A 115,343-nucleotide genomic window follows, 5' to 3' on the forward strand; every position below is an offset into this window, starting at 1 on the left:
AGCCTTCAATATTCGGGCGGATTCGCCACATACGCGCACCCCGCATGATGATCACAAGGCGGGCGCCGACCGGCAACCCCGGACGGGCGGGCGTGATGCCGCAGCCAGCATCCTCAACGCCTCGATTGCCCACCTCCCCGCCATGCGCTCTAATCGCACGCACACCACAATGAGGCCTCCGATGACCGCACCGCGCCGCAACCTTCTCACCGATGTCGAAGGCCTTCTCGTCGGCAACGCCGAGGACGAGACCGCGCGCACCGGCACCACGGTCGTGCTGTGCGAGGAACCGACGATTGCCTCGGTGCACGTCATGGGCGGCGCGCCGGGCACCCGCGACACCGAGCTGCTCGCGCCCGAACAGACGGTGGAGACCGTCGACGCGCTGGTGCTGTCGGGCGGATCCGCCTTCGGGCTCGAGGCAGCGTCCGGGGTGATGACCCGGCTGGCGGCCGAAGGGCGCGGCTTCGCGGTCGGCCCGGTCTCGGTTCCGATCGTGCCCGCTGCGATCCTGTTCGATCTCATGAATGGCGGCGACAAGGACTGGGGCGACGAACCGCCCTATCGCCTGCTCGGCGAACAGGCGCTCGGCAACGCGGCAAAGAGCTTTACCCTCGGCTCGGCCGGCGCCGGCTTCGGCGCGACGACGGCAACGCTGCAGGGCGGGCTCGGCTCGGCCTCCGCCGTCACCGCCTCCGGCCACACGGTCGCGGCACTCGTCGCGGTCAACGCCGTCGGCAGCGTCACCATCGGCGACGGCCCGCATTACTGGGCGGCACCGTTTGAACAGGATGGAGAATTCGGCGGGCTCGGCCTGCCGGGAACGCTCCCGGACGACGCGGCGGCAATCCGCACCAAGCTCGACGCCCGCCCGCAGCAGAACACCACCATCGCGGTTGTCGCCACAGATGCGGCGCTCACGAAGGCGCAGGCGAAACGGCTGGCGATTGCCGCCCATGACGGCTTCGCCCGCGCCATCTGGCCGGCGCACACCCCGCTCGATGGAGATCTGATCTTCTCGCTGGCCACCGCGAAAAAGCCGCTCGGCGACCCAATCGCCGACACGCTGGCGATCGGCGCAACGGCCGCCGCCGTCATGTCTCGCGCGATTGCCCGCGGCGTCTACGAGGCGACGCAGGCGAGCACCGTACCGACCTGGCGCGAGCGGTTCCGGTAAGGAGACACATGGGGAGATAGGAGCCGGGAACAACTGAGCTGTGCTCCAGCTCTCGTTGGAACCCACCTCGCCGGCCAAACCGCTCCCCGTCACCCCGGCCTTGAGCCGGGGCCTATTGCCCTTGTCGGAACGGTACGCCGGCGCAGTGTGCGAACAGCCTTTGCCACCCCTCCCACGTCATCCTCCGGCTCGACCGGAGGATCGGGTAACCGGGGACACTGGCGTCTCGGCGCCAGTCACGGGGCCGGCAGGGTTCGGGGAATAGCGCCTCTACGTTTTGCCACATGGAGAACGATCCTCCGGTCGAGCCGGATGATGACGAAAAAGAGAGAGTCCGAGCATGACGACGGAGGGGACAGGGCGCAAAGAAGCGCCCCTCCACCTCAGCCCTACTCCGCCGCTTCGGTGATCCGCTCGACCGCCTCAAGGCGGGCCCGGCGCGCCGGTGTAGCCACCTCGGCCGGACCGGGCAGGTCGGCCATGGCAAGCTGGCCGAGCAGCATGGCGCGGCGCTTATCGGCGCTCTCCATGTTGGCCATTTTTACCGGGCCATAGCCGCGCACCAGTTCCGGCACTCGGGCGATCTCGCACAAAAGCCCGTAGGACGTCGTCCCAAGCTGAGAAAAGATCATCTCGATGTCGGCTTCATAGCGGGCAAGAAGCGCCCTTTCGGCCTTGCGTTCGGCCTGACGGGAGAACGGATCGAGCACCGAACCGCGCAGCCCCTTGAACTTCGCAAGCAGGCCGAAAGCCTTCAGCATCCACGGCCCGAAGGCGCGCTTCTTCGGCCGCCCTGTCGCCGGATCGGTTGCCGACACGAAAGGCGGCGCGATGACCACCTTCAGCCGCGCACCATCCTCGAACTGCGCGGCAACCGCTTCGCGATAGGCCGGCGCCGCATAGAGCCGCGCGACCTCGTACTCGTCCTTCACCGCCATCAGCCGGTAGAGGCTTTCCGCCACCAGCCCCGTCAGCCGCATCGAGCTGCCCTGCGCCGCATCGGCAACGCGCACCCGCTCGACCAGCGCGGCATAGCGCGCCGCATAGGCCGCATTCTGATAAGCGCCAAGTTCTTCGGCGAGGAACGCAATACGCTCGTCGAGATCCATCGCCTTGGCGATCTTTTCCGCCGGCAGCAGGCCGGTGATCTTGTCCGGCGCCGCCGCAAGGACGCGTCCGGCGTGGAACGCCTTGAGGTTCGCTGCCACCGCCGCGCCGTTCAGCCGGATCGCGGTTTCCATCGCCTCGACCGACATCGGCAGAAGGCCATGCTGGAAGGCCATGCCGACCGCCAGCATGTTGGTGAAGATCGCGTCACCGAGCAGCTTTTCGGCAATGCCGGCAAGATCGGCGATCTCGGTGCGGGCCGAGGCCTCGCGCAGGATCGCGGCGAGCTTTGCCGCCTCGAAGGACTGCGTCTGCTTCAGCACGAATTCCGCCGTCGGCGCGACCCGGCCATTGCCGAGCGTCACCGTGCGGTCGTGGTCGATCAGCGAGAGCGTGTCGCTACCGGCCGCGACTAGCATGTCGGAGGCGAGCAGCACGTCGAGGCTCGCGGTCGGAACGCGCGGCCCGTCGATTGCCATGTCCTTCGCCGCAAAGCGCACATGCGAGGTCACCGGACCGCCCTTTTGCGCAAGGCCGGTCATGTCGAGCGTCGTCGCGTTGAGCCCGTCGACATGGGCGGCCATCGCGAGAACGGCGGCCGTCGTCGTGACGCCCATGCCGCCAATACCGGCGATCAGCAGATTGAGCGGCCGGTCCAGCGCGGCCATCGTCGGCAGCGGCAGAGCGGCTTTCAGCGCGTCGATATCGAGCGCGGCCCCATCGGCCTTCTTCACCGTGCCGCCCTCAACCCAGGCAAAGGACGGGCAGAAGCCCTTCACGCAGGAAAAATCCTTGTTGCAGCTCGACTGGTTGATGGTCCGCTTGGTGCCGAAATCGGTGGCGAGCGGCTCGACCGACAGGCAGTTCGACTGCACCGAGCAGTCGCCGCAATCCTCGCAGACGCGCTCGTTGATGACGAGACGCAGCGCCGGATCGTCCATCTGGCCCTTCTTGCGCCGGCGACGCTTCTCCGCCGCGCAGACCTGATCGAAGATCAGCACCGAAACGCCCGGATAGGCGGCAAGCTCTTCCTCGACCGAAATCAGCTCGTCGCGGTGATGGATCGGCACACCGGCGGCAAGGTCCTGCCGGCCGCGATAGGTATCGGGATTGTCGCTGACGAGCACGATGCGGCGCACGCCCTCCGCCTCAAGCTGACGGGTCAGTTGCGGCACGGTCAGCGTGCCGTCGACGGCCTGACCGCCGGTCATGGCGACCGCGTCGTTGTAGAGGATCTTGTAGGTGACCGGCACCTTCGCCGCGACCGCCTGACGGATCGCCAGCAGTCCGGAATGGAAATAGGTGCCGTCGCCGAGATCGACGAACATGTGTTTGGTCTTGGAGAACGGCGCCTGACCGACCCACGGCACGCCCTCGCCGCCCATCGCCACCTGCCCCTCGGTGGTGCGGCCGGAAATTTCCGTCATCGCGTGACAGCCGATGCCGGGCATGGCGCGGCTGCCGTCCGGCACCTTGGTCGAGGTCGAATGCGGACAGCCGGAGCAGAAATAGGGTGAGCGGCCGGCGTCGCAGCCATGGCTCTCGGCATAGCGGAGTTGTTCCTCGAGCCGGTCGGCAACGGCGCGCATCGCCGCGTCCTTGGCGATGTCGGGCAGAACGGTGCTGAGCGCGCGTACCATTTCGGCAATCGAAAGTTCGAGCACGTCGGGCAGGAACGGCGCGCCCTCCGGCGTCGTCTTGCCCCAGATCGCTGGCCGTTCGCCGGCCGGATGGTGGTAGAGCTGCGCCTTCACTTGCGGTTCGATCAGCGCCCGCTTGTGTTCGACGATCAAGAGCTTCTCGACGCCGCGCGTGAACGCGCCGATGCCGAGCGGCTCAAGCGGCCAGGGCATGGCCACCTTGTAGATGCCGATGCCGAGCGCCTCGGCCCGCTCCTCGTCGATGCCGAGCAGCGCCAGCGCCTGGCGGATATCGCGATAGGCCTTGCCCGAGGCAATGATGCCGATACGCGCCCGCTTGGCGCCGAAGGCCACATGGTCGAGCCGGTTGGCGCGCACATAGGCCTGCGCAGCCGGCAGGCGAACTTCGCGCAAGAGGTGCTCGGTCTCCAGCCGGTTGGCGAGAAGCAGCGGCCGGTTCAGTTCGCCCATCGCGCGCGGGTCCGAATTGACCGGGCGGTAGAATTGCAGCCGGTTCGGATCGACCGAAACGATGCCGGAGGAATCCATCGTGTCGGCAAGGCAGATCAAGCCGGTCCACAGGCCGGAGAAGCGCGACAGCTCGAAGCCGTGCAGGCCATAGTCGATGACTTCCTGCAGATCGGCCGGATTGAGCACCGGGATCTCGGCATCGCGGAAGGCGAACTCGCTCTGCGCCGGCAGGATCGAGGATTTCGCCAGATGATCGTCGCCAGCCAGCGCCAGAACGCCGCCATGGCGCGCGGTGCCGCTGGCATTCGCCTGTTTAAGCGCGTCGCCAGCCCGGTCGACACCCGGCGCCTTGCCGTACCAGACACCGAAGACGCCATCGAAATCGCTGTCGCCTTCCTTCAGGTCGAGCTTCTGCGAGCCCCACACCACATGGGCGCCGAGTTCCTCGTTGACGCCCGGCTGGAAGACGATGTCGTGATAGGAGAGATGACCGCCCGCCCGCATCAGTTCCTGATCGAAACCGCCGAGCGGCGACCCGCGATAGCCGGAAATCATGCCGCCGGTCTTCAACCTCGCCGCCCGGTCGAGCCGGCCGCGATCGAGCACCAGACGCACCAGCGCCTGTATGCCGGTCAGATAGACCGAGCCTTCGGTGCGGACATATTTGTCATCGAGCGAAATCTCGCGCGGAACAATGGTCATGGCTCTCCTCCTCGACGGACATTCGCCAGTTGCGAATAAAAACCGTTTGCCACAACCAATATTTTATGCGCCTCGCCAGAAATTTCTGTGCTAATTGCTTTGATCGAAATCAAACATCAAAAGAAATATTCCGCCATGCCCGCGACCTCGGAAAATTTCACACTTGAGCCCGCCGACATCCGCATCCTGCGAATCCTGCAGAACGACGCCTCCCTGCCGGTTGCCGAGGTGGCAAAACTCGCCGGCATGTCGCAAACGCCCTGCTGGCGCCGGATCAAGCGCCTGAAGGAGGCCGGCGTCGTCCGCCAGATCGTCGCGCGTATCGACCGCGAGGCGCTCGGCCTCGAATTCGTCTCCTATGTCTTCGTCAAGCTCGGCCACCCGAGCCGCGAGAACATGGCCGAGTTCGACCGCATGGTGAACATCTGGCCGGAGGTGGTGACCTGCGAGCGCATCACCGGCGCCGTCGACTATCTGCTCAAGGTCGTCACCGAGGACATCAAGTCCTATGACGAGTTCCTGCGGCTGAAGCTGCTTGACAACGAACTCGTCACCGATGTGCAGTCGCGCATTGTCGTCTCGACGGTGAAAGACAGCGCCGCCCTGCCGATCTGACCGCTCACCAACGGCACCACGCCGGGACCAACCGATGCCGCATAGCCTGTCATTGATCGCCTGTCCGCTTGCCTGGCTCGGCCGCCAGGGTACACTCGCGGTCGCCGTCAGCGCTGTCCTCGGCATCTGCCTGCCGCCGCTGTCGGCGCTTGCCCGCCCGTTCCTGCAGGAAGCCGTGTTCGCGCTGCTCGTGCTCGCCTTCCTGCGCGTCGACATCACCGCGATCCGCGGCCATCTCGCCCGCCCCGTCCTGCTCGTTGCCATTGTGGTGTGGATGATGGTGGTCGTGCCCGTCGGCCTCGGCATCTTCGGCCGCGCCTCGGGGTTGATCCATGCGGCGCCCGAAATGATGCTGGCGCTCTATATCGTCGCCGTCACCCCGCCGCTGATGTCCGGGCCCGCTTTTGCCTATCTGCTCGGTCTCGATGGCGCACTGAGCCTCGCAATTCTGGTGCTCGGCATGGTCCTGACCCCAATTTCGGCGCCGCTGCTCGCGCCGCTGGTGCTTGGCTCCGCGCTGCCGATCTCCGCCTTTGCCCTGTCGCTGCGGCTCGCCGGCCTGCTGCTCGGCTCCGTCGCGGTCGCCTATGTCCTGCGCCGCCTGCTCGGCAACGAGCGGGTCAACGCCGCACGCGAGGAAATCAACGGGCTCAACGTCGTGCTTCTGTTCGTCTTCGCCGTTGCGGTGATGGACGGCGTCGCCGCGAACTTCGCCGAAAACCCCTACCTTTCGACGGCGGTCGCCATCCTGACCGTGCTGATCGCGCTCGGCCAGATCGCCGTGACCATGCTGGTCTTCATCGCGCAGGGCGGCGCCCGGGCCTTCGTCATCGCGCTCAGCGCCGGCAACCGCAACATGAGCCTGATCGTCGCCGCGCTCGGCGCCGCGGTTCCGGATTTCACATGGCTCTATTTCGCGCTTGCCCAGCTGCCGATCTATTTCCTGCCGCTGCTGGTCAAGCCGATCGCGACCCGCCTCACCCGCAACGGCTGACGCACCACGCGGGGCACATCCCAATGGGGTCTTCATTTCGCCGGAATATCGTCTAGGCTGGTCGCACCGCTCGCACCGACCGCGATAATCAGAACACCCGGCACCCAGTCCGCAATGATGGCCGCACCGTTGAGCATTCGCTTCCGCACCCGATATGCCCTCCGGGCACTCGCGCTCGGCGTTGCCATGACGCTCGGCGCCACCCAGCTTCACGCGGCGGATTCGGCCAAGCGCGACGTCATCGGCTTTTCCCGCGACGGCAAATATTTCGCATTCGAGCAATATGGCGTGCAAGACGGCTCCGGTTTTCCCTATTCGGAAATCTTCGTCGTCGAAGTCGCCAAGGACGAATGGGTACGCGGAACGCCTGCCCGCACGCTGATCCGTCAGGACGGCGCGAAGCTCGATCAGGCGCGCGAGAACAGCCGCGACCGCATCGCGCCCTACCTGTGGCGCCTCAATATCGGCACCAAGGGTAGCCACGTCGTTTCCGACCAGGCCGAGACGGCGGACGCCGCCGCTCGCTTCTTCGCCTTCACCCTGCCCGACAACGAGGACGGTCCGGGCCTTGGCACCGTGCGTCTCCGTCTGATCGAAAACGCGCTCCCCGCCGCCAATTGCGAACTGACGGGCGAACAGACCCACGGCTTCACGCTGGTGCTCGAGAGCGAGACCGGCGAACCGCTGCGCATTCTCGAAGAAGACACCGAAATCCCGCCGAGCCGCGGCTGTCCGATCCATTACGGCATCTCCGACGTCGTCGCCCTGCAGCGCGCCGGAGCCGGCCCCGCGCTGGTCGTGCTGATTTCCATGTACCGGCTCGGCTTTGAGGGCCTCGACCGCCGCTTCCTCGCCATCGGCGCCGCCTTCGACGAGCCTCCGGTGGCCGCCGCCTACGCGCCAGGCACCACGCCGACCCGCGAGCAAGTCGCACCCGGCACCGCACCGCCGAAGCCGCCGAGCGAGGCTCCGGCGGCCGCGTCCAAGGGCGGTTCCTTCGGCCAGATCCCGAGTTACCTGATCAATCGCGGCTCGACGCGATAAAGCATCGTGCAGCCAATTGGAACAATTGGCGTCGACAAAGATGCGACAAAACAAACCGATAGAAAATTTTCCAAAGCGTGTTCTTGTCCGAAAACCGGTTCCCACTTTTCGGGAACACGCTCTCGTAGCAACGGAACGGAAACGGGTTTGCGTTACGTTGCCCCGATGAGCAGTCCTGCCCGCAGCGCGGCCCAACTCTCGAACGACGGCGCATTCGACGCCGGGACCGATTCCGTTCTTGCCGAATGGGACGCGGATATCGTTGCCCGCTCCACGGCCGAAATCGCCGTATCTCCAGCAGCAGCCACAGGTCCGCTTATTCCTGAGATTGGCGAAGCCATGCCGCGCTCGGGCATCATCATCCGCACCTTGCGTCGGGCACGACACGCCCTCCTGCCGGCCGCGCTCTTTGCACCCGCCTATGGCGCCGCGATCACCACCGCTGTCATCGGCCATATGGTGTGGCGCGAGCAGGCGATCGGAATGCGCATGCTCGCCGTCGTCATCCTGTTTGCGCTCGGAGGCACCATCGCCGGCTTCGCTGCCTGGCTGACCGCAGCGACCATTGCCGGCGCCCGCCGCCGCGCGCAGCGCTTCGCGGCCATGACCTTCGCGCTGACGCTGGCCACCGCCGGCTTCACGGCGTTCCTGTTCTTCCTGCAGTTCCAGGTCTACTACGCCCAATGGCACGACGAGGCGTTCTCGCGCATGTGGGTCTGGCAGGTGCTGTTCACCGGCGCGAGCGCGGTCTACATCTTCATTTCCAGCGGCCTGCGCATGCTGCTGCCCTTCGGCCTGCCCGTCCTGTTTTTCGCCGCCTGGCTGTTTGCCCGCAAGCCCCGTATCTAGAGCGTATTCCCGAAAAGTGGGAACCGGTTTTCGGAAAAGAATACGCGGCAAGGCAAACGGTTAGAGCATCTTCAATGATTCAACATTCACAGGAAGTGCTCGGATCATCTTGCATCGAGCGCAAAACCCGCACGCCCTCCGTCGCATTGAGGTTGCGCCCCGTGTCTGCTAGGGGATGCGGCAACGCATGGCCGCGCGCCCTATGACCGCTGCCGCAACACCCGAAAAGACGAGGACCGCCGATGATCCCGCGCTATTCGCGCCCCGACATGGTCGCCATCTGGTCGCCCGAGACCAAGTTCCGCATCTGGTTCGAAATCGAGGCGCACGCCTGCGACGCGCTCGCCGAACTCGGCGTCATCCCCAAAGAAGCCGCCAAGACCATCTGGGAAAAGGGCGCCGCCGCGACCTTCGACATCGACCGTATCGACGAAATCGAGCGCGAGACCAAGCACGACGTCATCGCCTTCCTGACGCATCTTGCCGAGATCGTGGGCCCGGACGCCCGCTTCGTCCATCAGGGCATGACCTCCTCGGACGTGCTCGACACCTGCTTCAACGTGCAGCTGGTACGCGCCGCCGACCTGCTGCTGGCCGACATGGACGCCCTGCTCGCCGCCATCAAGCGCCGCGCTTTCGAGCACAAGGACACCGTCTGCATCGGCCGCTCGCACGGCATCCACGCCGAGCCGGTCACCTTCGGCCTGAAGATGGCCGAGGCCTATGCCGAGTTCGACCGCTGCAAGAAGCGGCTTGAATTCGCCCGCGCCGAAATCGCCACCTGCGCCATTTCCGGCGCCGTCGGCACCTTCGCCAACATCGACCCGCGGGTCGAGGAACACGTCGCGGAAAAACTCGGCCTCATCGCCGAGCCGGTCTCGACGCAGGTCATCCCGCGCGACCGCCACGCCATGTTCTTCTCCGTGCTCGGCGTCATCGCCTCCTCGATCGAGCGCCTCGCCGTCGAGGTCCGCCACCTGCAGCGCACCGAAGTGCTCGAGGCCGAGGAGTTTTTCTCCAAGGGCCAGAAGGGTTCCTCGGCGATGCCGCACAAGCGCAACCCGGTGCTGACCGAGAACCTCACCGGCCTCGCCCGCCTGGTGCGCTCCTTCGCCATTCCGGCGATGGAGAACGTCGCGCTGTGGCATGAGCGCGATATCTCGCACTCCTCGGTCGAGCGCATGATCGGCCCGGACGCGACGGTCACTCTCGACTTCGCGCTCTCCCGCCTCACCGGCGTCGTCGACAAGCTGATGGTTTACCCTGAGCGCATGGTCGGCAACATGGATCGCCTCGGCGGTCTGGTGCACTCGCAGCGCATCCTGCTGGCCCTCACCCAGGCCGGCTGCTCGCGCGAGGACGCCTACCGCCTCGTCCAGCGCAACGCCATGAAGGTGTGGGAGAGCTATCAGGTATCGGGCAGCGCCGACGTCGATTTCCTGACCGAGCTCTTGAACGATGCCGATGTGCGTTCCTATCTGGATGAGAACGCAATCCGCGAGCGCTTCGACCTCGGCTACCACACCAAGCACGTTGATACGATCTTCAACCGGGTGTTCGGCGAGGCCTGAGCCCCGCTGAAATCCAACCGAAGAACGAACCGGAGCAACGATGAAAGTCGCTGACGCCGATCTGCTGCTGCTGCCCGACCGCGGCGGCCTCGATGCCGACCACTGGCAGGCACGCTGGGAGGACAAGCTCTCCACCGCCCGCCGTGTCGAGCAGGCGGACTGGCACACGCCCGACCGCGAAGACTGGGTCGCCCGCCTCGTCGCCGAGGTCGAGGCGGCAACGCGCCCGGTGGTGCTCGTCGCCCACGGGCTCGGCGTGTTGACGGCGATCCACGCCGCACCGCTGCTGCCGCCCGGCCGCGTGGTGGCCGGCTATTTCGTTGCCCTGCACGACCCGGAAGACGAAGCGCTGCGCGAGGCGGGCTTCACGCCGGCACCGCGCGATCCTCTGCCCTTTCCGGCACTGCTCGTCGCCAGCCGCACCGATGCCACCTGCGCGTTCCCGGTTGCCGAAGACTACGGCTATGCCTGGGGCACGATGGTCATCGACGCCGGCGATGTCGGCCATATCGACAGCGCCAGCGGTCACGGCCCCTGGCCGGAAGGGTCGCTGACGCTTGGCCGCATCCTCGGCCAGATCAATCCCGAGAGCTGATCTTCTGCGCGGCCTCATCGGCGCACGAGAAGCAGTCCGAAAACGGCATGCCGAAATGAAAACGGCGGGCGCCTGAGGCACCCGCCGTTCTCTGCCACTCATGGACTGTTTTTTCGAACCTGACACGCAACGCCATCGGTCCACGCAAGGACCCACGCCGCGCTCAACGCCCGCTTCCTCCGATCGCATTCCAAACCTGGAAAAGTCCGGCCGGCTTTTCGAGCCGGTTATCGGGACCTCAAGCCCTGCGGGTCGAACGGAAGGCCGCGTCGACCTTCTTTCCGATGATCCAGCTGATCGGGAGAGCGACGACGAAACCAACGATCACCAGACCGATCAACATCATGTTGTTGTCGGTCGGCTGATTCGCGTCGCCAAGCGCCAGGCCGAGAGTGAAAAGAATCCCCGCCAAAGTCGGGGCGATCACAATGTAAAACATCACAGCCAGCTTCAGCATTCCACGCTCCGCTTCAATTCGCCTGTTAATAGTGTGCCATCATAGTACCGCACCGCCCCCCATCCATCGTGACGGTTGCGTGCGTAACGAACATAATACAGAAATTACCGATTAGTTTGATATGTCTCAAACAGCGAATGTGTAGGACTTTCCGTCACAGGAAAGCGCCCCGCCTGGCCAGAAGCGACATTCAACGCTCCAGAAAACCCTCAACGATATCGCGCGACGACGACGCCAGCAGCGCTGAGTCGACGCCATAGGCGATGAAACGAAAGCCCGCCTCGCGCGCCCATGTCGCGTGTTCCATGCTGGAGCAGAAGATCGCCGCCGTCCTACCTGCATCGCGGGCACGCGCGGCAATCGCCGCCGCTGCCTGCTTGGTGCCCTCACCCTGCGCATCGACGGCAGCCGCACCGGTCAGCGCGATCGAAAGGTCGGACGGGCCGACGAACACGCCGTCGATACCTTCGACCGCGAGAATGTCGTCAAGCGCGTCCATCGCCTCTCGCGTCTCGATCATCCCAAAGGCCAGCGTGCGATCATTGGCGTCGGCGAGATAGCTGCCGATATCGCTGCCATGCAGGGCAACCGCGCGCTGCGGGCCCCAGCTGCGCCCGCCAACCGGCGGGAACTTCATGAACTCGACGAACCGCTGCGCATCCTCGACCGAGTTGATCATCGGCGCGATGACGGCCGCTGCGCCGAAATCAATCGCCCGGCTGGCCATCGCGAAATCGCCGACCGGAACGCGCACCACGGCTGGAACGCCGGCCGCCGTCAGACCCACAATGCCGCGCGCGATGCTGTCGGTGTTGTGCAGGCCGTGCTGCATGTCGAGCGTGACCGCGCCATAGCCGGCCCGCCCCATCGTCTCGCCGAGGATCGGCTCGGCAATCGTCGACCAGGCGGAAAGAACGGTTTCGCCAGCGCGCAGCCGGTCAGCGAGAATTGCGGTTTGATCGGTCATGCTCAGCCACCCCCGGGAATGGAATGCTCGTCGTCAGGCTTCCCCGACAGCCTTCCAAAATATGACAGAGCGGCCGAACACCTCCGGCCGCTCCCATTAAGCACCACAATTCCTGCCCGCACGCAGCGCCGGCGGATCGGACACGACCCGCCCGGACAACAGGATCAGGCTTCGGCCTTGACCTGTTCCATCGCGGTAACGAGCAATTCGCTCATAACGCGACGGATCTGATGTTCGGTCTCGTCGACACCAGCGGCATCGAAGTCCGCACGGATCTTGCGATAGACGTCTTCGTCGCCAGCTTCCTCGAAATCGGCGCGGACGACTTCCTTGGCATATTCGGCGGCCTTGTCGCCGTCGAGGCCGAGCTTTTCCGCAGCCCACAGGCCAAGGAGCTTGTTGCGGCGCGCGCCGGCTTTGAACTGAAGTTCCTCATCATGAGCGAACTTCTTCTCGAACGCTTCCTCGCGCTTATCAAACGTGGTCATAAACTGCCTCCCGTTTGGCTTTTCCCTGACCCTAACACATGGGATTTCAACTCGGGCGTTGAATATCGTCGCGGCCAAGCTAAATCAACCGAAACGAAATGGGGGCTCGACGCCGCGTAAACAACCCGCTCTTCACAATGATTGTGAAAATCTCCCGGATAGAGTAGGGTCGCGCGCTCACGGCAGGAACGGGACTCTCCCGCGGGCCGTCGCGGTCAGATTGGCCATGACGAGAACCCGGCGCGGAAGTAGTGCACAGACCGCCACCACCTACACCACACCAGACTCGGGGCAAACCCCATGAACCGACGCCGCCGCATTTACGAAGGCAAGGCCAAGATCCTTTATGAAGGCCCGGAGCCGGGCACCCTCATCCAGCATTTCAAGGATGACGCGACCGCCTTCAATGCAAAGAAGCACGAGATCGTCGACGGCAAGGGCGTGCTCAACAACCGCATTTCCGAATATATCTTCAACCAGCTGAACAGCATGGGCATCCCGACCCATTTCATCCGCCGGCTGAACATGCGCGAACAGCTGATTCGCGAAGTCGAGATCATCCCGCTCGAAATCGTGGTGCGTAACGTTGCCGCCGGCTCGCTGTCGAAGCGCCTCGGCATCGAGGAAGGCACCCAGCTGCCGCGTTCGATCATCGAGTTCTATTACAAGAACGACGAGCTCGACGACCCGATGGTCACAGAAGAGCACATCACCGCGTTTGGCTGGGCCAGCCCGCAGGAGATCGACGACATGATGGCGCTCGCCATTCGCGTCAACGACTTCCTCGCCGGCCTGTTCCTCGGCGTCGGCATCCGCCTGGTCGATTTCAAGATCGAGTGCGGTCGCCTTTGGGAAAACGAGATGATGCGCATCGTCGTCGCCGACGAGATCTCGCCCGACTCCTGCCGGCTGTGGGATACGAACAGCAACGACAAGCTCGACAAGGACCGCTTCCGCCGCGACATGGGCGGCATGCTGGAAGCCTATCAGGAAGTCGCGCGCCGGCTCGGCATCCTCAACGACAACGAGCGTCCGACCACCAGCGGCCCGCGTCTCGTCCAGTAGGGGACAGCACGCGCCGAACGGTCGCAGACCGCTTGTGCAATTCGACGCGCCGGGCTATGTCCGGCGCGTTATTCTTTTTCGGCAAGGCTCCTGGCGAGGGGAAGACTCATGAAGGCGCGCATCACCGTCACCTTGAAGAACGGCGTTCTCGACCCGCAGGGCAAGGCCATCGAAAAGGCGCTCGGCGCGCTTGGCTTCGACGGCGTCGATGGCGTCCGCCAGGGCAAGGTCATCGACATCGAACTCACCGAGACCGACCGCGCCAAGGCCGAAGCCGCGCTTACCGAAATGTGCGAGAAGCTGCTCGCCAACACCGTCATCGAGAACTATTCGATCGACATCGCATAAGTGCCGTATTTGCGGCCCAGCCTGCGAGGAAGCGCCCGGTGAACGCGCCCAACCGCAAACCGAATGACGATACCGCCAAGGTGATCCGCTATCTGGCGATCAAGGCCGCGATCTTCATCGGCATCCCGATCATCGCCGCGGTCGTGGCGATCTTCGCCTATCTCTGAGGCTCTCGCCCCGAGGGGCGTACTCACGACAACAGCGAAAGGCGGCTCCCATGTCGTGCCTGACGCTCTACGAACCGATCAACACGCTGAAACCCATCGGCGACTCGATCTGGATCGTCGACGGACCGGAAATCGGTTTCCGCGTGCTCTTTCTGTCCGTTCCCTTCCCGACCCGCATGACCGTCGTCCGGCTTTCCGACGGCCGCCTCTGGGTTCACTCGCCAACGCCCCTCACCCCTTCGCTGAAAGACGAGATCGACGCGCTCGGCCCGGTCGCCTTCCTGATCGCCCCGAACCGCATCCACTACTGGTGGGTCGCCGACTGGCAGAAAGCCTATCCGCACGCTGCCGTTCACGTTGCGCCGCGGGTCCTTGAGCAGGCCAAAGAGCGGCTGACGACGGTTGATGCGGAACTCGGCGCCGACCCGCCCGCCGAATGGGCCGACGAGATCGACCAGGTCCTCGTGCCAGGCGACTATATGTCGGAGGCGGTGTTCTTCCACCGTGCCTCGCGCACCGTGATCCTCACCGACCTGATCGAGAATTTCGAGACCGACCGCATCACCTGCTTCTGGCTGCGCACGCTGGTGAAGCTTGCCGGCATCACCCATCCGAACGGCACCATCCCGCCCGACCTGCGCCAGACCTTCCGCCGGAATCGGGGGAAAGTGCGCGAAGCGGTGGAAAAAATCCTCAATTGGGACGCCGAAAAAGTGGTAATGGCGCACGGGCGATGGTATCGCGAGAACGGTGCCGCCGAGCTTGCCCGCGCCTTCCGCTGGGCGATGTAGTCAGCATCTTCGCCACTTCGGCGACCCCAGACAGAACGACCGAGAGACACGCCGATGAAATCCGCCGTAATCGTCTTCCCCGGCTCCAACCGCGACCGCGACATGATGGATGCGCTGCGCTGGGTCACCGGCCACGAGCCGATCTCGGTCTGGCATGGCGATCACGATATTCCCGACGTCGACCTCATCGTCGTTCCGGGCGGCTTCTCCTACGGCGACTATCTGCGCTCCGGCGCGATTGCCGCGCGCAGCCCGATCATGGCCGACGTGATCAAGAAGGCCGCCGCCGGCGTCTCCGTTCTCGGCGTGTGCAACGGCTTCCAGATCCTCACCGAAGCCGGCCTCCTGCCCGGCGCGCTGATGCGCAACGCCAAGCTCCACTTCATCTGCAAGGACGTGCACCTGCGCATCGAGAACGCGACCACCCGCTTCACCGGCGCCTACACGACCGGTCAGGTGATCCGCTGCCCGGTCGCCCATCACGACGGCAACTATTTCGCCGACGAGGACACGCTGAACCGCATCGAGGGCGAAGGCCGCGTCGTGTTCCGCTACTGCAATGCCGACGGCACGATGACGGCGGCCGCCAACCCGAACGGCTCGCAGCACAACATTGCCGGCGTCATCAACGAGGCCGGCAACGTGCTCGGCATGATGCCCCATCCGGAAAACCTGGTCGTCGAGCATCAGGGCGGCACCGACGGTGCACCGCTGTTCCAGTCGATCATGAAGCTCAGCGCCTAGAGCATCGTGCAGCCAATTGGAACAATTGGCGTCGACAAAGATGCGGCTAAGCATTGATCAAATCCGAATATCCAAAAAAAACGCCCCGCAGCCTATCGCTCCGAAGCGTTCTTTTTGCGATGCAGGTGAGCGCTAGTTGGCGTCCATCTCGCGCACCTTGTCGCCGCCGGCGACCGAATATTTCATCGGCACGTTGCGGGTCTTGAGGAAGGTCTCGAGGTCCTCGCCGCGGAAGGCCGCGTAGACCTCCGGGTTCGACACGCCGATCACCGCCGCCATCTTCTCCAGCACGAAGAACGTCACGCCATAGTGGATCATCTCGATCCATTTGCGGCCGCGCACCAGCTCGCGCTCTTCCTCGGAAAGCCCGAATTCCTCGAACAGCGCTTCCGGCTCGGCCACGAAGCGGGCGCGATGCGCCGGCTCGATCAGGCGATGCAGGAAGTCGTTCAGCCGATAGGCCTTGAGACTTGCGGCGAGCGTGAACGGGTGCGTGCCCTCAAGGCTCTCCGCGCCGGCAAGCTCGTAGCCGACATGGGCGCGGTAGGTTTCCTTGTCGTCCTCCGACATCTCGTCGCCCGTATCCTCAAAGATCAGGGTGGCGATGTTGGTCATCGACGGCAGATAGGTCGACTTGTGGACCAGCTTGACGTTGTCGGACAGCGCCCCGCGCATGATCAGCCACATGATGACTTCCGCGCCTTCCATGCCGCCGAGAACAGCGTATTCGGCAAGGCGGGTATCAGCGAGCTTCTCCGGGTTGGTTTCCAGCAGATCAAGGAATTCGTTGTCCCACGCCTCGTTGGTGAAGCCGGCGCGCTCGCCGTGCACCTGATGCGACAGGCCGCCGGTCGCGACGATCGCGACGCGCAGATCGTCATCCGGGAAGCTCTCGATGGCCTTGCGAAGGCTCTTGCCGAGCTTGTAGCAGCGCCGCGCGTTCGGGATCGGCAGCTGCAGCACGCCGACCTGCAGCGGCACGATGCTGCCGCCCCATGCCGCCGTCTCGTCCGACAGCATCGACAGCGGCGACAGGCAGCCATGGTCGAGCGGCTTCTTCTGGAAGAACGACATATCGAACTCGTCGGCCACCAGCGACGCCCCGATGTGGCGGGCAAGCTCCGCGTGGCCCTTCACCGGCGGCGTCTCGCGCGCGCCACCGCCCTCGTCCGCCGGCACGTAATTGTCGTCGACGCCCAGCACGAAGGCCGAATAATGGTCGAAGAAGAAGCTGGTGATGTGGTCGTTGTAGATCATGAAAAGCACGTCGATCTGCTTGTCATTGACCCATTTGCGGATTTCGTCGAAGCCCGCGAAGATCGGCGCCCAGGCCGGATCCGATCCCTTGTTGGTGTCCTTCGCGTAGCCGATGGTGGGCGAATGGGACGCCCCGATACCGCCAATGATCCTGGCCATTGCAAACGCCTCCTCACGTTTTTGCAGCAATTGGCGGCACGGTATTTGTCTCGCAATTTGGAAACAAGCATGCGATATGAAACGTATTGTTTCCAATTCCGAACATCGACGAGGCTGAATGCGCTGGAATCTGGACGACGTCCCGGTCTTCGTCGCCGTGGTCGAGCAGAAGGGCGTTTCGGCCGCCGCCGACCAGCTCGGGCTTGCCAAATCCACCGTCAGCAAGTCGCTCAGCCGGCTTGAGCATGCGCTCGGCGTGCGCCTCGTCGAGCGCAATCCGCGCAATCTTCGTATCACCAGCGAGGGCGAGGCGTTCTACCGCCGCTCGCTCCTCATCATGGAGCAGGCCAGCGAGCTGAACGCGGTGATGGAAGGCATGACGTCGACGCCGAGCGGCCGGCTCGTCGTGGCGCTGCCGATTGCCTTCAGCCGCGAGATCGTCGCCCGCCACCTCGGCGGTTTCCGCGACCGCTACCCCGGCATCGACCTTGAAATCGTCATCACCAGCCACTCGGTCGACATCATCGGCGAGCAGATCGACATCGCGGTCGCCGTCGGCCCGCTCGACGATTCCGAGCTGATCGTCAAACCGCTCTATCAGGGCGAATTGCTGTGGGTCGCGAGCCCCGACTATGCCCGCACCGCCGGCCTCGACGCCGCAACCGACGATCTGCTGCCCCATATCCAGATCTGCGAGAAACGCTACGCCAAGAGCCGTTTCCCGATCCGCGTCAACGACGACAAGCGCGTCATCGATCTGGAAACCGGCATCGTGCGGGTCAACGATCCCGTCACCGTGCGCGAAGCGGTCCTTGCCGGCTGCGGGGTCTCGCTGGTACCCGACCAGTACAGCAAGCGCCAACTGGCCGACGGCACACTCGTTCGGGTGTGCGAGCACATTGCAGCCGAGACATCCGCCTCGGCGCTGTCGGCGATCTATCCAAGCCGCCGGCTGATCTCCAGCCGCACCCGCGCGTTCCTCGATTTCCTGGTCGAGATCTGCCGCAAGATCTGACGTGATTGGCATCCGCGTTAAACCCCTGAAAACCATACGGCTTATCCGAAAATTCAACCCTCTTTGCCATCATGGAGCGGGGTAAAAGAGGGGTTTTCAGGTGGCCAAGACCGTTTCCGCGCGTTCGAACCGTTCCTTCATCGGGCTCGTTTTCATCGCCTGCGTGGCCGTCGTCGCGCTGTTCGCGGTCTCGAACCTGTCGGTGCTGCGCACCGCCGGCCTGATCGCCGAAGACATCCGCAGCACGGTCGAGGACGACCTCGTGCGCAACGAGATCGACCGCCAGATCGAGCTCCTCGCCAACGATCAGTCGCAGATCTCCTACTGGGACGAAACCGTCAACGCGCTCGGCACCCGCGTCCGCTCCGATTTCGTCGACGAGGAAATCGCCGACTGGCTGTGGGACGACTTCCGCATCCACACCACGATCATTGTCGGCCCCGACCGCGCGCCCCGCGTCACCGTTTTCAAGAACCAGCGCATGGCGGCGGACGCCGGCCGCGAGTTCGTCACTGCCAATGCCGACATGATCGAGGCCGCCACCACACGCTATATGGCGCAGCGCAAGCCGAAAGGCTCCGGCTTCATCATCGTCGAACACCCGGTCCGTTCCAAGCATCCGCTTTATGTCGCCGAAATCCGCAAACTGCACGACGAGATCGGCGTCATCGTCGTCCAGGCCATCGTGCCCGACGACGAAGCCGTGCTGGCGGACGGTAACCCGCATTTGTTGCTGACCTTCAAGCCGCTGACCGCGACCTTCGCGACCATTGGTGACAAGCTCGGCCTCGCCGATTTCCGTCTGGAACCGGCCGCAGGCGTGGCCGCCGAACGCGCCACCCATCCGATTGCCTCGACCGTGTCCAATACATCGGACTTCGTCGCGACGTGGCAACCCGCCTCGCCCGCGACTGCGATCTGGCAGCGGACCCTGCCCTATCTCGCCATCGCGTTCGGCATCGTCGCGCTCGCGCTCACCCTGATCGTGGTGCGCTACGCCCGCATGTTCCGCGCCCTTCAGAAGAGCGAGCAGGAAAACCGCTTCCTCGCCCTGCATGACGCGCTGACCGGCCTGCCGAACCGGCTGCAATTCGACCGCGCGCTGGAAAGCATCGTCGTTGCCGGCTGTCAGGACCGCTGCGCCATCCTGTGCATGGACCTCGACCGCTTCAAGGCCGTCAACGACACCTACGGCCATCAGGCCGGCGACACCGTAATCAGGACGGTTGCGGAGCGTGTCGTGAAGGCCGTCGGCAAGACCGGCCTGTCCGCCCGCATCGGTGGCGATGAATTCATCATCCTGCTGCGTGACCGGCTCGACCGCGACAGCGTGCTGTGGTTGTGCGACACGCTGATTGAAAGCGTCTGCGCGCCGATCCACTTCGAAGGGGGCACCGCCCATATCGGCGCCAGCATCGGTGTCGCGTGGTGGCCCGACGACGCAATGACGGCAAAGACCGTCATCCGCAGCGCCGACGAAGCGCTCTACCGCGCCAAGGAGGAAGGCCGCGGCTGCGCCCGCCTCGCCGCCGAGATGCCCGACGAAGTGCCGGGCGGCGAAGAGGCCGCGGCGACGGCGTAACGGCGAAAGCATCTGCGCCATCGGCGCGCGTCACACCTGCAAAATAGTAGCCAGATGTGCTATAATCCGTGTCCGCTCGCGAACGGGAATAGGCCTATGCATCACAAGAAAAGGCGCACGCCTTCGCAGCGCGGACCAAAATACAACAAACCCTGGAAGCGAGTGGGCGTCCGCACGCAAAGCGCCGAGGGTGAACGGTTCTCCGACCATCGCCGCAGAGCCTTTGCCGACGAGGACATCGCCAACGCGATGCAAGGCGGAAACGCAACGAACGACAGTCGCGAAAGCTGACCGTCTACACACTGTTCCGGACAGCACCCCTTCGCGACGACGCGTCAACAAAAGGGGGTTGGCTATGGTTCATACGCGCATTTCCCCAAACCAGACCGGTCGAATAGAACACCAGCGCGCCGGTTCATGGCGGCATCTGGCACGCAATATCCTGGCGGGTATCGCCGCATTGCTGGCCCTGTTGCTGACCGCAACGGCTGTTACCACGCCCGCCTCGGCAACCGAGCGGCTGTGGTGCGGGACGTGCCCAGCCGGCTACACCTGGGCCGTCACTATCGGCGCACCGGAATACTGCTACGCCTGCACTGTCGGCTACAGCGCGCAGCAATTCGCCGATGGGCCGTTCTGCTTTTCGTGTCCGGCCGGATACGGTCTCTCGACGCTTGGCAGCGGCCAGATCCAGTGCCTGTCGGCTGACGGCGTAACGGCGGCGGCCGTGTCGTGGGCCAAACCGAATTGGGCGAAGGTCTCCTGGCAGATCCCGCAAGCCGGCCAGCCCTGCCCGCCCGGCACCTTCGCCTACACGGCCGATGACGGCTACACCGGGCGCCTGCGCTTCAAGGGCATCGGTAACTTCGCCTGCTTCGGCGGCGCGACCTATCCCGAAGCCTGGAAGTCGGAAGCGTCCTGCAACGACTATGGCTGCAATTTCGGCCAGCGCAACACGGTCGAGGAATGCCTCGACCTTGGTGCATCGAAGGGTGCCGCCGAAGTGGTCTATGGCGTCAATCCGCCGAGGGTCGGCGAGTGCTGGCTGCAAAACTCCTGCCGGGACAGAGGGCCGCACGAGAGCTTCGACTACTATCGCATCGGCAACTAGACACGCGGACAAAGGCCAGGACGCCCGTCACGAGGCCTTGCATGCCTCCTTCAGCCAGGCGCGCACCATGCGGCTCTGACGGGCAATCAGATCGGGATCTCGGTAGGCGTGCGCGAGCACGCTAATGCCTTGCGCCTGCGCCATAAGGAACTCCGCCCGCGCCCGCGCCTCATCGCCGTCGACAACTGCGCGGAAGCGTGCCTCAAGCCAGCGCAGGAACAGATCGAACATCTCCCGCGCCTCTTCCTGCAGCATCGGCTGCGTCTTGCCGAGTTCGTCGTTCAGCGTGCCCATCGGGCAGCCATAGAGCGCAAGGTCCGGTGCATTGGCCTCGAACATGGCAACGAAGCGTTCGAGGCAATCGTAAGGCGTGCCGCAGTCGAGCGACCACTCCTCCAGCACCTTTCGAACGCCCTCAACGCGTGCTTCCGCAACCGCCTTGAGGATGTCGTCCTTGGTGCTGAAGTAGTACTGGACGTGGCCCTTGCCGATGCCGGCTTTCTCGGCGATGTCGGCATAGGAGGTCGCGTTGAAGCCGCGGCGATAGAACAGCGTACGTGCGGCTTCCACGATTGCACTTCGCCTGCGTTCACCCTTACCCGGCACGCTCGTCCCTTCCCTAACCGTGTGGCGGCATCCGGCAGCGGCCGCGCCATCGACATCGCCGTCGTCTGCCGTTCGCCCATTTCGGCCAACTGCCTGTCGACCGAATCTTTCCAATGATAGCGCGGAACATAGCCGAGCCGCTCGGTCGCGCGGGCATTGTCCACGCCAGTCTCCTCCATCAGATGCACGATGCTGCGCGTCACCAAGGGTTCCCACGGCACCAACGGATCGAGCTTCTCCATCAGCCACGCAAAGGCAAAGGCCGCCGGAAACGGCACGCTGAAATGCGGCATCGGCAGCCCGTGTTTTTCGTGCAGATGGGTGATCACATCGCGTACAAGCGGCACCTCGGGGCCGACGATGTTGAACGCCTCATAGCCGGAAAGCCCCTCGGCGGTCGCGGCCAGCGCCACAGCAGCCCCGATATCGCGCCCGTCGATGATCGGCATATGCGTCCGCCCGCCCGCGACCCAGGGCACCAGATGGGTCTTCAGCCGCGGAACCAGGATCGGCAACAGGCCGAGGGCATAGCGCGAGCCGGCGAACAGGCCGAGCCGCATGACAACCGGGGTGAAATCCTCACCCGCTTCCTCGCGCAGCCGGTCCTCGATCCGCGCCACATTGGCCTCGTGCGGCCAGTAGGCGCGTTTGCGCCCCACACTCATGGACGCCGCCGCCTCCTTTCCATCCGCCACGCTGACCGTGCTGATGAAGATGAACCGCTTCACGCCGGCCCGCCGCGCCGCCGCGATCAGATCGAGGCTCGGCTTCAGAAACAGCGCGTCCGAGCGCGCCTTGTACCCCCACAGCGCCGTCCACGCCGCCGCATGGACAACCACATCGGCATCCCTGACCAGCTCGTCGAGATAATCCGCGTCGCGCAAATCCCCGACCCGGGCTTCCCCGCTGAACCCGGCCTCCAGCTTCGAAGCATCGCGGCACGCCGCAATGGCCTCGACGCCCTTAGTTCCGTCGAGCGCCTCAAGACAATGGCTGCCGACAAACCCGTTTGCTCCCGTCACCACAACACGCATCTCGATCTCCATAAAATATTACGTCGTACATCTTAATTTTGTACGTACGTAATATTTTTCAAGAGCAAAAAACGAGCGTGGCTGGAATGTCCACATCGAAACGGCCTCGTGGGCGGGCGCGCGGAGGCAAAAAATAGCCAACACCGGCGGAATGGTGGTAAAGGGAGGCGTCCTTTGAAACGGGTATCTCCCAACCACGAGTCGCGACCTCTCCCATGCTTCGTAACGACATCGAAATCACCCCCGAACTGATCGCCGAACACGGCCTCAAGCCGGACGAGTACCAGCGCATTCTCGACCTTATCGGCCGTGAGCCGACGCTGACCGAACTCGGCATCTTCTCGGCGATGTGGAACGAGCACTGCTCCTACAAGTCCTCGAAGAAATGGCTGCGCACCCTGCCGACCACCGGCCCGCGCGTCATCTGCGGCCCGGGCGAGAACGCCGGCGTGGTCGATATCGGCGACGGCAAGGCGGTGATCTTCAAGATGGAGAGCCACAACCACCCGAGCTACATCGAGCCCTATCAGGGCGCGACGACCGGTGTCGGCGGCATCCTGCGCGACGTCTTCACCATGGGCGCGCGCCCGATCGCGGCGATGAACGCGCTGCGCTTCGGTGCGCCGGAGCACCCGCGCACCCGCCACCTCGTGTCCGGCGTCGTTGCCGGCGTCGGCGGCTATGGCAACTCGTTCGGCGTGCCGACGATTGGCGGCGAAGTCAATTTCGACAAGAGCTACGACGGCAACTGCCTGGTCAACGCCTTTGCGCTCGGCCTCGCCGATATCGACAAGATCTTCTATTCGGCGGCGGCCGGCGTCGGCATGCCGGTCGTGTATCTCGGCTCGAAGACCGGCCGCGACGGCATCCACGGCGCCTCGATGGCCTCTGCCGAGTTCGACGAGACGACGGAAGAAAAGCGCCCGACCGTGCAGGTCGGCGACCCGTTCTCCGAAAAGCTGCTGCTGGAAGCCTGCCTTGAACTGATGGCGACCGGCGCGGTCATCGCCATTCAGGACATGGGCGCTGCCGGCCTCACCTGCTCGGCGGTCGAAATGGGCGCCAAGGGCGACCTCGGCGTCACGCTGAACCTCAATCAGGTTCCCTGCCGCGAAGACGGCATGAGCGCCTACGAGATGATGCTCTCGGAAAGCCAGGAACGCATGCTGATGGTGCTGAAGCCTGAAAAGCAGGCCGAGGCCGAGGCCGTGTTCCGCAAATGGGCGCTCGACTTCGCCGTCGTCGGCGAAACCACCGACACGCTGAAATTCGTCGTCGAGCACAATGGCGACGTGATGGCGACGCTGCCGATCAAGGACCTCGGCGACGAGGCCCCGGAATACGACCGCCCGTGGGTCGAGACGCCGAAGCCGGCACCGCTCGATATGGCCTCCATCGAGGCGCCCGCCGATCTCGGCGCCGCGCTGAAGTCCATCGTCGGCTCGCCCGACCAGTGCTCGCGCCGCTGGGTCTGGGAACAGTACGACCATATGATCCTCGGCAACACCGTGCAGAAGCCGGGCGGCGACTGCGGCGTCATCAAGCTGCCGGGCACCGACAAGGCGCTCGCCATGACCGTCGACGTCACGCCGCGCTATTGCGAGGCCGACCCGTTCGAGGGCGGCAAGCAGGCGGTCGCCGAAGCCTGGCGCAACATCACCGCCGTCGGCGCCGATCCGCTCGCCGTCACCGACAATCTCAATTTCGGCAATCCGGAAAAGCCCGAGATCATGGGCCAGCTCGTCGGCGCCATCAAAGGCATCGGGGCTGCCTGCGAAGCGCTTTCCTTCCCCGTCGTGTCCGGCAACGTCTCGCTCTACAACGAGACCCACGGCAAGGCGATCCTGCCGACGCCGGCGATCGGCGGCGTTGGCCTGATGCCCGACCACAACGCCATGGCAACGCTCGCCTTCAAGGATGAAGGCGACGAGATCCTCTTGATCGGCGGCCACGGCGAGCATCTTGGCCGCACAATCTTCCTGCGCGACATCCTCGGCCGCGAGGAAGGCCCGCCACCGCCGGTCGACCTCGAGATCGAGAAACGCAATGGCGACTTCGTCCGCAGCATGATCCGCGCCGGCCACGTCACCGCCTGCCACGACATTTCCGACGGCGGCCTTGCGCTGGCGCTCGCCGAAATGGCCATGGCCTCAGGCCTCGGCTGCGAGGTCCGCGTGCCGAACCCGGCCCATGTCGCGCTGTTCGCCGAAGACCAGGCCCGCTACGTCGTCACCTGCAAGGGATCGGACGTCGAGCGCATCGGCAAGCTCGCGGGCGAAGCCGAAGTTTCCTGCATTTCGCTTGGCGCCGTGGGCGGCAGCAATTTGACAGTTGCCGGTGCCCTCTCCATATCCGTTGCAGAGCTTCGCGACGCCCATGAAAGCTGGTTCCCGGCCTATATGGGCGATACACTGTAACAACAACGACAAGCGCCGCGAAACGCGGCCGACAGAGCTTGGGAGAATGACACGATGGCAATGGACGCGGGCGAAATCGAAGATCTGATCCGGGCAGCTTTCCCCGACGCCGAGATCGAAATTCGCGACCTTGCCGGCGATGGCGACCACTACGCCGCCGTTGTCGTGTCGGAATCCTTCCGCGGCAAGTCGCGCGTGCAGCAGCACCAGATGGTCTATGAGGCACTGAAGGGCAACATGGGCGGCGTGCTCCACGCGCTCGCCCTGCAGACCAGCGCCCCGGCGGCTCAGTAGCCGCAACAAACGCACATTCGCGGGAATTCGAAAGCCGGCAGGGCTGACCTTGCCGGCTTTTTCGTGCCCGAGCGGAGGCCTTGCACTTCCCATTGATACGAAACCCATAGTTTCCGGGAATTGCAGACCCCACCCCTGCGCGCTTAGGCTGCATCGCAAAGATCCAGTGCACGACGGGAGGTAGACGATGCGGCGAGGCTGGAAGAGCGCGATCGGAGTTGCCGGTGTTCTCGCACTCGTGGCGGCTATCCTGTTCGGCACGGATTTCGGCCGCGGCATTGTGATGAGCGTGGTCTATCGCGCCGCCGGGCTGACCTCGACGCGGGTAACATTGCCGGGAGTTTTTTTTCGATACAAGACGGTGATCAGGGTCGACGGCACCGAAGACGTCGTCTTCGACAATGTGGTCGCGTGCAGCACGCGGATCACACGCTCAAAAGCCAATGGCTCGAGCGTTTTGGCCGGCATGACGCCGAACCTCTTCATCCGCCGCACGAAGGACAACCACGCCGTCCTCGTGACCACACCGTCGATTTGCAGCTCGGTGCGCGGCAAAGAGTCGAGATATACCTTTTCGCGGGAGGGCTTCCTGCCGCCGGCGGTGGTCTGGTTCGACGACGCCGACGATCTCACCTTCGGCATCGCCTATGTGACGCAGACGGCCTATGAAAGCCCGAAAAGCCGGCTGGAAGTCATCTCGACCTATGTCGGTCCGGCGACGCCGGAGGAGTTCGAGGCCTGGTATGACGGGCCGCGCAAGGAAAACCTCGCCAAGCAGGAGTGGATCAACCCGCCGCCCGGCACCACGCGGGCCCGGTGGGACGCGTTCAATGCTTACGGCGCGAAGGCGCTGGCAACGCGGGGACGAGCATTTCCCATAGGGTGTTTTGGAGCGCAGAGGTTTGCGCTGACGGCCGAGGGTAGTGAGATCATTCGTGCTTTTTGGCCGGAGGACCGGCCGCGCTATTGGACGCCGACGCCGAAGGAGTGGACCAAGCTTTTCGATGAACAGTTCACCGGAAAATCCTACTTCATTGGCAAAAGTGGGCGCACCAACGGAAGTCTCCAGTTTTGGGATGACAATATCGATGCAATTTATGGGCCAAGAATAGATGGTCGCAATGGTGAATGGCCTGCCGAAACCTATCCTGCAGCGAATAGCCGTAACGCGACTTTCCTAACGGAAGACGCCACAGACAAAGACTACTTCCTGCAGAAGATCTTCTTTGAGAACGGCGCCAATGACGGCTTTGCCTGGTGCTATGCCGCGAAGGGTACGCCAAGTCGTGTCTACACCGACCCGCTGCGTAGGCACTACTACGCGAACGTAGATGAACATCGCGTTCGCTCGACTGATGGTTTCAAGAATGAAATTCAATTCGTATTCGAACGCGAGCAGCACATGTTCCGATTTTTTCACTTCAGCATCCATCCCAGCGGAGGGATAGAATAATGGCAAACTATGATTACCCGACGGGCGTTGCCCTTTATGCTGCCCTGAGCGAACAGGTTTATTGCCGGATTTCTTGAACGCTACGGCCAGCAGAACACCCCGCGCCGCCGCATTGCGCCAAGGTCTCCAGCACCACCAAACCCAACGATTTTTCCCTTCCCCGATTGAACATCCGCAAAAGCACCATATAACCGTGGGAGAGAACGGATCCGGTGTCCGGCGGTTTTGCGCGCGCATGAAACCCGACATGGCCGGACATAGAGCGTATTCCCGAACCGGAGGTCCGCGTCAGCGAAAAGTGGGAACCGGTTTTCGGACAAGAATACGCGACAAACAAATAGGTAGAGCATTTTCAGTGATTCAACATTCACAGGAAATGCTCTGGATGGCGATCAGGCCGGGGGACCACCGGCCGAGCGAAAGGGACGAAGACATGAGCAGCATCAACGACTGGATCAAGCACGAAGTCGACGGCAACGACGTCATTCTCTTCATGAAGGGCACCCCGACCTTCCCGCAGTGCGGCTTCTCGGGCCAGGTCGTGCAGATTCTCGACTATCTCGGCGTCGACTATAAGGGCATCAACGTGCTCGACAGCGAAGAACTGCGCAACGGCATCAAGGAATTCTCCAACTGGCCGACCATTCCGCAGCTCTACATCAAGGGCGAATTCGTCGGCGGGTGCGACATCGTCCGCGAGATGTTCCAGGCCGGCGAACTGCACGACGCCTTCAAGGGCAAGGGCATCGCGGTCCGCGAACAGGCCTGACGATCTTCGGCCTTCGGGGTCGGTACACGGTTACAAAAACAAAAAGCCGGAGTGGTCGGACCACCCCGGCTTTTTCTTGTCTGCTCGGCTGCGATCAGGCGGCGCGGATGCGCTGCAGGAACTCGGCCATGGAGCCGCGCAGCTTTTCGGAGCGGGCAAAGAGCTCGCCGACCGCTTCGCGCATTTCCGTGGAAAGCTGTCCGGTCTGATTGGCCGACGCGCTGACATTCTCGATCGAGCTGCTGACCTGCTGGGTGCCGGTCGCGGCCTCGGAGATGTTGCGCGCGATTTCGCCGGTCGCCGCGTTCTGCTCTTCGGCGGCAGCGGCCATCGCCGCGGACCGCTCGGCAATCGTCTCGACCATACCGGCGATGGATTCCGTCGCCGCCGTCGAAAGATCGGCGACCGCCCGCATCTCCGAGATCTCGCGATCGATTTCCTCGGTCGCCTTGGAGGTCTGCTCGGCCAGCGCTTTCACTTCCGACGCCACCACGGCAAACCCGCGACCCGCTTCGCCTGCCCGCGCCGCTTCGATGGTCGCGTTGAGAGCCAGCAGGTTGGTCTGTTCGGCAATCGCGTTGATGAGCTGCGTCACATCGCCGATGCGGGCAACCACGTTCTGCAGGCTGCCGACCGCCTGATTGGCCTTGGCAACCTCTTCCTGAGCGCTCGCGGCGATCTGTGAAGCGCCGTGGATCTGGCCGTTGATCTCGTGGATAGACGCCGACAGCTCCTCGGTCGCACTCGCCACCGTCTGCACATTGCTCGTCGCCTGCCCCGCCGCCGTCGACACGGTCATCGACTGGTTGGTGGTGTCGTTGGCGATTTCGGCAAGGCTGCCCGCGGTTGCGTTGAGGTGCTCGGTGGCGGCAAGGATCTCTTCCGAGATGCCCATCACCGTCTGCTCGAACTCGGCCGCAACACGCTCGCGCTCGGCGCGCCGGTCGGCTTCGGCTTCCGCCTTGGTGCGTTCGGCGGCCTCTTCCATTTCCCGCGTGCGCACGAGATTGTCGCGGAACACGGCAAGCGCATCCGTCATGCGGCCGATCTCGTCACGCCCGTTCTCATGCGGCAGATCCACAGTAAGGTCGTTCTCGGCGAGCTTCTGCGTCTTCTCGGCAAGATCGGACAACGGCCGTGAAACCAAAACATAATTGAGGAAGCCGAGCAGAACCGCGACGCCGGTCAGCACCACCGCGCTGAAAAGCGCGATCATTTCGACAAGGCTGAGGCTGCTCTGCTGCGCTTCGGCGAGTTTCCCCTGCCGTGCGGTCAAATCTGTAAGCAGGTGGTGGATATTCTCCTCGACCTTGCCAATCGCCGCCGTACCGCGACCCGTCGTCTCCATGGCGCGCGCCAGGTCGACGGTCATCGGATCTCGCATCAGCGTGATCTGCTTCATGGTGTAGTCGTTGAGCCACCCACGCCAGCCGCTCTCGACCTCAGCGATCGTCAGCGCTGGATCGACGTCGGCAAGCGCGGCCTTGATGCCGTCCAGTTCCTTGCCGATCTGGGCGGTCCCCTTTTCGACCTCGCCGACCCAGCTGCGATCGCCGGTCAGGAAGAAGGTCTTAGCGGCGACGATCTGATCGGTCATGAGGATATCGAGTTCGCGGATATCCTGGATCAGAGCCTGGATGCGGCCGTTTTCCTCAACCGCCGTCACCGCCGACACCGATTGCGAGTAAATGAAGATGCTGGTCCCGACGCCGACGAGCGCCATGACCATGAAAGCTGCGATCCCTTTCAGGGAGACGGACATATTCTTGAACATGGTTTTTAGCCCTTAGCTCCCGGCGCCTGTACGGCGCATCAATTCGCTCAGATTGACTTCGATCGTGGCCGCGCCGATCGGCGTTTTGCCATCCTCGGCCGCGAGCGTCATGTTGAGCTGCGCCCGCCAGATCTTGAAGTCTTCGTCCCATTCCGGCTCGTCGACGAAGACCGTGCCGGCGCCGGCCGGAAACGTCTTCTGGAACTTGCCTTCATCGCCCTGCCAGAAATCCGAGGTGATCGACGACTGGCCGACATTGAGGCCCTTGTTGTCCATCACGAAGATCTCCACGAACATCCCGAGCGACTGGCCCTGGATGCGCGTCAGATAGACGGAAAGCGGATTGGACAGGGTGGCCGCGATCAGCGGCTTGTCGTCCTGCTCGCGCTCGGCGCGCCACTGCTTGTCGAGCGCGTCGATCTTCTCCTGCGAAAGTGCGCCATAGCGTTCGTTCTGTCCCTCGACCGACAGGCGCACGATCTCGGTATCGACCCAGGAACGCACCTGCTTGACGAAGTCGGGACCGAGCAACGCCGCCGCATCGGGCGGCGAACCAACGGGCTCGGCCATCGCCGTGCCGCAACAGGCGGCAAAGACGCTAGCTGCCAACATTGTACGGAGTTTAGTCATGATGGGCCCTTTTCAAGAAAGTTTGCCCATTTTGCAGCCAAAAGCATTGAACAAAGGTTTAACTATTGCAGTAACCGTTCATTTTCTGGACAAATTCCCTGGAATTATTTCCGAATCTCGTACTATTGAAGGGAATTAGATCGCCGAGCCTTTTCTTGCCCCACCGGGACAAAAGTGTCTCACCCCCTTGATAAGGATGCCGGACGGGCCGAGATTCAAGGAAGACAAAGGCGCCCGGAATTCACCCCGCGCAACCCGTCGCGGCCGGTGATTTCGGCACCCCCGGGCTCAAGCATCGGGTGTCATGACATGGCACAGCGAAACCACGGCGATCCTCGGAACATCGAACCGGCGGCTTTCCCGCATCAAGGGGGGCCGCGCGATCGGCTTCGCTTCGCCCTGCGCTACGCGGTCCTGGCGCCCTCCTCGCACAATTCGCAGCCCTGGCGATTTCGACTGCACGACGATCATGTCGACATTCTCGCCGACAACACCCGCGCCCTGTCGGCCGTTGACCCGCAGCGGCGGGAACTCGCGATGTCGTGCGGCGCCACGGCCGAGCATCTGCTTATCGCGCTTGCCGCATTCGGCATCGGCACCGAATGCCGCCTGCTGCCGGAGCCGGAGCGCCCGGACCTCGTCGCCCGCGTCACCGTCACGGGCAGCGTCGACCCAACGACCCACGATCGCGACCTCGTCGCCGCGATCCTCACGCGCCACTGCGACCGTACACCTTACGCGCCGACCGAGTTGCCGGACTTCGTGCTCGACGATCTCACCGAGGCAACGCGCACGCTCGGCATCGATCTGCGTCTGGTGCTGGATGACGAAGGGAAATCGGCCATCGCCGGTCTGGTGGCGGAAGCAACGCGCCGGCAACATGCCGATCCCGCCTTCCGCGCCGAGCTGAGCGACTGGATGCGCCGCGCTGCGGCTCCCGGAAAAGACGGGCTGTCGATGGCAGGCTTCGGCGCTCCCGATCTGGCAACACCTCTGCTTGCCGCAGCCATCCGCCGCTTCGACATTGGATCGTTGCTCGCAAAGGGCGACCGGGCGCGCATGGACGCAACACCGGTCCTCGCGGTGATGCTGAGCCCCGGCGACACACTAACGGACTGGCTGAAAACCGGCCGTGCGCTCGCCCGCCTGTTCCTGACCGCGACCGTCGCCGGCGTTTCGCTCGCCCTCGTCAACCAGCCGGTCGAAATCCCCGACCTGCGCGCCCATCTCGCAAGCCTCGTCACGGACGGTAGCGACCATCCGCAACTGCTCCTGCGCCTCGGCTATCCGGCTGGTGCGAACGCCAAGCCAAACCGGCCAAGCGCCCGCCGCTCGCTGGATGATGTTCTGGCGGAAAGCTGAGCCGACCCCATCAGGCGTCGGCCGCCACGTAGCGGAACGCGGTGTCCTTGCGCTCGGCGCGTCCGACTCCCGGCCACGGCAGGTGGTAGCCGATAAGGCCCATCTTGTCGGTCGCGATCATGTCCAGCAGCTTCTTGCGGGTCGCGACAGCCACATCCGGTTCCTGATCACGGATGAAGCGCCAGTCCGGCCGCTCGAACGACACCGCCATATGGGTGGCGGCGTCGCCGGTCACCACCAGCGTCTCGCCCTCGGATTCCAGCACCACCGACATGTGCCCCGGCGTGTGACCCGGCGTGTCGATCATGGTGATGCCCGACGACACCGACGCACCATCGCCGACGCGGGTTATCTTTTCGGCGATTGGCCCGAGGCTGCGCTGCGCGCCGAGCGCGAAGCCGTGCAGATCGTCGGGAAGCTTGGTCAGCACGTCTTCGGCCATCCAGAAATCCCATTCCGCCGAGCCCATCACGTAGGACGCGTTGGGGAACCGCTCGCTCTCGTCGAAATCATCGATGATGCCCCACACATGGTCGGGATGAGCATGGGTGAGGATGACCTTGGTCACTTCCTCGCGGTCGATGCCGGCAGCATCGAAACTGTCGGCCAGAAGCCCGGCGGAGGCGACGAAGTTCATCCCCGCGCCAGTGTCGATGAGGATCAGCTCATCGCCGCTGCGCACCATCGCGACATTGATCTTGGAGACATGCTCCTCGAGCGACAAACCGTGCGCGGAAAGCAGCGCATTGCGCTCGGCTTCCGGGATTGCCGGCGCGAGGTTGGATGTCGGAAAGCTGATGAAGCCGTCGCTGAGAACGGTGAGTTCGAAAGCGCCGAGTTTCAACGTGTGCGCCTGCGCCTGCTGCGCCACCGCCGCGCCGGTCTGCAGGCCCCAGGTCGCAAGGCCGAGCGCGCCACCGGCGGCCGCCTGCAGGAAGCCGCGCCGGTCGAGCCGCAAGCCGCCGCGTTCGCCCTCGCCTGCGCCGCCGGACGGAGTGCCGGGACAGTCCTCATTTTGAAAATCGCCCATCGAGTGGTTCCCCCTTCGCATTGTTCATTTTTGCAAATGATATGCGAAAGCACTCGCAATAAAAAAGGGCACGCCTGAGGAAAATGTGCCCTGAAACGAAAAAGGCCGCCCGAAGGCGGCCTGATCCGAAGTGTTTTCGGCGCTTTGAATTAGCGCGAATAGAATTCGACGACCAGGTTCGGTTCCATCATCACCGGGTACGGCACGTCGGCAAGCTGCGGCACGCGCACGAAGGTGGCGGTCATCTTGTTGTGGTCGGCTTCGACGTAATCCGGCACGTCGCGCTCCTGGAGCTGCACCGATTCCAGAACCAGAACCATCTGCTTGGAACGCTCACGCACCTCGATGACGTCACCGACCTTGCAGCGGTAGCTGCCGATGTTGACGCGGCGGCCGTTCACCATGACATGGCCATGGTTGATGAACTGGCGCGCGGCAAACACGGTCGGAACGAACTTGGCGCGATACACGAGGGCATCCAGACGGCTCTCAAGAATGCCGATCAGGTTCGCCGAGGTATCGCCCTTCATCCGGGTCGCTTCTTCATAGATGCGGCGGAACTGCTTCTCGGAGATGCTGCCGTAGTAACCCTTGAGCTTCTGCTTGGCCTTGAGCTGCACGCCGTAATCCGACAGCTTGCCGCGGCGGCGCTGACCATGCTGACCCGGGCCGTATTCGCGCCGGTTGACCGGGCTCTTCGGACGACCCCAGATATTTTCGCCCATACGGCGATCGATTTTGTACTTCGCGGAATGGCGCTTTGACATCGCGGTTTCCTTTGGTTCTTGTGGACCGCCGACGGGACATCCCGTACCGGCCCGATTTATGGTGCGGCTTCCTCGTCAAAGCCCGGTGGGCCGACGCGGCAGACGCGTGAAGGAAACGCGCCCTCCTTCGCTTCCCCGTTCGCAAGGAACCGGCAAGCCGACAGGGGTTGGGCGAGGCGCCCGCCTCATTCGCAGCAAGCTGCGACAACCCCACGGGTGCGTGAAAACCAACGCGGGCCTCAACGAGACCCGCGCCAGCGCTGCTCGGATACTAGACCGCGCGGCCAATGTCAAACATTGCAGGGCAAAATCCGCGGATTTCTGTCACCCGGCACCACATCGGCCATGTTCGAGGAAGGTCGCGTAGGAAAACGGCGCCGCGCGGCCGGAGGTGAACACCACCCTTCCCTCGCGAAACGCTTGCGGCCACAGCGGCGCGTCACCGCCGGTCGCGATGCCGGCAACGTCGGCGACGCGTCTGGCAATGGCATCTGCCGGATTGATCCAGCTCACCGGCCACGGTGCCAGTCGGCGAAAGACGTTCTCAAGCAGCGGATAGTGCGTGCAAGCAAGCACCACGACGTCGGTACGCTGGCCTTCCTTGTCGACGAAGCACGGCGCGATTTCCGCTGCCACCGCCGCCTCGTCGAGCGGCCGGTCGAAAAAGCGGTCTTCCGCCAGTCCGGCAAGGCGATGCGAACCGACCAGCACGATTGCCGTGTCCGGGGCATGGTCAGCAATCAGATCGAACGTGTAGTCGCGCTTGACGGTCGCCGGCGTCGCCAGCACCGCGACGATGCCGGTCTTCGTCAGCGCCGCCGCCGGCTTGATCGCCGGAACGGTACCAACGAAGGGGCAGGCAAAGCGCGCCCTGAGCACCGGCAGCACCAGCGTCGACGCGGTATTGCAGGCGATCACCACCACATCGGGGCGATGTTACGCGATCAGCGTCTCGAACAGCGCGACGATCCGCTCTTTGAGAGAATCGGCCTCCCACTCGCCATAGGGAAAGCCGGCATCATCGGCGACATAGACAATCTCGGCATCGGGCATCCGCGCAACGATCGGGCCGAGCACGGTTACCCCGCCGATGCCGGAATCGAAGACGAGAATGCGCGTCGTCAATTGGCCGTCTCCGCTGCGTCGTCATCCCCCGACGCAGCCGCCTGCGCGGCCTTCGCCGCCGCCTTGCGTTCGCTTTTCGCCCGCCGTCGCGCGGCGATCTCCTCCGGCGACAGCGGCCCGACCTCGAGCGCGGCGACGACACCGCGCAACGTCCGCACTTCCTGGTCGCTCAACTGCGCCTTCTGGAAGATGTTGAGCAGATTGCGCGTCATCACCGGCTTCTTCTCCTCGGGCCGGAAATAGTTGACCGCATCAAGCGCCTCTTCCAGATGCGCCATCAGCCGCAACACGTCTTCCTTGGAAGCCGGCGGCGAACCCTCGGTAGCGGCAAACGGCAGGTCCGCACCGACCGACGCCTTGCGCCATTCATAGGAGAGGATGAGAACGGCCTGCGCGATATTGAGCGAGGCGAACGTCGGATCGACCGGCAGCGTGACGATCTCATCGGCCAGCGCCACCTCGTCATTGGTCAGGCCCCAGCGCTCGCGCCCGAACAGAATGCCGGTGCGCACGCCGTCGCGCGACAGCGACGCACAGCGCGCTGCCGCTTCTTCCGGCCCGACCACCGCTTTCGCCATCTCGCGCGAGCGCGCCGTCGTCGCATAGACGAAGCCAAGATCGGCCACGGCCTCTGCCGCCGTATCATAGACCGTGATCCCGTCGATCACATGGTCGGCACGGCTCGCGGCGCCACGGGCGCGCTCATTCGGCCAGCCATCGCGCGGATTGACGATGCGCATCTCGGCAAGGCCGAAATTGGCCATCGCACGCGCAGCCGTGCCGATGTTCTCGCCGAGCTGCGGCTCGACCAGAATGATGATGGGCATGGATGCCGCCGGGGCGGCATTCGAAGGGGAAACGCTGTGTTCGTCGGTCATGGCGCGTGTGATAGCAAGCACCCCCGGCTTCGGCAATCGGATTGCATGGCCTTGCCCCGCCGCTGTAGTGTTGCGCCGCCGACGCGGCAACAGCTCTTAACGCAATACCCGCCCGCAACAGCCGGGCGAGCAGGATGCGATGTCCGACAAGACGATCTTTCTCCACATCGGCACCGAAAAGACGGGAACGAGCTACATCCAGCGGGTTTTTCACCTCAACAAGGGACGCCTGGCGGCCCGCCGCGGGGTCCTTTATCCGCAAACCCATTATGGTCTCGACGAAGAACAGGTCACGCCAAAGCACATCTTCCTCAGGAAGGCCGTGACCGCGGTGCATGTGCAGTCGGTGTTCCCACTGAACCTTGCGACCATGATCGGCGGCAAGCGCGCCTTCTATCGCCGCAATCTCGCCCGCCTGAACCCCGTGTTCGCCGAGATCGACGCCTCCCCCTGTCCCAAGGTGTTCCTCAGCGAGGAAGCGGTCTACGCCGAAAGCGCTTATGCGGCGCCGTTCTTCGCCGCTCTGCGCGAGCGCTACGACGTTCATGTAGTCGTCCAGTTCCGCCGTCAGGACCAGTATCTGGAGTCGCTCTATGGCGAGAGCGTGAAGAACGGCACCGCCTCCGATATCGAAACCTATCTGGAGACAGCCGAAGTGCGAAAGCGGCTCGACTACGCCGCGATGCTGCGTCACTGGGAGGCGTACTTCGAACCCGCCTGCATCCACGTCGACCGCTACGGTTCCGACGATGCGCTGCAGAAGATCTTCGACGTGCTCGGCATCGCGCCGCTGAAAAAGCCGAAAGAGCCGAAATTCGACAATCCCTCGTTAAACCCCGAGGCGATCGAGTTGATGCGCCACGTCAACGCCCGCAACAGGATCTCACCGCGCTGGCCGGGGCCGCGCCAGCACCGCGATCTGCGCCACATCGTGCAGACGATCACGAAGCCCGGCAAACCCGTGTTCCTGACCCGCGAGCAAAGGCTTGCAATCCTTGAGCGCTACCGGGCCGGCAATGACGACATCGCGAAGCGCTATCTGGCGCCGCGCGGCGAGCCCAAAAGCCTGTTCGAGACCGCGCCGGATCGCTTCCCGCCGGACGATGCCGTGATGCGTCCGCTGCCGTCTAAATATAAGCAAGAGCTTATAGATCGGCTGCGTCAGGAACTCGCCCGTATTGGCAAACAGTACAACTTGTGAAGCCATCGGCGCTCGTCTAGGGTGGCGCCGATTTCTCCCCCTGGAAAAAGTTCGAGGTCCGCAATGGCGAAAATTAAGGTGCAGAATCCGGTCGTCGAAATCGACGGCGACGAGATGACCCGGATCATCTGGCAGCTCATCAAGGACAAGCTGATCCACCCCTATCTCGACATCGATCTGAAGTATTTCGACCTCAGCATCGAAAACCGCGATGCCACCGACGATCAGGTCACGGTCGACTCTGCCAACGCGATCAAGGAACACGGCGTCGGCGTCAAGTGCGCCACCATCACGCCGGACGAAGCCCGCGTCGAGGAATTCGGCCTGAAGAAGATGTGGCGTTCGCCGAACGGCACCATCCGCAACATCCTCGGCGGCGTCATCTTCCGTGAGCCGATCATCATGCAGAACGTGCCGCGGCTCGTTCCCGGCTGGACGCAGCCGATCATCGTCGGCCGTCACGCTTATGGCGACCAGTACCGCGCCACCGACTTCCGTTTCCCCGGCAAGGGCAAGCTGACCATCAAGTTCGTCGGCGACGACGGTGACGTGATCGAACGCGAGGTCTTCGACGCGCCGAGCTCGGGCGTCGCCATGGCGATGTACAATCTCGATGAGTCGATCATCGACTTCGCCCGCGCCTCGATGAACTACGCGCTCAACCGCAAGGTCCCGTGCTACCTGTCGACCAAGAACACAATCCTGAAGGCCTATGACGGTCGCTTCAAGGATCTGTTCCAGGAAGTCTACGAGAACGAGTTCAAGGACAAGTTCGAAGAAGCCAAGATCTGGTACGAGCACCGGCTCATCGACGATATGGTCGCGGCGTCTCTGAAGTGGTCCGGCGGCTATGTCTGGGCGTGCAAGAACTACGACGGCGACGTTCAGTCCGACACCGTCGCGCAGGGCTTCGGCTCGCTCGGCCTGATGACCTCCGTGCTGATGAGCCCGGACGGCCGCACCGTCGAGGCCGAGGCCGCGCACGGCACCGTGACCCGTCACTACCGCCTGCATGAGCAGGGCAAGGAAACCTCGACCAACTCGATCGCTTCGATCTTTGCGTGGACCCGTGGCCTCGCCCACCGCGCCAAGCTCGACGACAATGCCGAGCTCAAGAGCTTCGCCGAAACACTCGAGAAGGTCTGCATCGACACCGTGGAGTCGGGCTTCATGACGAAGGATCTGGCGCTGCTGGTCGGCCCGGACCAGAAGTGGCTGTCGACCACCGCCTTCCTCGACAAGATCGACGAGAACCTGCAGAAGGCGATGGCGGCCTAACTCTCAGTTGGCACTATCGTTGAGACGATTTACACGCCGTCGGGTCTTTCCGGATCCGGCGGCGTTTGTTCGAGTTCTTCCTCGACCAGATCGCCGCCCGGCGTCACGATCTCACTGCCGAGCCGCGAGCGCGCGACCGAGCGGATATGCGCACCGATCGTCTGGTTGCGCGTCATCAGGATGTGCAGATCATCGGCATCGAGCGCCAGCAGCGTCGAGCGCGACAGCGCCGTGACATTGCCCGAGCGTTCGGTGTGCTTGAGCACGGCTATTTCGCCGAAGAATGCGCCATCGCCCAACTCGTAGCTCGCGTCGCGCAGATCGATCTGCACCCGCCCCGAGGCAATGAAATACATTGACCGCGCCGGCTCACCGCGCCGCGCGATGATCGCACCGCGCTCGACGATCTGTGCCCGCAACAGCTTCATCACTTCGGCGATCTCGGAAGCCGACATCTGCGCGAACAGCGGCACGCGCGCGACCATGCCCCAGGTGACGACAAAGTCGCGCTGATGGATCTCGCGGGCGAATGCCGTCGCGACGATACCGATCGGCAGCGCGAACATGCCGTAGCCGAGCAGCATGACGACGCCGGCAATGAACTTGCCCGACGCGGTGATCGGCACCACATCGCCATAGCCAACCGTCGTCAGCGTGGCGATCGCCCACCACATGGAGGCCGGGATCGAACCGAATTTTTCCGGCTGCGCCTGATGTTCGACGATGTGGATGACGGAAGCCGCCATCAGCACGACGCCGAGGATGATGACGAGACTGCCGAGCAGCGCCCGCTTTTCGGATTCGATCGCCGACGCGAGCGAACGAATGCCGATCGAATAACGCACCAGCTTGAGGAACCGGACGAGCCGGAACACCCGCAGCATGCGCAGGTCGGTAACGGGGAACAGAAAGCCGATGAAGAACGGCATGATCGCGAGGAGGTCGATGACCGCCCAGGGGCTGACCATGTAACGCAGCCGCGCCAGCGACGGCCGCAGATGACGCAGCGTGGTGAACTCGTCGGCAACCCAGACCCGCGCCGCATATTCGAGCGAGAACAGGATCACCGAGAAGATCTCGACGGCGAGAAAGAGCTTGTGGTGTTTGGCCGAATATTCAGGAACGGTTTCCAGCGCCACCGAAATCAGATTGATCACGATCAGGGCTATAAGAGACCGATCCACCAGCTTGCTGGTGAGATCCCCTGCAGCGCCTTCTTCCAGCACCTCGAAAACGCGGTGCTTCACGCGAGCGTAGCGCGTCGCGCTCATCGCTTCACCTTCCCAGTCCTGTCCTTACCCGAAATCCTTCTTATCGCAGAAAGGTTGATAAGGTCTGAGGCCAAGGCGTTATGGCAAAGCAAAAGGGCGGCCCCGCCGGGAGCCGCCCTTGAAACTGCGTCTTGTTTCGACGGCCTAGTCGGCCGCGCGGATCGCCGCTTCGATGGCCGCGAGCGCGGCCTCGGTCTTCGAGCCGTCCGGCCCGCCGGCCTGCGCCATGTCGGGACGACCGCCGCCGCCCTTGCCGCCAACCTCCTGCGAGCCGACGCGCACCAGATCGACCGCGCTGAAGCGGTCCGTCAGATCCGACGTCACGCCAACGACGATGCCGGCCTTGCCATCGTCCGACGCGCCCGCGATGACGACGATGCCCGAACCGATCGACTTCTTGCCCTCGTCGACGAGACCCTTGAGGTCTTTCGGGCTGACGCCGGAAATCGCGCGCGCCATCAGCTTGATGCCGTTGATATCGCGGACCGGCGTTTCCGCAGCGCCCGAACCGCCGCCCATCGCCAGCGCCTTCTTGGCTTCGGCCAATTCGCGCTCCAGCTTGCGGCGTTCATCGACCAGCGACGACAGCCGCTCGACGAGCTGAGCCGGCGCCACCTTGAGCACCGACGCCGCCTCGCGCAGCCGCTTGTCCTGTTCTTCCAGATAGTGGCGCGCGGCGTTGCCGGTCAGCGCCTCGATGCGGCGCACGCCGGCGGCAACTGCGGATTCGCCGACCACCGTCAGCAGGCCGATATCGCCGGTGCGCGCGACATGGGTGCCGCCGCACAGCTCCACCGAATAGGGCTTTCCGCCGCCGTCGAGCGCGTCGCCCATGGTCACCACGCGCACCTCATCGCCGTATTTCTCACCGAACAGCGCCATCGCGCCGGCCTCGATCGCCTCGTCGACCGCCATCAGCCGCGTCGACACCGGTGCGTTCTGCAGTACCACCTCGTTGACGATCTCGTCGATCGCGGCAAGCTCCCCGCCTTCGATCGGTTTCGGATGCGAAAAGTCGAAGCGCAACCGCTCCGGCGCCACCATAGAACCCTTCTGGGCAACGTGATCGCCGAGCACGTTGCGCAGCGCCGCATGCAGCAGGTGGGTCGCCGAGTGGTTCGAGCGGATGGCCGCGCGGCGCTCATGATCGACGGTCATTTCGAGCGCTTCACCAACGGCGATTTCGCCTTCTTCCACGACGCCAACATGGACGAAGACGCTTTCGGCCTTCTTCTGAACATCGGTGACGCAGAAGCGCCCGTTCGGGCCCGCCATGATACCGACATCGCCGACCTGGCCGCCGCTCTCGCCATAGAACGGCGTCTGGTTGACGACCACCGCGCCTTCGGCACCCTTGGCGAGCGTCTTCACACGGTCGCCATCGGCGACCAGCGCAGTCACGACGCCTTCCGCCTTCTCCGTATCGTAGCCGAGGAACTCGGTGCCGCCGACCTCTTCGCGCAGCGCGAACCAGACGGTTTCCGTCGCCGCCTCGCCGGACCCGGCCCAGGCCGCACGGGCCTCGGCACGCTGGCGCTCCATCGCCGTCGAAAAACCGTCATTGTCGACACTGATGCCGCGCGGACGCAGCGCATCCTGCGTCAGATCGAGCGGGAAGCCATAGGTGTCGTAGAGTTTGAATGCCGTCTCGCCGTCGAGCCGGTAGCCGTCGCCCATCGAACCGGTCGCGTCCTCAAGCAGTGAGAGCCCGCGTTCCAGCGTGCGGCGGAAACGGACTTCCTCCAGCTTCAACGTCTCGGAAATCAGTGCCTCGGCGCGGCCAAGCTCGGGATAGGCGCGGCCCATTTCGCGCACCAGGACGGGAACCAGCCGCCAGATCAGCGGCTCGCGCGCGCCGAGCAGGTGCGCATGGCGCATGGCGCGGCGCATGATCCGGCGCAGCACATAGCCACGGCCTTCATTGGACGGCAGCACGCCGTCGGCAATCAGGAAGCTCGTCGCGCGCAAATGATCGGCGATGACGCGATGGCTCGCGGTCGCGGCACCTTCCGCCTTGACGCCGGTGAGATCTTCCGAGGCGCCGATCAGCGCCCGGAACAGGTCGATGTCGTAATTGTCGTGCACGCCCTGCATGACCGCGGCGACGCGTTCAAGCCCCATGCCCGTGTCGATCGACGGCTTCGGCAGATTGACCCGCTCATCCTTGGAGAGCTGCTCGTACTGCATGAAGACGAGGTTCCAGATCTCGATGAACCGGTCGCCATCTTCTTCCGGCGAACCCGGAGGACCACCCCAGATATGCTCGCCGTGATCGTAGAAGATCTCGGAGCACGGCCCACACGGGCCGGTCTCGCCCATCGACCAGAAATTGTCCGATGTCGGAATGCGGATGATGCGGTCTTCCGGCAGGCCCGCGATCTTCTTCCACAGGTCGAATGCCTGGTCGTCCTCGGAATAGACAGTCACCAGCAGTTTCTTCTCCGGCAGACCGAATTCCTTGGTCACAAGGTTCCAGGCGAGTTCGATCGCGACATCCTTGAAATAGTCGCCGAACGAGAAATTCCCGAGCATCTCGAAAAAAGTGTGGTGCCGGGCCGTATAGCCGACATTGTCGAGGTCGTTGTGCTTGCCGCCTGCGCGCACACATTTCTGCGAGGTCACCGCACGATCATAGGGCCGCGTTTCAAGTCCGGTGAAGACGTTCTTGAACTGCACCATGCCTGCATTGGTGAACATCAGTGTCGGATCGTTGCGCGGAACCAGCGGGCCTGACGGGACGATCTCATGCCCGTTCCGCTTGAAGTAATCCAGAAACGCACTGCGAATTTCGTTGACGCCGCTCATACCCGACCGAGAACCCTTCTTGCGATCTGTCTCCGGCCCAATTGCCTGCTTGGGATGCACCGGATTGCCGCACTGACAAAGCCTAATTCTGCGTGGTTTTAGCGGCGACGCGTGAGCCTGTCCACAAGCCGTGGCGGATACCATCAAATTGCCCGCCGATGTGTGTCCGCACGCCCCTTTCGGGTACGGCACATCAATGCTGACATGCAGGTCCATCGGGGATATCGGGCTGATACGTCAAACGGCAAGTGTTTCCCGCACCCGACACAGCCGCAGCGTACCAACGCAGTACGCCGCCGCCCCGACCTGCCCTGTTGAAGTCCCTCAACGAAGGCCGTCGGGTACGACAGAGGTAACGCGCCCGAAACGAAAATGCCGGCACCCATCGAGCGCCGGCATCGCAAGTTCCACAATCGAACAGGCCTGTTGAGGCAGCACCTGATCAGGCTTCGGCGGCGACGTCCCCGTCGTCTTCCTCGTCGCCCTGCAGGATCTGCTCGGCGATCAGTCCGGCATTCTGGCGCACCGCCATCTCGATCGCATCAGCGACTTCCGGATTGTCCTTGAGGAACTGTTTGGCATTCTCACGGCCCTGGCCGAGCCGCTGACTGTCATAGGAGAACCATGCGCCGGACTTTTCGACGATACCGGCTTTCACGCCAAGATCGAGCAGTTCGCCGGTCTTCGAAACGCCTTCGCCGTACATGATGTCGAACTCGACCTGCTTGAACGGCGGCGCCAGCTTGTTCTTGACCACTTTCACGCGGGTCTGGTTGCCGACGACCTCGTCACGGTCCTTCACCGAACCGATTCGGCGGATATCGAGGCGCACCGAGGCGTAGAACTTCAGCGCATTGCCGCCGGTCGTCGTCTCGGGGCTACCGAACATCACGCCGATCTTCATGCGGATCTGGTTGATGAAGATGACCATGCACTTCGAGCGCGAGATCGAAGCGGTCAGCTTGCGCATCGCCTGGCTCATCAGCCGCGCCTGCATGCCGGGCAGCGAATCACCCATCTCGCCTTCGAGTTCGGCGCGCGGCGTCAGCGCTGCAACCGAATCGACCACCAGCACGTCGACCGCGCCGGAACGCACCAGCGTATCGGCAATTTCCAGCGCCTGTTCGCCGGCATCCGGTTGTGAGATCAGCAGCTCATCGATCTTCACGCCCAACTTGCGCGCGTAAACCGGATCTAGTGCATGCTCCGCGTCGACAAAGGCGCAGATGCCGCCCTTCTTCTGGGCTTCGGCGACCGTGTGCAAAGCCATGGTCGTCTTGCCCGAGGATTCCGGCCCGTAGATCTCGACGATACGGCCGCGCGGCAGGCCGCCAATGCCGAGCGCAATATCAAGCCCGAGCGATCCGGTCGACACCACCTCGACCTCAACCACCGATCCCTGGCCAAGGCGCATGACTGAACCCTTGCCGAACGCTCGTTCGATCTGACTGAGCGCGGCGTCGAGCGCCTTCGTTTTATCCATTGCATTGCCCTCGATTAGGCGAAGTGAGGTCTGTGACATCGCCGGAGACTCCTTATTCCACGAAGCGGCGGACGGTTCAATTAGAGGTAATGTACATGTTTTGTTCTCAATAGCAAGCAGCCTCGTAAATATCTGAGATAACGTATGCTTTGTACAACTGTTCTGAAAATGTTCCGGTTGGCCTGTCACTGTCTTCGCTGTGTACGGCATGCGCTCGGAGCCTTGGCCGCGCTCACCGCGCGATTCGGTGCAGTCCTGCCTGAAGTGGATTGCGATCAAAGAAACGGAAAGCTGAAAGCGGGGAACAGCGCTCTCCAGGCCGGTGTGTGCGGTCACGCCCTGAAGCCGGCGCGTGACCTCGCTCTTGCGAAACGATTGCCTCGGATTGCGTGGGCGACACGGCGACCATGTTGGCTGCCCAGGCGCTCATTTCCCCGGGCACCTCCCGAACCCCCCCCAATGCGTAAGGATTATTTACCCATTTTCGGAAGTAACACCGGCGCAGAAAGCGTCCATGTCGTGCAATTCGGACAACACCCTCCGCAGCCGTTGCGTCCAAAGTGCAAAATTCAAAGAAACAATATTCGTACTATTTGCATACATAAAGAGATTGTGATTTGCCGACAAAAAACAACGTTGATTTTCAAACGTGTTTACGTATTTTATTATTCGTTGTTTATTTGCGAGACCAAGTCATCGATCCGAGGCATGAGAAGTAGCGTTTGCAGACAGTTCGGTAAGTAAGGATCGTCAACCGCCAGCTGCGACCCGGGGGGCGCACCGAATGATCCCAACCTTCTTGTTGATTGACGACGACACGTGCATGCATCGCTTGCTCGATGCGTTTCTGCAGCGCCGGTTTTCGTCCGGATACCAACTCATTTCCGCACACGATCTGAATGACGGAATAGAATGGCTGAAATCGGCCGCTGCCGCTTATGACGCCATCTTCCTCGACAGCCGACTGCCACCGTTTCGCGACGCAACCGAAACGCTTCCTCTGGTGAAAGACGCCGCGCCGGACGCGAGGGTATTCGTCATATCCGCCGACACCGGCGACGATGCATTCGCCGAGAACATTGGCCCGATGGCGGACGGCTTTCTCGACAAGTTCGCGCTCGGCGATGAAATACGAAACGGCCTTGTCGGCTAGCAAGCCACAGCCATCCTCATCCTGTTTTCTATGCGTTGCGATCGGGAAGAAGCATGAGTAGGCATTTGAAAAGGACGTTCCTCGTCGACGTCCTGGTTCTGTTTGCGCTTTTCATTTCCGTTTTTGCAGTCGACGCCTATTTCCACCGAGCGCTGATCCGTTACGACAAATTCGTCGCGCAATACCTTGAGGATCTTTCCGAGCTGGAACGAGCCATCGGCTATGGTGGGCTGATCCATCATTTCAAGAATTACCTGCTGCGTCCCGATGAAGAGCGCTATTATCGAGACTCGAAGAAGACCGGTGAAAAAGCCCTTGCGCTGATCGAGAAGATCTCGACCAACACCCTCTTCTCGGACGACTTCACCTCGCTGGAAAAGGCCCGGACGATGGCACTGGCTTATCTGGCGCGTCTGGATACAGCGCGAAAAATGGCCCGCGAAGGTGCTAGCGCGCGGGCCATCGACAAGATCGTGCGTTTCGACGACAGCGAAGCCCTGCACGACATCGCCCAGCTTCATTCACGCATTGACGCGGCGAAATCTCAGGAACAGGAACGCCTGTCGAAGATCCTTGCGATTTCGAAATTCATCCTGCTCGGCTTCGCCGTGATCAGCGCCTATTGGCTGTTCAAGGTCCAGCAAAACCGCCAGAAGATCAGCCGTGCGGAAGAGGAACTCAAGAACAAGGAACAGATCGAGCGGACCAACCGCAAGCTCGAGGCCAGCAACGCCGCACTTCAGCAATTCGCCGGCGTCGTGTCGCACGATCTGAAGGGGCCTGTGCGCAACATCGCTCTCTATGCGGAGTTCATCGCCGAAAGCGCCGACAAACCGGACGAGGTTCGCCAGAACGTCGGCACCATCGCCGAGCTCGCCGCGCGCATGCACAAGATGATCGAAAAGCTGCTGGAATTCGCCCGCCTCGGTTTTTCCACGCCGTCGCTGGAAGAGGTCAACATGGCGGAGCGGGCGGAAAAGATCGCCGACGAGATCCGCGTCGCGGCCGCTGATCTGGCGCCCGTCATCAATATCGACCCGGACATGCCGCCCGCCTATGCCGATCCGGTCCTGATTGAACGCGTGCTCAGCAACCTCATTCAGAACAGCGTCAAATATGTCGCCGAAGGCACGGCCCCGAACGTTCGGGTGTCCGGCGCGCCCGCCACCGATGATAATTACGTTCTCTATTCGATCACCGACAACGGCATCGGTATCGACGGCCAATACAGCAAGAAGATTTTCGAGCCGATGTACCGTCTACACGGCAAGGCGAGCCGATATGAGGGTGTCGGGGTCGGGTTGAGCCTGGTCAGGGCGATCATTCAGTCGCATGGCGGCGACATCTGGCTCGATCCAGACTATCGCCACGGATCGCGCTTCTACTGGACCCTGCCGAGCACGACCGGCTCGACACAGGTTTAATTCGGCAACAGGGTCTCACCGAACCAGAAATCGACGATGCTTTCCGCCATCTTGCGATAGCTCTCCAGGCTGTGCGGCTTCGAGAGGAACGCGTTGGCGTGATACTCATAGCACACGCGCACTTCGTCTTCGTCATCCGTCGTCGACAGGACGATGACCGGAATCGCCTTCAGCTCGGCGTTGCACTTCAGGCTGGCCAGCAGCCCGTAGCCATCCATGCCCGGCATCCGCAGATCCGTCAGAACCAGATCCGGATCCGCAGCGCCCGATTTCAGCATCTGCATTGCATCGATGCCGTCGGACGCGAACTTGACCTCGATCTCCGACGCATAGGGCGCAAGAGCCTTGCCGATGATCGCCTGATCGATCGGGTCGTCTTCCACCACGAGAAGGACGCGCATATCAGCCATTTTCGCCACCGCCATCAATGTTATAATTGATTCATCTTACCATATCCCCGGACATAAAAATACAACAACACGCATTTTCCCACATAATACGTTCGAAGAACGCGAATTTCATAGTATTTACGCTAGGTAAAACTCAATAAACATGCGAAAAATGGATTTTATTCAGGAGAATACTTTCCGCCCCCATCGATTGGGAAAAAATCAACGAAAACAACAGAAGGCGATGGGAGCCAACGCGAGATGCCATGTACTTCCCTCCGCGGAGACCGCATCCACGACACCACATCCTTTCTCTTGTTACCTTACGTCAGCAAGGTTGCGCACCAGGCAGATATCCCCATCTAAGTTCCGGCTGCGGCGAAACCCCATCGGGGGTTTTGCTGGCATCGTGGAAAGTGAAGGGCTATGGTTGCCGGCATTCGCTCGGGTGGCGGCAGCAGGGGAAACGCTGAGGCGGGAGAACAGGACCCATGAACGATATTTCACTGAAACCTATGCAATATCTCGACCGCGCGACGACGGCGTTGCGCGAAATGGGCGTTCTGCCCGAGACCACGCCGGAAGAGACGCCGGTCACCGCGCTGTTGCAGCAGATTTCCGATCTCGACCCGGATCGGGTCGTCATCATCAACCGCACGCTCAATCAGCAGTCCGTCTTCAACGAAGTCGTGCGCGAGCAGATTTCGGCCATGACCATCGGTCAGCGCTACGAAGACATTACCGAAGGCTTCAACTCGATCCGCGATGACGCCAAGTCGCTTGTCGATCAGCTCGACGACGGCAAGATCGACTTCTTCGAGCGCGTCTCGAACGTCTGGATGAAGGTAGCCCGTGGCGACATCGCCGACCGCTTCGACAACATCCGCGACACCTATCTGGAAGTCGCCCGCGACACCAAGGACCAGATCGAGCGCGAACACGTCATCCTAACCGCCTACCGCGATTTCCGCGGCGCGCTGAAGCAGGCCGAGGTTCTGGCGCTGGAAGTGCTGGAAAAGGCGGAATCCAAGCTCAACGGCGCCAAGGAGCGCCTGTCGGAAGCCTCCGACAAGGTCGCCAGCTTCGAAGGCACCGAAGCGTCCGAGCGGGCCCGTCTGGAAATGGCTCGCGACGAGCGTCTGCGCGAGATGCAGGAAGAGGAAGGCCGCTACCAGATTTCGAAGGATCTCTCCGACAATCTGACCATCGGCTACAACACCTCCGAAGTCGTCATGGCGCGTCTGATGCAGACGACCAACGCCAAGGAACGTGTCTACCAGCAGTCGGTCAGCTTCTTCTCGACCAACGAGACGGTGCTCACCGCGCTGAAGGCCTCGTTCACCGGTCTGTTCGGCCTGCACGAGGCAACCAAGACGCTGAACGAGATGAAGGAAGGCGTGTCGAAGAGCCTCGAGACGCTCGCCGAAATCGGCAACATCGTTCAGGAAGAGGCGGTCAAGGCCGGCTACGGTCCGACGGTGCGCGCCGACGCGGTCAAGAAGCTGGTCGACTCCGTCGTCACCTTCCAGACCAAGTCGCGCGAGATCATCAACGAGATGCGCGATCAGGCGACCAAGAACTCGGCCGACATTCGCGACGCGGTCGAGGACGGCAAGCGCCGCCTGGCCCGTCTCGCGGCCGAAGGCAATGCCATCCTGTTGAAGTAACAAGCTTCGGGGCCGCAAGGCCCCGTCGCAACGGGACCGTGTGCAGATGGCGGAAACCGCACAAAAGACCGAGCAGCCGCTCGACGAGTTGATGATGGCGATGGACGTGGTGGATACGCTGCGCCATCGCGATCTGCTCGTCGAACGCGAGTTGGCGACGGATCAGCGCGAGGACCGGCTGATCGGCCGGCTTCGCGAAATCTATCACAACCAGGGCATCGAAGTGCCCGACCACATCCTCGCGCAGGGCGTCCAGGCGCTCGCCGAGGATCGCTTCGTCTACAAGCCGCCATCGGTCGGCTTCTCCCGCACGCTGGCGACGATCTATGTCAATCGCGGCACCTGGGGGAAGTGGATCGCCGGCGCGCTGATCGCCGTCGGTCTCGTCTCCGGCGGCTGGTATTTCGGCATCGAGCGGCCGCGCCAGGTCGAGGCAGCACGTGTCGAACAGGCGCTGAGCGTCGAGCTGCCGAAGGAAATTGCAGCCGCGAAAGCCGCTATCCTTGAAGAATCGAAGGACGAGGCCGCCACCAAGCGTGCCGAGGCGCTCGCGCTTTCTGGCAGCGACGCAGTGGAAGCCGGCAACGTCGTAGCGGCTGAACAGGCCGTCGGCGACCTGAAGAGCCTGCTGGGCGAACTGCGCCAGACCTACAAGGTGCAGGTCGTGTCGCGGCCGGGAACCGCATCGGGTGCCTCGCGCATCCCCGACGTCAACCGCCAGACGCGCAACTACTACGTCATCGTCGAGGCTATCGACCCCGACGGCAAGGTCATCCCGCTTCCCATCAAGAGCGAGGAAGACGGCACGGTGAAAACGGTCTCGACCTGGGGCCTGCGCGTATCGCCTTCGGTGTTCAACGCCGTCCGCCGCGACAAGGAGGCCGATGGCATCGTCGACGACGCGATCGTCGGCGTGAAGGAACGCGGATACCTCAAGCCCAAATGGCTGGTCGACGTCGAAGACGGCCGCATCACGAAATGGTAGCCGCCCGGCACCACCCGGGTGCCCGACAAGGAACAAGACAGGATCGCCGCGATGATTAGTGGCCGCAATGCCCTTTCCTCCATCGATCAGGCGCTGGCCGATATCCGCCGCGAGGAGACAGCGCTCAACAACGGCGTCACCGAGGCCGGCGAACGTCTTGCGAGAACCCAGGCCGACCTGACCGACGCCTATGAGGACCTCGCCCGTTTCCGCCTCGACGATGGCAACGGCGCCGATTTGCGCGGCCGCCTGAACGCCGCCGGCCGCCGCGCCAAGCTGCTGCTTAGCGAACGCGACGACGCCCTGCACATGCTGGTCAAGACGCGTGAGCGCATCGAGCGGGATCTGGAAAAACTCGCCGACATGCGCGCCGCCCGCGCCCGCGCCCTCGACGAAGCCAGCGACAAGCTCGAAAACGCCATGGAGAAGGCCGACGAGCGCCTTGCCGAAGACGCTGCCTTCGCCGAACAGCGCAAGATCGTCGAAGCGGCTGCCGCGACCGTTGATGCCGCCGACAAGAAGGCGACCATGGCCGAGGCCGACCGCGACGAGAAGGGCAAGCCCTACCGCGACGACCCGCTCTTCATGTATCTGTGGGAGCGCAAGTTCGGCACCTCGACCTACAAGGCCGGCAACATCACCCGAATGCTCGACCGTTGGGTCGCCGGCCTGCTGCGTTACCACGAGGCGCGCGCCAACTACGCCATGCTGACCGACATCCCGGTCCGCCTGCGCGAGCACGTCAACAAGCTGCAGCAGAAGCTCGAAGCGGAGACCGCGAAGCTGCGCGCGCTCGAAGCCGGCGCCATCGAAGCCGAGGGCGGCGGCGGTCTCGATCAGGAAATCTCCACCATCCGCACCGAGATCAACGCCTTCGACAAGCGCTATCAGGAACTGTCGGCGGAGCTTGAAAACACCCGCAACGACGAGACCAAATACGCCGCCGGCGAGGACATCTATTTCAAGGATGCCATCGGCGCGCTCGGCGAGTCGCTGAAGGGCGAGGATCTGCGCCGGCTGTGGAAAGAGGCGTTTGAGACGCCCTCACCGGACGACGAGCGTATTCTCGAGCGCATCGAAGCCGCCAACAAGGCCGCCCGGCAGGTCGAGAAGTCGATCGACGCCGACCGCAAGCGGCTGCGTGAGCTCTCCAAGCGCCGCGAGGAACTGACCCGCGTCGCAACCGATTTCCGCCGCAACCGCTATGACGACTACGGTTCGGAGTTCGCCGACGACGCCATTGTCGGCACGGTGCTGAAGGACTTCCTGCGCGGCGGCATGAGCGGCGCCGACTACTGGCGCCGGCTCGAACGCGGCTACCATCACCGCCCGCGCCGGCACGCCCGCGGCGGCCCGGTCATCATGGGTGATTTCGGCGGCTTTGGCGGTCGCGGCGGCGGCTTCCCAGGCTTCCCGACCGGCGGCGGCGGCCTCGGTGGAGGCGGTGGCGGCGGCAGCGGCGGTGGTGACGGCTTCTCCACCGGCGAGACGTTCTAGGGCGCCCGTGCGCGCCTCCTGCTCACCAATCGGCGCAGTACCGCCAATCCGCACGGCGCCGCCACGCGCATCATCCCCTCCGTCGTCATGCCGGGCTTGACCCGGCATCCAATGGCGGCTGCGCAACGCCCGCCCACCTCAATTTGCGCCAGCATTTCGGCACGTCATCCTCCGGCTCGACCGGAGGATCGGCCAGCCAAGGGTAAGTCCGCCCGACGAAAGCAAACGACGGGCGCAACGAGCGCCCTGCCCACTCACGAACTCTGCCCGTATGGAACGCGATCCTCCGGTCGAGCCGGAGGATGACGTGGGAGGGTGTGGTACGCCCACCGAAAACCGTCAGCGGCATTCCGTACCGAGAGGGGCAATAGGCCCCGGATCAGGTCCGGGGTGACGGGGAGTGCGTGGGATAACGCATCGCGCGACAGCACTCGCCGGGCAATGCCGTCTCACTCATACCGAACCGAAGGTTCGCAAGGCCGAACGGCCGTCGCCCGGTCAGGGCGCCCCCGCGGAGGGCCAGCGCTCAAAGAGCGCGGTGCGGCCCGCGAGCAAAAGAAACACCCTACTCGTCTTCGGCGAGCGTTTCCTTAACCGCCGTGGCAAGCTGTTTCAGCGTGAACGGCTTCGGCAGGAAGTGGAACTTCTCGTTCTCCGGCAGGTTCTTCTTGAACGCGTCCTCGGCGTAGCCCGACACGAAGATGATCTTCAGATCCGGCTGCGTCTTGCGCAGTTCGACGAGCAGCGAGGGACCGTACATCTCGGGCATGACGACGTCGGAGACGACGAGGTTGACCGGCCCTTCGGCTTCGGCGAGCACTTCAAGCGCCTCGGTGCCGGAACTGGCCTCGAGTACCGTGTAGCCGCGTGAGGCGAGCGCACGCGCCGCAAAGGCCCGCACCGCTTCCTCGTCCTCGACAAGAAGGATGGTCGCGTCGCCGGTCAAATCGCTGAGCGAGACCTGCTCCACCGACTTCTTCACCTCGGCCTTTTCGTCCTGGATTTGGCGTGGCAGGAAGATGTGGAACGTCGTCCCCTCGCCGACCACGCTTTGCGGATAGATGAAGCCGCCCGTCTGCTTGACGATGCCATAGACCGTGGAGAGGCCGAGACCGGTGCCCTTGCCGACATCCTTGGTCGAGAAAAACGGCTCGAAAATCTTCTCCAACACCTCTTCCGACATGCCGGTGCCCTTGTCCTCGACGTCGAGCAACACGTATTCCGCCGGCACCAGTCCCTTGAAGTCCATCGCCGCGGCTTCCTCGGTGGTGACGTTGCGGGTGCGCACCGTCAGCGTGCCGCCCTTCGGCATCGCATCGCGCGCATTCACCGCCAGATTGATCACCACCTGCTCGAACTGGTTGAGGTCGGCCATGATCGGCCACAGATCGCGACCGTGCACGACCTTGAGGCTGACCTTCTCGCCGAGCAGCCGGTCGAGCAGCACCGACAGATCGCTCAGCACCTCACCGAGCTCCAGCACCTGCGGACGCAGCGTCTGGCGCCGCGAGAAGGCAAGCAACTGCCGCACCAGGCCGGCGGCCCGGGTGGCGTTCTGCTTGATGTTCATGATGTCCTGGAAGGCAGGATCGCTCGGCCGGTGATTGGCGAGCAGAAGATCGGAGAAGCCGATGATCGCGGTCAGCATGTTGTTGAAGTCATGCGCGACTCCACCGGCGAGTTGACCGACGGCCTGCATCTTTTGGCTCTGTGCGAACTGCGCTTCCAGCGCCCGCTGTTCGGTGGTCTCGAGCGCATAGACGATCGCCGCGTCGGCATTGTCCTCGCCTTCACCGTCCTTCACCGCCGAGACGTAGAACCGCGCGCTGCGGTTCTTGTCGCCGGCAAGCGTCGCATCGACCGGCGGGATCTCGCCCTGCCCGTCGGCAGCGGCTTGCAGCGCCAGCGCCAGCTCCGCCTGCTTGTCTTCGGCGACCACATCGACCAGCTTGCCCGGCGCAGCGCCCGCCTCGCGCTCGGCAAGCTGCCCGAACAACTTCAGGAACGGCGCATTGGTACCACCGAGACGCCCCTCGCGGTCGACCGAGGCAATGGCGATCGGCGTCGAGTTGAAGAACCGCGCAAAGCGCACTTCTGCAGCACGCAGCGATTCCGAGATGTCTTCGCCCGGCGAGCGGTTGAGCACCAGCGTGCGGCTGTCGCCAGCCGTGCCGTCAGCACCGAACGGAACCCGGTGGATGAGCCTGACCGGCAGGCTCTGGCCGTTGCGCTTGACGAAGTCGAGGTCGAGGATCTCGGTCTTCACCTCGCCCGGCTCGCCGCTGATCGCATCGAGCAGCACGATATCGTCGCCGCGCACCACCGAGCCGAGCGTGATCGCCCCCTGCTCGAAGCGGGCGAGATCGTAGCCGAGCCAATCCGCCAAAGTCGCGTTGAGATAGAGCAGCCGCCCTTGCGCGTCCGCCGACAGGAAGCCCGCCGGTGCGTGATCGAGGAAATTGATCGCCCGCTGCAGCTCCTGAAACGAGGTTTCCTGCTCGTCGCGGTCGCCGGTGATGTCGGCAACGCGCCACACCGTCAGCTTCTTGCCCTCATCGCCCTCAAGCGTCAGGGGGCGTACGCGAAGCCGGTACCAGCGCGGCCCGTTGCCATGCGGCGACAGCGGATGCACCAGGCGAACGTCCTCCTGGGCCATACGGCCTTCCGACGCCGCCTGACCGAGATGATAGACAAGCTCCGCGACATTGGCCTCGCCGGAAAATACCCGCTCGACCGAGCGCACGTCGCGCGCCGCTTCCGCGCCCACCATATCGCCATAGGCCTGATTTGCGTAGACGATCCGGCCCTCGCCATCGACGACGACGACGCCTTCGGTCATGGAATCCATGAACTGTTTGGCAAGGCCCATGTTCTGCGAGCGCCCGGCAAAGCGGATCAGACCGATGGCGCCGGCAAATAGCGAAAAGACGCCGATGACGGCCAGCACGCCGAGCAGCGCCAGCACATAGGGCTCGACCTGCTCGCGGCTCATATAGGCACTCATCACGGCGAAGGCGCCGGCGGCAGCGACAAGCACGAAGGCGAGAATGATCAGCAGGCCGACATTGCCCGTCCGCTCGGAACGATCGATAACCGGGTCGCCCTGACGCGAATGCGTGTCGATGCTGTTCATCAAAAATACCGTTTCCTCTGGCGCGGCTGGCCGGGTCTCCGCATCCCCCTCCCACGCGCCGAATCGCTTCGTTCGGCCTCTGTGTCTTATACGGGGTTTAGGTCATGAACTCATAAATCTGGTGGATCTGGCGGCCTAAATGGCCAGAAGCTGCACGAAAGTGTCCGAAGAGCGGGCTTGTCGCCCGGTCGAGGGCGCTGACACCGCAGATCGCAGCAATTTCGCCCGCCAGATCCACCAGATTTATGAGTCCATAACCTAGTGCGCCGCTCGCCAACTTCCGCCAGCTTTCTGGCGCATAACATAACCGATGATTTCGGCAACAGCGCGATACTGCGCTTCCGGGATTTCCTGATCGATGTCGACCGTGGCAAAGAGCGAGCGGGCAAGCGGCGGGTTCTCGATGACCGGCACGTTGGCGTCCTTGGCGACCTCGCGGATCTTGAGCGCGACCGCGTCGACGCCCTTGGCCACGCAAAGCGGCGCCGGCATGCCCTTCTCGTATTTGAGCGCAACGGCGAAGTGGGTCGGGTTGGTGATGACCACGGTCGCCTCGGGAACGCTGGCCATCATGCGTCGGCGCGCGCGCTCCATGCGGATCTGCCGGATCTTGCCCTTGATCGCCGGATCGCCTTCGCTCTGCTTGTGCTCGTCACGGATCTCGCGAACCGTCATCTTCAGCTTCTCATGCCAGCGATGGCGCTGCCACATGTAGTCGAGGCCGGCGACGATGGTCATCACCGCGAGCACAGCGCCGAGAAGTTTCAGCGCAAGCTCCCGCAGCACCTCGAGCAGCATGGAGATATCCATGGTCATCAGCGTGTCGAGGCGGTCGCGGTCGGGCCACAGCACCATCACCATCAACACGGCGACGATGGAGATCTTGGCCAGTCCCTTGGCGAAATTGACCAGGCTTTCCTTGGAAAACAGCCTCTTGAAACCGGACGCCGGCGAAATCTTCGACAGCTTCGGCTTGAGCGGCTCGACCGTCCACAGGAAACCGTGCTGCAGAAAGTTGCTGCCCGCCGCCATCACCATCAGCACCAGCATCGGCACGCCGAGCGCGACGGCGAGCGCGACGCCGGTCTGGTAGCCGAGCTGCCGCAATCCCGAGCCGTCGGTCGACAGCGTGCCGGCATGTTCGAGGAAGCCTTTCAGCGTGCGCGCCAGTTCGCCCGCCGCCGACGGCGCCAGCACGGCGAAAACGAGCGTCGAGCCGGCGATGACGAACCAGGAATTCACTTCCTGGCTTTTCACCACGTCACCGCGTTTGACGGCGTCGTCTATGCGTTTTTGTGTTGGTTCTTCTGTTTTTTCTGATTGGTCGGTTTCGTCAGCCACGTCTCACTCCTATTGCGCCAGGAAGCGGCCGAGACCGATTTCGATGTGGTTGAGATACCACGCCATCATCGAACCGAGCAGAAGGAAGGTCAGCAACAGGCCGAACATGATGGTGGCCGGCATTGCGATGAAGAAGATCTGCATCTGCGGCATCAGCCGGTTGAGCAGACCAAGGCCGAGATAGAAGACAAGGCCAAAGACAATGAACGGCGCCGCGATCTGCATGGCGACGCGGAAGGCATCGGCCACCGCACCGACGCCGAATTCGGCCGCATCACCCACCGGCAGCAATTTGCCCGGCGGGAACAGCGTGAAGCTGTCGTACAACGCGGCGATCGCCATGTAGTGCAGATCGGTGACGAAGATCAGGGTTATGCCGAGCAGGCTGAGGAAGTTGCCGAACAGCGCACCCTGCGTGCCCTGCCCGGGGTCCATCGACATGGCAAAGGCAAGGCCGGTCTGCGAGGCAATCGTCGTGCCCGCCGTCTGCAGCACCGACATCATGATGCGCGTCGCGAGCCCGATCATGAAGCCGATCGCCATCTCGCCCGCCATCAGCAGGATCACCGACGACATCACCTGCAGCCGGTCGGCCGGATAGAGGCCGGACACCATGGGATAGAACAGGAAGCAGAGAACCAGCGCCATCGCCAGGCGGATGCGGGCGGGAACCGCCTGCTCGCCGAGCCCCGGCAACAGCATCACCATCGTGCCGAAGCGCGCGAAAAGGAGCATGAAGACCGCTGCGATCGTGGGAAGAAGGGAAACGATCACGACGCCCTGCCGCTCCTTGTCAGCCGATCCTGTCTAACCGGCGTTGATGCTCTAGCCGGCGATGATGCGGTCCACGATCAGATTCATGAAATTCGCCAGCGTCTGCCCCATGAACGGCAGCGCAACAACCAGCGCCGTGAAGATCGCCAGAATCTTCGGAACGAAGACCAGCGTCATCTCCTGGATCTGGGTGAGCGCCTGAACCAGCGCGATCGCAACACCGACAAACAGGCCGACCAGCATCACCGGGCTGGCCACCTTGATCAGCGTCCAAACGCCCTCACGGGCGAGATCGAGAACCTCAAGACCGTTCATCGGCTGTGCAATTCCTTCGCTGATTCGCCTGCCCGAATGCCGTTAGATTGGCATCTGCATGATCTGTTGGTAAGCCGCAATCACCTTGTCGCGTACCGACACCAGCGTTTCGAGGGCGAGTTCGGTTTCCGCCACCGCGGTCACCACATCGACCACATCGGCCTTGTTCCCAAGCATCGCCATTTCCTTCGCCTCGGTCGCCGCACCGGTCTCCGCGACCCCCTGCACGGCCTCAGTGACCATCGAGGCGAAGTCGTTCTTGCCCTGCCCGGCCGCGGGCGTCTGAAGCCCTGCGCCCTGGCCCTGCGAACCGAGCCGCTGAACCGACGTATAGGCATTGGCGGCAATACTCGGGATCGTCATGGGTCTGTTCCTCGTTCTGTTCCGCCCGGCAACGCCCCGTCAGCCGGCTTGATCGCGTTCCGCGCTGCTTAACCGCGCAGGATGTCCACCGTCCGCTGCAGCATCGAGCGGGTCGCGCGAATGACGTTCAGATTGGCCTGATAGCTGCGCTGCGCCTCGCCCATGTCGACCGTCTCGACCAGCCGGTTGACGTTCGGCATCTTGACGTAGCCATTGGCGTCGGCGGCCGGATGGCTCGGATCGAACCGCTGGTTGAAATCGCTCTTGTCGAGCGAGACCTTGCCGAGACGCACCGTGGTCGCCTCGAGCTCCTGATCCAGCCGCGCCTCGAAGGTGGGAATACGCCGCCGGTACGGATCGCCGTCCGGCGTCTTGGCGGTGGAGTCGGCATTGGCGATGTTTTCCGCGATCACGCGCATCCGGCCGCTCTGCGCCCGAAGCCCGCTTGCCGCCACCATCATCGACTTGAAGAAATCCATTCCGGCCTCGATCCGTTGTGCGACGAGCGCTAGAGCATTTTGCTTTCAGGTTGAAACCTCAAAATGCTCTATCCCTTTGTTTAACCGCATCTTTGTCGACGCCAATTGTTCCAATTGGCTGCACGATGCTCTAGGCGTTACGCGACAGCGCCGTCTTCAGCATCTTCAGGCTGCGCGTATAGAGCGCGGTCGCCGTCTGATATTCGAGCTGGTTCTGCGCCACCTTCATCATCTGCTCTTCGAGCACGACCTGATTGCCGTCCGGCGTCACGTCGTATTCCTTGACCTTGCGATCCGCGAAGCGGCTGTCACCGGCAAGCGGCCCCGCCGCGATATGCCCGGCATGCGTCCGCGTCACCGCAACGCCGGACTTCGCCGCCGGCAATTGCTTTTCGAAATCGAGCGGCTTGAGGTCATAGGCCTGGTAGCCGGGCGTGTCCGCATTGGCGACGTTTTCCGACAGAACGCGCTGCCGCGCCTGGTGCCAGTCCATCTTGGCGCGGATCGCCTTGAGGATCGGCAGATCGGTCAAAGACATGGTTCGCCCTTTTTTAGCCGCGTCGTGTCGGCACATACTGCCGGGCATATGGTTAACGACCTGTTAACGGCGTTAAGATTGCGCTAACCATGAATTTGGCGGGAAACCGCCATCGAAACCCGCCGAAAGGGGTGAATTTTTACCCTTTGTTCAGCTTTGAGCCGGCAGAAATTGCCTGCCGCCGTTAACTAGTAAACAATTGGCCGAAAGATTCGGCGGAACGGTCGGCGAGACGGGAGAAACACGCTCATGAGCGACTGGCTTATGGATACCTTCGGCATGGACGCGGGATTTGCCCGCGGCATGCAATTCGTCATCGCCCTTGCAATCGTCTTTGCCCTCTTCGCTCTGCTTGTCTGGGGCCTGCGTCGTCTGCACGGCTCGCCATTCAAGGGCCACCGCGCCCGCCAGCCGCGTCTTGCGGTGATGGACCAGACCCATGTCGACACCCGCCGCCGCCTCGTTCTGGTCCGGCGCGACAATGTCGAGCATCTTCTGTTGATCGGCGGCCCGACCGACGTCGTTGTCGAACAGCACATCATCCGCGCCAAGGCCGTCGGCGCACCGCCGCGCGCCCCTTACGGCACTCAACCCGGAACAGGCGCCGCCGTAGCGACCGCCGCTGCAGCCGGCGCGGCCGCAGTCGCGGCATCCGCCGGCGATGCCGAGGAACCCGTCGCCGAAGAAGCCCCGGAGCCGGAGGTCGTCCAGCCGGCGGCAGAGCGCACCGCGACGGCACCGCTCGATACACCCGAAGACACCGCATCGCTCGCCGCGCACGGCCACGAACAGTCCCGTGCGGCAGAGCGCCAGAACAGGATGCGCCTGGGCGCGGCACCGCGTGCGGCCAAGACCGCACTGGATGAAAAGATCGCCGAACGCCGTCAGCGCCGCCAGGAACGCGAGGCCGCGAGCACCCCGCGCCCGGCCGCCCGCGAGACAACCGCGCGCGAAACGCGAGACGTCGCCCGCGTTGAATCCGCACGACCAAGCCGGGGTCCGGCAGCCCGCGCAGAGAGCCGCGACAACGGCGCCGGCGACGAACGCCGTTCGCTCTCCTCGTTCATGTCCGCGGCTGCGGCGGCCGGCGCCGCCGCGGGAGCCGGTGCGACCGCACTCGGCAAGCGGGCGCTCGCCAAGACAAAGGAGAATGGCAAGAACGCCGCCGAAGAGACGGCAGCCGCCGTGGAGGCCGCGCCGATCATCGAAGTGTCGGCGCCGGAAGTCACGACACCCGAAGTCTCGGCGCCCGAACCCGTTGCGGCGGAAACCGGCCCGCGCGAACCGATGGTCGAAACACCAAAGGAAGCCGCGCCGGAAATCAGCGTCCAGCCGGCCGCGGCCAAAGACGCTGCAGCCGACAGCGGCAGCCTTGCCGGTGTCACCCCGGCCAGCACCAGGGCACCGGCCGAGCCGGCGTGGCTGGTCGAGTTGCAGCAAGGCCTCGACGAGGAACTCTCCGGCGAAGCCGAAGAACCGGCGGCCAGCGACGACCGGGTGGAACCGAGCTTCGCGACGACCGATACCGCGACCGACGAGGCCAAGGACGAGGCCGAGAGCTCGCCCGCCGATGAGCCGGAAGCAGCGGAACCGAAGGTCGATGACGACGTCGAAAGCGCCCTTGCCGAGGCCTTCGATCTGACACCGGACGAACCAGTCTCCGGAGATGCCCCGGAAGCGACCGAAGACGCCGGCGAGGAAACGGCTGAAGAAGCCCCTGTCGATGCCGAAGAAGGCTCTTCGGAACCGGCCGAAAGCGACGCGGAGCCCGCCACCGCTGAGGAGGAAAGGGCCCCCGCCGGCGACGAAATCGAAGACGAAATGGCCAAGCTGCTCAGCGAGTTGACCGGAAAGCAGGACTGATGCTCCGACGCGTGCTCGGCGCGCGCCGACGCTTGTTCAGCAACGGCGCAGATCTGTGTCGACCGGTGCCGGCCACGCCGCCGACACGCCGTGCATTGCCGATTTTCGTCCTCGTTTTTGCCGTCTCGGCGCTTGCCTTCGCCGCGATCATGGCGGCACCGGCGCTGGCCCAGGATGTACGTATCGATTTCGGTGAGGGAACCGGCCTAACGCAGCGCGCGGTGCAGCTGATCGCGCTGTTGACGGTGCTCAGCCTGGCACCGTCGATCCTCGTCATGGTGACGAGCTTCACCCGCATCATCGTCGTGCTGTCGCTGCTGCGTTCGGCCATCGGCCTGCAGACCGCCCCGCCCAACTCGGTGATGATCTCGCTGGCGCTGTTCCTCACCGCCTTCGTGATGATGCCGACCTTCCAGACGGCGTACGATCAGGGCATTGCCCCGCTGATCGATGGCACGATCGAGCTCGACCAGGCCTTCGAGCGTTCCTCGGAGCCATTCCACGCTTTCATGCGCGAGCATGTGCGCGAGAAAGACCTCGCAATGTTCGTCGAAATGTCGAATGAGCCGGCGCCCGAAACCCCGGAGGCGATCAGCCTGCGTATCCTCGTGCCCGCCTTCATGATCAGCGAGCTGCGGCGCGCCTTTGAAATCGGCTTCCTGCTCTACCTGCCGTTTCTCATCATCGACCTGGTGATCGCATCCGTGCTGATGTCGATGGGCATGATGATGCTGCCGCCGGTGGTGATCTCACTGCCCTTCAAGCTGATCTTTTTCGTGCTTGTCGACGGCTGGAGCCTGGTCGCAGGCAGCCTGATCCGCAGCTTCGGATAGGTCATCGCGCGCAGCCCGGCTGACGGATCACGGCTCATCGGAGGCGAAGGTAAGCGGGAAATCTCGCGATCAGGAGGCGGCTGGATCGGGCTTCGCCGGCGCGTCGGCTGCCGCGGCATCGACACCCTCGGCCGCTTGCTCAGCGGGAGCGTCACCAGCTGGTGCTTCATCGGCCTTGCTGACCGCATCCTTCGCAGCCCCCGGCAATTCGTCGTGCTCATGCTTCATGTAATGCTTGCGGTATTCCTCAAGGAACCCTTCAAGCGTGTCGATCGACGCGATCTTGCTGGCGATCTCGGCAAACTCGACCGTGCTGCCGCCATCCTCGATCGGCCGCGTCACCACATCAAAGGCATGAGCGTGCTCGCTGTCGGCGAGCTTGGTCGAGAACTTCGAGCGCAGACGGTCGAGGCTCAGTTGATCGTCGGCCTGCGAATAGGCAATGGCGGCGCGCAGAACATCGATCCGTTCCTGCTCGCTGAACGGCGCCGGATCGGCCCAGCGCTGCCCCTGCATGGCCTCAAGCTGTTCGCCCGCCTCGCGCCAGTGGCCAGCATCCCACATGATATCGGCGCGCAACCGCTCGATGTCCGGCCCTTGTAGCGACGCGATCAGATCGAGCGCGCGATTGACCCGTTTGGTGGCAGCAAGAGCGCGGGCCTCGACAACCCGGCGCTGCCGGTCGAGCGGCCCCGGAAGACGCGCCTGACGGGTCCGGCTGAGCACACCGAGTGCCCGTTCCGGCTTGCGGTCGAGCAGATAGACAAGGCCGAGATCGGCGGCGATCTGTGCGCGCGCCACGCCCTTGAGCCGGTTGTCGACCTGATGCTGCAGCAATTCGGCCGCCTGATCGAGCAGGTCGACATCGATCAGGCGTTCCGCCAGATCGCGCACCATCTCGTCACCGCGCCGGCCGATCGGGGTCAACTCGCGGAAATCATAGTAGAGCGTCAGCGCGTTGATCGGCGACATGTCGTCGGCCTTGTGATCGAGGAACAGCGACGCGAACACCGCCGACATCTCGTCCTGCACAAGCCGCGACGTCTCGGCGTCGGGGGCAGCGATGATCGCCGTCTTCATAGCCTCGAAAGCACGGCGGTAGTTGCCGTTCTCCGCGCTTGCCTGTGCCAGGAAACGCAGCACCTGCAGTTCGACCTCGTCGCCACGCCAGCGGATTGCCAGCTTCTCGAGAGCGTCCGAGGCCTCCTTGGCGTCGAGCTTCCCCTCGCGATGACGGATGCGAAGCGCGCGATACTGGGCTTCCGCCGCATCGGCGTTGAAGGTTCCCTTGCCGACCCGGTCATACAACGCCAGCGCCTCGTCGACCCGGCCCGACGCATCGGCAACACGACCGCGCAGGACATCGTAACGGCCAAGGTGGGTCGGATCGAGGTGTTCGGGGAGCAATTCGGCAAGGTATTCATCGGCCGCGCCGAAATCGTTCAGCTCGATGGCGCTTTTCGTCGCCGCGAGCGTGAATTCGTTCTGCAGGTCGATGGGATAGCCGCCGAACACCGATTGCGAAAGCGGCGCGGTTTCCCGCGCCGTCTTCCAGTCGCCCGACTTGACCGCGGCGATGGTCCGCCAGAAAGCCGCATCCGGGTTTTTGTCGAGCGCCTGCTTGAACAGGTGTGCATGCGCGTCCTTTGGCCGGTCGACAAGCGTTTCGGCCGCCCCCAGCAGCACCGAAAAGGACGGATCGAGCTCTCTCTTCGGATCGGCGTTCAGGACCGCCTTGAGCACGGCAAGCGATTCATACGGCATCCGCTCCGCAAGAAAGAAGCGCGCCAAATCGAGCCGGCGCTGATTGCGTTCCTTCTCCGAGGCATCGACGATCGCCTCCTGCAACTGGTTCAGGCGATGGCGGTATTCGATCGGGTTGAGGCGGTGGACGGAAATCTCGAGCATGCTCTCGGGTTCGACTTCCCGCCCCTCCATCTGGAGTGCGACCAGCGAACCGAGGCTATTCTCGAAATCGTTGCTCGACAGGGTGAGGCCGCGCCCGCGCCCGACCTCGATGGCATCGTCCTCCGCCGAAACGACGAGGTCGTCGGCAAACCCGACAAGCGCCACGCCATGCGCCGACGGCAACGTCGCGAGATCGACGAAGCGATGCGGCTTGAACAGGCCGCGTGCCGGACCGTAGCCGGTAACGACATGGATGCGGTCGCCAACGACCGGGTCGTCGAGCTTATGAACCTGACCTGCCTGCGGGAATGGGATCTTCAGGATGGCGCCGCCGGTGCTCGAAACGCTACGTGCAATCTGCAGCGGCCGCGACGGTTCGAGGACGATGTCGCCGATGGTCACGAGCCAGGCATTGCCATCGATCCCGATCGTGGTCAGCAGCGGATCCTTGAGTTCGATCCGCAACGCCTGTGCCCCGCCCGAACGTGAGACCGACAGATCAAGCGCCTGCGGTCCGAGCGCGGTTCGAATGGCGCGGGTATCCATCGGCACCGGCGTGTCGAACACCATCCACAAATGTTTGCCGCGCCGGAACGTCGCCGCCGCGACCGGTTCGGGGAACGGGAACGTCATCCGCACCGTATTGCCGATCCGGCGCGCTTCGACGCGGATGAAATTGCCCTTGCGCTCACGCACCACCGGAAGAGCTTCCGGGTTGGTCGAAAGATAAGGCGGCGGCGGCAACGCGGACTTCTGTGCCGGAGCATTCTCACTCTCCGCCTCGGCCTCCGGCGCCTGTGCAACATTCTCGGGCGCCGGCTCCGCGCCGGCATCGGCCTGTTCGCCAGGACCGCCCAGCGCAGCCGGCATCGGCGGCAGCTTGGTGGTCTTCGTGTTTTGGCTGTTTGCGCCCGTATCGCCACCGGCTGTCTGCGGTGTGCCCGAGTTCGTCGGCGGAATAATGATCTCGTCGGCCGGCGCACCCTGCGGACGGAGCGCCTGCTTCACCGCTTCGGCCGCCGGATTGAGCGGCAGATCGGAGACACCGGTCAGGTCGACAACGTAAGAGCCTTCCTCACGGAAGGCCCGTATACCGGTTTCCGGACCAACGGTGAGATCGACGGAAAGGCCCTTTCCCGTTTCCCGCGCCGCGACCTCGACGAGACCGCGCGGCGGCTGTGCCCGCACAAGCGACAGATCGATATCGGCGAAACGGTCGAAATCGATGGTAATGGTCTTGCCGTCACGGGCGAATTTCGCGCCGAACGGTTTGTCCCACTCGAAGGTCAGCCGGGTGAAGGTCGGCGCTTCGGCAGCATGAAAGACGAGGGTCGCCTTGTCTTCCTTGGCCTGACGCAGATGTTCGGCCGCCTCCGCGCGTTCCAGCGCTTCCTTGGCGCGCTGCGCCAGTTCGGCGATGACGTCCGCGGGGAGCGGCGGCGGATTGCCCGCCCACCGCGCCGGCAAAAGGTCGATGAACAGCTTTTCGCCGGCATCCATCAAATTGACCCGGACACCGCGCTTCAATGCAAGCCGCAGGGCGCTGCCATCGGGGTCGGAGCGGGCAATGGAAATGTAGTCCGGCAAGGTGATCGGCGCCTGGTCGACCTGCGCTGCGACCGGCTCCTCGAAAGCGACGACGAGCACGCCATTGGCTGTTTTCGAGGTGTATTTCGGCAGCAATGCCCGACCCTTGAAGGTCAGGACGATACGCCCGAAGCCGGGTTCCACACTCACCGCGACATTGGCGGGCGCCGGCTCGGCAGCCGCCTTGTCGGCGGCAATGGGAAGCGCCAGAACCAGCAATGACAGGAAGACAACCGTCATCGCGCGCGCCATCGACGCGCGGATCACCCCCAGGTGGGGTACGGGACGGGCCTTCCTTCGCCTGCTCATCCTTCAACTCTCCGGTCGATCGCAGACTAGACCGACCAGTTTAATAGGCTGTTACTTGCCGGGATATTGCGAAAGCCAGTCGTTCCAGCCGGGTCAGATGCCAACGGCCGGCCGGCCACTCAGTTCGTCTTGCGCCCTTCGATCTTGGGCAACGCGCCGCGCGCGGGATCTTCCATCGCCGTCTTCGTCTCGATATTGGCGAGCGCGACCGTCAGCCGTTCCGCGGCTTCCGGCGACATGCGCGCCATCACGTCGGCAAGTTTGCGCGGGCTCATCTGCTTGGCGATCGGCAACAGGACTCCGATGTCGAGGCGGTCGAAGACGCGGGCCGCCGACTTTGCTTTCATCGACTCGTACATCTTGACGAGATCGGCAAGCTTGGCCGCCTTTTCCTTTTCCTTCTTCTCGACCGCCGTACCGATCTTGGTTTCCAGCGTCTTCAATTCGGCGATGCGCTTTTCCAGCCGCGCCTCCGCCGCCTTCAGCAACTGCTCACGCAGATCGAGTTCGTCCTGGCGTTTTTCGAGCATCTTGCGGCGATCGCCGAGCCGCTCGAGCACGGCCTTCTCCGATTTCGAACCGGCGTTGAGGTCGATCACCGACCCGCTCCGCTTCGGCTCGTCGGATTCGGTCGCGGCAGCCGCCGTCTTGTCGGCACCTTCCGCACCGGCCTCGGCCGGCTTGCCATCAGCAGCGGCGGCTTCCTTACCGTCAGCCGCAGTGTCGGCCGGCTGTTCCTGCGCGATCGCCGCGTCCGGCAACAGGATATACCCGCCGTCGAACACCAGGCCGATCGTCTTGAGGACGGCCAGCACGCCGCCGGCCATGATAACGATGGGAAGGAGCCGCAACCGCATCACGCTGCCCGACCTTCTTTCTGTGCCCGCAGTTCGCGCAGCCGCGCCGTGGCCACTTCAACCTCTTCGCGCAGACCGAGCGTCGTCTCGCCGCGATCCGTATTCGCCGCGACATGCTCGCGCCGCGCGACCTGTTCGCGGGTCGCCGGCCGCGCCGCCTGGGCGATTTCGGAAATCCGCTTCAAGACCGCCTCGCCATCGGACAGGCGCGCATCGATTTCGGCCGACATCTTCTCGGCTTCAGCAAAACGCTGACCGAGCGTACGGTCGCATTCCGACGCCGTCGCCTTCAGCCCGACGATCGCCCGCTCGGCGATCTCGGTCGCCGTCAGCAGTTCCGAAATCGTCGCCTTGAGGACTTCCTCATCGGCATGCAGACCCTTCAGCCGGCGATTGAGAATGATGCAGTAGCCGATCGTCAGCACCAGCAGAACCGTAACCAACCCTTCGACAATAAAACCTAGAGACAGCGTGCTCATTTCTCAGCCTCCTGCTGCATGGCCCCCTCGAAGACCGCCAACGTCGTCCGCGGTTTCCGCAATCCGCGCGCGACGCGCACCGAAACCCAGTCATCCATCCGCCCCATCCACCCCTCACTGAGGGTGACGTTGCCGCATTTGATGGTGACCGGGTCTTCGGGACCCACGTCGAACACGAGTGTCTGCCCAACTTTCAGGTCAACGACCTGCGAGACCGGCAGATTGGCCTCGTAGAGAACCGCGTCGACAGCGATGTCGGCGGAATAGATTTCGGTTGCCAGATGGCTTTCCCAGATCGGGTCGCGCCCGAAACGCTCGCCCATGAACATCTGCAGCAGCAGGTCACGGATCGGCTCGATGGTCGCGTAGGGAAGCAGGATCTCGATGCGGCCGCCGCGATCTTCCATGTCGATGCGCAGCTCGACCAGGATGGCCGCGTTGGCCGGACGGGCGATCGCGGCGAAGCGCGGATTGGTTTCCAGCCGGTCGAGCGTCAGATGCACTTCCGACAACGGCTTGAAGGCGTGTTCGGCGTCTTCGAGGATGATCTCGATCATCCGCCTTACCAGATTGGTTTCGATCGTCGTGTAGGGGCGGCCTTCGACGCGGATCGCCGGCACGCCGCGGCCACCGCCGAGCAGCACGTCGATCATCGAGTAGATCAGCCCGGATTCGACCGCGATCAGGCCGAAATTGTCCCATTCCTCGGCCTTGAAAACAGCAAGGATGGCCGGCAGCGGGATCGAATTGAGATATTCGCCGAAACGCACCGAACGGATCGAGTCGAGCGACACCTCGACGTTGTCGGAGGTGAAATTGCGCAGGCTCGTCGTCGACAGGCGGACCAGCCGGTCGAAGACGATTTCGAGCATCGGCAGACGCTCGTAGGAAACCATCGCCGAGTTGATCAGCGAGCGGATACCGCTCTGCTCGCCGGCGATCTGGCTCTCGATATTGAAGCCGAGGAGATTGTCGATCTCTTCCTGGTTGAGGACGCGGTCGGCCCCGCGCTTGGAATTCTCGGAATCGGCGTCATTGTCGTCGATCATCGCCGCCCAATGGGCAGCCATGTCGTCGGCGCTACCGGCACCCTGTTCTTCAAGAGCAGCACCCCACGCAGCCGCGAGATCGTCCTCTTCGAACTCCTCGCCGCCGCCTGCAGCCATCTCTTCCATCGGATCGGGTTCAGCCATTTCCGTTTCCACGCCCTATTGAACCAGGACTTCCTTGAACAGCACGTCGCCGACCTTGGCCGGGTAGATCGCCACATTGATGCGCCGGTGCAGTTCTTCCTTGAGCCGGAACAGGCCGGCAGACCCTTCCAGGTCGGTGCTGCGCACCTCGTGCAGATAGAACTGGAACGCATCGAGGATGCGCGGCATGTAAGGCTCGACCTGCTTGACCATGTCTTCGTCGGACAGTTCCAGAGCCACCTTCAGCTTCAGGAACACTTCCTTGTCGTCGATGGTCTTCAGGTTCACCGTGATCTCGGGCAGATCGTAGAAGAACGCCGGCGGCGGCGGGGGCGGTGCGCCGTCGGCCGTCGCAACTTCGTCTCCACCACCGAACAAGCCAAGGAAATAGGCAGCAGCACCTCCGCCGCCGCCAAGCAGCAAGAGGCCGATGAGCCCGAACAGGATCAGCTTCTTCTTGGAAGAACCCTGTTGCTCTTCGCCTTCCTGGCCTTCGGTTGTTTCTTCAGCTTCGTCTGCCATGGACGATTCTCCGCCGCCATGCGGCTTACAGCTCCCCAGAATCCCCGTATGTATCTAATGAACGATTGGTTAACGAATGGTTTCCAAAGCCTTAATAGTTAACACCCGGCAAGAATTTCCTGCGGGGCCGTTTTTGCCGGCACAAGCTGCCCAAGGCGGCCACGCAGAAATACCATCTATCTGTTTTCATTAGTTTTTATTTTTGGCACGCCTCATGCAATCCAAAACCCGACGGCCGATCTGGGGAGATTGTGCCGTCCGATTGGGGAGCTTGGGGAGTTAACCTGCGATGGAAAACGCGCAGCTTATCGGCTTGTCGCGCCAGTTGGTCTTGCGCCGCCAGATGGACGTGTTGGCGAACAATGTCGCCAACATCAACACCAATGGCTTCAAGGGCCAGAAGCTCGGCTTCGAGGAATACATGATGCCGGTTGCGCGGGCGAACAGCTTCCAGCCCAGCAACACCCGGCTGTCCTTCGTCCACGATTTCGGCTCGTCCTACGACTTCGCCGCCGGCGCGACAGTGCAGACCGGCAACCCGCTCGACGTCGCGCTCAACGGCGACGGCTGGTTCGCCATCGAGACGCCGCAGGGCGAACGCTACACCCGCAACGGCTCGCTCGGCATCAACGCCAACGGCGAACTGGTCGACCAGGCCGGCAAGCGGGTGCTTGGCGAAGGCGGCCCGATCACCTTCACCTCCAGCGACAGCGACATCGCGATCGCCGCCGACGGCACCGTCTCGACCAATAATGGCGTGCGCGGCCGCATCCGCATCGTCGAATTCGCCGACAACGATGTGCTCGAAGCAGCCGGCGACAATTTGTTCAAAGGCGACAACCCGCAAGCCGCCACCGCCGCGCGCGTGGTTCAGGGATCGCTGGAGAAATCGAACGTCAGCGGCGTTGTCGAGATCACCCGACTGATCGACATCACCCGCGCCTACGAGTCGATTGCCAAAATGCAAAAGGAAACCGACGACCTGCGTCAGCAGGCGATTTCCGATCTCGGCCGGCTGGAAGCCTGACGGTAGCCGCCGGACCAAGGAGCCTAGACCATGAAAGCACTGTATTCCGCCGCGACCGGCATGATGGCGCAGGAACTGAACGTCGAGGTCATCTCGAACAACATCGCCAACATGCGCACCACCGGTTTCAAGCGGCAGCGCGCCGAATTCCACGACCTGCTCTATTCGAGCCAGCGGCGCATGGGTTCGGTCACCTCGCAGGCCGGCACCATGGTGCCGAGCGGCGTCCAGATCGGCTCCGGCGTGCGCACCGTCGCAACACCCCGCGTGATGTCGCAGGGCAACGTCAACTCGACCGAGAACGAACTCGACGTCGCGATCCGCGGCGAAGGCTTCTTCGTCGTCCAGCTGCCCGACGGCCGAACCGCCTACAGCCGCGACGGCTCGTTCGAGCGCGACGCCAATGGCACCCTGGTCACGTCGGACGGCTACACCATCGAGCCCGGAATCACCATTCCCGACAATGCCTCGAACCTGACCATCAACCAGTACGGCACCGTTCAGGCGATCATCGGCACGGCATCCGAACCGACCACGCTTGGCCAGCTCCAGCTTGCCCGTTTCGTCAACAAGGGCGGCCTTGACGCCATCGGCGACAACCTCTTCCTCGAGACCTCGTCGAGCGGCCCGGCCCAGGTGGCGACCGCCGGCGAGGAAGGCTACGGCACGCTGCTGCAGTCCCATCTCGAACTCGCCAACGTCAACGCGGTGACCGAAATCGCCGACCTGATCGCCGCACAGCGCGCCTACGAGATGAACGCCCGCGTCATCAAGGGCGCCGACGAGATGCTGTCGGCCACGGCCAACTTGCGGTAACGGAAATGACACACCTCGCCCTCCGCCCGCTCACCGCCGCGATCCTACGTCTGACGCTGGTCGTCGCCTGCGCCGCCGCCTTCGTGGTCGCCGTCAAGCACAGCGCATCGGCCGAAGAGCTCGGTCGCCCGACGCTGCGTCCGGCCGTCACCGTGCGCGGCGATGTCGTCACCATCGGCGACTTCTTCACCAATCCGGGCCGGCTCGCCGACACGCCGCTGTTCCGCCCGCCCGATCTCGGCGAAGTCGGCACCGTCGACGCCTGGTCGGTGCTCGACGCCGCTCATGCAGCGGGTCTCGCCAACGGTACCACCGGCGGCGTTCGCGAAGTCGTCGTCACGCGGGCGAGCATCGCCGTCACCCCCGATCAGATCACCGCGCTGATCTCCAGGGCAATCGGCGACCGGCTGGCGATCAAGGCGCCGAACACGGTTTCGGTCACCTATACGCGCCTGCCCGAACTGGTCGACGCGGATGCCGGCGCGGTCGATCCCGTGCGGCTATCCTCGCTGGATTGGTCGCGCACCAGCGGCCGCTTCAACGGCGTCGTCATCATCGACCGGGGTAGCCACGAGCGCCGCTTCAGTGTCAGCGGAACCGCGCTCGAAATGGTCGACGTCGTGGTACCGCAGCGTTCGCTCGCCAAGGACGCCGTCATCAGCCGTGGCGACCTGGAAATCATCCGCCTCGCTCGCGGTCAGGTCGACGAGCGCAACGCCATGACGCTGGAAGAGGTTATCGGCATGGCGCCGCGCCGCTCGCTGCGCCCTGGTCAGCCGATCGGCAAGAGCGACCTCGCCCAGCCGCTCCTCGTGCGCCGTGGCGAAGCCGTGACCGTCGTCTACCAGGTGCCGGGCCTCACCCTGACCGCCCGTGGCCAGGCGCTCGAATCCGGCGCCGAAGGCGACATGGTCAACGTTCTCAACAGTCAATCCCGCCGCATCGTGCGCGGCAGTGTCATCGCGCGTGGCAAGGTTCAGATCATCACCGGCCAGCAAAGCGTTATCAAACTCTCGGAGGCGAGCCGATGAACCGGCTGACAACCCTGATCCTCGTTGCGGCCACCGCTGCAGCCCTAACCGGGTGCGGCGCCGCCGACCGGCTGAAGAATGTCGGCAAGGAACCTTCGCTCAGCCCGATCGAGAACCCGCAGGCCATGCCCGGCTATCAGCCGGTGCAGATGCCGATGCCGCAGCCGACCCCGGTGCACTACAATTCGAACTCGCTGTGGCGGTCGGGCGCCCGCGCCTTCTTCAAGGACCAGCGCGCCCAGCGCGTCGGCGACATTCTCACCGTCAAGGTCGAGATCTCCGACAAGGCCGAGTTCGACAACACCACCGAACGGACCCGCTCGGCAACCGAGAACATGGGCGCCGACGGCGTGTTCGGTCACCTGCTCGACAAGACGATCCTGCCGGGCGGCGTTTCGTCCAGCGCCGCCGTCGACCTGAACTCCGACAACTCTCACAAGGGTTCCGGCTCGGTCGACCGGTCTGAAAAACTGGAAACCAATGTCGCCGCCGTCGTCACCCAGGTGCTGCCGAACGGCAATCTGGTGATCGAGGGCCGCCAAGAGGTGCGGGTCAATTTCGAAGTGCGCGAACTCATCATCGCCGGTGTCGTCCGGCCGGAAGATATCAACGCCCAGAACACCATCGAGTCGGACAAGATCGCCGAAGCCCGCATCTCCTATGGCGGCCGCGGCCAGATCACCGATGTCCAGCAACCCCGCTACGGTCAACAGGTGCTCGATATCGTGATGCCCTTCTAGACCGAAACCCCACCGAACCTTCATCCGGGCAATCCGGCCCGGATGCCCCTCCTCACCGCCGCCCCGACGGCGCGGCGCCAGGCGAACTACGCACTCCCCAAGACCGTTCGACAGCTCCCCAAGCCAGAACGGTCCGGCACGGTTTCACTCCCCAAGCGGGCCGTGCCACCCCCTTCCCCCGCCGTTCCCCAACGGCGCGGGAAATGAAAAGGCGGCTTCCAGAGGAAGCCGCCTTTTTTGTTTTGCTGAGTGCGTAAAGGTTCTGAAGCCGCGCCCTTAGTCGTCGCGGTAGATCCGCTCGCGGCGTTCGTGCCGCTCCTGCGCCTCGATCGACAGGGTTGCGATCGGACGGGCATCGAGCCGCTTCAGGGAAATCGGCTCGCCGGTTTCCTCGCAATAGCCGTAGGACCCGTCTTCGATCCGCTTCAGTGCCGCATCGATCTTGGCGATCAGCTTGCGCTGACGATCGCGAGCCCGCAATTCGATCGAACGGTCCGTCTCCGACGACGCCCGATCGGCGATGTCGGCGTGGTTTTCGTTTTCCTTCTGCAGGTTCTGCAGAGTCTCCTGACTCTCCCGCAGAATGTCATCCTTCCAAGCGATCAGCTTGGCACGGAAATACTCCCGCTGACGATCGCTCATAAACGTCTCGTCCTCGGAAGGGCGATAGTCCTCATCAACAACTGCAGTCATTCCGACCCTCGACACCGGTCAATCAGTCGGGCGGGAATATAGCGACGGAGTTCGTGGGATACAACTTTCGACGGATGAATTTTCCACGAACGCCCACAGCATCGCCGACATTCCGCTTATCGGAATTAACATCGTTGATTGAATTGAGATTTTGAAAAACTCGCGCGGAAACGGAGGTCACGCTACGGCAGCGTACGGCCCCGTTTGGCCAGCTCGACGCTCGCCCGCAATTCGATTTCCGCGACCACCGCGTCGATTTCCGAGTCTCCCGACGGCTCGTGGTTCTGCAGCATCGTGACCAGACGGTCGAGCAACGCATCCGAAAGGGTGCCATCGATCAGACCGATCTTCATCTCTTCGAGAATGTCGAGCAGCGAATGGCCGCGTTTGATCGCCCGGCGCTTGCCTTCCGTGCTGCTGCCGACCTCCTGCAACGCAAGGATCGCCTCGATGCCATAAAGCGGCGCCGTGCTCGAGACCGTCTGCGCCTGCGGCTTCGCCTCGCTGGTGATCGGCGAAAACGAGGAGCCGCTGCCGCCGCGCCGGGCGGCGCCTGCAGTGCTGGTGTTGTTCGGTCTGATGGGTCCGTTGACGCGCATGATGTCCAAGCTGCCGGATCGCGATGCGATAATGCCACGAGCATTTGCCGGTTTGGTAAACGAAGTGTTAACGGGGCGGCAAATCTTGCCGGGTCAGGCTGGTTTTGCCGCGCAGATTCCGAGTCCGCCACGCGCTGTCACACCTCCTGTCACAGAAATATCCAAGCAAAACAATAAGATATAAAATCATCCGAATTGGCACGGCGTTCGCATCGCGCGCTGCACACGCGTTAATCCGGATCATGCACCCATGCGGCCTCGCCTTTTCGTCAAATCCCTCCTCGGCATCCTTGCCGCCGTCCTCATCGTCGGCGAAGCAGCCGCGGCGTCCCGCATCAAGGACATCGCGGACATCGAGGGGGTGCGTGAGAACCAGTTGATCGGTTACGGCCTCGTGGTCGGTCTGCAGGGCACCGGCGACTCGCTCAACAACGCGCCCTTCACCAAGCAGAGCCTTCAGGCGATGCTCGAACGCCTCGGCGTCAACACCCGCGGCATCGACATGCGCACGGCAAACGTTGCCGCCGTCATGGTGACCGCGAACCTGCCGGCCTTTTCCACACAGGGTACCCGCATCGACCTGACCGTCAGCGCGCTCGGCGACGCCAAGAGCCTGCAGGGTGGCACCTTGTTGGTCACCCCGCTGCTCGGCGCCGATGGCGAAGTCTACGCGATTGCCCAAGGGCCGGTCGCGATCGCCGGCTTTTCGGCAAATGGCGACGCGGCATCCGTGACCCGCGGTGTGCCGACTTCCGGGCGCATCGCCAACGGCGCCCTTGTTGAACGTGAGATCAAGTTCCAGCTCGCCTCGATGGCGTCCGTCCGCCTCGCGCTACGCAATCCTGATCTGACCACTGCCCGGCGCATCGCGCTCGCCGTCAACGATCTGATGGGCCGCCCCGTCGCCGAGCCGACCGACCCGGCCACCGTCCGACTGCATATGCCGCGCGACTTCGACGGCAACATCGTCGATCTGCTGACTGATATCGAACAGCTCCTGGTCGAGCCCGATCTGCCCGCCAAGGTCGTCATCGACGAGCAGTCCGGCATCATCGTCATTGGCCGCGACGTGCGCGTCAGCACTGTCGCCGTCGCCCAGGGCAATCTGACCGTGATGATTTCGGAATCGCCGCAGGTCAGCCAGCCCGAAGCGCTGTCCGCCGGCCAGACCACCATCGTGCCGCGCACCGACGTCAAGGTCGACGACGAGAACGGCAAGAAGCTCGCCGTGGTGCGCGAAGGCGTGACCCTGCAGGAACTGGTCGACGGGCTGAACGCGCTCGGCATCGGCCCGCGCGACATGATCGCCATTCTGCAGGCGGTCAAGGCCGCCGGCGCTCTGCAGGCCGAAATCGAGGTGATGTGATGAGCGACGCCCTCCTCTCCGCCCCGGCGCTGGCCGGCCTCAACAGCTATTCCGGCACCGGCAAGACGCTCAATCCGGCCACGCTCGAACATGCCCGCCAGACGGCGGAAGAGTTCGAATCCGTGTTCCTGACCACCATGCTCAATTCGATGATGCCGGAAAGCGACGCCGACGATGCCTTCGGCGGCAGCGGCGCGGAATCCACCTGGCGCGGCATGCTGGTCGAGGAGCAGGCCCGCACCATCGCCGCGTCCGGCGGCATCGGCCTTGCCGACGACATCACCCGCCAGTTGATCGCCCTTCAGGAAGGAAGCGCACAATGATCCCGCACCCGGTCAGCGTTCAGACCGCCGACGTCCTTGTCGCAACCCCTGAAGACGCCCGCGCGCTGTGCGCCGACATGGCGGCCACCATGGATGCGTTGATCGACGCGATCGAACAGGAAACGGCGCTGATCCGCGCCGGCAAGCTGTTCGCGGCCAACGACATGCACCCGAGCAAGAGCGAGCTGGCCGAACGCTATCTCGCCGACGTCGAGAAGATGCGGCAGAACTCGCTGGCGCTCGGCCGCTTCGCTCCGGCCCAGGTCGATGCCCTGCGCCGCCGTCACGAAGAATTCCGCGCGCTTTTGCAGATCAACCTCGCCGTGCTCGCCACCGCCCGCCAGGTCTCGCAGGATCTGGTGCATTCGGTTGCCCGCAAGCTCGGCGCCAAGGGCCAGCCGCAGAACTACGGCAGCAACGGCTCGATGGCCCCGAGCGGCCCGATGGCCCGCGGCATCAGCCTCGACGGCACGTTCTGACCAACGGATATCTTCGGCTTTTCTTTTGCGTGACGCGTCGGCCCCCGGCCGGCGCGTCTTTTTTTTGCATGCCCCCCCGGAAAGTCGGGTGCGAGTAGCCGGAGCGTTTTCGCCGCAACTTTACTTAAGTAGTTGCGAGTCGCCATGAATCGACGACTCTGCACTGTTTATGGTTGACGCAGTAGCCGCAAAGAAATCGATCGAAATTTACCTTGTTTCTTAAACGAGGATTCATCCGGGACCCGTAAGGTAGGGTTGGATTGTCAGGTCAATCGGGCGATCCACACCTAGAATATGTGTCAACAGATTGCCCAAGGAGAGGGCAGATGGATACCGGAGCAGTTAGACCCCTTCCGACGTTCACGGCCTACATGGCGCCGCGCCAACCCGAGGTGCGCGATGCCGTCGCCAAGACCGACCTTCCGGAAGAAGCCACAGTCCGCCCGACGCAGTCGTCGGCGGAAAGCCATGCCGCTGAGCGTGGGCGCGAACATGATCGCAATGCCGACAAGGCAACCGCGTCGCTGGATCTCGACCGCCGTGTCGACGTCGATCCTTCGACCGACAGCTACGTCTATCGTGCGGTCGACACGCAGTCCGGCGAAGTGGTGACACAGGTCCCCGACGACAGCATGCTGAAGCTGCGGGCCTATGTGGAATCCATGGAAACGGTTGCCAATCAGCACGTTGCTGAGGAAGGCCGTGCGGAAGCCGTCGACGAGGTGGCCTGAGAGCTGCGGGATATGTGAACAGGAGCCAGGCGCGACCGCCAAACGATCGCACGTATCCGCACACCCGACACAACGGCCATCCCCGTCACCGGCTGATGCCGCGACATACCCATAAATTCGTCACGCGGCCGCGAGCCGCGAACGACCTGCACCGCTTGCCTTGACCTGAAACGGATTACGCCGTCTCGGGCTCTTTGCCGTTGAGCGCATCGATCAGCGGCCCGAGATGCTTCTCGTAGCGGCGCCATCTCTCGACCGACGTCTTGTAGATCGGCTGACGCACCTGCCACAGGCTCGCGGTCTGCACGCTGCGCTCCGTCTTGTGGAACTCCAGGCACTGATCTTCCCACTCAAGCCCCGCATGGGCGATCAGCTTGCGGCTCATCGCCTCCTGATCGGCAACGGTCTCCTCGTAGCGGACTTCCATGATCCGCCCCGGGAAGATCTTCTTCCAGTGATCCATCAGCCGCAGGGATTCGCGGTAGTAGTAGCCGAGCGACGCAAGGTCGGAGGCAAAGCTTAGCTCTTCCTTGAAATTCTGCATGAAGCAGGACACGGCGGTATCCATCGGATCGCGCATGCAATGAATGAGCGTAGCATTCGGAAACATAGTTGCGATCAGACCGAGGTGGACAATATTGCCCGGCATCTTGTCGACGACACGCTCAGCGCCCTCGTGCGCATTGCGCATGGCGACATCGAGATACTGTTCGCCGAGTTCGCGAAGGGCGTTGTGGTCGAAACGATGCATATCGAGGGGATACGTAAAGCCATGCAGGGCTACGCGGGTCAGCTCCTTGACTATGAGAGAAACCTTGCGAAGCTCGCCGGCGCCGTGAACTTTCGAATGGCTCGATAGAATCTGCTCGGTCAACGTGGTGCCCGAACGCGGCATGCCGACAATGAAGATCGGCGCATCGCTCATCGAACCGCCGCCAGCCAGTTCAGCCACCGCTTCCGCGGAAAACCCCTCGATCAGGCGGTTTACCTTGTCGCTAAACCTAGTTGGATCGAACGAATTGTGGCCGAACTTGATGGCGTTCGCTTTCAGGTAATACTGGAAGGCCTGATCGTAATTCTTCTCGCGATCCTCAATATAGGCGAGCGTAAAATAAATCGATATGAGCCCGTCGTCGCTCAACGAGTGATCGCGGATATAACCAAGGCCGAGCTCGCGGACCTTCTCGATGTCGATTTTCGTGGACTTGTTTCGCAGCAGATTCTGATAGGCAGAAAAATACATCGGATCCTTGTCGACAACTGCCAGAAGCAAATCTTCCGCTTCATCGATCCGACCGAGCACCATCAGCGAGCGCGCCTTGCCGAACATCGCCCTCAGGTCACCCGGCTTCAGTTCCAGAATGGCATTGAACGCGAGCAGAGCATTCTCATTGTCGTCGGTGTCCCGACAGACGTTGCCGAGGAAATACAGGGCGTTCAGATCCCTCGGCATCCGTTGCACGGCATTCATGGCGGCAATGCGGGCTGCCTCCAATTGCCTCATCCCATAGAGACACGAGGAGAAACGGAGCCAGAAATCTCCCCGCTCCGGAGCGAGTTCCACAACCCGCTTGAGAAAACCATAGGCGCCTTCGTAACGCTCGAGCTCAAGATTGAGCGCTCCGGCGGCAAAGAGAACTTCAACCTTGTCAGGGTGTGCCGAATAGAGCTGCTGGCACGCCTGCAACGCCGCGGCAACCTCACCAGTCTGCCGGATCTTCTCGATTTGCCTGAGCCGCTCGACGACTTCGGCATGAACCGGATTTTCGACCCGCTTTCTCCCGGCAGGAGATTTGGCGTCCTTCGCCTGCTTTTTGCTCAGCTTCTCTTCGCGCCGCCGCTCAGCACGACTTTTATTCGGCATCGCCATGGTCTTTTCACCCGATTGGTTCTCGTGAACACAAAAGATCAAACTGCGGTTAACACCGCGTTAACCATATTTTTCGCGATGGGCCCGGATAATCGATTCCCCCAAGGCAACCATCAATGTGCCGCACGGGAAGCGCGCCTCAGACTTCGACCGCCTATCCACGTATTTCCGAAAATTGAACATTTCGATTTGCAGCCAAAATACTGCAACCCTCTGTTTACCCTCATTTTCATTCGTCGAGAAAGCGGGCTTTTTACCGTCGAATTTTACCAACGATTAGGAACTCCCATGTCAGATTCGCCCCGACGTCTCAGAAAGAGGCGCTCGTAACAGCGTTTAGGACCAGGAAGGATCCAAAGTAATGTCTGATATCACTCTCTCCGCCGGCGTTCGCCAGAACCTGCTCTCGCTCCAGAACACCGCTGATCTGATGGCGACCACGCAGAACCGTCTGGCCACCGGCAAGAAGGTCAACTCGGCCCTCGATAACCCGACCAACTTCTTCACCTCGCAGAGCCTGTCGGCACGTGCCAACGACCTCTCGAGCCTGTTGGACGGCATCAACAACGGCATTAAGACCATCGAAGCTGCCGACAACGGCATTTCGGCGATCACCAAGCTCGTTGAAAGCGCCAAGTCGACCGTTACCCAGGCTCAGCAGAACAACACGTCCGAAACCTCGACGCAGATTCAGGGCGCGTTCAGCATCGACACGAGCGGTTCCACGGGCAGCACCACCAAGGCGCGCGCTCTGAACCAGGATCTGGGGACACTTGGCTTCGCGAACGGTGACACTCTTTCGCTCACCGCGACCGATTCCAACGGCACCACGTCCAACTTCACCTACACCGTTGGCGCCACGCCGGCGAATGAGACGGTCTCCGACATCATCGACTCGATCAACGCTTCCGGCGTTGCGACCGCTGAAGTCACCAGTGACGGCCGCCTCAACATCACCGCCAACGGCAATTCTTCGCTGAACCTGACCATCACGGATGCCGACGGCACCCCGGACACCGACACCAACACGACGGATACGGTTACCGCGGTTCCGACCGACATCGACGCGACTGCCACGGCTGACCTGTCAAGCTACGCGCCTTTCGCAGGGCTCGGCTTCACCGAAGTGCTTGACGTCGACGGTACGGACACGACCAACACGGCCAACAACGATCCGACCGATCCGGGTGGCACCGACTACAATGTCGACTTCGGCACCGCCGCCGGTGACGCTGCCGCACTGTCGGTAACCAACTACGCGGCTGACAGCTCGACGGCTGACAACTCCGATCTGGTTTCGCAGTTCAACGACATCCTCCAGCAGATCGACGAGCTGGCGGCTGATGCCTCCTACAACGGCATCAACCTGATCAACTCGGCGACCGCGAGCCTGAAGGTGGCGTTCAACGAAAAGCGCGACTCCAACAAGTCGGAGCTGACAGTTGCCGGTGCCGACCTGACCTCGTCGGGTCTCGCCATCTCGAGCGCGTCGACCCTCGACAGCACCGAGTCCGACACCCTGCTCGACAGCCTGACCACGGCTCTCAGCACGTTGCGCTCGACCGCTGCGACGTTCGGTTCGAACCTGAACACGGTGAAAATCCGCGAGGACTTCACCAACTCGATGATCAACACCCTGCAGACGGGTGCGGACAATCTGGTTCTGGCCGACTCGAACGAGGAAGGCGCCAACATGCTGGCCCTGCAGACCCGGCAGCAGCTGTCGACTTCGGCACTGTCGCTTGCTTCGCAGGCCGACCAGGCGGTGCTTCGTCTGTTCTAATCGCCTCGCAAGACGCGATCGAAATTTCGGCGGGGCCATGGCCCCGCCGTTTTTTTTGGCCACGGCAGATCGGCGGCCCGCCCACCCTGAATTAACCATTCGGTAAGCGTAAAAGCGCAAACTGAACGAAGCGATGCCCGAAGCAGACGCACGTCGTCTTCGCCGGGCCGATCGCGTCCTTTTTGCCGGCCGGCGTGCCGGTCAACTGCCTCTCGGAGATCCGCCAGATGGCTCTCAAGGTCGAACTCAAACCGGGCGAGCGGATCATCATCGGCGAGTCGGTGATCACCAATGATCACCAGCGGACACGGCTCTTCATCGAAGGCAACGCGCCCATTCTGCGCGAAAAAGACGTTCTCACTCCAGAAACGGCCGACACTCCTGCGAAGCGAGTCTATCTCGCCGTACAATTAATGTACTTATCGAGTGATCCGAGCAAAATTCACAAAGATTTTTTTCAACTTGTCAACGATATTATTACTGCAGCGCCCAGCACCATTCCTTATGTGAACGAAATAAGTAATAACATCTTAAGTAATTCACTTTACAAAGCTCTTAAAGAAGCAAAAAAGCTGATCGAGTACGAGAGGAAGTTGATCGGTCATGTACAATCTGGCAACCCAGACGTATCAGAACACGGAACGCACGACAGTCAGCCCGCGGGAACTGGAAGCCAGCCTGCTGCTGAAGGCGGCTCGCAAGATCCAGGTGGTGAAGGATAACTGGGACAGCCGTCAGGACATGCTTGACGAGGCGCTGACCTTCAACCGGCGCCTGTGGACCATTCTCTCGACGTCGGCGACCTCGCCCGACAATCCGCTTCCCCAGCCGGTCAAGCAGAACATCGCCAATCTCGCCGTGTTCATCTTCACCCGCACGGTGAATATCCTCACCGACAAGGAAGCCGGCCCCGAACGTCTCGGCGTGCTGGTACAGATCAACCGCTCGCTCGCTGAAGGCCTGCGCAATTCGGTCGCCAGCGAGAGCGCGCCGAAGTAACAGCCGCGCGACCCACGACAGACACCAAAACGGCCGTCGGGAAATCCCGGCGGCCGTTTTTGCATTTCCAGGTGTGGTGCCGGCCGAAACTGCCGGCGCGAACCTTGAATCTAGATGTAATTGGTGAGCGACATCTCGGCCAGTTTCGACATCGTCGTGTAGTTCGCCTCAAGCAACGTTTCGAGCTGCAGCAGTTTGGTCGCGACCTCCTCCAGATTCGAGGACTCGATCCCTTCCACCGCTTCGATCAGCGTGCCGGCTGCTGCGACATGCCGCTGTTCGGCGGTACCGACCGAATAGGAAATCGTGCCGAATTCCGACACGAGCGCGCGCAACGAATTGGAGCCGCTCTGCTCGGCCAGTTCGTACCAGGAGCGGTCGGCGAGTTCGGAATAGCGGGCTCGGTCCGTCTCGTCATTCGCCGTGAAGGTCTCCGTTCCATAGACCGCGAGCCCCTTGACGATATTCACGAGCGCTTCTTCGTTGGCGCGCAGCCCGTAGGAAATGGTGACGGAATCGTCGATCCGCGCAGTCGCTCCGAGCCGCGGATCTTCCGCAGTGTTGTCGCCGCGATACCAGACCACGGTCGTTGCGCTGTCCGATACCATCGCGGTTGCCGTATCGAACGGCGGCCCGTCGACGCGCTGCGGCTCGCCGCCTCCCGTCGTGCCGAAGAAATCGTCCGCTGCGGCCATGCCCGATGCCGAGCGTAGCGTCGTCGCGGCCTCCGCCGCTAACGCATCGGCAAGTGCTGCCTCAAAATTGGCCGCCGTATCAGCCGGCGTGTTGCCAATGGCAAAGGTACCCGGCTCGCCAGAGCCCCCGACGGTCAGGGCGATATCGGTCGTCGTACCGTCGGGCAGGTCGAGATAGACCCGGATCACTTCGCCCGTCACCGGATCACCGGTGAAGGTAACATCGGTGGTTGCCGGCGAACCGGCCGGCCCGGTCACGGTCGCATTGGACAGACCGGAATTGACGCCCGTCACCTTGAACCCGAATGGATGCACGCCGTCCTCGGCAAAGGTCACGGTGGTGCCAACGCTCGACACATCGATGCGGCCGAGATTTCCGGCGGCGACTGCCGGGCCAAGATCGGCCTCAAGCCGCTCGTCGCGCACCTGAAGGAAGCCGGCGCGCGTGCCGTCGCCATTGAGAACGACGCCGAGCGCCTCCACCGGCTTGGTGTTCACCGCCTTGCCGCTCATCAGATAGCGCCCGCCGATATCGGTGTTCATCAGCCCGAACAGTTCGGCGAGCGACGTCATCGCGATGTTCTGGCCAGCCGTCTGGCCATCCGACAGCAAGTCGAAGGCGTTCGGATCGGTGCCTTCGGCCGCGTCGGTCGCGATCGCGCTGATCTGCTCGAAGGTCTGGTTGAGCAGTTCGAGACGCAGCCCGGTATGTTCGGTCGTGCTTTGCCAGGCATTGACGTCGGCGAGCTGCTGGCGCAGCGCGACATCAAGGCCGGCCTGAACACCGAGACCGCCAAAGGTTTCCGCCTTTTGCCCGGTGCCGAGCTGGCGCTGCAGATCGGTGAACTGTGCGCGCATATTGTGGATGCGCAGCGACATCACCGAATGATAACCGTTGAACGAGGATATCGTCATGATGGTACTCCTCAGATCGCCATCAGCGTGTCGAGCATCTCACGCACCGTCTGCATGACGCGAGCATTGGCCGCGTAGGCGTTCTGCAACTCGATAAGCGCCGAAAGTTCCTGGTCGAGATCGACCTTGCTGCTCTCGACGAGTTTTTCCGACAGCGCGTTGGTGGTCGTCTCTTGCGTGGTCTTTTCGCGGTCAGCCGCCGCCGTCGCCGAACTGCGGTTGTTGATGACCTCGCGCAGGAAGCCTGAGACGCTGCCCGAGAATGGCGATGCGCCGCTGCCGATGCCGCTGTCGGCGGAATAGCTGAACTGGGACTCCGTCAGCGCCTCGATCATCGCCGTCGGGCGCGTCGCATCGCCCGCATAGGTGCCGTTGACGGTGTCGTATTCGACCAGCTTGGAGCTGTCGGCAAGGAGGTCGGGATTGACCACGATGCGGCCCGCATACCCGGTCTTCTGCACCCGCCCGTCGAGGCTATCGGTATAAACGGCCGGACCCTCGCCGCCATCGACGAACAGCGGCAGCGCGACGCCCTCGTCGCTCAGCGCGGTGTTGGTGATCGACGCCGCCATCGCCGACGACGTTACGTTGGTGCCGCCATCGTCGAGAATACGCAGCACATTGCCGCCCTGATCGGAAACGGTGAAGGAGGCGCCGAGCGCCGCGCCGATATCGGCGGTAGCAGTCGCAAGACCGCCTGAGAAGTCGATGCCGTAAACGGTGTCGCCAGCATTGGCGGTCACGCTGTCGTCGAGCGGCAGAAGCGTCGGATCATCGACCCGGATGAACGTCACCGTCTCGGTGTCGCCGCTCACCACGTCGATATATTCGAAGGTGATCGGATTGCCGGCCTGCAGCCCCGTCAGATCGAGATCGAAACCCGTCTGAGTGCCGGTATCAACTGCAGTTCCCTCTTCCGTCCGGTTTGACAGGGCGAGCGACAGCGCGCTGGCGAATTCATCGAGCTGCGCCTGTGCCTCGACCAGAATGTCGTCGCGCAGCTTCACATAGGCTGCGAGCGAGCCCGAGGAGAACGAATTCTGACCGATCAGATCGATGGAATAGCCGAGCGACGTATCCAGCGTGATGGTGCCGACCAGACGCTCGGAATCGACATCGCTCCACTCGCTGTAGGGCGTAATCGTGCCGGCCTCATCGAAGGACAGCGTCGCGCTGTTGCCATCGAACAGCAGGATGCCGTTGCCGGTGTGGATGGTGATGCCGTTGCTTTCGGCCTCGTCGACATTGATGTCCATGAGCTGGGACAGCTCCGAGACCATCTGGTCGCGCTGGTCGAGCAGTTGCACCGGATCCACGTCGCCGGCCGAAAAGCGGATGATGTCGGCGTTGATGTTCTGGATCGAGGTCAGCAGCGAGTTGACCTGATCGACGCTATCAGAAATCTGCCGCTCGGCCTCCACGCGCATGCTCTGGATCTCGGCCGACATGGCGTTGAGCCGGGCGGCGAGCGTCTGCGCATCCGATAGCACCGCCCCACGGGTCGTGATGTCTTCCGGCGACGTCGACAGGGCTTCGAGGCTCGCCGTGAAGCCGTTGAAAATCGTGTCGAGCGCGGTGATCTCGCCCGGCGCCCCGTACATTGCGTCGAGCCGGGCCTGGAAGTCGGCCAGTACATTGGCGTTCGTGGAGTTCGACAGGCTCGCCTGATAGCGCTCCAGCACGAAGGTATCGAGTGTGCGCTGCACGTCCCCGCGGCGAACACCGAGCGAGCGATTGCCGTCGATGGCGATGTTTTCGGTCGAGGTGACCTTGCGCGTATAGCCTTCGGTATCCGCGTTGGCGATGTTGCCCGACGCGAGTTCCACCTGCTGCTGCGTAACGCGCAGTCCTGAAATTGCGATGCTCAAGGCCGACGAGATACTCATGACACCCTTCCGTCAGCTGACTGCGGCGCGCGGGGACGTTTCGTTGTCGTCCCGGGCGCGCCGCGTTGAAGTTTTTCGTGCTGGGATCGAAAATCTGCGCCTGGTTTCACGATCCCGTTCGTTCAAGAGTTTGAGGGGGTGTATGCGCCCCCTCGTTCAGCGCTAACGAACGATGTTGAGCACTTCCTGCAACATCTCGTCCGAGGTGGTGACCACCCGCGAGTTGGCCGTATAGGCCTGCTGCGTGACGATCAGCTTGGAGAATTCGTCAGCGAGGTCGGTGTTGGACGACTCGGTCGCGGCACCGACGATGGAGCCGGCAGCGCCGTAGATCGGCGGACCGGATTCGTTGGTCTCCAGATAGGCGCTGCCATCGCGCTTGCGCAGCGCGTCGTCGCCGTTGAAGCCGGCAAGCACCACTTCCGCCATTTCAAGCTGACGGCCATTCGAATAGGTCGAGATGATGCGGCCCGTCTCGGAGACCGAAATGCCGACCAGTTCGCCGGCCGGATAGCCGTCTTGGCTCAGTTCGGTGACGCCGGCGCTCGCCGTATTCACGTCGGCGAACTGGGTCAGACCGCCATCGCCGTCGGTCATGGTCAGGCCACTCAGCGTCATGCCATCCACGGTGAAGCTCAAGCCGCTCAGCGCGCCGGCAGGCGCGGTAAGCTGACCATCGGTTCCGAACTCAAAGTCGGTGCCGATGTTGCGCCACATCGCATTAGCGCCCGTGGCGTCGGAGTCCTCAAGATAGAACAGGTTCCAGGTGTTGGTGGAATCGTCGGTGAGTGCCCAGCGGAACTGGATGTTCACCGAACTGCCGGTGGCGTCGTAAGCCGTCACCGCACCGCCGGCGATGGACTGTTCGATGAATGTGTCCTGGTCGTCTGCCGTGACATATTCGTCGTTTCCGGCCGTGGGATCGGTCGCAAAATCACCCGGGACCATCTCGCCAGATGCCGGCGAGGCAGGCAGGTTGGCGCGATAGGTGATCTGGGTGGTTGCTTCGGCCGGCAGGAAGTCGTTGTCGATCCGGATCGGCGTCGGCACGCTGCCCGAGACGTTGCCGGTTGTCGAGTCGACCGCAAGGCCCTGCAGATAGTAGCCCGCGCCGTTGACCAGATAGCCGTCCTTGTCGAGCTTGAAGTCGCCGCGGCGGGTGTAGAGATCGGTATCGGCGAACACCGGCAGGCTGTCCGCCGTCCCGACCTTTTCCGAGACGACGAAGAAGCCGTCGCCGTTCACCGCCATGTAGGTGTCGGTATCGGAGCTCTCGATATTGCCCTGCACCTCGTTGGTGGCGCGCGACGAAGCCAGCACCACGCCGGCTGCCTGGCGCGTCGGCGCCGCATCCGGGATCAGGTCGACGAAATTCGTCTCGGTGCGCTTGTAGCCGATGGTCTGCGAGTTCGCGATGTTGCCCGAGATGTGCTCGAGGGCGGAAGACTGTGCACGAAGTCCGCTGACCGCGGTCGAGATCGCACTGTAGATACCCATGATACTAAACTCCCTTGATGCCGATCCGGCGGCAGGTCGATGGTTCGGACTTGAAATGGCAAGCAGCGTGCCAATTCGGAAACGCAATTTTTCTCAATAAAAACAATTGTTTACTATTTGTTAAGGAGTTCAGGAAAGGCAGTTTCCGGCAGATTCCACCCGCCCCGGCGGCAAAATTTGCCGATACCGGACGGGATTTCGCTTTCGCTCGATCTGCGCTAGATCATCGGCAAGAGATCAACCAACCGGAGCAGGTCATGCGTTTCGAGGGAACCGCCGATTACGTCGCCAGCGAGGACATGCGCATTGCCGTCAATGCCGCGATCGCGCTGGAACGCCCCTTGCTGATCAAGGGCGAACCGGGCACCGGCAAGACCGTGCTCGCCGCCGAGATCGCCAAGGCGATCGGCGCGCCGCTGATCGAGTGGCACATCAAGTCGACGACGAAGGCGATCCAGGGCCTTTACGAATATGACGCCGTCTCGCGCCTGCGCGACAGCCAGCTCGGCGATGAGCGCGTCAAGGACATCCGCAACTACATCCGCCGCGGCCGCCTGTGGGATGCCTTCACCGCAGAGGAGCGCCCGGTCCTCCTCATCGACGAGATCGACAAGGCCGACATCGAGTTCCCCAACGACCTCTTGCAGGAACTCGACCGCATGGAGTTCCACATCTACGAGACCGGCGAAACGATCCGCGCCGAGCGCCGGCCGATCGTCATCATCACCTCGAACAACGAGAAGGAGCTGCCGGACGCCTTCCTGCGCCGCTGCTTCTTCCACTACATCAAGTTCCCCGATGCCGAGACCATGGCCGACATCGTCGAGGTTCACTTCCCCGGCCTGAAGAAGCGGCTGCTGCAGGAAGCGCTCGGCATCTTCTACGACGTGCGCGATGTCGCCGGCCTGAAGAAGAAGCCGTCGACCTCGGAACTGCTCGACTGGATCAAGCTGCTGCTCAACGAGGACATCGACGAGACGACGCTGCGCCAGACCGATCCGAAAAAGGCAATCCCGCCGCTGCACGGCGCCCTGTTGAAGAACGAGCAGGACGTGATGCTGTTCGAGCGCCTCGCCTTCATGGCCCGCCGCGAGCGCTAGACCAGCGCGCATCCTGCCTAAGGCGACTCTGATCCGGGACCTGTTGCCATCTCAGGACCGTTTGCCATGCGTATTTTTGACGGGGGCCCGGCCCGGCCACCAACGCCATCCTCCGGCTCGACCAGAGGATGACGTGGGAGCGTGAGTAAACTGTCGGGGAACTGAGCCGAGCCCAGCAAGGAATCGCTACTCAACCACCGGTCTACTCCGCCTCAAGCGTGTTCAAGCCGTTGCCGGGCATTTTGTCGACGCGCTGATACCCATTCGGGATCACCGGGTTCTCGTCCGCCGGCACATCAGGTGACAAGGTGTCCGCCTCATCGCTGTCCCACTCGACAAACGTCTTGTAGCCCGGCGGAAAAAGCACGATGTCCGCCGCCGGACGTCCCTCGGCGCGAAGGCGTTCGCGAAAGAGCGGGCGGTAAAACCGGCGTGGCACCGTGTCGTCGACCTTTTCCTCGACCAGCTTCACACCATCCGGCCCGGCAGCCTCGCGGGCCTCTGCAACCAGCGCATCGAAGTCGGGCGGTCGATTGCCCGGATTTCCCCGTCGCTCAGCCACGATCTGCGAGCGCAGCAGCAGATAGAACGGGAACTCCTTCACATAGGCGAACCATTCATCCGGGTAACCTTCGTGCCGGTCGAGCAGATAGCGCGCGAGCCCGATCATGCCGACTTCGCTCGCTTCTTTCGTTGCGCTGCTTTCAAGATCCGAAAGGTTGATTTGATGCTCAACAACGCTTGAGGGCGCCGATTCATCGCCAAAACCGACGGACACGAGAACCCGATCCAGAAAGCCCGCCTTTTTTACGTCGTAGAGAGACGATCCCAGAGACGACACCCGGAGGGCATCGCGGATCTCGTTGAATTGTACAGAAACACCGATTTGCCAAAGCTCTTCAGTCGGGAGCAGCGACTGGCTGGGGAACAGCTTCGCCAGTTCCGGCATTCTTTCTTTCAGAGCCTTGAGGACAACCTTCTGGGCCATGGACCATTCGGCGTACCACAGCGCAGCCTGGTAGATGCTGTATTCCTCTGGGGTCAGGAGCTCTTTCGCAGACGGAACGGTCGCGTTCAAAAACCGCGCGCGGACCGTGGCATCGATCTTGGCCTCCTGCCGAAAAATCCGCTGCATCTCGCCAAAGGCCCTGGGCGACACCTGCCCGGCCTGAGCGATCCCATTCAGCAGCACAAAACCCAGCGCGACCAACGCACAGCGAAACAGCATGGGATTTTACCCCCTATCCTCAACTGCAACCTATGATCGCAGTACCACAAAACGACGAGGACAGGCCATGCCTATCGATCCCAAAACAATGACAGCGGCGAATTGCAGGGAACGCCACCAGACGTTCCGGAAAATTTACGAAAGCTTCAAGAAGGACACTCAACGGCGGGCAAATCTGATTGGCGACGCCTGCACTGCCAACGGCCATTTCCACGATTGGATCGCCCCGGGCATCTGACCGCACGCGATCTACTTCAACATGCCGATCTTGCGGAAGAACCACAGCTGCGCCGCGCCGAGAACAACCAGAAGAGCGCAGACGACCCAGAAGCCCCAGGGGTCCGAGGCGCCGGGAATACCGCCGACATTGACGCCGAGAAGCCCGGTCAGCAGCCCGAGCGGCAAGAACAGCGCGGCGACAATCGACAGCACCAGCATCTGCCGGTTCATCATCTCCGCCCGCTTGTCCATGATCTGATCGTGGATGACCTGCGCCCGGTCGCGCACCGCATCGAGCTCTTCGCCAAGCCGCGTCACCCGGTCGGCGGCCTCGCGGATCCGGCTCTGGTCGTGATGGCCTAGCCAGGGCAGGTCCTCGACCTCAAGTGCGGAAAGCGCGTCGCGCTGCGGAAACAGATAGCGCCGCAGCTCGATCGAGGTGCGCCGGATCTGAACGAGATCGCGCTGTGAGACGTCGGCGTTCTGATCGAGCACCAACTCTTCCAGATCATCAATACGCTCGTTCAGCGTCGCAACGGCAGGCTCCGCACCATCCGTCAGCCTGAGCGCCAGTTGGGCAACCAGATCGCCGGGGCTCGTCGGCGCCTGCCCGCGGTCGATGGCGTCGAACATCTCGCGCATCGCCATCAGCGGGCGAACCCAGACACCGATCACGCGCTTGCCCTCGACCCAGAACCGGGCCGACACCATGTCCTCCGACACCTCGCCCGGCTCCAGATTGACGCCGCGCAGATTGAGCACGACGCCATCGCGGTGCACCGTGCAACGCGGCCGCGTTTCGTCCGCCGTCAGCGCCTCGGCGATATGCCCGTCGAGACCGAACCGGGTGAGTTCGTCAAAGGTGTGCGGCTGATCGCGGCGGATACATACCCACGCGAAGGCGTAGTTGCCGACGTCGAACTGGCTATCGACAAGGTCGTTGACGTCGACCTGACGGGCGCCGCCCTCGCCGTCGAAGACATAGGCGACGACATCCGGCAAAACGGCAGTGGCGGCAGGTTTCGCGCTCGCATCGGACATGAGACGGCCCCGTCATTCATCCCGGCGATTCCCTGCCGGTCGGCATCAGGGTGACGCGATGGCAGGCGAAATTGCAAGCCGGAGCGCCCTCACTCCGCGCCGAGCGTGCTCAAGCCGTTGCCGGGCATTTGGTCGACGCGCTGATACGAATTCGGGATCACCGGGTTTTCGTCCGCCGGCACATCAGGCGACAAGGTGTCCACCTCATCGCTGTCCCACTCGACAAACGCCTTGAAGCCCGGCGGGAAAAGCACGATGTCCGACGCCGGCCGGCCGGCGGCGCGAAGGCGTTCGCGAAAGAGCGGGCGGTAAAACCGGCGCGGCACCGTATTGGCAACCTTTTCCTCCACCAGCTTCACACCATCCGGCCCGGCTGCCGCGCGCGCCTTCTCAACCAGCGCCTCGAAGTCGGGCGGTCGATTGCCCGGATTGCCCCGCCGCTCCGCGACGATCTGCGAGCGCAGCAGCAGATAGAGCGGGAACTCCTTCACATAAGCGAACCATTCGTCCGGGTAGCCTTCGTGCCGATCAAGGAGATAGCGCGCCAGCCCCACCATGCCGACCTCACTCGCTTCTTTCGTTGCGCTGCTTTCGAGACTCTTCAGGTCCGACTGATGTTCGATGATCACCGCAGGGACTGAGTCATCATCGAAATCGAAAGGCGCAAGGAGCCGGCCCAGAACACCCGCTTTCTTTGCGTAGTAAAGGGAGGATGCCAGAGATGACACGAACAGCGCGTCTCGAATTTCGTTGAATTGTACGGAAACACCGATTTGCCAAAGCTCTTCAGTCGGGAGCAACGACTGGCCGGGGAACAGCTTCGCCAGTTCCGGCATTCTCTCTTTCAGCGCCTTGATGACGACCTTCTCAGCCATAGACGATTCAGCAAACCACAACGCAGCCTGGTAGATGCTGTACTCCTCCGGGGTGAGGAGCTCTTTCGCAGACGGAACGGTCGCGTTCAAAAAGCGCGCGCGGACCGTGGCGTCGATCTTGACCTCCTGCTGAAAGATCCGCTGCTTCTCGGAAACCGCTCCGGGCGTGATCTCCTCGGCTTGAGCAAGCCCAATCAACAATAGAAACCCGAGCACTGCGAACGCCAAACGACTCATCATAGGAATTTATCCCCTGTCCCTCCACTACAACTTATGATCGCAGTATCACGAAATGCGAGGACAGGCCATGCCCATCAACCGAAGTGAACTTACGGCAGCGAAGTGCAAAGAGTTGCATCGGAGTTTTCGAGCGAGACAAGCAGGTTTCGACAAGCTTTGGAGAAAGCGGGCGACCCTGTTGAAGGAACTCAAAAGCATGAAAAATGAATTGGCGAGCGTTGAATCCGAACTACATCGCGGCACCACACACTGCCCTGCCCCAGCGCCACGCTATGACAGAGCCAATAGGCGCCCCCGCAATCGTATTGGCATTCTCCGTGACGTCACTGAAACACTCGCCGACACCGCCACCTGTGCCATGGAATAATCAGCTCGGAAAAGCGAAACTCAATGCCCGACAAAAGACGTTACAAGAAAACATCCGTAGGATGAGCCAGAACATAGAACGATTGACCTCAGAAATTTCGGTACGCAGTCGCCGCCTACAAGCAGACAGCAAGGACATCGGAGACGGATGCACGGCGAACGGACACATCCACGACTGGATCGCCCCACGCACATGAGCGCTTGGGAAGGGCGGCCTGTATCCGCCTACGCGGCTCAGACGTACGCGAGTTCCGACACCTTGTCCGGCTCAGCAGAGGCACCGGATGCGACGCGCAGCGCTTCGCGCAGATCGGCAAGGATGTCAGCCTCGTCCTCGAGCCCGACTGAGAGGCGGACGAGGCCTTCGCTGATGCCATGCTCGGCGCGTTCTTCCGGCGTGTAGGTCGCGTGCGTCATGCTCGCCGGGTGCTGGATCAGGCTTTCCGCGTCGCCAAGCGACACCGCACGTCGGATCAGTGTCAGCGCGTTCATCGCCTTGAGGCCGGCCTCGTAGCCGCCCTTCAGCTCGAACGCGATCATGCCGCCGAAATCGGCCATCTGCTGTTTCGCAAGGTCATGCTGCGGGAAACTTTCAAGGCCCGGATAGTAGACCGTCTCAACCGCCTCATGGGCATCAAGCATGCGCGCCACCGCCATTGCTGTCGCCGAATGCCGCGCCATGCGCAGCGACAGCGTCTTCAGACCGCGCAGCACCAGCATGGCGTTGAACGGCGCCATCACGGCACCGGTCATGTCCTTCAGCCCGAATACGCGGACTTCGGTCATGTCCTCAAGCGTACCGACGGCAAGGCCAGCGATCAGATCACCATGGCCGCCGAGATATTTCGTTGCCGAATGCACGACGATATCGGCACCGAGCTCGATCGGGCGCGTTAGCACCGGCGTCGCATAGGTGTTGTCGACAATGGTGCGCGCGCCGGCCTTGCGGGCAATCGCCGAGACGGCGGCGATATCGATCAGCCGCATGTTCGGGTTCGCCGGCGTCTCGAAATAGACGATCCTGGTTTTCGCCGAGATCGCCCGCTCCAGATTGGCCGGATCGGTCATGTCGATATGGGTGACCGTGACGCCGAACTTGGCGAGCCCGTGGCGCAGATAGGCAAAGGTACAGCCATAGAGCGTCAGATCGGTGATCAGCTCGTCGCCGGGCGCAAGGAAGGTCCACAGCACCGCCGTGATCGCGCCCATGCCGGACGCGGTCGCAAGCCCGGCTTCGGCGCCCTCAAGCGTCGCGATGCGCTTTTCGAGAAGATCGGTCGTCGGATTGCCGACGCGCGAATAGACATAGCCCTGCCGTTCGCCGGCGAAGATCTCGCCGCCGGCCTCAGCCGACTCGAACGCAAAGGTCGAGGTCAGGTGCAGCGCCGGCGTCAGCGCTCCCTGATCGTCGAGCGGATCATAACCGTGGTGAATGGCGCGGGTGGAAAAGCCGTAGGCGCGGCCGTCGCTATCGGTGCTCATTGCAAACTCCGTTCGCAAGGCTGGAACTGACAACAGTATATGCCGCCCACGCTGGCATGTGTTTGCCAATTCTGCCGTGAAAGGAGATAGTTTTGGCAGTTTATACCAAACGCGAGCGCAAAATGGACAGCAAAGACCGCCAGATCATCCGCGAACTGCAACAAAATGGCCGATTGACCAACCAGGAACTCGCCCAGCGGGTGAACCTGTCGCCGTCGCCCTGCCTGCGCCGCCTGCGTAATCTGGAGGAAAGGCAGATCATTCGCGGCTACACCGCGCTGGTCGACCAGAAGGCCTACGGCCTGCCGCTCACGGTGTTCGTGCGCATCAAGCTCGAGCGCCACGCCCTCGACTCGGTGCACGTCTTCGAGGACAGCGTGCGCGAGATCGACGAGATCCTCGACTGCTTCCTGATGACCGGCGACACCGACTACATGCTGCGCGTGGTGGTGCAGAGCCTCGATGCCTATGAGAGCTTCATGCGCAAGAAGATCCACGCCATCCCCGGCATCGCCTCCATCGAGACGAGCTTCGCGTTCGGCATCGTCAAGCAGACACAGGTCTTCCCGTCGATGGCGAGAGTCAGCCACGGATCGTGAGACGGCCTCGCCCCTGTGGCGCAAAAAACCCGCCGGAAACCGGCGGGTCTTTTCTTTTGCGGGCGCTGACTGAAATGCGCGCGCGGCTACGGCCGCAGATAGGCGTAGCCCTGCGACTGCAGTTCCATCAGCCGCACGACGCCGGACTTGGTCATCTTGGCTTCCGAAATCAGCACGATGTCCTTGCCGGCCTTCTTGCTCATCTTTGCGTGGGTGTTGCCGCAGGCAGAGAAGGTGATCTCCGGGCTTTCCAGCGACATCACCGAAATGCGGTCCTTCACCGGGCTCTTGCCCTCGACATACATGTTGAGGCCAGGACCGTAGGCGACGATCTCGATTTCAACCGTGTCGCCTTCGCTTTCGTAGAAGGCCTTGACGTTCTGCGCGTTGTTGAGCGCCAGATTCATCACGCCGGCGTCGTTCTGGTCGACGTGAATGGCGAGCTTGTGCACCTGCCCCTGGGCGAAAGCAGGCCCAGCGGTGGCGGCAAGAAGCAGCGCGCCTGCCGCGATTTTGGCAATTTTCCTCATGGTCCCCTCTTGGTCTTTTCCGTTCTTTTTGTTTTGCCTGACTGCGGTCGTTTGCCGCACCCGACAGCGCGGATGCTACATCCAGCCGGCGAAATCGTGAAGCGGCGAAACGAGGCACGCGATCAAAACTCCGATACCGCACCTGCAAAGCCTTGTTGCAGCGCAGAAAGCCAAGCGCGCCAGAACACGCTATAGTCGATCCCTTGTCGCGGACTCGAGCCACGGAGAAAAACCTGCATGCTGCGCCTGATCCTGATGCGCCACGCCAAATCGACCTGGGACGATCCCCATTGCAGCGATTTCTCCCGCGGACTGAACGAGCGCGGCCGCACCGCCGCCCCGCTGATGGCGCAGCACATGGTCGAGGAACTCGGCGTCGAGCCGGATCGTGTACTGTGCTCGACCGCCCGGCGCACCCGCGAGACGCTTGCCGCCTGCCTGCCCTTCTGGAGCAAGGAACAGAGCCTGCGCATGCTCGACGACATCTACCATTCGTCCGAGATGAACTACATCGACCTGATCCGCAGCCACGGCGGCGGCGTACCGACTCTGATGGTGCTCGGCCACAATCCGGCAATCCAGATCACAGCGCTGAAACTCATCGAGCAGGGCAGTTCGACGATGATCCGTGCGATCGAAACGAAATACCCGACCGCCGCCGTCACCGTTCTCGAATTCCGTGAGGACGCCTGGCAGAACGTGCACCCGGCCAAGGGCTACCTTTCGAGCTTCACCCGCCCGCGCGACCTCGGCTCACCGGAACACGAGCGCCTGCTCGCCCTCGCCTGATCGCTGCCATTGTGGCGGCGCCCAGCGCCCCGCCCCTTTCATCCGGCCGCCGAAGTTTCTACATGGAGACGAGGAGGCGCCGCCGTTGAAACTGACCACCCTGACCGACGACACCCGCCTTGCGCTCGCCAATATGGGCGATTTCGCAACCGGCATGATGACACCGAGCGTGCGCCTCGGCGTGACCGGCCTGTCGCGCGCCGGCAAAACGGTGTTCATCACCGCCCTCGTCCACAACCTGATCAAGGGTGGCCGTCTGCCGCTGTTCGAGCCATACGCCGGCGGACGCCTTTCCGGCGCGCGCCTGCAGCCGCAACCCGACGACGCCGTGCCCCGCTTCGACTACGAATCCCATGTCGCCACCATGTTGAGCGACCGGCTGTGGCCGCAATCGACCAAGCGCATCTCGGAACTGCGCGTGACGGTCGAATACGAGTCCGCCTCCTTCCTGTCGCGCAATCTCGGCAGCGGCAAGCTGCATATCGACATCGTCGACTATCCCGGCGAATGGCTGCTCGACCTGCCTCTGCTGTCGAAGGACTTCGCCACCTGGTCGCGCGAGGCACTCGCGCTTGCCGACCTGCCGAACCGCACACGTCTCGCCGCCGGCTGGCGCAAGACGCTCGCCGGCATCGACCCACTCAGCGAGGAAAGCGAGACGACGGCCCGAACGCTTGCCGACGCCTTCACCGCCTATCTCGCAGCCTGCCGCAGCGACGAACACGCACTCTCCACCCTGCCGCCCGGCCGCTTCCTGATGCCCGGCGACATGGAAGGATCGCCGGCGCTGACCTTCGCTCCGCTGGCCCTGCCGGACAGCGGCAGCGCTCCACGCGGCTCACTGTGGGCGATGATGGAGCGCCGCTACGAGGCCTACAAGACGCATGTCGTGCGGCCATTCTTCCGCGATCACTTCGCCCGGCTCGACCGCCAGATTGTGCTCGTCGATGCACTGTCGGCACTCAATGCCGGACCCGCCGCCGTGCATGATCTGGAGACCGCGCTGACCGATATTCTCGCCTGCTTCCGGCCCGGCAAGGCGAGCTGGCTGTTCTCCATATTGAGCCGCAAGATCGACCGCATCCTGTTCGCCGCGACCAAGGCCGACCACCTGCATCACAGCGATCACGACCGGCTGGAAAAGATCCTTGCGCGCCTTGTCGAACGTGCTATCGAACGGGCGAAATTCGCCGGCGCCGAGGTCGACGTGGTCGCCATGGCCGCCGTTCGCGCGACGCGTGAAGCAACCGTCGAACGCGATGGCGCGCGCTTGCCCGCAATCGTCGGCACACCGCTGCCGGGCGAGACGGTCGCCGGCGACGCGCTCGACGGCGCGAGCGAAATCGCCATGTTTCCCGGGGACTTGCCGGAAGATCCGGAATCGCTTTTCAAGGCACTTGAATCACAATATCAGCGACTTGAATCAGGCTCGGAAGGCGCTGAATCGAAGTACGAGGAACCGCTGCGCTTCGTCCGTTTTCGCCCGCCGCAGCTCGAGCGCAGCCGCGACGGCCTGCGCCTGATCCTGCCGCATATCCGGCTCGATCGCGCCCTCCAGTTCCTGCTTGGAGACAAGCTCGCATGACCGACCGCCAGCGCAAACCGACCGCCTTCCGCCTCGACGACCCCGACGTCGTCATCACCGCCGCCGCACCCGCCGAGACGGACGCCCTCATCGCCCTTGCCGAGGCCGATCTCGCTGCTCCGCCGGCACCACCTATGAAGCGCCGCTTCCGTTGGAGCTCGCTGTTCTTTAGTGCGCTCGGCGGTCTGATCTCGCTCGGCGTCGGCCTTGCCGTCGACCAGTTGATCCGCGACCTCTTTTCGCGCGCCGACTGGCTCGGCTGGCTCGGTATCGGCCTCGCCGCACTCGCCCTGCTGGCCGCCCTTGCCATCGTGTTGCGCGAGCTGTTCGGCATCTGGCGCCTCAACCGCATCGACCGGCTGCGCACCACCGCGGACGCCGTCATCGAGGCCGACGATCGCGCCGGCGCCATCGGCCTCGTGCGCAATGTCTCCGACCTCTATGCAAACCGGCCCGACACCGCGCGTGGCCGTGCGGCCATCGCCCAGCGCCATGGCGAGATCATCGACGGCGCCGACCTCGTGCGCCTCGCCGAACGCGACCTCTTTGCCCCGCTCGACGCCCGCGCCCGCCGCCTCGTCATCGACTCGGCCAAGCGCGTTTCCGTCGTCACCGCGATCAGCCCGCGCGCCGTGGTCGACGTGCTGTTCGTTTTCGTCGAAAGCCTGAGGCTGATCCGCCGCGTCTCCGACCTCTACGGCGGCCGCCCGGGAGGCATCGGTTTCATGCGGCTCGCACGCCACGTCATCGGCCACCTTGCCGTCACCGGCTCGATCGCCATCGGCGATAGTCTGGTGCAGCAACTCGTCGGCCATGGCCTTGCGGCAAAGCTCTCCGCCCGCCTCGGCGAGGGCGTCATCAATGGCATGTTGACCGCACGCATCGGCCTTGCGGCAATAGACGTCTGCCGGCCGCTCCCCTTCGCCGCGCTCAACCGCCCGAGGATCGGCGACGTGCTGTCGGAGCTGATGAAATCGGCTGACGCGGACGGCAACGACAAGTCGAAACCCGGTCGCTAAACATATCGCAGCGCGCGTAACCGAAGATTCAGCCCTTTCCCTTAAGCTCGCCGGAGTAGTGAGTTCTTAGGGGGAATTTTCTTATGGCCATTGCCGACGCCGCACAGCCGGTCGCGCGCAACCCGTTTCTGGCACAACTCGCCGACCGGACCGGCTGGATCTTCGCGGCCATCGCAGTGATCATTCCCAACATCCCGTTTCTGGCACTTTCGATTTTCGTCTGCCCGAACCGGGTAATGTCGATCGCGCTCTACGTTTTCGTCGCGCTCGCGGCGAGAAGCCTGGCAGTATGGCTATCGATCGCCCTGCTTGCCGCGGTCGTATTTTTCGATGTGGTTCAGGTGATCTCCGGCGTCTTCGATCTGTCGCCGCTGATGATCGTCGACTCGCTCAAATATGCCGTCGCCTTCGATATCTTCGCCTCACCGGCCTATCTCATCGTCGTCGCCCTGCTGACCGCGACCACCGCACTCACCGGCTACCTGATCGCGCGCTATCGCGACGCCATCCGCACGGCACCACTGCTCCCGGCGCTGCTCTGCGCCTTCGCGGTATTCATCTTCGATTATGCCGCGAACGCCCGCACCCAGAAGGCCCTCGGCTTCCTCCTGAAAACGCAGGTCGAGTTCGATTCGGCCATCGGCCAGAGCGGACTGACGCCCCCCACCGTTGCGAACAAGGGCCACAACATGCTGTTCGTGATGGTCGAGGGCATGGGTGCCTTTGCCGATCCCAAACACCGCGCGCTGCTGACCGATCGGCTGGAGAAGGCCGGCCTCGACGACCGCTATACGGTCAGCCACGGGCTGAACACCTATGTCGGCTCGACCACCGGCGCCGAATCCCGCGAGCTGTGTGGACGCTGGGGCGATCATCGCGACTACCTCGACGGCGCCGCTCACCCGGAATGCCTGCCGGCGCAGCTCGCCGAAAGAGGCTACGACACCGCAGCCTTTCACGCCTTTACCGGCGAGTTCTTCGAGCGCTCGCTGTGGTATCCGAAAATCGGCTTCAAGCACGCCTCCTTCCGCGAGCAGCTCGACGCCAGCCCGATGCCGCGCAGCAAGGTCTCCTGCGGCCTCACCTTCACCGGCCTGTGCGACCTCGACGTCGCCAACCACGTCGAAAAATACCTGGCGGAGCGCACCGACAAGCCGCGCTTCGCCTATTGGTTGACGCTCAACACCCACATGCCGATCGCGCCCGACGAAGGCACCGACAGGCTGTCATGCCCCGATGGTGGCCCGTTCGGCGACCGCACCGTCTGCGACATGACCGAGATGTGGATCGACGTGCTCGACCGCGTTGCCCAGATGGCCGCCAATCCGGACCTCGCCGGAACCGACATCATCGTTGTCGGCGATCACCATCCGCCGATCTGGACCCGCCATGGACGCAGCCTTTTCGCCCCGGGTTCGGTCGCCTGGATGGCGTTGAAAGCCAAAGACCCGGCCCCGGTTCGCCACGCAAGCCGCTAGAGCGTGTCTCCAAAAAGTGGATGCCGGTTTTGGGACAAAGACACGCGGCTAACAGACAGAAAAAGCTGTAGACAGCTCAAGCGCGGCGCGCGAAGCCGAACAAACGCGACAGGTTCAAACGCACCGCGAGCGACATCTGGCCGCTCGCCCGCAAGGCCCCTATACTCCGGCGAACACCACCGCTTCATGAGTTTGGGACCTGATGTTCGTCAACTTCTTCCATGAGCTGAAATCGGCCGGCCTGCCGGTTTCCCTGCGCGAATACCTCACGCTGATGGGCGCGCTCGAAGCCGACCTCGCCGAAAAGCGGGTCGAGGATTTCTATTTCCTCGCTCGCGCGAGCCTGGTGAAGGACGAGAAGAACCTCGACAAGTTCGACCGCGTGTTCGGCCACGTCTTCAAGGGTCTCGACCTGATGAGCGAAGCCATCGAGGCCGAGATCCCCGAGGAATGGCTGCGCAAGATGGCCGAGAAATTCCTCACCGAGGAGGAGAAGGCCGAGATCGAAGCACTCGGCGGCTGGGACAAGCTGATGGAGACGCTGAAACAGCGCCTCGCCGAACAAAAGGGCCGCCACCAGGGCGGCAACAAGTGGATCGGCACAGCCGGCACCTCGCCCTTCGGCGCCTATGGTTACAACCCCGAAGGCATCCGCATCGGCCAGGAAGAGAGCCGCCACAGGCGCGCGGTGAAGGTCTGGGACAAGCGCGAATTCAAGGACCTCGACGACGCGGTCGAACTCGGCACCCGCAACATCAAGGTCGCGCTGAAGCGCCTGCGCCGTTTTGCGCGGCAAGGGGCGGCGGAAGAGCTCGACCTCGACCACACCATCAAGTCGACCGCCCATCACGGCTATCTCGACATCCAGATGCGCCCGGAGCGCCGCAACGCGGTCAAGGTGCTGTTGTTCTTCGATGTCGGCGGCTCGATGGACCCGTTCATCCGCCTGTGCGAGGAGCTGTTCTCAGCCGCGCGGATGGAATTCAAGACGATGGAGTACTTCTACTTCCACAACTGCCTCTACGAGCGCGTGTGGAAGAACAATCGCCGCCGCCACACCGAGACGATCTCGACCTGGGACGTGCTGCACACCTACCCGTCCGACTACAAGGTCATCATCATCGGCGACGCCTCGATGAGCCCCTACGAAATCTCCTATCCCGGCGGCTCCGTCGAGCACTGGAACGAGGAAGCCGGCGGCGTGTGGATGCAGCGCCTATCTGAGACCTTCCCGCACAGCGTCTGGCTCAACCCCGTCTCGGAACGGCACTGGGACTACACCCAGTCGATCCAGATGGTGAAGGACCTCGTCGGCCACCGCATGTTCCCGCTGACGCTGGAAGGATTGGACGGAGCCATGAAGGAGTTGGTGCGGTAGGGGGAGGCAGAGAGTGCGGGCAAAGCCCACCACCTTCCCGAATTTATCCCCGACTGCTACCTTGGGTTTAGCATTGCTTATCGCCTCTAACCATGGAGAATAAGATGAGCAATGAATCTCGTGGGCTCTCTCTGCGCAGTGCAATAGCACGCACCTTTTCCAACGAACACCAACGGCGAACCCGCAACTCGTCGATGCACATAGGCAATCTCGAAGGAAAAGGCGTTTTTGAGGTCTGGGGACCCCCGCGTTTTTGGGGCCCTTGGACCGAAGTATTCGTCTCGTTTGGCCCGACAGGTCCCGGTCGAGGTTCCCACAAGATCACCAAGGAAATCTCTTATGAAACACTTTCAGATGCCCCTTCAACTTTCGACGTTGAAATCCGTGGTGGTGACCGTTTCGTAAGAGCTACCGGGCCTGGAACCTCAACCGTCACGATAACAGGGGAAGTCTCCACATCGCTGAAATTCCGAGCGAAGAGTCATTCATTGGGGCAAATCATTCGCGTTAGGGTAAGGTGACCATATGCAGCTGAACACGAGAGCCAGTCGCCAAACGGACAGTGCAGCCATTTCTAGAAGACGCTTTGCAAGGGCATCCGGTATCGCCCTCCTTCTCGCCTCCGCCCTCGCCGCACACGCCGCCGAGCCGGAGCCTCTCACCCTCTACCAAATCGGCGAGACGCTGACCTATTCGCACGAGGACATCGTTACGATCCGGCATGAGCGCGACGAGCGGAACGAAGCCATCGATCAGGAATTCACGATCACGGAAGCCGCCGCCGCGCGGCAGAAGGCATTCACCGGCGCGCTCGTTGGCAAGACCATCGGCCTCGTCTTCGATGGCCGCATCGGCTCGGACAACACCATTGTTCGCGAGCCGATGGGCCTCACGATCGTCCATACCTTCATGCCCGACACGCCCGAATATGAGGCCCGCGCCAACGCGCTGGAAGCCCGCCACGCCGACCCGGCGACAAGCACCTCTACGTCGGGCACCTCTACGTCGGGCACCCCAACAACGGGCAACCATCCGCTGATCTTCCTGTTCGAACGCAAAGCCAAGGTGGAACTGACGGCTAGCGACATCGAAAGCTGCACCTCCGCCGGCGACAGGGTCGAACTTCGACTGCACCCATCGGCCCTGAAAAATCTCGCGAACCTGGGCGCCGAGCAGCAAGCCGGCCACTGGCTTCTCACGTCCGGCGATATAGTCGTTAACGACTGGCGGACCGGCACATTGACGGCATCGGGCATCTTCTCGGCAGCGACCCTTGCCGCTGGCACTGTCTGTCCGAAATAGCACCCCGCCGCCGCGACTTGTCGCTCGGCGCCCCCTTTCAGGCGCGCCCGCCTCTCCCGTTCGCCAGTCTCGCCTCCAGCCGAGGGGCGGCAAAGTCGACGAACATGCGCAGTTTTTGCGGAACGAGACCGCCGCCATAGAGGATGCTGACCGGCCACGGCTCCGGCTCGTGGTCCTGAAGCACGATTTCCAGCCGCCCTGCCGCAACCGCCTCGACCGCCTGATAGGACAGCACCCGGGTCAGCCCAAGGCCGGCGACGGCGGCGTCGACGGCGGCTTCGGCCGTATTGACGACCATGCGCGACTTGACCGTGACGGTTCGTTGCGCCTGTCCTTCGCCGAACTGCCAGCGGTCGGGCGCCATAAGGTTTTCGAACGTGACGCAATCGTGCCCCGCCAGATCATCGGGCCGCTCGGGCCGGCCACGCTCGGCAAGATAGGCCGGGCTCGCGCAGATCACCCGGCGCACCTCGCCGATCCGCCGTGCGCGCAACCGGCTGTCGGGCAGATGACCGATGCGGATCGCCGCGTCGATCCGGTCCTCGACAAGGCTGACCGGGCGGTCGGATTGCTCCAGCCTGACATCGACCTCCCGGTAGGTTTCGAGAAACGCCGCGATGACCGGCAGCACATGCAGCCGCCCGAAAACGATGGGCGCGGACACCGTCAACAGCCCCTTCGGAACACTGAATTCGCCAGCCGCGACCCGCTCGGCCTCGCCCACCTGTTCCAGAATGCTGCGACACGCCGCGAGATAGGCCTCCCCCGGTTCGGTCAATGAAAGGCCGCGCGTGGAGCGGTGCAGGATCCGGGTGCCGAGCCGCTCTTCGAGTTCAGCCACCCACCTGCTGACGGTCGCGAGCGGCATCCCCAGTCGCCGCGCCGCGGCCGACAGGCTGCCCGCATCCGCAGCGGCGACAAGTACGGACATGGCATCGAAACGGTCGGTCATATGCTCTCAATTTCTGGAAGGATGGTTTCTGATTTTAGCCTCTTATACCAATTTCTGAAATCGATATCTATCGGGGTGTCAACCCGCAAACCAAGGAGACACCCCATGTCACGCATTCCCATTCCCGCCTCGGTCGACGACGCCCCGCAAGCCTCGCAGCCGCTTCTGAAACAGGTCGGCAACATGCTCGGCAGCGTGCCCAACCTGTTCCGCCTCGTAGGCAACAGCCCGGCGGCGCTGGAAGGCTATCTCGGCCTTTTCGGCGCACTCGGCAAAGGCGCCCTGCCGGCCCCGACCCGCGAACGCATCGCGCTCGCCGTCGCCCAGTTCAATGGCTGCGGCTACTGCCTGTCGGCCCACACCTATCTCGGCGAAAAGGTCGCCAAGCTCTCGGCCGAGGAGATCGCCTATAACCGCAAGGGTCGCTCCACCGATCCCGGCGCCGACGCGGCGGTCATCTTTGCCGTCAAGGTCGCCGAAAACCGCGGCCGCGTCAGCAATACCGATCTCGCCGCCGTTCGCACCGCCGGCTACAGCGATGCCCAGATCATCGAGATCGTGCAGCACGTCGCCCTCAACGTGTGGACCAACTACCTCAACGAAGTAGCCCAGACCGAGATCGATTTCCCGGTCGCCAACGGCATCGCCGCGTAACACCTCATGGCGGCGGCACAGTCGCCGCCATGCTTTCACCAGGAGAGCGAAAATGAGCCGTCCCCCGATCCCCCCGTTCACCGCCGAGACCGCCGCGCAGAAGGCGCGCATGGCCGAAGACGCATGGAATACACAGGACCCCGCGAAGGTGGCGCTGGCCTACACGCCCGACACCAGATGGCGCAACCGTTCGGAATTCCTCAACGGGCGCGCGCAGGTCGAGGCTTTTCTCGCCCGCAAATGGGTCGCCGAAAACGACTACCGGCTGATCAAGGAAGTCTGGGTCCATGGCGCCAACCGCATCGCCGTGCGCTTTGTCTACGAATGGCGCGATGGCTGCGGAAACTGGTTCCGCTCGCACGGCAACGAAAACTGGCTGTTCGATGCCGACGGCTACATGGCCGAGCGCCACGCCTCGATCAACGACGTGCCGATCTCCGAGGAGGAAAGGCTGTTCCGCTGGCCCGCCGGCCGCCGGCCCGACGACCATCCCGGCCTGACCGAACTGGGGCTGTGACAATGGCGCGGGACAGCTCCATGGATGTGGCTTTCACGCCGGCGGTGAAGGCCGTTCAGAACGCCAAGGGATCGCGCGAGATCTACGCCCGGATGGCGGCCAGCCAACCGTGGCCGACCCGGGTCACGCCGGACCTCGCCGGCTTCATCCGCCGCCAGACGAGCTTCTTCCTTGGCACCGCCAGCGCCGACGGCCAGCCCTATATCCAGCATCGCGGCGGACCGGCTGGCTTTCTGAAGGTCCTGAACCCGACACAACTCGGCTTCGCCGATTTTGCCGGCAACAAGCAATACATCACACTGGGAAATCTCTCGGAAAACCCCCGGGTGATCCTGTTTCTGATCGATTACGAGAACGCCCGCCGGGTGAAGATCTGGGGCAAGGCCCGCGTGGCGGAAGACGATCCCGCCCTTGTCGAACGACTCCACATCGCCGGCGGGAGGCGCCGCGCCGAAAGAGCCATCATTCTCGACGTCGAGGCATGGGACGTGAACTGCCCGCAGCACATTCCGCGCAGGATCGATGCCGATCGGGTCGCCGAGTTGCTGGAAGAGCGGGATGCCCGCATCGCCGCGCTCGAAGCGGAACTCGCGCGATACAGGCCGTGATCGGCCAAGGCGCGGCAGCCGGAAGCCTCGCGCGCCTGCAAGCGCGGCACAATGCCCCTTTCCGCCGAATTGCCCGAGCGAATTTAGCCGTGATAAAGGGCAGGCAACGACTGCATTTTCCCTTTCGACGAGAGCGACCGATGCCGACCTACGATTACGAATGCGCCGACTGCGGCACCCGTCACAAGATCCAGCACGCCATGTCCGCGCCGGCGCCCGAGTGCCCGAGCTGCAGCGGCACTCTGGCGAAGATCCTCATCACCGCCCCCGCCGTTTCCGGCGTCAATGGCGGCTCGGGCTTCTCGTCCGAACCGGCGGCCTGCGACATGCCCGGCGGCGGCTGCGCGACGGGCGCCTGCCCGTTCGCTTGAAGGTTCGCGTACGCACCGCCGGCCTTTCGCTCGGCTCCCGCTCAATGCGGCGGCAGCCATCCGCACAGTGAACTCCTTTTCCGCACCGCGTCATCCTCCGGCTCGACCGGAGGATCGCTCTCCACACGCGTGGGAAAACGCTATTTTGCTTAGACGCGACTGAAGGGAAACGGCGCCAAACCTCAGAGCCGTGCATTACGCCGGACGATCCTCCGGTCGAGCCGGAGGATGACGCGGTGCCTTTGGTGAGCCGGCGGCACCCCGCCACCGGCATACCGTCCCAAGATGGGCAATGGGCCCCGGCTCAAGGCCGGAGCAACGCGGAGTGTGTGGCAATCGCGGTACAAACGCCGTCGTTACGAGCACTCACCGAACCCGGAGGGTTCGCAAGGCCGACCGGCCGCCGCCCGGTCAGGGCGCCCTCGCGGAGGCTAGCGGACGGCAGTCCGCGCGCAGCCGTGAGCGAAAAAACTTCGCCCCCTACCGACACGCGACCTTCTTCGTCACCAGCTCGCCGTCGTCACAGATGACCTGCATACCGGTGCAAACCGCCTTGCCCTTGCGCTGGAACTTCGCCGCGCTCTGCCCGTCGGCGAGGTAGGGCCGCGGCAGCGCGCCGGAGACATAGCAGCCCGACTTACCGCGTTCCGGCGCCTTCACCGAGCGGTTGCCGAACACCTCGTTCGGCTTCTCGTCGACCTCGATCATGTAACCGGCATCGAGCTTGACGATCTGGTTGTGCGCCACGACGTTGTCGCGCGCCATATCCTTGTCGTTGACACCGGTGCCAAAGCCGAACTTGCTGTCGGCGCCGCACCACGGCTGCACTCCGTTGCGCGAAGCAAGCCAGATCGCCGGCACCTTGCCGGTCGCGTTGAACGAGCCGGTCAGCCAGTTCTTCACCGACAGATTATGGCCGATGGATTTGTCGTAATAGAACGAGTTGTTGATGATCCGGTTGCGGCGCGGCTCCTGGTGGCGCACCGTGCCGCCCTCGCCGCAGTTGCGGTAGATGTAGATGCCGCCGTTCTCAAGCGCCGAGAACGAGTTACCGGCAAACACATTGTCCGCCGAGCCGTCGATCGCGACCGTCTCGCGATACTCCGTCTTCACCGCGATGCGGTTGTTGCGAAAGGTGTTGTGCGCCGTTTCCGCGTCGAGATAGATGGCGTGGCCATTGCTGCGACCAAGGATCTTCGAATGCGTCAGCGTGAACCGCGTGACGCCCGGCGCGAGATAGATCGCGGTGCGCTTGAACGCCTCGATGGTCGAGTTGTGCACGCGAATGCCGGTCGGTGCGGCGGCCTGCGCGCGCTCCGTATGGCCCTTTGCGTGCGACGACGCCTTGACGAACTCGTCCTCGCCGTTGACGCCCATGCCGATGACACGGATCGAGCCCTTCACCGTGCAGTTCTTGATGGTGTTGTTTTCCGGCCGCTCCCAGGTCGCCGCGCCCGGCTTCTTGCCGGTACGTTTCGACTGGATGATGATCGTGTCCTGCTTGCCCGCCTTGGTGCCGTCGATGGTCGCGCCGTTGCAATCGAAGGTGACGCCGGACGACGCCGGGCCGTTGAACACCAGCCGCTTGGTCACCACGGCCTTCGGATCGAGCTTCACATCGCAATTGATGGCGATCGCCATGCTGCCCTTTTTCGCCGGCGCGAGGATCTCCGAAAGCTTCTTCGGAGGGCAGGCATTCGCCGCCGCAGCCGGCGTCACACCGAGCGACATCGCCGCGGCCGCAATGCCGAACCCGGCGAGAAGGAAACCGTATTTCATGATCTGTCATCCGTCCGTTCTGCGGCCCGTCGACGCGGCGCCTCGCCCGATCCTTTCGCGTGCAATTGCGGCAAAATTTCCGCTGTTCGCACGGCTGGTCGGCGACGGCGCCAACGCTCAACGGCGCGCCCGCAACACCCCTGCTGCACAGCGTCCATACGCGAAAAGGCGTTAACTCTTTGTTGACCATGCCCCGGCCGCGCGCATCACCCTCGGAAATACCGCCCCGGGCTGATGCCGAAGGACTCGCGGAACGACCGCTTCTGATCAAAGGCTGACCGGATAGCGCTCCGGGCGGTGATTGAGGGCAATGATCGCGTTGAGAACAAAGGCGCCAAACAGCGAAATGAACACCGCTACAGGATCGAGAACGAAGAAGGCGGCGGCAAACAACACCGCATCGAACGCCTGCTGAAACCAGCCGGCGCGGAAACCGGTCTTTTCCTGCACGATCAGCGCAACGATGCCGAGCCCTCCCGCGCTCGCACCATGGCGAAACAGCGCGATCAGGCCGACGCCAGCGCAACATCCGGCCAGCAAAGCCGCCAGCCAGGGATCGAGGTGATTGAACGAGATCGCCATAGGCAACAGCGCCGTAACCGCCGAAAGCCCGGCGACCACCGCCAGCGTATAGAGCGTGAACCGCGCGCCGCGCCGCTTCAGGGCAAGCGCGTAAAACGGAATGTTCAAGACGAAAAAGACCGGCGCGAAGCCCCAGCCGCTCGCATATGAAATGAGCACCGCCAGCCCGGCGATCTGGCCGGTCACCAGCCCTGCCGATTTGAGCAAAACGACGCTGAACGCCGTCATCAGGACGCCGAAGGCAAGCCCCTGGACGTCGTCGAACAGGGAATGACGAAACTGCGCGCGCGGTTGGTCCGCAGCGAAGGTGTCCATGAGGAAGGTTCCGGATTTTCTGGCATGCGCCGGGAGAAAGCGTGACGGCATCCTACAGGGTCATCGCGAAAACGCCATCAGCTTCGAAAATACCGCCCCGGGCTGATGCCGAAGGACTCGCGGAACAGCGCGATGAAGGCGCTCGGGCTCTCATAGCCGAGCTTTTCCGCAACCAGCGTCACCGGCATCTGATCGGCGAGCAGTTCGAGCGCTTTCAGGAGTTTCGCCTGCCGCCGCCAGGCTCTGACCGTCAGCCCCGTCTGCTTGCGGAACCGCCGCTCGAAGGTGCGCACCGAAACGGCGGCGAGTACCGCGAAATCGGCAATGCCACGCGGATCGCCAGGATCGTCACGCAAGGCTTCGGCAACCGCGCGCAGGCGCGGTTCGTCCGGCATCGGCAGATGCAGCGGCGCGCTGACCGACGCCGCGATCTGATCGAGCAGCACCGCGACCAGCCGGCCATCAGCGCCGTCCTCTTCATAGGCGCGCGGCCGCGCCATCAGGGCAAGGATCAATTCGCGCAAAAGTGGCGAGACCTGCACCACGGTCGGCGCACCGGGCAGATGCGGCGCCGCCTCGGGACGCACATAGATCGTGCGTAGCGCCGTCAGCGAGTGGGTGCGTGTACCGTGCACCACGCCGGCCGGAATCCACACCGCCCGCTCGCGCGGCACGATGAAGGTGCCCGACTGGGTGTCGACCGACATGGACCCCGAGATGATGTGCAACAGCTGACCGCGATCATGGGTGTGCGGCGGGTTCACCTCGGCGCTGTCGCGGTCGCGCGCATAGGCCACCACCGCGCGCACATCGTCATGCGGCGGCGGCAAAAACATCTCGGGATGCGTGGCATGCTCGAACATTTGACGCCTTTCCGACATTTATTGGCAAATAGCGGCTAACACGTCGCCATTGAAAACGATTATCTGTTGGCTCTGAGGAACTCAAGCATCCGGAACTTTCATGTCGCAGCAGCACACCACCCCCGGCACCCCCCTCTCGCCGCCCGCAACGGGCTGGCGGAGCCCGGCGGCGATGCTGATGATCATGGCCGCCGTGATGCAGCTGTCGTTCGCCACCTGGTGGACGCTGTTGAATAATTTCGCCGTCGACGCGGTCGGCTTCACCGGCAAGGAAATCGGCATCCAGCAGTCGGTGCGCGAGATCCCCGGCTTCCTGTCGTTTACGGCCGTTTTCGTGCTGCTGATTATGCGCGAACAGACGCTCGCGCTGGTGTCACTGCTGCTGCTTGGCATCGGCGTCGCGCTGACCGGCTATCTGCCGAGTTTCTGGGGCCTCATCTTCACCACCATGGTGATGTCGATCGGCTTTCACTTCTACGAGACGATGAACCAGTCGCTGTCGCTGCAATGGCTGGCGAAGGACGAGGCGCCCAGGAAGATGGGCCAGATCATGGCCGTCGGCGCCTTCGCGCAGCTGATCGCCTACGGCCTCATCTTCTTCGGCTGGCAGACCTTCAACTGGTCGTTCCAGAGCGTGTTCCTGATCGCCGGCCTCGGCACGCTGGTCGTCGCCACCCTGCTGTGGATCGCCTTCCCGCACTTCAAGGAAGGCGTGCCGCAGCGAAAGAAGCTGGTCTTTCGCAAGCGCTACTGGCTCTACTACGCGCTGACCTTCATGGGCGGCGCGCGGCGGCAGATCTTCACGGTCTTCGCTGGCTTCATGATGGTCGAGAAATTCGGCTACGACGTGCACCACGTCTCCGGCCTGTTCCTCATCAACTGCATCGTCAACATGCTGTTCGCGCCGAAGATCGGCTCGGCCATCGGCCGCTTCGGCGAACGCAACGCGCTGACGTTTGAGTATGTCGGACTGATCGGCGTCTTCGTCGCCTATGCCTTCGTCACCAACGCGACGATCGCCGCCGCGCTCTACGTGATCGACCACGCCTTCTTCGCGCTGGCGATCGCCATGAAGACCTATTTCCAGAAGATCGCCGACCCGGCCGACATCGCGCCGACCACCGGCGTTGCCTTCACCATCAACCACATCGCCGCGGTGGTCATCCCCGCCGCCTTCGGGCTCATCTGGCTGGTCTCGCCGGCGGCTGTGTTCCTGATCGGCGCCGCCATGGCGGTCGGCTCGCTGGTGCTTGCCCGCATGATCCCGCGCCACCCGGAGCCGGGCCGCGAACTCGCCTGGCACCCGGCGCCGCGCACCGCTCCGCAGTCAATGCCGGCGGAGTAGATCTCGCGAAAAAATCCTACCTCGGCCGCGCCGTGCCGATGTGGTGGAAGCCGATGATCGAGGGCACGCCGACAAGCGGATAGCGGTGCGCGTCTTCCAGCGTGAACCCGCCCTCTTCGAGCAGTTCGCCCGGCCGACGGTTGAGGTGGCAGCCCTGCGCCATCGACCGCCAGATCGGGTTGAGCCGGTCCTGCCAGCGCGCGGTGCGCGGATCGTCCGCCCGCCCGTGCTCGCAAAAGAGCAGCCGCCCACCGGGTTTCAGCACCCGCCGCATCTCGGAAACGGCCGCCGCGATATCGGGGATCGAGCACATCGTGTAGGTGACGACGATGGTGTCCGCCGTGCCGCTCTCGAGCGACATGGCTTCAGCCGATTCCTCGACCAGCTCGCCGGATATGTCGCCGTGCAGGCGGGAGAAATCAACGAGCGACGTCAGCCCGTCAGACGGGTTGACGCCGATCACGTGGCGCACCCGCTCGGGATCGTAGTGGACGAGGTTCAGCCCGGTGCCGATGCCGATCTCGACGACGACGCCCTCGGCCTGCGGCACGACAAGCTCGCGCTGCTCGGTGAGCTTCGGGAACGAGCACACCGCGTTGACCACATACGGGCTGATATGCCGGCGATAGAATCCGCTGACCAAACGCTTCTCCTTGCGACCCGTCAGGCGCGGATCGCGTCCTACTTAACGCCGAGCTTCTTCTGCAGATTGGTCGACGACGTGGTGTACTGGAACACCACCCGCTCATCCGGGCTGATGTGCTTCTTCGCCGCCTGCGCCATCAGCGCCGCCTCGTGGAAGCCCGACAGGATCAGCTTCAGCTTGCCCGGATACCAGTTGATGTCGCCGATGGCATAGATGCCCTCATGCGAGGTGGCGAACTTCTCGGTATCCACCGGGATCAGGTTTTCGTGCAGGTTGAGGCCCCACTCGGCAACCGGACCGAGCTTCATGGTGAGCCCGAAGAACGGCAGCATGTGGGTGCAGGTGACGTGCTCTTCTGCCTCGGCCGTCTTCACCTTCGCGCCGGTCAGCGCGCCGCCTTCGCCCTCAAGCGCAGTCACCTGGCCGACATGGAAGGTCACCTTGCAGTCGGCGGCGAGCGCCTTCATCTTGTTGACCGAATCCGGCGAGGCGCGGAATTCCGGCCGCCGGTGCACAAGCGTCACGCTCTTGGCGATCGGCTGCAGGTTAAGCGTCCAGTCGAGCGCGGAGTCGCCGCCGCCGACGATCAGGATGTCCTTGTCGGCGAAATCCTGCATCTTGCGCACGGCGTAGAACACCGACGTGCCTTCATATTCCTCGACGCCCTTGATCGGCGGGCGCTTCGGCTGGAACGAGCCGCCGCCGGCCGCGATCACCACCACCTTGGCGTGGAACACCGTGCCGGCGTCCGTCGTCACGACGAAGCCGCCATCCTGCTTCTGCAGGCTTTCGACCATCTGGCCGAGATGGAATTCGGGATGGAACGGCTCGATCTGCTCCATCAGCTTCTCGACCAGGCCCTGGCCCGAAATTTCCGGCCAGCCCGGAATGTCGTAGATCGGCTTTTCCGGATAGAGTTCGGCGCATTGGCCGCCGACCTTGTCGAGAATGTCGACCAGGTGGCATTTGAGGTCGAGAAGACCGAGCTCGAACACCGCGAACAGACCGACCGGCCCTGCTCCAACGATCACGACATCGGTTTCAATCGGCTGCGACATGGTCTTCCTCCCGGTCTTTTTCGGCTCAGCGGCCGGCTGATGCTTAACGCACTTAACCGTCGGAGAAAACACCCTGCAGTGACCTGCGTCAGTTTGCAGGCATGACTGCCTTGAGGAGCCTCGCAATCGCCGCGTGATGGACCTCCGTCACACAGCTTTTCGGCGCGCGCGCAGCCGCAACCCATCGCGCATATTGAGCCCGAGCAGGACGAGATTCGCGGCACCCGCCGCAAGCTCCAGCGCCTGCACGCCGTAGAAGGCGGCATCGAAGTTTCCCTCGCCCGCCCTCATGGCGAGAAACACCGCTGACGGCACCAGAACGAGAACACCGTTCAGTGCAATGAACGGCATCCGCCGCTTCTTGGCGACAATCGCCGGGCTCTTCCATTTGCCACCGAGCCGCACGCCGCTCGCACCGGTCGCGATCAGCAGCGGGATCAGCACCGCCATCCCCCAGAGAATCCCTTGTTTAACGGACGCTATCGCTGCTTCATTGCCGAGCACTTCGGAAACCACCGTCGCGCCCCAGAACGTCGCGATGGCGACCATCGCCAGACCGCCCGCAATTCCATGCATTCGCACCACAGCGCTTTTCATCATTCGCTCCATCCGAAACATAACATAGCATGCTATATATTGTTGCATAGCACACTATGCAAGCGCCATGATGCGAGCATGAGCTTCGACAGGACCAGATCGGCGGGATACCTCGCCAACCACATGGCACGGCTGTTCGCGACCGGCCTGGCCGCGCGGATCAAGCCGCTTGGCCTGGCGCCGGCGCAATTCATGACGCTGCTGGAGTTGTGGCAGGAAGACGGGCTGACGCAGAAACAACTGGTCGCCCGCCTCGATGTCGAACAGGCGACGATGGCCAACACGCTGGCGCGCATGGAGCGCGACGGGCTGATCGTCCGCCGCCCGCATCCGGACGACGGCAGAGCCCAGTCGGTAAATCTGACGGAAAAGGCCCGCGCCCTGGAAGCGCCGGCGACCGAGGCCGCCGCGGCGCAGAACGCCATGGCGCTGTCGGATCTCGACGACGCCGAGCGCCGTCAGTTCCTCGCCCTCACGCAACGCGTGATTGCAGCCATGCGCGCCGGCATCGGCGAACCGGGCAGGGATCAGGATACGAGCGCATAGGCCCGCATAACCGCGTGCGCGATTTAGGCCTGGCGTTCGGGAACGCGGATGACGAGACCGTCGAGATCGTCGGTCACCTTGATCTGGCAGGAGAGCCGCGAGGTCGGACGCACGTCATAGGCGAAGTCGAGCATGTCTTCTTCCATCGTCGACGGCGAGCCGGTCTTATCCGACCAGGCGTCATCGACATAGACATGGCATGTCGCGCAGGCGCAAGCGCCGCCGCATTCCGCCTCGATGCCGGGCACGGCATTGCGGATGGCGTTTTCCATCACCGTCGAGCCGACTTCGGCCTCGACTTCGTGTGCGTTCCCATCGAACGCAATGAAAGTGATCTTGGGCATGAACAACCTTTTTCACAGAGAGTTTCGCCGGTTTGCCCCCGACATAAACCCTCCTGCGCCAAGGTCAAGCGCATCGTGGCGCATCATGGCGCCACACCCGCACCCGCGCCGGGCATTGCCGCCTGTTCCCGCGGCATGCCCGAAAGCGCGCGAGATCAGAGTTCGGACAGCACCGACTCGATGTAGCGGTTGGTAACGTCGACGCTTTCCTGCAGGGCCGCAAGGCGCGCTGCTTCGACGCCGTCGTCATGAACATTGGCTTCGACCAGTTCGGCCGCTTCGGCAACCTGCCAGGCACCGATACCACGGGCCGAGCCCTTGATCGTGTGGGCAGCGGCACGGCAGGCCGCGGCGGTCGCCGAGGAACGCAGGCGATCCAGATAAACGCCCGACTGACGGACGAAGAGCTGCAGCACTTCGCGCTCAAGATCGCGATTGCCCAGCGTGTGACGTGCCAGATGGACCAGATCGACCGGTCGCGACATGCTGCCTTCCACCGCGCCTGAACCCAGCGCACGCGCATCAATCATACCAACAAGGGCCATAACCTAGCCTTTCCCACTGTCTGAACCCGGGAGCGCACAGTCGAGATGCAACTGTTCCCGCACATTGAAGTGTCGTGGGGAAAGGCCAAAATCATGTTAAATTTGCGACAAAGGCGACCGGCGGAGGGTTTTTCCTCACCTCAGCCTAAACGGCGGGTAAATGCCGGCCCGATGTGGCGGATCGGCCACGGGCCAACGCCGGGTCGGCAGCAGCCCCGCTAACCGTCCGCGAGATGGGACGGCACGTCTGCGCCCAGCACCGTGTAACCGGCCGCCGTCAGCTTGCAGACCAGCCAGTCCGGCTTGGTCGGATTGGCAAACCACGGCTCTGCCCAGCCATGCGTGATGCAGGCCCGGATCGTCTTCGCGGCAAACGCCTGGCCGTCGCCGTCGAACAGAGGCAATTTTCCGCCCGCATGATCGAGGCCGCGGGCAAGATACTTGCGCTGTACCTCGCTCGGCCGATGAGACGCCTCGGTAACCTTGCCGGCTACCGAAGATTTGCCCCCTTCTTCCTTTCCCGCCATGGCTTTATCCGTCATGTTCCACCCCGCCAAACGCGTTAACCATTTTTTAAATTAAATGGAGATCCGCGAGTTTGTTGTTCATTTTAACGTAATCTCCCATTACCATGAAGAGTGCGGCACTATGGAGGGAGGCTACGCTCCGACTGGTAATAGTTAACAGCCAGTTGGGGTGTTCGGACAACGGGTTTTCCTGTTCGGACGGTCTGCGTCTCTCCACAATTTCGGTTTTCATTCCGGCTAGTGCGACCGGTGTGTATCGAGTACGGACGTGAGGCGACTGACGACTATGGCGACCAATTCCCCGAAATCGACCGATCCGGCTGACGTTGCTCTGAGCGCGGTTGAAGAGGCGTTGAAGCTTGACTTCGGAGGCCCTGAAGAAGGCGCTTCCGTGACTCAGTCTCCGCCTGTGGCTCCGCCCGCGGCATCGAACACCAGCAAGGACTCGGAAGAGCCCGAGCTCGATGTAAAGCCGCGCCGTCGCGGCCGCGGCCGTTCCGGCGTCGCCGCCAATGACGACCGTCGTGCCATCGGCAATCTCGTCTATTCCCTGCAGCGTCGCCCGTCTTCGGCGCCGTTCTGGATCGCCCTCGTCTTCTCCCTGGTCTGGGTCTCCGCCGGCATCGGCATCGCCTGGTTGTCCTTCGGCAGCGAGCTGACCTCGATCAACAGCGTCGACGCGCTTCTGGCCGCGCCGCACCTGATCGGCACCCTGATCGCCATCGTCGTGCCGGTGGTCTTCTTCTGGGTCATGGCCGTCATGATCTGGCGCTCGCAGGAAATGCGCCTCGTCGCGCGTTCGATGACGGAAGTCGCCCTGCGCCTTGCCGAACCCGAAGGCGTTGCGAAGGAATCCGTCGTCTCCGTCGGCCAGGCCATCCGCCGCGAAGTCGCCGCCATGGGCGACGGCGTGGAGCGTGCGCTTGCGCGTGCCAGCGAGCTCGAAGTGATGGTCCACAATGAAGTGGCCTCGCTCGAGCGCTCCTATAACGACAATGAGCTGCGCATCCGCTCGATGATCGAGGAACTCGCCCTGCAGCGCGAAGCGATCGTCAGCAATGCCGAAAAGGTCCGCTCGGCAATCGCCGGCGCCCACAGCGATTTCTCGCGTGATCTCGATGCCGCCGGCTCCGATCTCACCGAACAGGTCCGCGCGATCACCTCGTCCTTCTCGACCTCCTTCGGCGAGGACGCCTCGAACCTGACCGGCCGCCTCAATTCCGACGGCGAAGCCATCCTCAGCGAACTGGCCGAGCGCAGCCATGACTTCCTCGAGCAGCTTTCGAGCCGCCGTGAGAAGTTCGCCGATGCGATCACCATGGCGAGCGACTCGCTTGCCGCCACGCTCGACGAGCGCAGCCGCGACATCGACAACCGCATGGCCGACGCGGCCGCGGCTGTTGTCCAGGCCATCGGCGACCGCAGCGAGGAAATCAGCCTCAGCTTCGATACCCGCACCGGCAATATCATCGCCGCCCTCGACGCCCGCAGCAACGCCATCAGCGATGCCCTTGAGGCGCGCTCCAGCGCCGTTGGCGAGACCCTGACCGACACATCGGCCGGCATCCTGGCCGCTCTTGAGGACCGCACCGCGGAAGTCCGCGAAGCGCTTGAAGCCCGCTCCAACGCCATCGGCGACAATCTCGGCGACACGTCGGCCTCCATCCTTGAGCTTCTGGCCAGCCGCAGCGACGAGATCGCCGCCGCGCTTGCCTCGCGCACCGGTGCCGTCAGCGATGAGCTCAATCAGGCCACGACGGCCATCTTCGAGGCGCTCACCGACCGCAGCGGTGCAGTCACCGCAGCCCTCAACGACACCGCCGCCAACCTGCTCGACGCGCTTGCCGCCCGGGTCAACGCCCTCGACGAGAACCTGTCGGTCACTGGCGCGCAGGTCGTCGAACTGATCACCGGCCGCTCCAACGAGGTCGGCGAGACCATGGTCCGCATCGGCCGCGATCTCGACGAGGCCTTCGCCCAGCGTTCGCAGGACACCGCCGAGCTGTTCAACGTCCGCAGCGAGGAAATCCTCGACAACGTCGCGCTGCGTTCCGAAGAGCTTGCCAACCTTCTGCGCGGCACCGGCGAGTCGCTGCTCGTCGACATGTCGCTGCGCGGCAGCGAGCTCACCGAGAAGCTCGACGAGACCGCAACCCGCATCGCCGACACCATCACCTCGCGTGGCGGTGAACTGGCCGACCGCATTGCCGCCACCGGCGACAGCATCTACCAGACGGTCACCATCAACGGCGAGGAACTCGACGCCAAGCTCGGCGAGACCGGCGAACGCCTCGGCTCGCTGCTCGACGCCCGCCTCGGCACCTTCAAGTCCGTGCTCGACACGACCACCGGCGAGATCGACCGCTCGCTCGACGAACGCACCGTCGAACTGGCCGACAAGCTCGGCAATGCCGGCGTGCGCATCGCCGAACTCATCAACGAGCGTTCGAGCCGCGTGACCGAGCAGATCGGCGACGCCGGCGCCCAGTTCGCCTCGGCGCTCGACTCGCACGCCGACATCCTGCGCGGCGAACTCGACGGTCGCCTCAACGACCTCGACCGCATCGTCAACGTTCGCGGCACCGAGATCGTCAGTGCGCTGGCCGGCCATGCCGACCAGATCGACAGCCTGCTCGACACGCGCTTCGCCACCATGAGCGACGCCCTGCGCGAGCGCACGGTGGAACTGGGCTCGGTGTTCGACGAGCGCTCGGTTGCGCTTGCCAGTACGTTCGAGGAAAAGGCGACCGCCATCGGCGCCGCCCTCTCCGACCGCACCACCAATATCGAGGCGACCATCAACGCCTGCCTCGACGAATTCGACCGCTCGATCGGCGAACGCGTCGACACCGCGGCGGATTCCGTCACCCGCAAGGCCGACCTGCTGGTCGAGACGATGGATACTCGCACCCGCAAGATCGACGAAGCGCTCGACGCCCGCGCCCGCAACATCAGCGAGACGCTCATCGAACGCACCCGCGAGCTGGCGCATGTCTTCGCCGAGGGCCAGAACGAGATGGCGGCAGCCCTCGACAACCGGCTCGCCGGCGTCGGCGACGTGCTGTCTCGTCAGACCACCGAACTCACCGACATGCTTGCCGACCGCATCGCCGACATCAACATGTCGATCGGCTCCAAGGTCTTCGAGGTCGCCGAGACGCTCGAAACCCGCGGCGGCGAACTGGAGCAGATGCTCGGCGGCAAGCTGGCCGACATCTCCGCGACGCTGGCCGGCGAAACCGGCAAGGCCCGCGAGGACCTGTCCGCATCGCTGCGTGAAGCGGCCGACCGCGTCGCCAGCGAGAGCGAGCGCGCGCGCCAATCGGTGATCTCGGCGCTGACCGAAGCCACCGGCGCCCTGTCCGGCGAGAGCGAGCGTGCCCGCCAGATCCTCGTCGATACCGTTGGCGCGCTGACCGGCAACATGACCCGCGAAGCCGAGGACGTCCGCACCCTGCTGACCTCCACCATCGGCGAACTGTCCGGCGGCCTGACCGAGGAAAGCGATCGCATCCACACCCTGCTGACGCACACCACCAAGGCACTGTCGGCCGGCCTGACCAGCGAAAGCGGCCGCGTCCGCGAAGCGCTCGCCAAGGCCATCACCGAACTCAACGACGTGCTGTCCGGCGGCGCCGAGGATGCCCTCAGCAAGCTCCAGGGAACCATCGCCGAAGCCGCGGATCGCGTTCGCGAGGAAGGCGACAAGGC

At 63.2% G+C, this 115,343-nt stretch carries 103 protein-coding genes and 2 pseudogenes (1 of these 105 running past the window's edge); 54 read left to right on the plus strand and 51 right to left on the minus strand.

Annotation, left to right across the window (positions count from 1 at the left end; genetic code table 11):
• Nucleotides 1-181 precede the first annotated feature (181 nt).
• Nucleotides 182-1,177, plus strand: coding sequence for a peptidase T4 (locus tag C0606_11855; protein PLX37187.1), 996 nt, complete (start codon nt 182-184; stop codon nt 1,175-1,177).
• Between the two features lie 389 nt (nt 1,178-1,566).
• On the opposite strand, the gene C0606_11860 is transcribed toward C0606_11855, so the two are convergent.
• Nucleotides 1,567-5,097 (minus strand): indolepyruvate ferredoxin oxidoreductase, encoded by a 3,531-nt coding sequence (locus C0606_11860; GenBank protein ID PLX37188.1) that lies wholly within the window; start codon nt 5,095-5,097, stop codon nt 1,567-1,569.
• Between the two features lie 135 nt (nt 5,098-5,232).
• Here C0606_11860 and C0606_11865 point away from each other — a divergent pair, with 135 nt between their 5' ends.
• The 6 genes from C0606_11865 to C0606_11890 all read left to right on the plus strand — a co-directional run bounded on the left by C0606_11865 (nt 5,233) and on the right by C0606_11890 (nt 10,765).
• Nucleotides 5,233-5,712 (plus strand): AsnC family transcriptional regulator, encoded by a 480-nt coding sequence (locus C0606_11865; GenBank protein PLX37335.1) that lies wholly within the window; start codon nt 5,233-5,235, stop codon nt 5,710-5,712.
• A 34-nt stretch (nt 5,713-5,746) separates the two neighbouring features.
• Nucleotides 5,747-6,706 carry a sodium:proton symporter gene (locus tag C0606_11870; protein PLX37189.1) on the plus strand — a complete coding sequence of 320 codons (960 nt, stop codon included), beginning with the start codon at nt 5,747-5,749 and terminating at the stop codon, nt 6,704-6,706.
• A gap of 114 nt (nt 6,707-6,820) precedes the next feature.
• On the plus strand, nt 6,821-7,750 hold the full coding sequence (locus C0606_11875; protein PLX37190.1) for a hypothetical protein: 930 nt from the start codon (nt 6,821-6,823) through the stop codon (nt 7,748-7,750).
• A 165-nt stretch (nt 7,751-7,915) separates the two neighbouring features.
• On the plus strand, nt 7,916-8,599 hold the full coding sequence (locus C0606_11880) for a hypothetical protein (protein PLX37191.1): 684 nt from the start codon (nt 7,916-7,918) through the stop codon (nt 8,597-8,599).
• A 242-nt stretch (nt 8,600-8,841) separates the two neighbouring features.
• Nucleotides 8,842-10,170 carry an adenylosuccinate lyase gene (locus C0606_11885; GenBank protein PLX37192.1) on the plus strand — a complete coding sequence of 443 codons (1,329 nt, stop codon included), beginning with the start codon at nt 8,842-8,844 and terminating at the stop codon, nt 10,168-10,170.
• A 40-nt stretch (nt 10,171-10,210) separates the two neighbouring features.
• A complete protein-coding gene (locus C0606_11890) occupies nt 10,211-10,765 on the plus strand; it encodes an alpha/beta hydrolase (GenBank protein ID PLX37193.1) in 555 nt (184 codons plus the stop codon).
• 238 nt (nt 10,766-11,003) lie between these two features.
• On the opposite strand, the gene C0606_11895 is transcribed toward C0606_11890, so the two are convergent.
• The 3 genes from C0606_11895 to C0606_11905 form a co-directional block, all read right to left on the minus strand.
• Nucleotides 11,004-11,222, minus strand: a complete 219-nt coding sequence (locus tag C0606_11895; protein ID PLX37194.1) for a hypothetical protein — start codon at nt 11,220-11,222, stop codon at nt 11,004-11,006.
• 190 nt (nt 11,223-11,412) lie between these two features.
• On the minus strand, nt 11,413-12,189 hold the full coding sequence (locus tag C0606_11900; GenBank protein PLX37195.1) for a hydroxyacid aldolase: 777 nt from the start codon (nt 12,187-12,189) through the stop codon (nt 11,413-11,415).
• Nucleotides 12,190-12,353: 164 nt separating this feature from the next.
• Nucleotides 12,354-12,677 carry a DUF1476 domain-containing protein gene (locus C0606_11905; GenBank protein PLX37196.1) on the minus strand — a complete coding sequence of 108 codons (324 nt, stop codon included), beginning with the start codon at nt 12,675-12,677 and terminating at the stop codon, nt 12,354-12,356.
• Between the two features lie 300 nt (nt 12,678-12,977).
• Between C0606_11905 and C0606_11910 the strand changes: the two genes are divergently transcribed.
• The 4 genes from C0606_11910 to C0606_11925 all read left to right on the plus strand — a co-directional run bounded on the left by C0606_11910 (nt 12,978) and on the right by C0606_11925 (nt 15,792).
• Nucleotides 12,978-13,742: a phosphoribosylaminoimidazolesuccinocarboxamide synthase gene (locus C0606_11910; GenBank protein PLX37197.1), complete on the plus strand. Its 765-nt coding sequence runs from the start codon at nt 12,978-12,980 to the stop codon at nt 13,740-13,742.
• A gap of 108 nt (nt 13,743-13,850) precedes the next feature.
• The gene (locus C0606_11915; protein ID PLX37198.1) at nt 13,851-14,090 is read left to right on the plus strand and encodes a phosphoribosylformylglycinamidine synthase; all 240 of its coding nucleotides are present in this window, start codon (nt 13,851-13,853) and stop codon (nt 14,088-14,090) included.
• A 217-nt stretch (nt 14,091-14,307) separates the two neighbouring features.
• Entirely contained in the window at nt 14,308-15,048 is a 741-nt protein-coding gene (locus tag C0606_11920; GenBank protein PLX37199.1) for a DUF4336 domain-containing protein, read from the plus strand.
• 54 nt (nt 15,049-15,102) lie between these two features.
• Nucleotides 15,103-15,792 carry a phosphoribosylformylglycinamidine synthase subunit PurQ gene (locus tag C0606_11925; protein ID PLX37200.1) on the plus strand — a complete coding sequence of 230 codons (690 nt, stop codon included), beginning with the start codon at nt 15,103-15,105 and terminating at the stop codon, nt 15,790-15,792.
• A 132-nt stretch (nt 15,793-15,924) separates the two neighbouring features.
• Here the strand turns inward: C0606_11925 and C0606_11930 are convergent, their stop codons facing one another.
• Nucleotides 15,925-17,208, minus strand: a complete 1,284-nt coding sequence (locus tag C0606_11930; GenBank protein ID PLX37201.1) for a protocatechuate 3,4-dioxygenase — start codon at nt 17,206-17,208, stop codon at nt 15,925-15,927.
• A gap of 118 nt (nt 17,209-17,326) precedes the next feature.
• Here C0606_11930 and C0606_11935 point away from each other — a divergent pair, with 118 nt between their 5' ends.
• The 4 genes from C0606_11935 (at nt 17,327) to C0606_11950 (ending at nt 20,916) form a co-directional block, all read left to right on the plus strand.
• The gene (locus C0606_11935) at nt 17,327-18,223 is read left to right on the plus strand and encodes a LysR family transcriptional regulator (protein PLX37202.1); all 897 of its coding nucleotides are present in this window, start codon (nt 17,327-17,329) and stop codon (nt 18,221-18,223) included.
• Nucleotides 18,224-18,323: 100 nt separating this feature from the next.
• Nucleotides 18,324-19,805, plus strand: a complete 1,482-nt coding sequence (locus C0606_11940; GenBank protein PLX37203.1) for a hypothetical protein — start codon at nt 18,324-18,326, stop codon at nt 19,803-19,805.
• Between the two features lie 96 nt (nt 19,806-19,901).
• Nucleotides 19,902-20,096, plus strand: coding sequence for a hypothetical protein (locus C0606_11945; protein PLX37204.1), 195 nt, complete (start codon nt 19,902-19,904; stop codon nt 20,094-20,096).
• A gap of 64 nt (nt 20,097-20,160) precedes the next feature.
• Nucleotides 20,161-20,916, plus strand: coding sequence for a hypothetical protein (locus tag C0606_11950; GenBank protein ID PLX37205.1), 756 nt, complete (start codon nt 20,161-20,163; stop codon nt 20,914-20,916).
• A gap of 27 nt (nt 20,917-20,943) precedes the next feature.
• Here the strand turns inward: C0606_11950 and C0606_11955 are convergent, their stop codons facing one another.
• On the minus strand, nt 20,944-21,771 hold the full coding sequence (locus tag C0606_11955; protein PLX37336.1) for a hypothetical protein: 828 nt from the start codon (nt 21,769-21,771) through the stop codon (nt 20,944-20,946).
• Complete coding sequence (locus C0606_11960; protein ID PLX37206.1) at nt 21,198-22,568, minus strand: hypothetical protein; 1,371 nt, start codon at nt 22,566-22,568, stop codon at nt 21,198-21,200. Before C0606_11960 ends, C0606_11955 begins: the two co-directional genes overlap by 574 nt.
• A 203-nt stretch (nt 22,569-22,771) precedes the next feature.
• On the opposite strand from C0606_11960, the gene C0606_11965 reads away from it, so the two are divergent.
• From C0606_11965 to grxD, 4 genes are all read left to right on the plus strand, one after another.
• Nucleotides 22,772-24,973, plus strand: coding sequence for a phosphoribosylformylglycinamidine synthase subunit PurL (locus C0606_11965; protein ID PLX37207.1), 2,202 nt, complete (start codon nt 22,772-22,774; stop codon nt 24,971-24,973).
• Nucleotides 24,974-25,027: 54 nt separating this feature from the next.
• Nucleotides 25,028-25,267, plus strand: a complete 240-nt coding sequence (locus C0606_11970) for a BolA family transcriptional regulator (protein ID PLX37208.1) — start codon at nt 25,028-25,030, stop codon at nt 25,265-25,267.
• Between the two features lie 187 nt (nt 25,268-25,454).
• Entirely contained in the window at nt 25,455-26,720 is a 1,266-nt protein-coding gene (locus C0606_11975; GenBank protein ID PLX37209.1) for a hypothetical protein, read from the plus strand.
• Between the two features lie 433 nt (nt 26,721-27,153).
• Nucleotides 27,154-27,489: a monothiol glutaredoxin, Grx4 family gene (gene grxD / locus C0606_11980; GenBank protein ID PLX37210.1), complete on the plus strand. Its 336-nt coding sequence runs from the start codon at nt 27,154-27,156 to the stop codon at nt 27,487-27,489.
• 94 nt (nt 27,490-27,583) lie between these two features.
• Here the strand turns inward: grxD and C0606_11985 are convergent, their stop codons facing one another.
• Together C0606_11985 and C0606_11990 are read right to left on the minus strand one after the other, a co-directional pair.
• The gene (locus tag C0606_11985; protein ID PLX37211.1) at nt 27,584-29,263 is read right to left on the minus strand and encodes a methyl-accepting chemotaxis protein; all 1,680 of its coding nucleotides are present in this window, start codon (nt 29,261-29,263) and stop codon (nt 27,584-27,586) included.
• Between the two features lie 12 nt (nt 29,264-29,275).
• Nucleotides 29,276-29,875, minus strand: a complete 600-nt coding sequence (locus tag C0606_11990; protein ID PLX37212.1) for a hypothetical protein — start codon at nt 29,873-29,875, stop codon at nt 29,276-29,278.
• A gap of 327 nt (nt 29,876-30,202) precedes the next feature.
• Here C0606_11990 and C0606_11995 point away from each other — a divergent pair, with 327 nt between their 5' ends.
• The gene (locus C0606_11995) at nt 30,203-31,255 is read left to right on the plus strand and encodes a hypothetical protein (GenBank protein PLX37213.1); all 1,053 of its coding nucleotides are present in this window, start codon (nt 30,203-30,205) and stop codon (nt 31,253-31,255) included.
• 10 nt (nt 31,256-31,265) lie between these two features.
• Here C0606_11995 and C0606_12000 read toward each other — a convergent pair whose 3' ends face one another.
• The 4 genes and pseudogenes from C0606_12000 to C0606_12015 form a co-directional block, all read right to left on the minus strand.
• Nucleotides 31,266-32,306 carry an MBL fold metallo-hydrolase gene (locus C0606_12000; protein ID PLX37214.1) on the minus strand — a complete coding sequence of 347 codons (1,041 nt, stop codon included), beginning with the start codon at nt 32,304-32,306 and terminating at the stop codon, nt 31,266-31,268.
• Between the two features lie 128 nt (nt 32,307-32,434).
• Nucleotides 32,435-33,052, minus strand: coding sequence for a 30S ribosomal protein S4 (locus tag C0606_12005; protein ID PLX37215.1), 618 nt, complete (start codon nt 33,050-33,052; stop codon nt 32,435-32,437).
• A gap of 324 nt (nt 33,053-33,376) precedes the next feature.
• Nucleotides 33,377-34,105, minus strand: a pseudogene (locus C0606_12010) (glutamate racemase).
• 68 nt (nt 34,106-34,173) lie between these two features.
• Nucleotides 34,174-35,004 (minus strand): RNA methyltransferase, encoded by an 831-nt coding sequence (locus tag C0606_12015; GenBank protein ID PLX37337.1) that lies wholly within the window; start codon nt 35,002-35,004, stop codon nt 34,174-34,176.
• A 190-nt stretch (nt 35,005-35,194) separates the two neighbouring features.
• On the opposite strand from C0606_12015, the gene C0606_12020 reads away from it, so the two are divergent.
• Nucleotides 35,195-36,256 (plus strand): hypothetical protein, encoded by a 1,062-nt coding sequence (locus C0606_12020; GenBank protein ID PLX37216.1) that lies wholly within the window; start codon nt 35,195-35,197, stop codon nt 36,254-36,256.
• Between the two features lie 63 nt (nt 36,257-36,319).
• Nucleotides 36,320-37,534: an isocitrate dehydrogenase (NADP(+)) gene (locus C0606_12025; protein ID PLX37217.1), complete on the plus strand. Its 1,215-nt coding sequence runs from the start codon at nt 36,320-36,322 to the stop codon at nt 37,532-37,534.
• A gap of 29 nt (nt 37,535-37,563) precedes the next feature.
• On the opposite strand, the gene C0606_12030 is transcribed toward C0606_12025, so the two are convergent.
• From C0606_12030 to recA, 3 genes are all read right to left on the minus strand, one after another.
• The gene (locus tag C0606_12030; GenBank protein PLX37218.1) at nt 37,564-38,805 is read right to left on the minus strand and encodes a cyclic nucleotide-binding protein; all 1,242 of its coding nucleotides are present in this window, start codon (nt 38,803-38,805) and stop codon (nt 37,564-37,566) included.
• A 144-nt stretch (nt 38,806-38,949) separates the two neighbouring features.
• The gene (locus C0606_12035; GenBank protein ID PLX37219.1) at nt 38,950-41,610 is read right to left on the minus strand and encodes an alanine--tRNA ligase; all 2,661 of its coding nucleotides are present in this window, start codon (nt 41,608-41,610) and stop codon (nt 38,950-38,952) included.
• A 442-nt stretch (nt 41,611-42,052) separates the two neighbouring features.
• Nucleotides 42,053-43,132 carry a recombinase RecA gene (gene recA, locus C0606_12040; protein ID PLX37220.1) on the minus strand — a complete coding sequence of 360 codons (1,080 nt, stop codon included), beginning with the start codon at nt 43,130-43,132 and terminating at the stop codon, nt 42,053-42,055.
• A gap of 745 nt (nt 43,133-43,877) precedes the next feature.
• Here recA and C0606_12045 point away from each other — a divergent pair.
• A complete protein-coding gene (locus tag C0606_12045; GenBank protein ID PLX37221.1) occupies nt 43,878-44,246 on the plus strand; it encodes a hypothetical protein in 369 nt (122 codons plus the stop codon).
• A gap of 53 nt (nt 44,247-44,299) precedes the next feature.
• A complete protein-coding gene (locus C0606_12050; protein PLX37222.1) occupies nt 44,300-45,670 on the plus strand; it encodes a hypothetical protein in 1,371 nt (456 codons plus the stop codon).
• Here C0606_12050 and C0606_12055 read toward each other — a convergent pair.
• A complete protein-coding gene (locus C0606_12055) occupies nt 45,667-46,095 on the minus strand; it encodes a response regulator (GenBank protein PLX37223.1) in 429 nt (142 codons plus the stop codon). The two genes, C0606_12050 and C0606_12055, sit on opposite strands and share 4 nt — an antisense overlap.
• Nucleotides 46,096-46,550: 455 nt before the next feature.
• Here C0606_12055 and C0606_12060 point away from each other — a divergent pair, with 455 nt between their 5' ends.
• Entirely contained in the window at nt 46,551-47,726 is a 1,176-nt protein-coding gene (locus C0606_12060) for a cell surface protein (protein ID PLX37224.1), read from the plus strand.
• 46 nt (nt 47,727-47,772) lie between these two features.
• Complete coding sequence (locus C0606_12065; protein PLX37225.1) at nt 47,773-48,711, plus strand: hypothetical protein; 939 nt, start codon at nt 47,773-47,775, stop codon at nt 48,709-48,711.
• Nucleotides 48,712-50,084: 1,373 nt separating this feature from the next.
• Here the strand turns inward: C0606_12065 and C0606_12070 are convergent.
• The 8 genes and pseudogenes from C0606_12070 to flgB form a co-directional block, all read right to left on the minus strand.
• Nucleotides 50,085-50,183, minus strand: a pseudogene (locus C0606_12070) (DUF2497 domain-containing protein).
• Nucleotides 50,184-50,773: 590 nt separating this feature from the next.
• Nucleotides 50,774-53,341, minus strand: a complete 2,568-nt coding sequence (locus C0606_12075; protein ID PLX37226.1) for a hybrid sensor histidine kinase/response regulator — start codon at nt 53,339-53,341, stop codon at nt 50,774-50,776.
• A gap of 258 nt (nt 53,342-53,599) precedes the next feature.
• Nucleotides 53,600-54,682: a flagellar biosynthesis protein FlhB gene (gene flhB, locus C0606_12080; GenBank protein ID PLX37227.1), complete on the minus strand. Its 1,083-nt coding sequence runs from the start codon at nt 54,680-54,682 to the stop codon at nt 53,600-53,602.
• Between the two features lie 9 nt (nt 54,683-54,691).
• Complete coding sequence (locus C0606_12085; GenBank protein PLX37338.1) at nt 54,692-55,417, minus strand: flagellar type III secretion system protein FliR; 726 nt, start codon at nt 55,415-55,417, stop codon at nt 54,692-54,694.
• Nucleotides 55,418-55,507: 90 nt separating this feature from the next.
• Nucleotides 55,508-55,771, minus strand: coding sequence for a flagellar biosynthetic protein FliQ (fliQ, locus tag C0606_12090; GenBank protein ID PLX37228.1), 264 nt, complete (start codon nt 55,769-55,771; stop codon nt 55,508-55,510).
• A gap of 42 nt (nt 55,772-55,813) precedes the next feature.
• The gene (gene fliE / locus C0606_12095; GenBank protein ID PLX37229.1) at nt 55,814-56,134 is read right to left on the minus strand and encodes a flagellar hook-basal body complex protein FliE; all 321 of its coding nucleotides are present in this window, start codon (nt 56,132-56,134) and stop codon (nt 55,814-55,816) included.
• 68 nt (nt 56,135-56,202) lie between these two features.
• Nucleotides 56,203-56,613 carry a flagellar basal body rod protein FlgC gene (flgC, locus tag C0606_12100; protein PLX37230.1) on the minus strand — a complete coding sequence of 137 codons (411 nt, stop codon included), beginning with the start codon at nt 56,611-56,613 and terminating at the stop codon, nt 56,203-56,205.
• Between the two features lie 130 nt (nt 56,614-56,743).
• Nucleotides 56,744-57,151: a flagellar basal body rod protein FlgB gene (gene flgB / locus C0606_12105; GenBank protein ID PLX37231.1), complete on the minus strand. Its 408-nt coding sequence runs from the start codon at nt 57,149-57,151 to the stop codon at nt 56,744-56,746.
• Nucleotides 57,152-57,415: 264 nt separating this feature from the next.
• Here flgB and C0606_12110 point away from each other — a divergent pair, with 264 nt between their 5' ends.
• On the plus strand, nt 57,416-59,014 hold the full coding sequence (locus tag C0606_12110; protein PLX37339.1) for a hypothetical protein: 1,599 nt from the start codon (nt 57,416-57,418) through the stop codon (nt 59,012-59,014).
• Nucleotides 59,014-59,847 carry a flagellar biosynthetic protein FliP gene (gene fliP / locus C0606_12115; protein PLX37232.1) on the plus strand — a complete coding sequence of 278 codons (834 nt, stop codon included), beginning with the start codon at nt 59,014-59,016 and terminating at the stop codon, nt 59,845-59,847. The genes C0606_12110 and fliP overlap by 1 nt, the downstream gene beginning before the upstream one ends.
• A 69-nt stretch (nt 59,848-59,916) precedes the next feature.
• On the opposite strand, the gene C0606_12120 is transcribed toward fliP, so the two are convergent.
• From C0606_12120 to fliL, 5 genes are all read right to left on the minus strand, one after another.
• Nucleotides 59,917-63,609, minus strand: a complete 3,693-nt coding sequence (locus C0606_12120) for a hypothetical protein (GenBank protein ID PLX37233.1) — start codon at nt 63,607-63,609, stop codon at nt 59,917-59,919.
• Between the two features lie 161 nt (nt 63,610-63,770).
• Nucleotides 63,771-64,508, minus strand: coding sequence for a hypothetical protein (locus tag C0606_12125; protein PLX37234.1), 738 nt, complete (start codon nt 64,506-64,508; stop codon nt 63,771-63,773).
• Nucleotides 64,508-64,987, minus strand: coding sequence for a chemotaxis protein (locus tag C0606_12130; GenBank protein ID PLX37235.1), 480 nt, complete (start codon nt 64,985-64,987; stop codon nt 64,508-64,510). Before C0606_12130 ends, C0606_12125 begins: the two co-directional genes overlap by 1 nt.
• On the minus strand, nt 64,984-66,180 hold the full coding sequence (locus C0606_12135; GenBank protein PLX37236.1) for a flagellar motor switch protein FliM: 1,197 nt from the start codon (nt 66,178-66,180) through the stop codon (nt 64,984-64,986). The genes C0606_12130 and C0606_12135 overlap by 4 nt, the downstream gene beginning before the upstream one ends.
• Before the next feature lie 15 nt (nt 66,181-66,195).
• On the minus strand, nt 66,196-66,702 hold the full coding sequence (gene fliL / locus C0606_12140; GenBank protein ID PLX37237.1) for a flagellar basal body-associated protein FliL: 507 nt from the start codon (nt 66,700-66,702) through the stop codon (nt 66,196-66,198).
• A 289-nt stretch (nt 66,703-66,991) separates the two neighbouring features.
• Here fliL and flgF point away from each other — a divergent pair, with 289 nt between their 5' ends.
• Genes flgF through C0606_12160 form a run of 4 tightly spaced genes read left to right on the plus strand, consistent with a single transcriptional unit; the run spans nt 66,992 to nt 70,316 of the window.
• The gene (flgF, locus tag C0606_12145) at nt 66,992-67,729 is read left to right on the plus strand and encodes a flagellar basal-body rod protein FlgF (GenBank protein ID PLX37238.1); all 738 of its coding nucleotides are present in this window, start codon (nt 66,992-66,994) and stop codon (nt 67,727-67,729) included.
• A 30-nt stretch (nt 67,730-67,759) separates the two neighbouring features.
• Complete coding sequence (gene flgG, locus C0606_12150) at nt 67,760-68,545, plus strand: flagellar basal-body rod protein FlgG (protein PLX37239.1); 786 nt, start codon at nt 67,760-67,762, stop codon at nt 68,543-68,545.
• Between the two features lie 5 nt (nt 68,546-68,550).
• Nucleotides 68,551-69,576 (plus strand): flagella basal body P-ring formation protein FlgA, encoded by a 1,026-nt coding sequence (gene flgA, locus C0606_12155; GenBank protein ID PLX37240.1) that lies wholly within the window; start codon nt 68,551-68,553, stop codon nt 69,574-69,576.
• On the plus strand, nt 69,573-70,316 hold the full coding sequence (locus C0606_12160) for a flagellar basal body L-ring protein (GenBank protein PLX37241.1): 744 nt from the start codon (nt 69,573-69,575) through the stop codon (nt 70,314-70,316). Before flgA ends, C0606_12160 begins: the two co-directional genes overlap by 4 nt.
• 276 nt (nt 70,317-70,592) lie before the next feature.
• On the opposite strand, the gene dksA is transcribed toward C0606_12160, so the two are convergent.
• Nucleotides 70,593-71,009 (minus strand): RNA polymerase-binding protein DksA, encoded by a 417-nt coding sequence (gene dksA / locus C0606_12165; GenBank protein PLX37242.1) that lies wholly within the window; start codon nt 71,007-71,009, stop codon nt 70,593-70,595.
• Nucleotides 71,010-71,191: 182 nt separating this feature from the next.
• A complete protein-coding gene (fliX, locus tag C0606_12170; GenBank protein PLX37340.1) occupies nt 71,192-71,608 on the minus strand; it encodes a flagellar assembly regulator FliX in 417 nt (138 codons plus the stop codon).
• Between the two features lie 250 nt (nt 71,609-71,858).
• Between fliX and flgI the strand changes: the two genes are divergently transcribed.
• From flgI to C0606_12190, 4 genes are all read left to right on the plus strand, one after another.
• Nucleotides 71,859-72,974, plus strand: a complete 1,116-nt coding sequence (flgI, locus tag C0606_12175; GenBank protein PLX37243.1) for a flagellar biosynthesis protein FlgA — start codon at nt 71,859-71,861, stop codon at nt 72,972-72,974.
• Nucleotides 72,974-73,297 (plus strand): chemotaxis protein, encoded by a 324-nt coding sequence (locus C0606_12180; protein PLX37244.1) that lies wholly within the window; start codon nt 72,974-72,976, stop codon nt 73,295-73,297. The genes flgI and C0606_12180 overlap by 1 nt, the downstream gene beginning before the upstream one ends.
• Entirely contained in the window at nt 73,294-73,776 is a 483-nt protein-coding gene (locus tag C0606_12185; protein ID PLX37245.1) for a flagellar protein FlgN, read from the plus strand. Before C0606_12180 ends, C0606_12185 begins: the two co-directional genes overlap by 4 nt.
• Before the next feature lie 371 nt (nt 73,777-74,147).
• Nucleotides 74,148-74,507: a hypothetical protein gene (locus tag C0606_12190; protein ID PLX37246.1), complete on the plus strand. Its 360-nt coding sequence runs from the start codon at nt 74,148-74,150 to the stop codon at nt 74,505-74,507.
• Nucleotides 74,508-74,682: 175 nt separating this feature from the next.
• Here the strand turns inward: C0606_12190 and C0606_12195 are convergent, their stop codons facing one another.
• Complete coding sequence (locus C0606_12195; protein PLX37247.1) at nt 74,683-76,377, minus strand: hypothetical protein; 1,695 nt, start codon at nt 76,375-76,377, stop codon at nt 74,683-74,685.
• A gap of 361 nt (nt 76,378-76,738) precedes the next feature.
• Here C0606_12195 and C0606_12200 point away from each other — a divergent pair, with 361 nt between their 5' ends.
• The 3 genes from C0606_12200 (at nt 76,739) to C0606_12210 (ending at nt 79,159) form a co-directional block, all read left to right on the plus strand.
• Nucleotides 76,739-78,160: a flagellar protein gene (locus tag C0606_12200; GenBank protein ID PLX37248.1), complete on the plus strand. Its 1,422-nt coding sequence runs from the start codon at nt 76,739-76,741 to the stop codon at nt 78,158-78,160.
• Nucleotides 78,161-78,387: 227 nt separating this feature from the next.
• Nucleotides 78,388-78,882, plus strand: a complete 495-nt coding sequence (gene flbT / locus C0606_12205) for a flagellar biosynthesis repressor FlbT (protein PLX37249.1) — start codon at nt 78,388-78,390, stop codon at nt 78,880-78,882.
• Complete coding sequence (locus C0606_12210) at nt 78,773-79,159, plus strand: flagellar protein FlaF (protein ID PLX37341.1); 387 nt, start codon at nt 78,773-78,775, stop codon at nt 79,157-79,159. Before flbT ends, C0606_12210 begins: the two co-directional genes overlap by 110 nt.
• A gap of 110 nt (nt 79,160-79,269) precedes the next feature.
• Here C0606_12210 and C0606_12215 read toward each other — a convergent pair whose 3' ends face one another.
• From C0606_12215 to C0606_12225, 3 genes are all read right to left on the minus strand, one after another.
• Complete coding sequence (locus C0606_12215; GenBank protein ID PLX37250.1) at nt 79,270-80,769, minus strand: hypothetical protein; 1,500 nt, start codon at nt 80,767-80,769, stop codon at nt 79,270-79,272.
• A gap of 11 nt (nt 80,770-80,780) precedes the next feature.
• On the minus strand, nt 80,781-82,655 hold the full coding sequence (gene flgK, locus C0606_12220; GenBank protein ID PLX37251.1) for a flagellar hook-associated protein FlgK: 1,875 nt from the start codon (nt 82,653-82,655) through the stop codon (nt 80,781-80,783).
• Between the two features lie 162 nt (nt 82,656-82,817).
• Nucleotides 82,818-84,152, minus strand: a complete 1,335-nt coding sequence (locus C0606_12225; GenBank protein ID PLX37252.1) for a hypothetical protein — start codon at nt 84,150-84,152, stop codon at nt 82,818-82,820.
• Nucleotides 84,153-84,409: 257 nt separating this feature from the next.
• On the opposite strand from C0606_12225, the gene C0606_12230 reads away from it, so the two are divergent.
• On the plus strand, nt 84,410-85,252 hold the full coding sequence (locus tag C0606_12230) for an ATP-binding protein (GenBank protein PLX37253.1): 843 nt from the start codon (nt 84,410-84,412) through the stop codon (nt 85,250-85,252).
• A 202-nt stretch (nt 85,253-85,454) separates the two neighbouring features.
• Here C0606_12230 and C0606_12235 read toward each other — a convergent pair whose 3' ends face one another.
• The 4 genes from C0606_12235 to C0606_12250 all read right to left on the minus strand — a co-directional run bounded on the left by C0606_12235 (nt 85,455) and on the right by C0606_12250 (nt 90,703).
• The gene (locus C0606_12235) at nt 85,455-86,480 is read right to left on the minus strand and encodes a hypothetical protein (protein PLX37254.1); all 1,026 of its coding nucleotides are present in this window, start codon (nt 86,478-86,480) and stop codon (nt 85,455-85,457) included.
• Between the two features lie 249 nt (nt 86,481-86,729).
• On the minus strand, nt 86,730-87,740 hold the full coding sequence (locus tag C0606_12240; GenBank protein ID PLX37255.1) for a zinc transporter ZntB: 1,011 nt from the start codon (nt 87,738-87,740) through the stop codon (nt 86,730-86,732).
• 89 nt (nt 87,741-87,829) lie between these two features.
• Nucleotides 87,830-88,855 carry a hypothetical protein gene (locus tag C0606_12245; protein PLX37256.1) on the minus strand — a complete coding sequence of 342 codons (1,026 nt, stop codon included), beginning with the start codon at nt 88,853-88,855 and terminating at the stop codon, nt 87,830-87,832.
• A 600-nt stretch (nt 88,856-89,455) separates the two neighbouring features.
• On the minus strand, nt 89,456-90,703 hold the full coding sequence (locus C0606_12250) for a methionine gamma-lyase (GenBank protein ID PLX37257.1): 1,248 nt from the start codon (nt 90,701-90,703) through the stop codon (nt 89,456-89,458).
• Between the two features lie 122 nt (nt 90,704-90,825).
• Here C0606_12250 and C0606_12255 point away from each other — a divergent pair, with 122 nt between their 5' ends.
• Nucleotides 90,826-91,302: an AsnC family transcriptional regulator gene (locus C0606_12255; GenBank protein ID PLX37258.1), complete on the plus strand. Its 477-nt coding sequence runs from the start codon at nt 90,826-90,828 to the stop codon at nt 91,300-91,302.
• An 86-nt stretch (nt 91,303-91,388) separates the two neighbouring features.
• Here C0606_12255 and C0606_12260 read toward each other — a convergent pair whose 3' ends face one another.
• Complete coding sequence (locus C0606_12260; GenBank protein PLX37259.1) at nt 91,389-91,832, minus strand: hypothetical protein; 444 nt, start codon at nt 91,830-91,832, stop codon at nt 91,389-91,391.
• Between the two features lie 237 nt (nt 91,833-92,069).
• Between C0606_12260 and C0606_12265 the strand changes: the two genes are divergently transcribed.
• From C0606_12265 to C0606_12290, 6 genes are all read left to right on the plus strand, one after another.
• Nucleotides 92,070-92,621, plus strand: coding sequence for a phosphohistidine phosphatase (locus C0606_12265; GenBank protein PLX37260.1), 552 nt, complete (start codon nt 92,070-92,072; stop codon nt 92,619-92,621).
• A gap of 133 nt (nt 92,622-92,754) precedes the next feature.
• A complete protein-coding gene (locus C0606_12270; protein ID PLX37342.1) occupies nt 92,755-94,206 on the plus strand; it encodes an amino acid regulated cytosolic protein in 1,452 nt (483 codons plus the stop codon).
• Complete coding sequence (locus C0606_12275) at nt 94,203-95,225, plus strand: TIGR01620 family protein (GenBank protein PLX37261.1); 1,023 nt, start codon at nt 94,203-94,205, stop codon at nt 95,223-95,225. Before C0606_12270 ends, C0606_12275 begins: the two co-directional genes overlap by 4 nt.
• Before the next feature lie 83 nt (nt 95,226-95,308).
• On the plus strand, nt 95,309-96,703 hold the full coding sequence (locus tag C0606_12280; GenBank protein ID PLX37262.1) for a hypothetical protein: 1,395 nt from the start codon (nt 95,309-95,311) through the stop codon (nt 96,701-96,703).
• A 202-nt stretch (nt 96,704-96,905) separates the two neighbouring features.
• Complete coding sequence (locus C0606_12285) at nt 96,906-98,081, plus strand: VWA domain-containing protein (protein ID PLX37263.1); 1,176 nt, start codon at nt 96,906-96,908, stop codon at nt 98,079-98,081.
• A gap of 525 nt (nt 98,082-98,606) precedes the next feature.
• Nucleotides 98,607-99,383: a hypothetical protein gene (locus C0606_12290; protein ID PLX37264.1), complete on the plus strand. Its 777-nt coding sequence runs from the start codon at nt 98,607-98,609 to the stop codon at nt 99,381-99,383.
• A 37-nt stretch (nt 99,384-99,420) separates the two neighbouring features.
• Here C0606_12290 and C0606_12295 read toward each other — a convergent pair whose 3' ends face one another.
• Nucleotides 99,421-100,335, minus strand: a complete 915-nt coding sequence (locus tag C0606_12295; protein ID PLX37265.1) for a LysR family transcriptional regulator — start codon at nt 100,333-100,335, stop codon at nt 99,421-99,423.
• 105 nt (nt 100,336-100,440) lie between these two features.
• Here C0606_12295 and C0606_12300 point away from each other — a divergent pair, with 105 nt between their 5' ends.
• The 4 genes from C0606_12300 (at nt 100,441) to C0606_12315 (ending at nt 102,485) form a co-directional block, all read left to right on the plus strand.
• The gene (locus tag C0606_12300) at nt 100,441-100,989 is read left to right on the plus strand and encodes an alkylhydroperoxidase (protein PLX37266.1); all 549 of its coding nucleotides are present in this window, start codon (nt 100,441-100,443) and stop codon (nt 100,987-100,989) included.
• Between the two features lie 52 nt (nt 100,990-101,041).
• Entirely contained in the window at nt 101,042-101,506 is a 465-nt protein-coding gene (locus C0606_12305) for a DUF1348 domain-containing protein (protein ID PLX37267.1), read from the plus strand.
• A gap of 2 nt (nt 101,507-101,508) precedes the next feature.
• The gene (locus C0606_12310) at nt 101,509-102,114 is read left to right on the plus strand and encodes a pyridoxamine 5'-phosphate oxidase (protein ID PLX37268.1); all 606 of its coding nucleotides are present in this window, start codon (nt 101,509-101,511) and stop codon (nt 102,112-102,114) included.
• Nucleotides 102,115-102,254: 140 nt separating this feature from the next.
• Complete coding sequence (locus tag C0606_12315; GenBank protein ID PLX37269.1) at nt 102,255-102,485, plus strand: zinc ribbon domain-containing protein; 231 nt, start codon at nt 102,255-102,257, stop codon at nt 102,483-102,485.
• 480 nt (nt 102,486-102,965) lie between these two features.
• On the opposite strand, the gene C0606_12320 is transcribed toward C0606_12315, so the two are convergent.
• The 3 genes from C0606_12320 to C0606_12330 all read right to left on the minus strand — a co-directional run bounded on the left by C0606_12320 (nt 102,966) and on the right by C0606_12330 (nt 106,042).
• A complete protein-coding gene (locus C0606_12320; protein ID PLX37270.1) occupies nt 102,966-104,264 on the minus strand; it encodes a hypothetical protein in 1,299 nt (432 codons plus the stop codon).
• 267 nt (nt 104,265-104,531) lie between these two features.
• Nucleotides 104,532-105,161, minus strand: a complete 630-nt coding sequence (locus tag C0606_12325; protein PLX37271.1) for a YitT family protein — start codon at nt 105,159-105,161, stop codon at nt 104,532-104,534.
• A gap of 77 nt (nt 105,162-105,238) precedes the next feature.
• Nucleotides 105,239-106,042 (minus strand): AraC family transcriptional regulator, encoded by an 804-nt coding sequence (locus C0606_12330; protein PLX37272.1) that lies wholly within the window; start codon nt 106,040-106,042, stop codon nt 105,239-105,241.
• Between the two features lie 160 nt (nt 106,043-106,202).
• On the opposite strand from C0606_12330, the gene C0606_12335 reads away from it, so the two are divergent.
• Nucleotides 106,203-107,369: an MFS transporter gene (locus C0606_12335; protein PLX37343.1), complete on the plus strand. Its 1,167-nt coding sequence runs from the start codon at nt 106,203-106,205 to the stop codon at nt 107,367-107,369.
• A gap of 16 nt (nt 107,370-107,385) precedes the next feature.
• Here the strand turns inward: C0606_12335 and C0606_12340 are convergent, their stop codons facing one another.
• From C0606_12340 to C0606_12350, 3 genes are all read right to left on the minus strand, one after another.
• Nucleotides 107,386-108,036 (minus strand): SAM-dependent methyltransferase, encoded by a 651-nt coding sequence (locus tag C0606_12340; protein PLX37273.1) that lies wholly within the window; start codon nt 108,034-108,036, stop codon nt 107,386-107,388.
• Nucleotides 108,037-108,050: 14 nt separating this feature from the next.
• Nucleotides 108,051-109,073, minus strand: coding sequence for a ferredoxin--NADP(+) reductase (locus C0606_12345; GenBank protein PLX37274.1), 1,023 nt, complete (start codon nt 109,071-109,073; stop codon nt 108,051-108,053).
• 147 nt (nt 109,074-109,220) lie between these two features.
• Entirely contained in the window at nt 109,221-109,670 is a 450-nt protein-coding gene (locus C0606_12350) for a hypothetical protein (GenBank protein ID PLX37275.1), read from the minus strand.
• A gap of 78 nt (nt 109,671-109,748) precedes the next feature.
• On the opposite strand from C0606_12350, the gene C0606_12355 reads away from it, so the two are divergent.
• A complete protein-coding gene (locus C0606_12355) occupies nt 109,749-110,216 on the plus strand; it encodes a MarR family transcriptional regulator (GenBank protein ID PLX37276.1) in 468 nt (155 codons plus the stop codon).
• Between the two features lie 23 nt (nt 110,217-110,239).
• On the opposite strand, the gene C0606_12360 is transcribed toward C0606_12355, so the two are convergent.
• The 3 genes from C0606_12360 to C0606_12370 all read right to left on the minus strand — a co-directional run bounded on the left by C0606_12360 (nt 110,240) and on the right by C0606_12370 (nt 111,632).
• A complete protein-coding gene (locus C0606_12360; protein ID PLX37277.1) occupies nt 110,240-110,560 on the minus strand; it encodes a 2Fe-2S ferredoxin in 321 nt (106 codons plus the stop codon).
• A 155-nt stretch (nt 110,561-110,715) separates the two neighbouring features.
• The gene (locus C0606_12365) at nt 110,716-111,105 is read right to left on the minus strand and encodes an Hpt domain-containing protein (protein PLX37278.1); all 390 of its coding nucleotides are present in this window, start codon (nt 111,103-111,105) and stop codon (nt 110,716-110,718) included.
• 218 nt (nt 111,106-111,323) lie between these two features.
• The gene (locus tag C0606_12370) at nt 111,324-111,632 is read right to left on the minus strand and encodes a hypothetical protein (protein PLX37279.1); all 309 of its coding nucleotides are present in this window, start codon (nt 111,630-111,632) and stop codon (nt 111,324-111,326) included.
• 286 nt (nt 111,633-111,918) lie between these two features.
• On the opposite strand from C0606_12370, the gene C0606_12375 reads away from it, so the two are divergent.
• Nucleotides 111,919-115,343 carry the 5' portion of an antitoxin gene (locus C0606_12375; protein ID PLX37280.1) on the plus strand. The gene runs 1,969 nt beyond the window's last position, so 3,425 of the gene's 5,394 nt are visible here — the first part of the coding sequence; the start codon lies at nt 111,919-111,921; its stop codon lies beyond the right edge, outside the window.

Source organism: Hyphomicrobiales bacterium (assembly GCA_002869065.1).
Lineage (GTDB): Bacteria > Pseudomonadota > Alphaproteobacteria > Rhizobiales > Rhodobiaceae > Rhodobium.

Bases quoted from the DNA above. Each gene is read 5' to 3' on its own strand.
- C0606_12245 (PLX37256.1), bottom strand. From the start codon at position 88,855: ATGATGAGTCGTTTGGCGTTCGCAGTGCTCGGGTTTCTATTGTTGATT.
- flgA (PLX37240.1), top strand. From the start codon at position 68,551: ATGACACACCTCGCCCTCCGCCCGCTCACCGCCGCGATCCTACGTCTG.
- C0606_12200 (PLX37248.1), top strand. From the start codon at position 76,739: ATGTCTGATATCACTCTCTCCGCCGGCGTTCGCCAGAACCTGCTCTCG.
- C0606_12125 (PLX37234.1), bottom strand. From the start codon at position 64,508: ATGCGGTTGCGGCTCCTTCCCATCGTTATCATGGCCGGCGGCGTGCTG.
- C0606_12250 (PLX37257.1), bottom strand. From the start codon at position 90,703: ATGAGCACCGATAGCGACGGCCGCGCCTACGGCTTTTCCACCCGCGCC.
- C0606_12345 (PLX37274.1), bottom strand. From the start codon at position 109,073: ATGTCGCAGCCGATTGAAACCGATGTCGTGATCGTTGGAGCAGGGCCG.
- flgF (PLX37238.1), top strand. From the start codon at position 66,992: ATGGAAAACGCGCAGCTTATCGGCTTGTCGCGCCAGTTGGTCTTGCGC.
- C0606_12230 (PLX37253.1), top strand. From the start codon at position 84,410: ATGCGTTTCGAGGGAACCGCCGATTACGTCGCCAGCGAGGACATGCGC.
- C0606_12190 (PLX37246.1), top strand. From the start codon at position 74,148: ATGGCGCCGCGCCAACCCGAGGTGCGCGATGCCGTCGCCAAGACCGAC.
- flgI (PLX37243.1), top strand. From the start codon at position 71,859: ATGCGGCCTCGCCTTTTCGTCAAATCCCTCCTCGGCATCCTTGCCGCC.
- C0606_12255 (PLX37258.1), top strand. From the start codon at position 90,826: ATGGACAGCAAAGACCGCCAGATCATCCGCGAACTGCAACAAAATGGC.
- C0606_11910 (PLX37197.1), top strand. From the start codon at position 12,978: ATGAACCGACGCCGCCGCATTTACGAAGGCAAGGCCAAGATCCTTTAT.
- C0606_12235 (PLX37254.1), bottom strand. From the start codon at position 86,480: ATGCTGTTTCGCTGTGCGTTGGTCGCGCTGGGTTTTGTGCTGCTGAAT.
- flgK (PLX37251.1), bottom strand. From the start codon at position 82,655: ATGAGTATCTCGTCGGCCTTGAGCATCGCAATTTCAGGACTGCGCGTT.
- C0606_11985 (PLX37211.1), bottom strand. From the start codon at position 29,263: ATGTTCAAGAATATGTCCGTCTCCCTGAAAGGGATCGCAGCTTTCATG.
- C0606_12365 (PLX37278.1), bottom strand. From the start codon at position 111,105: ATGGCCCTTGTTGGTATGATTGATGCGCGTGCGCTGGGTTCAGGCGCG.
- C0606_12320 (PLX37270.1), bottom strand. From the start codon at position 104,264: ATGAAATACGGTTTCCTTCTCGCCGGGTTCGGCATTGCGGCCGCGGCG.
- C0606_12085 (PLX37338.1), bottom strand. From the start codon at position 55,417: ATGCTCCTTTTCGCGCGCTTCGGCACGATGGTGATGCTGTTGCCGGGG.
- C0606_11970 (PLX37208.1), top strand. From the start codon at position 25,028: ATGGCAATGGACGCGGGCGAAATCGAAGATCTGATCCGGGCAGCTTTC.
- C0606_12055 (PLX37223.1), bottom strand. From the start codon at position 46,095: ATGGCGGTGGCGAAAATGGCTGATATGCGCGTCCTTCTCGTGGTGGAA.
- C0606_11945 (PLX37204.1), top strand. From the start codon at position 19,902: ATGCATCACAAGAAAAGGCGCACGCCTTCGCAGCGCGGACCAAAATAC.
- C0606_12265 (PLX37260.1), top strand. From the start codon at position 92,070: ATGCTGCGCCTGATCCTGATGCGCCACGCCAAATCGACCTGGGACGAT.
- grxD (PLX37210.1), top strand. From the start codon at position 27,154: ATGAGCAGCATCAACGACTGGATCAAGCACGAAGTCGACGGCAACGAC.
- C0606_12005 (PLX37215.1), bottom strand. From the start codon at position 33,052: ATGTCAAAGCGCCATTCCGCGAAGTACAAAATCGATCGCCGTATGGGC.
- C0606_11920 (PLX37199.1), top strand. From the start codon at position 14,308: ATGTCGTGCCTGACGCTCTACGAACCGATCAACACGCTGAAACCCATC.
- C0606_12370 (PLX37279.1), bottom strand. From the start codon at position 111,632: ATGGCGGGAAAGGAAGAAGGGGGCAAATCTTCGGTAGCCGGCAAGGTT.
- C0606_12075 (PLX37226.1), bottom strand. From the start codon at position 53,341: ATGAACAGCATCGACACGCATTCGCGTCAGGGCGACCCGGTTATCGAT.
- C0606_12240 (PLX37255.1), bottom strand. From the start codon at position 87,740: ATGTCCGATGCGAGCGCGAAACCTGCCGCCACTGCCGTTTTGCCGGAT.
- C0606_12270 (PLX37342.1), top strand. From the start codon at position 92,755: ATGGGCGATTTCGCAACCGGCATGATGACACCGAGCGTGCGCCTCGGC.
- C0606_12310 (PLX37268.1), top strand. From the start codon at position 101,509: ATGGCGCGGGACAGCTCCATGGATGTGGCTTTCACGCCGGCGGTGAAG.
- C0606_12130 (PLX37235.1), bottom strand. From the start codon at position 64,987: ATGAGCACGCTGTCTCTAGGTTTTATTGTCGAAGGGTTGGTTACGGTT.
- C0606_11915 (PLX37198.1), top strand. From the start codon at position 13,851: ATGAAGGCGCGCATCACCGTCACCTTGAAGAACGGCGTTCTCGACCCG.
- C0606_11875 (PLX37190.1), top strand. From the start codon at position 6,821: ATGATGGCCGCACCGTTGAGCATTCGCTTCCGCACCCGATATGCCCTC.
- C0606_11935 (PLX37202.1), top strand. From the start codon at position 17,327: ATGCGCTGGAATCTGGACGACGTCCCGGTCTTCGTCGCCGTGGTCGAG.
- C0606_12225 (PLX37252.1), bottom strand. From the start codon at position 84,152: ATGGGTATCTACAGTGCGATCTCGACCGCGGTCAGCGGACTTCGTGCA.
- flgB (PLX37231.1), bottom strand. From the start codon at position 57,151: ATGTCTTTGACCGATCTGCCGATCCTCAAGGCGATCCGCGCCAAGATG.
- C0606_12280 (PLX37262.1), top strand. From the start codon at position 95,309: ATGGCCATTGCCGACGCCGCACAGCCGGTCGCGCGCAACCCGTTTCTG.
- C0606_12355 (PLX37276.1), top strand. From the start codon at position 109,749: ATGAGCTTCGACAGGACCAGATCGGCGGGATACCTCGCCAACCACATG.
- C0606_11960 (PLX37206.1), bottom strand. From the start codon at position 22,568: ATGGAGATCGAGATGCGTGTTGTGGTGACGGGAGCAAACGGGTTTGTC.
- C0606_12025 (PLX37217.1), top strand. From the start codon at position 36,320: ATGGCGAAAATTAAGGTGCAGAATCCGGTCGTCGAAATCGACGGCGAC.
- C0606_11975 (PLX37209.1), top strand. From the start codon at position 25,455: ATGCGGCGAGGCTGGAAGAGCGCGATCGGAGTTGCCGGTGTTCTCGCA.
- C0606_12300 (PLX37266.1), top strand. From the start codon at position 100,441: ATGTCACGCATTCCCATTCCCGCCTCGGTCGACGACGCCCCGCAAGCC.
- C0606_11925 (PLX37200.1), top strand. From the start codon at position 15,103: ATGAAATCCGCCGTAATCGTCTTCCCCGGCTCCAACCGCGACCGCGAC.
- C0606_12180 (PLX37244.1), top strand. From the start codon at position 72,974: ATGAGCGACGCCCTCCTCTCCGCCCCGGCGCTGGCCGGCCTCAACAGC.
- C0606_12325 (PLX37271.1), bottom strand. From the start codon at position 105,161: ATGGACACCTTCGCTGCGGACCAACCGCGCGCGCAGTTTCGTCATTCC.
- C0606_12195 (PLX37247.1), bottom strand. From the start codon at position 76,377: ATGGCGATGCCGAATAAAAGTCGTGCTGAGCGGCGGCGCGAAGAGAAG.
- C0606_12305 (PLX37267.1), top strand. From the start codon at position 101,042: ATGAGCCGTCCCCCGATCCCCCCGTTCACCGCCGAGACCGCCGCGCAG.
- C0606_12160 (PLX37241.1), top strand. From the start codon at position 69,573: ATGAACCGGCTGACAACCCTGATCCTCGTTGCGGCCACCGCTGCAGCC.
- fliL (PLX37237.1), bottom strand. From the start codon at position 66,702: ATGGCAGACGAAGCTGAAGAAACAACCGAAGGCCAGGAAGGCGAAGAG.
- flgC (PLX37230.1), bottom strand. From the start codon at position 56,613: ATGGATTTCTTCAAGTCGATGATGGTGGCGGCAAGCGGGCTTCGGGCG.
- C0606_11990 (PLX37212.1), bottom strand. From the start codon at position 29,875: ATGTTGGCAGCTAGCGTCTTTGCCGCCTGTTGCGGCACGGCGATGGCC.
- C0606_11900 (PLX37195.1), bottom strand. From the start codon at position 12,189: ATGACCGATCAAACCGCAATTCTCGCTGACCGGCTGCGCGCTGGCGAA.
- C0606_12000 (PLX37214.1), bottom strand. From the start codon at position 32,306: ATGCGAAGGGGGAACCACTCGATGGGCGATTTTCAAAATGAGGACTGT.
- C0606_11860 (PLX37188.1), bottom strand. From the start codon at position 5,097: ATGACCATTGTTCCGCGCGAGATTTCGCTCGATGACAAATATGTCCGC.
- dksA (PLX37242.1), bottom strand. From the start codon at position 71,009: ATGACTGCAGTTGTTGATGAGGACTATCGCCCTTCCGAGGACGAGACG.
- recA (PLX37220.1), bottom strand. From the start codon at position 43,132: ATGTCACAGACCTCACTTCGCCTAATCGAGGGCAATGCAATGGATAAA.
- C0606_12290 (PLX37264.1), top strand. From the start codon at position 98,607: ATGCAGCTGAACACGAGAGCCAGTCGCCAAACGGACAGTGCAGCCATT.
- C0606_12285 (PLX37263.1), top strand. From the start codon at position 96,906: ATGTTCGTCAACTTCTTCCATGAGCTGAAATCGGCCGGCCTGCCGGTT.
- C0606_12060 (PLX37224.1), top strand. From the start codon at position 46,551: ATGAACGATATTTCACTGAAACCTATGCAATATCTCGACCGCGCGACG.
- C0606_12275 (PLX37261.1), top strand. From the start codon at position 94,203: ATGACCGACCGCCAGCGCAAACCGACCGCCTTCCGCCTCGACGACCCC.
- C0606_12215 (PLX37250.1), bottom strand. From the start codon at position 80,769: ATGACGATATCCTCGTTCAACGGTTATCATTCGGTGATGTCGCTGCGC.
- fliX (PLX37340.1), bottom strand. From the start codon at position 71,608: ATGCGCGTCAACGGACCCATCAGACCGAACAACACCAGCACTGCAGGC.
- C0606_11930 (PLX37201.1), bottom strand. From the start codon at position 17,208: ATGGCCAGGATCATTGGCGGTATCGGGGCGTCCCATTCGCCCACCATC.
- C0606_11870 (PLX37189.1), top strand. From the start codon at position 5,747: ATGCCGCATAGCCTGTCATTGATCGCCTGTCCGCTTGCCTGGCTCGGC.
- C0606_12335 (PLX37343.1), top strand. From the start codon at position 106,203: ATGATCATGGCCGCCGTGATGCAGCTGTCGTTCGCCACCTGGTGGACG.
- C0606_12035 (PLX37219.1), bottom strand. From the start codon at position 41,610: ATGAGCGGCGTCAACGAAATTCGCAGTGCGTTTCTGGATTACTTCAAG.
- C0606_12315 (PLX37269.1), top strand. From the start codon at position 102,255: ATGCCGACCTACGATTACGAATGCGCCGACTGCGGCACCCGTCACAAG.
- C0606_12330 (PLX37272.1), bottom strand. From the start codon at position 106,042: ATGTCGGAAAGGCGTCAAATGTTCGAGCATGCCACGCATCCCGAGATG.
- C0606_11885 (PLX37192.1), top strand. From the start codon at position 8,842: ATGATCCCGCGCTATTCGCGCCCCGACATGGTCGCCATCTGGTCGCCC.
- C0606_11950 (PLX37205.1), top strand. From the start codon at position 20,161: ATGGTTCATACGCGCATTTCCCCAAACCAGACCGGTCGAATAGAACAC.
- C0606_12260 (PLX37259.1), bottom strand. From the start codon at position 91,832: ATGAGGAAAATTGCCAAAATCGCGGCAGGCGCGCTGCTTCTTGCCGCC.
- C0606_11880 (PLX37191.1), top strand. From the start codon at position 7,916: ATGAGCAGTCCTGCCCGCAGCGCGGCCCAACTCTCGAACGACGGCGCA.
- flbT (PLX37249.1), top strand. From the start codon at position 78,388: ATGGCTCTCAAGGTCGAACTCAAACCGGGCGAGCGGATCATCATCGGC.
- C0606_12020 (PLX37216.1), top strand. From the start codon at position 35,195: ATGTCCGACAAGACGATCTTTCTCCACATCGGCACCGAAAAGACGGGA.
- C0606_12360 (PLX37277.1), bottom strand. From the start codon at position 110,560: ATGCCCAAGATCACTTTCATTGCGTTCGATGGGAACGCACACGAAGTC.
- C0606_12185 (PLX37245.1), top strand. From the start codon at position 73,294: ATGATCCCGCACCCGGTCAGCGTTCAGACCGCCGACGTCCTTGTCGCA.
- C0606_12110 (PLX37339.1), top strand. From the start codon at position 57,416: ATGGATACCTTCGGCATGGACGCGGGATTTGCCCGCGGCATGCAATTC.
- C0606_12050 (PLX37222.1), top strand. From the start codon at position 44,300: ATGAGTAGGCATTTGAAAAGGACGTTCCTCGTCGACGTCCTGGTTCTG.
- C0606_12045 (PLX37221.1), top strand. From the start codon at position 43,878: ATGATCCCAACCTTCTTGTTGATTGACGACGACACGTGCATGCATCGC.
- C0606_12030 (PLX37218.1), bottom strand. From the start codon at position 38,805: ATGAGCGCGACGCGCTACGCTCGCGTGAAGCACCGCGTTTTCGAGGTG.
- C0606_12295 (PLX37265.1), bottom strand. From the start codon at position 100,335: ATGACCGACCGTTTCGATGCCATGTCCGTACTTGTCGCCGCTGCGGAT.
- C0606_12350 (PLX37275.1), bottom strand. From the start codon at position 109,670: ATGAAAAGCGCTGTGGTGCGAATGCATGGAATTGCGGGCGGTCTGGCG.
- C0606_11895 (PLX37194.1), bottom strand. From the start codon at position 11,222: ATGCTGAAGCTGGCTGTGATGTTTTACATTGTGATCGCCCCGACTTTG.
- C0606_11965 (PLX37207.1), top strand. From the start codon at position 22,772: ATGCTTCGTAACGACATCGAAATCACCCCCGAACTGATCGCCGAACAC.
- fliP (PLX37232.1), top strand. From the start codon at position 59,014: ATGCTCCGACGCGTGCTCGGCGCGCGCCGACGCTTGTTCAGCAACGGC.
- fliQ (PLX37228.1), bottom strand. From the start codon at position 55,771: ATGAACGGTCTTGAGGTTCTCGATCTCGCCCGTGAGGGCGTTTGGACG.
- C0606_12065 (PLX37225.1), top strand. From the start codon at position 47,773: ATGGCGGAAACCGCACAAAAGACCGAGCAGCCGCTCGACGAGTTGATG.
- C0606_11855 (PLX37187.1), top strand. From the start codon at position 182: ATGACCGCACCGCGCCGCAACCTTCTCACCGATGTCGAAGGCCTTCTC.
- C0606_12135 (PLX37236.1), bottom strand. From the start codon at position 66,180: ATGGCTGAACCCGATCCGATGGAAGAGATGGCTGCAGGCGGCGGCGAG.
- C0606_11890 (PLX37193.1), top strand. From the start codon at position 10,211: ATGAAAGTCGCTGACGCCGATCTGCTGCTGCTGCCCGACCGCGGCGGC.
- C0606_11865 (PLX37335.1), top strand. From the start codon at position 5,233: ATGCCCGCGACCTCGGAAAATTTCACACTTGAGCCCGCCGACATCCGC.
- flgG (PLX37239.1), top strand. From the start codon at position 67,760: ATGAAAGCACTGTATTCCGCCGCGACCGGCATGATGGCGCAGGAACTG.
- C0606_11905 (PLX37196.1), bottom strand. From the start codon at position 12,677: ATGACCACGTTTGATAAGCGCGAGGAAGCGTTCGAGAAGAAGTTCGCT.
- fliE (PLX37229.1), bottom strand. From the start codon at position 56,134: ATGACGATCCCGAGTATTGCCGCCAATGCCTATACGTCGGTTCAGCGG.
- C0606_11995 (PLX37213.1), top strand. From the start codon at position 30,203: ATGGCACAGCGAAACCACGGCGATCCTCGGAACATCGAACCGGCGGCT.
- C0606_12015 (PLX37337.1), bottom strand. From the start codon at position 35,004: ATGCCCATCATCATTCTGGTCGAGCCGCAGCTCGGCGAGAACATCGGC.